This window comes from Sphingobium aromaticiconvertens (genome assembly GCF_037154075.1).
GTDB lineage: Bacteria > Pseudomonadota > Alphaproteobacteria > Sphingomonadales > Sphingomonadaceae > Sphingobium > Sphingobium aromaticiconvertens.
The window spans coordinates 777060-892402 of record NZ_JBANRJ010000001.1; the positions used below are offsets into that span (position 1 = coordinate 777060).

103 protein-coding genes, 1 tRNA gene and 2 pseudogenes (2 of these 106 cut by a window edge) are annotated in these 115343 nt (G+C 62.2%); 47 read left to right on the forward strand and 59 right to left on the reverse strand.

Features of this window, described 5'->3' with window-relative positions:
• A protein-coding gene (locus WFR25_RS03905) for a cytochrome P450 (protein ID WP_336968716.1) crosses the window boundary here: on the reverse strand, positions 1–1133 show its 5' portion. It extends 64 nt beyond the left edge of the window; 1133 of the gene's 1197 nt are visible here — the first part of the coding sequence; the start codon lies at positions 1131–1133; its stop codon lies off the left edge, out of view.
• Positions 1134–1183: 50 nt separating this feature from the next.
• On the opposite strand from WFR25_RS03905, the gene WFR25_RS03910 reads away from it, so the two are divergent.
• The 3 genes from WFR25_RS03910 to WFR25_RS03920 all read left to right on the forward strand — a co-directional run bounded on the left by WFR25_RS03910 (position 1184) and on the right by WFR25_RS03920 (position 5031).
• Entirely contained in the window at positions 1184–1747 is a 564-nt protein-coding gene (locus tag WFR25_RS03910; RefSeq protein ID WP_336968718.1) for a TetR/AcrR family transcriptional regulator, read from the forward strand.
• A gap of 84 nt (positions 1748–1831) precedes the next feature.
• A complete protein-coding gene (locus WFR25_RS03915; RefSeq protein ID WP_336968720.1) occupies positions 1832–3301 on the forward strand; it encodes a carboxylesterase/lipase family protein in 1470 nt (489 codons plus the stop codon).
• 116 nt (positions 3302–3417) lie between these two features.
• Positions 3418–5031: an AMP-binding protein gene (locus tag WFR25_RS03920; protein ID WP_336968721.1), complete on the forward strand. Its 1614-nt coding sequence runs from the start codon at positions 3418–3420 to the stop codon at positions 5029–5031.
• On the opposite strand, the gene WFR25_RS03925 is transcribed toward WFR25_RS03920, so the two are convergent.
• On the reverse strand, positions 5032–5952 hold the full coding sequence (locus WFR25_RS03925) for an SDR family NAD(P)-dependent oxidoreductase (RefSeq protein ID WP_336968723.1): 921 nt from the start codon (positions 5950–5952) through the stop codon (positions 5032–5034).
• Between the two features lie 161 nt (positions 5953–6113).
• Here WFR25_RS03925 and WFR25_RS03930 point away from each other — a divergent pair, with 161 nt between their 5' ends.
• Entirely contained in the window at positions 6114–6902 is a 789-nt protein-coding gene (locus WFR25_RS03930) for an SDR family NAD(P)-dependent oxidoreductase (RefSeq protein WP_336968726.1), read from the forward strand.
• Between the two features lie 66 nt (positions 6903–6968).
• Complete coding sequence (locus WFR25_RS03935; RefSeq protein ID WP_336968728.1) at positions 6969–8048, forward strand: alpha/beta hydrolase fold domain-containing protein; 1080 nt, start codon at positions 6969–6971, stop codon at positions 8046–8048.
• A gap of 5 nt (positions 8049–8053) precedes the next feature.
• Here the strand turns inward: WFR25_RS03935 and WFR25_RS03940 are convergent, their stop codons facing one another.
• Positions 8054–8674: a TetR/AcrR family transcriptional regulator gene (locus WFR25_RS03940; protein WP_336968730.1), complete on the reverse strand. Its 621-nt coding sequence runs from the start codon at positions 8672–8674 to the stop codon at positions 8054–8056.
• Positions 8675–8819: 145 nt separating this feature from the next.
• Here WFR25_RS03940 and WFR25_RS03945 point away from each other — a divergent pair, with 145 nt between their 5' ends.
• The 4 genes from WFR25_RS03945 (at position 8820) to WFR25_RS03960 (ending at position 11869) form a co-directional block, all read left to right on the forward strand.
• Positions 8820–9143, forward strand: a complete 324-nt coding sequence (locus tag WFR25_RS03945; protein ID WP_336968732.1) for a 2Fe-2S iron-sulfur cluster-binding protein — start codon at positions 8820–8822, stop codon at positions 9141–9143.
• A gap of 13 nt (positions 9144–9156) precedes the next feature.
• Positions 9157–10368, forward strand: coding sequence for a cytochrome P450 (locus WFR25_RS03950; protein ID WP_336968734.1), 1212 nt, complete (start codon positions 9157–9159; stop codon positions 10366–10368).
• Positions 10369–10449: 81 nt separating this feature from the next.
• Positions 10450–11322 (forward strand): SDR family NAD(P)-dependent oxidoreductase, encoded by an 873-nt coding sequence (locus WFR25_RS03955; RefSeq protein WP_336968735.1) that lies wholly within the window; start codon positions 10450–10452, stop codon positions 11320–11322.
• Between the two features lies 1 nt (position 11323).
• Complete coding sequence (locus tag WFR25_RS03960) at positions 11324–11869, forward strand: nuclear transport factor 2 family protein (RefSeq protein WP_336968738.1); 546 nt, start codon at positions 11324–11326, stop codon at positions 11867–11869.
• A gap of 277 nt (positions 11870–12146) precedes the next feature.
• Here WFR25_RS03960 and WFR25_RS03965 read toward each other — a convergent pair whose 3' ends face one another.
• Positions 12147–13040: a LysR family transcriptional regulator gene (locus WFR25_RS03965; protein WP_336968740.1), complete on the reverse strand. Its 894-nt coding sequence runs from the start codon at positions 13038–13040 to the stop codon at positions 12147–12149.
• A gap of 91 nt (positions 13041–13131) precedes the next feature.
• On the opposite strand from WFR25_RS03965, the gene WFR25_RS03970 reads away from it, so the two are divergent.
• From WFR25_RS03970 to WFR25_RS03980, 3 genes are all read left to right on the forward strand, one after another.
• Positions 13132–14634: a CoA-acylating methylmalonate-semialdehyde dehydrogenase gene (locus tag WFR25_RS03970; protein ID WP_336968743.1), complete on the forward strand. Its 1503-nt coding sequence runs from the start codon at positions 13132–13134 to the stop codon at positions 14632–14634.
• Positions 14635–14726: 92 nt separating this feature from the next.
• Positions 14727–15908 carry an acetyl-CoA C-acyltransferase gene (locus tag WFR25_RS03975; protein WP_336968745.1) on the forward strand — a complete coding sequence of 394 codons (1182 nt, stop codon included), beginning with the start codon at positions 14727–14729 and terminating at the stop codon, positions 15906–15908.
• A gap of 66 nt (positions 15909–15974) precedes the next feature.
• Complete coding sequence (locus WFR25_RS03980; protein ID WP_336968748.1) at positions 15975–16202, forward strand: zinc-finger domain-containing protein; 228 nt, start codon at positions 15975–15977, stop codon at positions 16200–16202.
• Positions 16203–16233: 31 nt separating this feature from the next.
• Here the strand turns inward: WFR25_RS03980 and WFR25_RS03985 are convergent, their stop codons facing one another.
• The 3 genes from WFR25_RS03985 to WFR25_RS03995 form a co-directional block, all read right to left on the reverse strand.
• A complete protein-coding gene (locus tag WFR25_RS03985) occupies positions 16234–16971 on the reverse strand; it encodes a response regulator transcription factor (protein ID WP_336968751.1) in 738 nt (245 codons plus the stop codon).
• Positions 16964–19267 (reverse strand): GumC family protein, encoded by a 2304-nt coding sequence (locus WFR25_RS03990; RefSeq protein ID WP_336968754.1) that lies wholly within the window; start codon positions 19265–19267, stop codon positions 16964–16966. The genes WFR25_RS03985 and WFR25_RS03990 overlap by 8 nt, the downstream gene beginning before the upstream one ends.
• Positions 19268–19404: 137 nt before the next feature.
• Complete coding sequence (locus tag WFR25_RS03995; protein WP_336968756.1) at positions 19405–20553, reverse strand: glycosyltransferase family 4 protein; 1149 nt, start codon at positions 20551–20553, stop codon at positions 19405–19407.
• Between the two features lie 583 nt (positions 20554–21136).
• Here WFR25_RS03995 and WFR25_RS04000 point away from each other — a divergent pair.
• A protein-coding gene (locus tag WFR25_RS04000; RefSeq protein ID WP_156028742.1) for an IS5 family transposase occupies positions 21137–21897 on the forward strand; the annotation gives its coding sequence in 2 pieces (ribosomal slippage) (positions 21137–21470 and positions 21470–21897; 762 coding nt in all).
• A 290-nt stretch (positions 21898–22187) separates the two neighbouring features.
• Positions 22188–22463 carry a hypothetical protein gene (locus tag WFR25_RS04005; protein ID WP_336968759.1) on the forward strand — a complete coding sequence of 92 codons (276 nt, stop codon included), beginning with the start codon at positions 22188–22190 and terminating at the stop codon, positions 22461–22463.
• A gap of 37 nt (positions 22464–22500) precedes the next feature.
• Here WFR25_RS04005 and WFR25_RS04010 read toward each other — a convergent pair whose 3' ends face one another.
• The 8 genes from WFR25_RS04010 to WFR25_RS04045 form a co-directional block, all read right to left on the reverse strand.
• Complete coding sequence (locus WFR25_RS04010) at positions 22501–23649, reverse strand: glycosyltransferase family 4 protein (protein WP_336968761.1); 1149 nt, start codon at positions 23647–23649, stop codon at positions 22501–22503.
• A gap of 155 nt (positions 23650–23804) precedes the next feature.
• Positions 23805–25184 carry a pectate lyase family protein gene (locus tag WFR25_RS04015; protein WP_336968764.1) on the reverse strand — a complete coding sequence of 460 codons (1380 nt, stop codon included), beginning with the start codon at positions 25182–25184 and terminating at the stop codon, positions 23805–23807.
• Positions 25185–25187: 3 nt separating this feature from the next.
• Positions 25188–26423, reverse strand: coding sequence for an outer membrane beta-barrel protein (locus WFR25_RS04020; RefSeq protein ID WP_336974654.1), 1236 nt, complete (start codon positions 26421–26423; stop codon positions 25188–25190).
• 2 nt (positions 26424–26425) lie between these two features.
• Positions 26426–26998 carry a polysaccharide biosynthesis/export family protein gene (locus tag WFR25_RS04025; RefSeq protein ID WP_336968767.1) on the reverse strand — a complete coding sequence of 191 codons (573 nt, stop codon included), beginning with the start codon at positions 26996–26998 and terminating at the stop codon, positions 26426–26428.
• An 83-nt stretch (positions 26999–27081) separates the two neighbouring features.
• Complete coding sequence (locus WFR25_RS04030) at positions 27082–28407, reverse strand: O-antigen ligase family protein (protein ID WP_336968769.1); 1326 nt, start codon at positions 28405–28407, stop codon at positions 27082–27084.
• On the reverse strand, positions 28404–29267 hold the full coding sequence (locus tag WFR25_RS04035) for a sulfotransferase family protein (RefSeq protein WP_336968771.1): 864 nt from the start codon (positions 29265–29267) through the stop codon (positions 28404–28406). Before WFR25_RS04035 ends, WFR25_RS04030 begins: the two co-directional genes overlap by 4 nt.
• Entirely contained in the window at positions 29264–30529 is a 1266-nt protein-coding gene (locus WFR25_RS04040) for a DegT/DnrJ/EryC1/StrS family aminotransferase (protein WP_336968773.1), read from the reverse strand. The genes WFR25_RS04035 and WFR25_RS04040 overlap by 4 nt, the downstream gene beginning before the upstream one ends.
• Positions 30530–30532: 3 nt before the next feature.
• Complete coding sequence (locus tag WFR25_RS04045) at positions 30533–32632, reverse strand: polysaccharide biosynthesis protein (protein ID WP_336968775.1); 2100 nt, start codon at positions 32630–32632, stop codon at positions 30533–30535.
• Between the two features lie 466 nt (positions 32633–33098).
• Here WFR25_RS04045 and WFR25_RS04050 point away from each other — a divergent pair, with 466 nt between their 5' ends.
• The 8 genes from WFR25_RS04050 (at position 33099) to WFR25_RS04085 (ending at position 42785) form a co-directional block, all read left to right on the forward strand.
• Positions 33099–34268, forward strand: coding sequence for a glycosyltransferase family 4 protein (locus WFR25_RS04050; RefSeq protein WP_336968777.1), 1170 nt, complete (start codon positions 33099–33101; stop codon positions 34266–34268).
• Positions 34265–34870 (forward strand): sugar transferase, encoded by a 606-nt coding sequence (locus WFR25_RS04055; RefSeq protein WP_336968778.1) that lies wholly within the window; start codon positions 34265–34267, stop codon positions 34868–34870. Before WFR25_RS04050 ends, WFR25_RS04055 begins: the two co-directional genes overlap by 4 nt.
• Positions 34842–35765, forward strand: coding sequence for a methionyl-tRNA formyltransferase (locus tag WFR25_RS04060; RefSeq protein ID WP_336968781.1), 924 nt, complete (start codon positions 34842–34844; stop codon positions 35763–35765). Before WFR25_RS04055 ends, WFR25_RS04060 begins: the two co-directional genes overlap by 29 nt.
• Complete coding sequence (locus tag WFR25_RS04065) at positions 35762–36445, forward strand: PIG-L deacetylase family protein (protein WP_336968784.1); 684 nt, start codon at positions 35762–35764, stop codon at positions 36443–36445. The genes WFR25_RS04060 and WFR25_RS04065 overlap by 4 nt, the downstream gene beginning before the upstream one ends.
• Positions 36446–36798: 353 nt before the next feature.
• On the forward strand, positions 36799–37491 hold the full coding sequence (locus tag WFR25_RS04070; RefSeq protein ID WP_336968786.1) for a response regulator transcription factor: 693 nt from the start codon (positions 36799–36801) through the stop codon (positions 37489–37491).
• 40 nt (positions 37492–37531) lie between these two features.
• A complete protein-coding gene (locus tag WFR25_RS04075; protein WP_336968787.1) occupies positions 37532–38908 on the forward strand; it encodes a lipopolysaccharide biosynthesis protein in 1377 nt (458 codons plus the stop codon).
• A 153-nt stretch (positions 38909–39061) separates the two neighbouring features.
• Complete coding sequence (locus tag WFR25_RS04080) at positions 39062–41068, forward strand: acyltransferase family protein (protein ID WP_336968790.1); 2007 nt, start codon at positions 39062–39064, stop codon at positions 41066–41068.
• Positions 41069–41219: 151 nt separating this feature from the next.
• Positions 41220–42785: a hypothetical protein gene (locus WFR25_RS04085; RefSeq protein WP_336968791.1), complete on the forward strand. Its 1566-nt coding sequence runs from the start codon at positions 41220–41222 to the stop codon at positions 42783–42785.
• Between the two features lie 14 nt (positions 42786–42799).
• Here the strand turns inward: WFR25_RS04085 and WFR25_RS04090 are convergent, their stop codons facing one another.
• From WFR25_RS04090 to WFR25_RS04100, 3 genes are read right to left on the reverse strand one after another with little or no spacing between them, the layout of a single operon-like run.
• Positions 42800–43696, reverse strand: a complete 897-nt coding sequence (locus tag WFR25_RS04090; RefSeq protein ID WP_336968794.1) for an NAD-dependent epimerase/dehydratase family protein — start codon at positions 43694–43696, stop codon at positions 42800–42802.
• Entirely contained in the window at positions 43693–44676 is a 984-nt protein-coding gene (locus WFR25_RS04095) for an ATP-grasp domain-containing protein (protein ID WP_336968797.1), read from the reverse strand. Before WFR25_RS04095 ends, WFR25_RS04090 begins: the two co-directional genes overlap by 4 nt.
• Complete coding sequence (locus WFR25_RS04100) at positions 44673–45392, reverse strand: metallophosphoesterase family protein (RefSeq protein ID WP_336968798.1); 720 nt, start codon at positions 45390–45392, stop codon at positions 44673–44675. The genes WFR25_RS04095 and WFR25_RS04100 overlap by 4 nt, the downstream gene beginning before the upstream one ends.
• A 348-nt stretch (positions 45393–45740) precedes the next feature.
• On the opposite strand from WFR25_RS04100, the gene WFR25_RS04105 reads away from it, so the two are divergent.
• The gene (locus WFR25_RS04105) at positions 45741–46934 is read left to right on the forward strand and encodes a glycosyltransferase family 4 protein (protein WP_336968799.1); all 1194 of its coding nucleotides are present in this window, start codon (positions 45741–45743) and stop codon (positions 46932–46934) included.
• A gap of 36 nt (positions 46935–46970) precedes the next feature.
• Here WFR25_RS04105 and WFR25_RS04110 read toward each other — a convergent pair whose 3' ends face one another.
• From WFR25_RS04110 to ectA, 13 genes are all read right to left on the reverse strand, one after another.
• Positions 46971–47717: an HAD-IIB family hydrolase gene (locus tag WFR25_RS04110; protein ID WP_336968801.1), complete on the reverse strand. Its 747-nt coding sequence runs from the start codon at positions 47715–47717 to the stop codon at positions 46971–46973.
• Between the two features lie 902 nt (positions 47718–48619).
• Positions 48620–49978 carry a chloride channel protein gene (locus WFR25_RS04115; RefSeq protein WP_336968804.1) on the reverse strand — a complete coding sequence of 453 codons (1359 nt, stop codon included), beginning with the start codon at positions 49976–49978 and terminating at the stop codon, positions 48620–48622.
• 246 nt (positions 49979–50224) lie between these two features.
• The gene (locus WFR25_RS04120) at positions 50225–51796 is read right to left on the reverse strand and encodes a DUF389 domain-containing protein (RefSeq protein ID WP_336968806.1); all 1572 of its coding nucleotides are present in this window, start codon (positions 51794–51796) and stop codon (positions 50225–50227) included.
• Positions 51797–51812: 16 nt separating this feature from the next.
• A complete protein-coding gene (locus tag WFR25_RS04125; protein WP_336968809.1) occupies positions 51813–53042 on the reverse strand; it encodes an SLC13 family permease in 1230 nt (409 codons plus the stop codon).
• Positions 53043–53210: 168 nt separating this feature from the next.
• A complete protein-coding gene (locus tag WFR25_RS04130; protein ID WP_336968811.1) occupies positions 53211–53426 on the reverse strand; it encodes a hypothetical protein in 216 nt (71 codons plus the stop codon).
• A gap of 13 nt (positions 53427–53439) precedes the next feature.
• Complete coding sequence (locus WFR25_RS04135; RefSeq protein WP_336968812.1) at positions 53440–54723, reverse strand: mechanosensitive ion channel family protein; 1284 nt, start codon at positions 54721–54723, stop codon at positions 53440–53442.
• Positions 54720–56069, reverse strand: coding sequence for an MFS transporter (locus tag WFR25_RS04140; RefSeq protein WP_336968814.1), 1350 nt, complete (start codon positions 56067–56069; stop codon positions 54720–54722). The genes WFR25_RS04135 and WFR25_RS04140 overlap by 4 nt, the downstream gene beginning before the upstream one ends.
• A gap of 4 nt (positions 56070–56073) precedes the next feature.
• Complete coding sequence (locus WFR25_RS04145) at positions 56074–57342, reverse strand: MFS transporter (protein WP_336968816.1); 1269 nt, start codon at positions 57340–57342, stop codon at positions 56074–56076.
• A 14-nt stretch (positions 57343–57356) separates the two neighbouring features.
• On the reverse strand, positions 57357–58799 hold the full coding sequence (locus WFR25_RS04150) for an aspartate kinase (RefSeq protein ID WP_336968819.1): 1443 nt from the start codon (positions 58797–58799) through the stop codon (positions 57357–57359).
• Positions 58796–59713: an ectoine hydroxylase gene (gene thpD / locus WFR25_RS04155; RefSeq protein WP_336968820.1), complete on the reverse strand. Its 918-nt coding sequence runs from the start codon at positions 59711–59713 to the stop codon at positions 58796–58798. The genes WFR25_RS04150 and thpD overlap by 4 nt, the downstream gene beginning before the upstream one ends.
• 25 nt (positions 59714–59738) lie before the next feature.
• A complete protein-coding gene (locus WFR25_RS04160; RefSeq protein ID WP_336968822.1) occupies positions 59739–60152 on the reverse strand; it encodes an ectoine synthase in 414 nt (137 codons plus the stop codon).
• A gap of 13 nt (positions 60153–60165) precedes the next feature.
• Complete coding sequence (ectB, locus tag WFR25_RS04165) at positions 60166–61470, reverse strand: diaminobutyrate--2-oxoglutarate transaminase (protein ID WP_336968824.1); 1305 nt, start codon at positions 61468–61470, stop codon at positions 60166–60168.
• A complete protein-coding gene (ectA, locus tag WFR25_RS04170) occupies positions 61467–61988 on the reverse strand; it encodes a diaminobutyrate acetyltransferase (protein WP_336968825.1) in 522 nt (173 codons plus the stop codon). The genes ectB and ectA overlap by 4 nt, the downstream gene beginning before the upstream one ends.
• A 279-nt stretch (positions 61989–62267) precedes the next feature.
• On the opposite strand from ectA, the gene WFR25_RS04175 reads away from it, so the two are divergent.
• Positions 62268–62756 carry a MarR family winged helix-turn-helix transcriptional regulator gene (locus WFR25_RS04175; RefSeq protein WP_336974656.1) on the forward strand — a complete coding sequence of 163 codons (489 nt, stop codon included), beginning with the start codon at positions 62268–62270 and terminating at the stop codon, positions 62754–62756.
• Positions 62757–63321: 565 nt separating this feature from the next.
• On the opposite strand, the gene WFR25_RS04180 is transcribed toward WFR25_RS04175, so the two are convergent.
• The 6 genes and pseudogenes from WFR25_RS04180 to WFR25_RS04205 all read right to left on the reverse strand — a co-directional run bounded on the left by WFR25_RS04180 (position 63322) and on the right by WFR25_RS04205 (position 66806).
• Positions 63322–64082, reverse strand: a protein-coding gene (locus WFR25_RS04180; RefSeq protein ID WP_156028742.1) for an IS5 family transposase whose coding sequence is annotated in 2 segments (ribosomal slippage) — positions 63322–63749 and positions 63749–64082 — 762 coding nt in all. Because the reading frame shifts where the segments join, the coding sequence is not laid out codon by codon here.
• Positions 64083–64208: 126 nt separating this feature from the next.
• Positions 64209–64439: an ACT domain-containing protein gene (locus tag WFR25_RS04185; protein WP_336968827.1), complete on the reverse strand. Its 231-nt coding sequence runs from the start codon at positions 64437–64439 to the stop codon at positions 64209–64211.
• 70 nt (positions 64440–64509) lie between these two features.
• Positions 64510–64647, reverse strand: coding sequence for a hypothetical protein (locus tag WFR25_RS04190; protein WP_336968828.1), 138 nt, complete (start codon positions 64645–64647; stop codon positions 64510–64512).
• 49 nt (positions 64648–64696) lie between these two features.
• Positions 64697–65407: a hypothetical protein gene (locus tag WFR25_RS04195; protein WP_336968830.1), complete on the reverse strand. Its 711-nt coding sequence runs from the start codon at positions 65405–65407 to the stop codon at positions 64697–64699.
• Positions 65404–66568 (reverse strand): annotated as a pseudogene (locus WFR25_RS04200) (tyrosine-type recombinase/integrase). The gene WFR25_RS04195 and the pseudogene WFR25_RS04200 overlap by 4 nt, the downstream one beginning before the upstream one ends.
• 164 nt (positions 66569–66732) lie before the next feature.
• Positions 66733–66806, reverse strand: a tRNA-Cys gene (locus tag WFR25_RS04205).
• A 191-nt stretch (positions 66807–66997) separates the two neighbouring features.
• Between WFR25_RS04205 and WFR25_RS04210 the strand changes: the two genes are divergently transcribed.
• From WFR25_RS04210 to WFR25_RS04240, 7 genes are all read left to right on the forward strand, one after another.
• Positions 66998–67633: a protein-L-isoaspartate O-methyltransferase family protein gene (locus WFR25_RS04210; RefSeq protein WP_336968833.1), complete on the forward strand. Its 636-nt coding sequence runs from the start codon at positions 66998–67000 to the stop codon at positions 67631–67633.
• A 52-nt stretch (positions 67634–67685) separates the two neighbouring features.
• The gene (locus WFR25_RS04215; RefSeq protein WP_336968835.1) at positions 67686–69137 is read left to right on the forward strand and encodes a TolC family outer membrane protein; all 1452 of its coding nucleotides are present in this window, start codon (positions 67686–67688) and stop codon (positions 69135–69137) included.
• 51 nt (positions 69138–69188) lie between these two features.
• A complete protein-coding gene (locus WFR25_RS04220) occupies positions 69189–69734 on the forward strand; it encodes a DUF2497 domain-containing protein (RefSeq protein ID WP_336968838.1) in 546 nt (181 codons plus the stop codon).
• Positions 69735–69777: 43 nt separating this feature from the next.
• On the forward strand, positions 69778–71844 hold the full coding sequence (locus tag WFR25_RS04225; protein ID WP_336968840.1) for a S9 family peptidase: 2067 nt from the start codon (positions 69778–69780) through the stop codon (positions 71842–71844).
• Between the two features lie 72 nt (positions 71845–71916).
• Positions 71917–72507: an energy transducer TonB gene (locus tag WFR25_RS04230; protein ID WP_336968843.1), complete on the forward strand. Its 591-nt coding sequence runs from the start codon at positions 71917–71919 to the stop codon at positions 72505–72507.
• Between the two features lie 61 nt (positions 72508–72568).
• The gene (locus WFR25_RS04235; protein WP_336968846.1) at positions 72569–75199 is read left to right on the forward strand and encodes a valine--tRNA ligase; all 2631 of its coding nucleotides are present in this window, start codon (positions 72569–72571) and stop codon (positions 75197–75199) included.
• Between the two features lie 84 nt (positions 75200–75283).
• Positions 75284–76738, forward strand: a complete 1455-nt coding sequence (locus WFR25_RS04240; protein ID WP_336968848.1) for an MATE family efflux transporter — start codon at positions 75284–75286, stop codon at positions 76736–76738.
• A 5-nt stretch (positions 76739–76743) separates the two neighbouring features.
• On the opposite strand, the gene WFR25_RS04245 is transcribed toward WFR25_RS04240, so the two are convergent.
• On the reverse strand, positions 76744–78402 hold the full coding sequence (locus WFR25_RS04245) for an ATP-binding protein (protein WP_336968851.1): 1659 nt from the start codon (positions 78400–78402) through the stop codon (positions 76744–76746).
• Positions 78403–78643: 241 nt separating this feature from the next.
• On the opposite strand from WFR25_RS04245, the gene WFR25_RS04250 reads away from it, so the two are divergent.
• Complete coding sequence (locus tag WFR25_RS04250; RefSeq protein WP_336968853.1) at positions 78644–79726, forward strand: acyltransferase family protein; 1083 nt, start codon at positions 78644–78646, stop codon at positions 79724–79726.
• Here the strand turns inward: WFR25_RS04250 and WFR25_RS04255 are convergent.
• The 7 genes from WFR25_RS04255 to panB form a co-directional block, all read right to left on the reverse strand.
• Positions 79723–80727, reverse strand: a complete 1005-nt coding sequence (locus WFR25_RS04255; protein WP_336968855.1) for an LLM class flavin-dependent oxidoreductase — start codon at positions 80725–80727, stop codon at positions 79723–79725. The genes WFR25_RS04250 and WFR25_RS04255 overlap by 4 nt on opposite strands.
• Before the next feature lie 98 nt (positions 80728–80825).
• Entirely contained in the window at positions 80826–81266 is a 441-nt protein-coding gene (locus tag WFR25_RS04260; RefSeq protein WP_336968858.1) for an Hpt domain-containing protein, read from the reverse strand.
• A 91-nt stretch (positions 81267–81357) separates the two neighbouring features.
• The gene (locus WFR25_RS04265; protein WP_419723139.1) at positions 81358–81600 is read right to left on the reverse strand and encodes a sulfurtransferase TusA family protein; all 243 of its coding nucleotides are present in this window, start codon (positions 81598–81600) and stop codon (positions 81358–81360) included.
• A 4-nt stretch (positions 81601–81604) separates the two neighbouring features.
• A complete protein-coding gene (gene der, locus WFR25_RS04270; protein ID WP_336968860.1) occupies positions 81605–82969 on the reverse strand; it encodes a ribosome biogenesis GTPase Der in 1365 nt (454 codons plus the stop codon).
• A gap of 130 nt (positions 82970–83099) precedes the next feature.
• Complete coding sequence (locus WFR25_RS04275) at positions 83100–84434, reverse strand: outer membrane protein assembly factor BamB family protein (protein ID WP_336968863.1); 1335 nt, start codon at positions 84432–84434, stop codon at positions 83100–83102.
• Between the two features lie 21 nt (positions 84435–84455).
• Positions 84456–85154, reverse strand: a complete 699-nt coding sequence (locus tag WFR25_RS04280; protein WP_336968865.1) for a tetratricopeptide repeat protein — start codon at positions 85152–85154, stop codon at positions 84456–84458.
• Positions 85155–85221: 67 nt separating this feature from the next.
• Positions 85222–86094, reverse strand: a complete 873-nt coding sequence (panB, locus tag WFR25_RS04285) for a 3-methyl-2-oxobutanoate hydroxymethyltransferase (protein WP_336968868.1) — start codon at positions 86092–86094, stop codon at positions 85222–85224.
• A 125-nt stretch (positions 86095–86219) separates the two neighbouring features.
• Here panB and WFR25_RS04290 point away from each other — a divergent pair, with 125 nt between their 5' ends.
• On the forward strand, positions 86220–86894 hold the full coding sequence (locus tag WFR25_RS04290; RefSeq protein ID WP_336968869.1) for a hypothetical protein: 675 nt from the start codon (positions 86220–86222) through the stop codon (positions 86892–86894).
• Between the two features lie 71 nt (positions 86895–86965).
• The gene (locus tag WFR25_RS04295; RefSeq protein ID WP_336968872.1) at positions 86966–87745 is read left to right on the forward strand and encodes a hypothetical protein; all 780 of its coding nucleotides are present in this window, start codon (positions 86966–86968) and stop codon (positions 87743–87745) included.
• A 20-nt stretch (positions 87746–87765) separates the two neighbouring features.
• Here WFR25_RS04295 and WFR25_RS04300 read toward each other — a convergent pair whose 3' ends face one another.
• The 6 genes and pseudogenes from WFR25_RS04300 to WFR25_RS04325 all read right to left on the reverse strand — a co-directional run bounded on the left by WFR25_RS04300 (position 87766) and on the right by WFR25_RS04325 (position 93244).
• Positions 87766–88287, reverse strand: a complete 522-nt coding sequence (locus WFR25_RS04300) for a phosphoribosyltransferase (protein ID WP_336968874.1) — start codon at positions 88285–88287, stop codon at positions 87766–87768.
• A gap of 14 nt (positions 88288–88301) precedes the next feature.
• Complete coding sequence (locus WFR25_RS04305) at positions 88302–89321, reverse strand: bile acid:sodium symporter family protein (protein ID WP_336968877.1); 1020 nt, start codon at positions 89319–89321, stop codon at positions 88302–88304.
• Positions 89318–90349, reverse strand: coding sequence for an adenosine deaminase (locus WFR25_RS04310; RefSeq protein ID WP_336968880.1), 1032 nt, complete (start codon positions 90347–90349; stop codon positions 89318–89320). Before WFR25_RS04310 ends, WFR25_RS04305 begins: the two co-directional genes overlap by 4 nt.
• Positions 90346–91665, reverse strand: coding sequence for a guanine deaminase (gene guaD / locus WFR25_RS04315; RefSeq protein ID WP_336974660.1), 1320 nt, complete (start codon positions 91663–91665; stop codon positions 90346–90348). Before guaD ends, WFR25_RS04310 begins: the two co-directional genes overlap by 4 nt.
• Positions 91666–91681: 16 nt before the next feature.
• Positions 91682–91846 (reverse strand): annotated as a pseudogene (locus tag WFR25_RS04320) (NCS2 family permease); the annotation flags it as partial.
• Between the two features lie 180 nt (positions 91847–92026).
• Entirely contained in the window at positions 92027–93244 is a 1218-nt protein-coding gene (locus tag WFR25_RS04325; protein WP_419723140.1) for a penicillin-binding protein activator, read from the reverse strand.
• 11 nt (positions 93245–93255) lie between these two features.
• Here WFR25_RS04325 and rsmI point away from each other — a divergent pair, with 11 nt between their 5' ends.
• From rsmI to WFR25_RS04345, 4 genes are read left to right on the forward strand one after another with little or no spacing between them, the layout of a single operon-like run.
• On the forward strand, positions 93256–94089 hold the full coding sequence (gene rsmI, locus WFR25_RS04330; protein ID WP_336968882.1) for a 16S rRNA (cytidine(1402)-2'-O)-methyltransferase: 834 nt from the start codon (positions 93256–93258) through the stop codon (positions 94087–94089).
• Positions 94086–94439: a YraN family protein gene (locus WFR25_RS04335; protein ID WP_336968883.1), complete on the forward strand. Its 354-nt coding sequence runs from the start codon at positions 94086–94088 to the stop codon at positions 94437–94439. Before rsmI ends, WFR25_RS04335 begins: the two co-directional genes overlap by 4 nt.
• A gap of 35 nt (positions 94440–94474) precedes the next feature.
• The gene (gene gshB, locus WFR25_RS04340; protein WP_336968885.1) at positions 94475–95449 is read left to right on the forward strand and encodes a glutathione synthase; all 975 of its coding nucleotides are present in this window, start codon (positions 94475–94477) and stop codon (positions 95447–95449) included.
• A 31-nt stretch (positions 95450–95480) separates the two neighbouring features.
• A complete protein-coding gene (locus WFR25_RS04345; protein WP_336968886.1) occupies positions 95481–96089 on the forward strand; it encodes a DedA family protein in 609 nt (202 codons plus the stop codon).
• Here the strand turns inward: WFR25_RS04345 and WFR25_RS04350 are convergent.
• Positions 96086–96385, reverse strand: coding sequence for a hypothetical protein (locus WFR25_RS04350; protein ID WP_336968889.1), 300 nt, complete (start codon positions 96383–96385; stop codon positions 96086–96088). The genes WFR25_RS04345 and WFR25_RS04350 overlap by 4 nt on opposite strands.
• Positions 96386–96444: 59 nt before the next feature.
• Positions 96445–97341, reverse strand: a complete 897-nt coding sequence (locus WFR25_RS04355) for a tyrosine recombinase XerC (protein WP_336968891.1) — start codon at positions 97339–97341, stop codon at positions 96445–96447.
• A gap of 100 nt (positions 97342–97441) precedes the next feature.
• On the opposite strand from WFR25_RS04355, the gene WFR25_RS04360 reads away from it, so the two are divergent.
• The 6 genes from WFR25_RS04360 to WFR25_RS04385 are packed head-to-tail and all read left to right on the forward strand — an operon-like array spanning position 97442 to position 103895.
• Entirely contained in the window at positions 97442–98320 is an 879-nt protein-coding gene (locus tag WFR25_RS04360; protein WP_336968893.1) for an MBL fold metallo-hydrolase, read from the forward strand.
• Positions 98305–99012: a DUF4230 domain-containing protein gene (locus WFR25_RS04365; RefSeq protein ID WP_336968894.1), complete on the forward strand. Its 708-nt coding sequence runs from the start codon at positions 98305–98307 to the stop codon at positions 99010–99012. The genes WFR25_RS04360 and WFR25_RS04365 overlap by 16 nt, the downstream gene beginning before the upstream one ends.
• 44 nt (positions 99013–99056) lie before the next feature.
• Positions 99057–100043 carry a quinolinate synthase NadA gene (nadA, locus tag WFR25_RS04370; RefSeq protein ID WP_336968896.1) on the forward strand — a complete coding sequence of 329 codons (987 nt, stop codon included), beginning with the start codon at positions 99057–99059 and terminating at the stop codon, positions 100041–100043.
• 54 nt (positions 100044–100097) lie between these two features.
• A complete protein-coding gene (locus WFR25_RS04375) occupies positions 100098–102212 on the forward strand; it encodes a prolyl oligopeptidase family serine peptidase (RefSeq protein ID WP_336968897.1) in 2115 nt (704 codons plus the stop codon).
• Positions 102209–103063 carry a carboxylating nicotinate-nucleotide diphosphorylase gene (gene nadC, locus WFR25_RS04380; protein ID WP_336968898.1) on the forward strand — a complete coding sequence of 285 codons (855 nt, stop codon included), beginning with the start codon at positions 102209–102211 and terminating at the stop codon, positions 103061–103063. The genes WFR25_RS04375 and nadC overlap by 4 nt, the downstream gene beginning before the upstream one ends.
• Before the next feature lie 46 nt (positions 103064–103109).
• Positions 103110–103895: a ribonuclease T2 family protein gene (locus WFR25_RS04385; RefSeq protein WP_336974663.1), complete on the forward strand. Its 786-nt coding sequence runs from the start codon at positions 103110–103112 to the stop codon at positions 103893–103895.
• Between the two features lie 2 nt (positions 103896–103897).
• Here WFR25_RS04385 and WFR25_RS04390 read toward each other — a convergent pair whose 3' ends face one another.
• Together WFR25_RS04390 and gmk are read right to left on the reverse strand one after the other, a co-directional pair.
• Complete coding sequence (locus WFR25_RS04390; protein ID WP_336968900.1) at positions 103898–104497, reverse strand: hypothetical protein; 600 nt, start codon at positions 104495–104497, stop codon at positions 103898–103900.
• Between the two features lie 76 nt (positions 104498–104573).
• A complete protein-coding gene (gene gmk, locus WFR25_RS04395) occupies positions 104574–105239 on the reverse strand; it encodes a guanylate kinase (protein ID WP_336974665.1) in 666 nt (221 codons plus the stop codon).
• A 55-nt stretch (positions 105240–105294) separates the two neighbouring features.
• Between gmk and WFR25_RS04400 the strand changes: the two genes are divergently transcribed.
• A complete protein-coding gene (locus WFR25_RS04400) occupies positions 105295–105849 on the forward strand; it encodes a DUF2585 domain-containing protein (RefSeq protein WP_336968902.1) in 555 nt (184 codons plus the stop codon).
• Between the two features lie 150 nt (positions 105850–105999).
• Positions 106000–108636: a M1 family metallopeptidase gene (locus tag WFR25_RS04405; RefSeq protein WP_336968904.1), complete on the forward strand. Its 2637-nt coding sequence runs from the start codon at positions 106000–106002 to the stop codon at positions 108634–108636.
• A 39-nt stretch (positions 108637–108675) separates the two neighbouring features.
• Here WFR25_RS04405 and WFR25_RS04410 read toward each other — a convergent pair whose 3' ends face one another.
• Positions 108676–109734 carry a phytase gene (locus WFR25_RS04410; protein ID WP_336974667.1) on the reverse strand — a complete coding sequence of 353 codons (1059 nt, stop codon included), beginning with the start codon at positions 109732–109734 and terminating at the stop codon, positions 108676–108678.
• Positions 109735–109914: 180 nt separating this feature from the next.
• Here WFR25_RS04410 and WFR25_RS04415 point away from each other — a divergent pair, with 180 nt between their 5' ends.
• Positions 109915–112209 carry a TonB-dependent receptor plug domain-containing protein gene (locus WFR25_RS04415; RefSeq protein WP_336968907.1) on the forward strand — a complete coding sequence of 765 codons (2295 nt, stop codon included), beginning with the start codon at positions 109915–109917 and terminating at the stop codon, positions 112207–112209.
• A 56-nt stretch (positions 112210–112265) separates the two neighbouring features.
• Here WFR25_RS04415 and WFR25_RS04420 read toward each other — a convergent pair whose 3' ends face one another.
• The 3 genes from WFR25_RS04420 to hspQ form a co-directional block, all read right to left on the reverse strand.
• On the reverse strand, positions 112266–114242 hold the full coding sequence (locus WFR25_RS04420; RefSeq protein WP_336968909.1) for an OPT family oligopeptide transporter: 1977 nt from the start codon (positions 114240–114242) through the stop codon (positions 112266–112268).
• Between the two features lie 94 nt (positions 114243–114336).
• Positions 114337–115149 (reverse strand): GDSL-type esterase/lipase family protein, encoded by an 813-nt coding sequence (locus WFR25_RS04425; protein WP_336968911.1) that lies wholly within the window; start codon positions 115147–115149, stop codon positions 114337–114339.
• Positions 115106–115343, reverse strand: the 3' portion of a protein-coding gene (gene hspQ / locus WFR25_RS04430; RefSeq protein WP_336968912.1) for a heat shock protein HspQ. 134 nt of this gene lie beyond the right edge of the window; the window shows 238 of its 372 coding nt (coding positions 135–372); the start codon falls outside the window, past its right edge — the gene reads right to left on this strand; the stop codon is at positions 115106–115108. Before hspQ ends, WFR25_RS04425 begins: the two co-directional genes overlap by 44 nt.

Here is a 115343-nt window from a genome sequence, read left to right on the forward strand (position 1 = left end):
ACGACTGCGTTGCGCAATTCATAGCTTTGCAGCATGTCGGACCAGCCGATCGTGGGCGCGCGATCCAGCCGGATACCGGGTACGCGGAACAGCCTGTCCAGAAACATCCGCGATTCATGCAGCGCCACTTGCCAGCCGGGGCAATGATGCGCGCCGTCGCCAAAGCTGAGGAACGATCCGTTGGCCTTCATCCGCGTGGCCCGGTCCGGGTCTATGGCGTGGGGGCAGGCGCCGACTACCGTCTCGTCCAGATTGGTGTCGCGCAGGCACAGCGCATAGACGTCCTTCGTCTCCGTTTCCTGCCGATACAGGAAGGCGGCGATCGGTTCCAGGCGCAGGATTTCCTGGAGGATGGCGACCTGTTCCTCCTGATTGCTCTCGACGAAGCGCGTGCGCAGGTCGGGATTGTCGAACATGTGCCAGGCGGCCATCACGATGAACTCGCGGGTCGTCACCATGCCCGCGGCGGCATAGGTCATGCATTCGATCATGATCGTCTTGTCGGAACAGCCCTGGGCGATCAGGTGCGACAATATGTCGTCCTGCGGATTGGCGCGGCGATCGCGGACCGCGGGTTTCACGTCGTTGAAGTAGAAGTCGATCTGGTTGATGAACTTGCGCGCGCTGATGTACAGCCGCCCCAGATAATTATGCTGATGATAGAAGGCCGCCGACAGCGATGCCGACAGCCGCCGCGCCATCCGCGCCCGGTCGGTAACGGTCAGCCCGACAATGTCCGCCGCGACCGCCACTGCCAGATCGAAACTCATGACATCCAGCGTCCCCCGCCCGGTGCGACGCAGCGCGGTGAACTGCTCCTCGATCACCCGCTCCATGATCGCCTGATAGCGGGTCGTGATCGCCTTGGGCGTGAAATAGGGGGCGATGGTGGCGCGCTTTTGCCGGTGGTCCGCGCCGTCCAGAAAGAAAACGGGCGTGCTGCCCGGATCACTTTTGTCGAAATATTGCGCGCCGCCGCCCGCCTGCGTCATCGTCGCGCTGCGCAATATGTTCCGCGCCTCGCGAAAGCCGGTGACGCGCGTCGCGCCCTTTTCCGGTCGGGCGCGGGCCGCGACGATGGATGCGGTCTTGCGGTCGTCGCGGTCAGCGTCAATTGTGGGGGATGCGGGCATTTGTCCGGCTCCTCTTTGGGTATTTGTGATATAGTGTGTATCATATCTCTATGAATGAAACGGCGTCAACCCTCACCGATGCGCGGCAGGTGCGCACGCGGCGCAGTCTGTTGGACGCGCTGCTCACGTTGCTGGAAACACGCGCTTTCGAGCAGGTGACGATCCGGGAAATCGCGCGGCAGGCCGGGATCGGCTATGCGACCTTTTTCCGCCATTATCCCTCCAAGGAAGCGCTGCTTCACGATCTGGCGGCGGGCGAGATCGCAGCGCTGCTGGCGCGTGCCTTGCCGGTGTTGTTCGCGGTCGACACCCGCCAGTCCTGCATCACCCTGTTCCATTATGTCGACGATCGCCGCGCGCTCTGGTCGGCGCTGTTGACGGGGGGCGCGGCAACCATGTTGAAACAGGAGTTTACCGCGCAGGCGCGGCGCATTGCCGAGGAAACGGGCGGGCCGGGCGGCTGGCTGCCCGACGAGTTGCGGGTCATCTTTGCGGTCAGCGCGACGGTGGAGATCATCGCCTGGTGGCTGGGGCAGGACCCCGGCGTCCCGGTCGATAAAATGGCGGAGATACTCGACCGTCTGGTCGTCGTTCCGGCCATGACGACAGAGTGATCGCTCCCGCGATACATGCCCGCCTGCGTGGCGCTATCCTGTGGTTGACCCTAGCCTGACGCCAAAAGGGAAAAGGGGCGGGACATGGATGAACTGACGGTTATAACCAGCGGAGGTCCGGTCAGGGGAATGCGCGCGCAGGGCGTCCGGCGCTGGCTGGGCCTGCCCTATGCGCGGGCGGATCGGTTCGCTGCGCCGCGCCCGGTCGACCCCTGGACCGATATACGCGACGCTACAAAACACGGCTCACAATGCCCGCAAATGTTCGGAAACTCAGCCAAGCGTGCGCAGCTTGCCGCTCCAGCCTTTGCCGAGGATTGCCTGACCCTCAACATATATGCGTCTGAAGGCGGGGCGGATGCGGGCCTCAAGCCAGTCTATGTCTGGATTCACGGCGGCGCATTCGTCGCCGGCAGCGGCAACAGCTATGATGGCTTCGACCTTGCGCGACAGAGCGATATTGTCGTCGTCACCATCAACTATCGGCTGGGCGTGCTGGGCTTCGTCAATTTCGGTGAGGTGCCGGGCCTGCCCGACATCCCCTCCAATCTGGGCCTGCGTGACCAGATCGCGGCGCTGGAGTGGGTGCGGAAAAATATCGCGGCCTTTGGCGGCGATGCTGCCCGGGTGACGATCGGCGGGCAATCTGCCGGGTCGATGGCGGTATCGCTGTTGCTTCAGGCGAAAAGCGCCTGGCCCCTGTTCCATGGCGCGATCATGCAGAGCGGCGCGGTCAGCCTGATCCACGGACGGGCAAAAAGCCGCGCGATCGCCCGCCAATATGCGCAGGCTTTGGGCCTCGACCAAAGCGGGCTGGAACGGTTGCGGACGATGGACCTGCATGAACTGTTCGAGGCGCAGGCGACGGTCGGCGCAGCTAATCCAGGCACCATCCCGGCGGCGCCATGGTTCGACGACGATCTGCTGCCTGCCTCCCTTGCCGACGCCCATGCCCAGCCGTCGGCGCCCGTGCCGCTGCTCGCCGGGGCGGCGCGCGACGAGATCCGCCTGTTCGAAATCATGCCCGGCGAGATATTGCCGACGCGCTGGCCCGCCATGGAAGCGCTTCTCAATACGCAGTTGGGTGCGGCGCAGGCCGCCCAAATATTGGCCACCTATCCGCGCACGAAACAGGGCCGCCGCGCGCTGGCGAGCGACCTCACCTTTCTGATGCCCACCCGCAATTTTGCCGAGCGTCATGCGGGGCACAGCCCCACCTGGTTCTATCGTTTCGACTATGCCCATCCGATCGCCGGGGCGACGCATGGGCTGGACCTGACGCTGACCTGGCCAATGCATGGCCCGCGCGCCGCGCTGGCGCGCGGGGGGCGGATGACCGGAAAGCGGGCGGCGCTGGGCGCACGGATGACTGGCCATTATGGGCATTTCGTGCGTCATGGCACGCCGGAACCGGGCTGGCCGACATATACCGTGCCGCAGCGGCCGGTGAAGATCTTCGATCTGGATGACCGGGTGGAGGCCAACCCGGAGTCCGCACGCTTCGCCGCATGGGCTGGACGCGATGTCGGTGTGGGGCTGGACGGTGGAGACTGATGGCCGGAAGGGCGGATCGCCGGGACGCTGGATGGCGTCGCCCGCTTGCGGGGAAGCGACCGGGCAGGGCACGGAAGGATTCTTCAAGCGACCAGACCGAACAACAGGCCCTCGACATGACCGACACTATCAGCACGCGACGCTCCACGCCCAATGGATGGCGTATCCGGTGGGACGAACCGCTCGCGGCGCAGGCCTATGCTGATGGCTGGTGGCGGACGGACAGTTGCGCCGACGCGCTGGTGCGCGTGGCCCGTGAAGACCCCGATCGCATCCTGATCATCGACGGCGACACGCGCCTGTCGGCCGCTGCCCTCTACGATCAGGCCAGCCGTCTGGCGCAGGCCATGCTGGCGCGGTTCGTGCCCGGCAACGTCGTGTCCTTCATGCTGCCCAACTGGCATGAGGCGGCGGTCATCTACATGGGGGCGACGCTGGCGGGGATGGTCGCCAATCCGATCCTGCCCTCGCTGCGAGACCATGACCTGCATTTCACACTGGCCGACGTGGGTACGCGCATGATTTTCGTGCCGCAGACATTCCGTGGCCATGACTATGCGGTGATGATGGATCGGGTCGCCGCGACGATGGCGCAGCCACCCGAAACCGTGATTGTGCGGGGCGACGCGGGCCATCACACCGCCTATGCCCATCTGTTTGAGGAAGGCGCCGCCGCCCCGCTGCCCGCGATCCATGCGGACGAGGTGCGGATGGTGATGTACACCAGCGGCACCACTGGACGGCCCAAGGGCGTGCTGCACACCCATAACAGCGTAAACGCCCTGATCCGCCAGATTGGCGCGCACTGGCTGGTTGATCCGGGCGACCGTTTTCTGGTGCCGTCACCGATCAGCCATATCGGCGGATCGATTTACGCGTTCGAGGCGCCCTTGCTGCTGGGCAGCACAGCGATCCTGATGGAAGCGTGGAACCCAGCCGAAGCGATCGACATCATGGTCGATCAGCGCTGCACCCACATGGCGGGGGCGACGCCCTTCCTTCAGGGCTTGCTTGCCGCCGCGCGGGAGGCGGATACACGCCTGCCGGACCTGAAGCTTTTTATCTGCGGCGGGGCATCGGTGCCGCCTGTGCTGATCCGCGAGGCATCGGTCACATTCGACCGTGCTATCGTCAGCCGCGTCTATGGCTCGACCGAGGTGCCCGTCACCACCGTGGGGGTCATCGACCGCACGGACATCGACCATGCGGCGGATACCGATGGTCGCCCCGGCATCGCCACGGTCATCATCGCCGAGGATGGCGAAATCCGTGCGCGCGGGCCACAGATGATGCTCGGCTATTTCCGCGAAGAGGACGACGTGGCGGGCTTCGATGCGCAAGGCTATTATCGCACCGGCGACCAGGGCGCCTGGGTCGATGGCGACCATCTGGTCGTTACTGGCCGGATCAAGGATCTCATCATCCGCAACGGCGAGAATATCTCGCCCAAGGAGATTGAGGATCTACTGGCCGACCATCCGGCCATCGCCGAAATCGCCATTGTCGGCGTGCCCGATCCACGCACCGGCGAACGCGCCATCGCCGTCATCGTGGCGCGTGACGGAGCGACGCCGGACGTGGCGGCGCTCGGCGACTATCTTTCGGAGCAGGGGGTTGCGCGCTTCAAATATCCTGAAGGCGTCGAGCTGTGGAAGGCGCTGCCGAAGAATGACGCGGGCAAGGTGTTGAAGCAGGCGATTCGCGCCAAGCTGACCCAGCCCGCGATTTAGCTACGCGCCCTTGGATGCCATGCCGAAACTGTAGCGGATATGGTCGACATGCCCCTCAAGGTCGAAGATCAGCGGGTCAGCGGGGTCGCGGATCGCTTCGATCTGTTGCCCCACATCCTCGATCGACCATTCAGGCTGATAGACGCCCTTGCTCTCGCCAATGAAGGCGCGGGCGATGCGCCCGGCGATCGACACCAGCATTTCGCCGCTCACCGAGCAGCTTTCATGCGCCAGCCAGCCGACCACGGGCGCGACCAGTTCCGGTCCCATCGGCGGGTAGGCGGATATGTCGATCCCCTCGGCCATGCGCGTCACGGCGCCGGGGACGATGATGTTGCACCTGACGCCCTCGTCCGCGCCCTCGATCGCCGCGACATTGTTGAGGCCGATCATCGCCGCCTTCGCCATGCCGTAATTGACGACGTTCCTGTTGCCATACAGCCCGCCGATCGAGGAGGTGAGGACGATCCGGCCATAGCCCGCCGCGCACATCAGCGGAAAGGCGGTGCGCACGACATGGAAGGCGCCGCGCAGATGCACATCGAGCACCGCGTCGAAATCATCCTGGCTCAGATTCTTGAGCGACCCATAGCGGACATTGCCGGCATTATGGATCAATATGTCGATGCGGCCGAAATGGTCGATCGCAGCCTGGATGATGGCGTGTCCGCCCTCCGGTGTGGCGACTGATTCGGTGCAGGCCACAGCCTCACCGCCCGCCGCGCGAATTTCGCGCACCACATCCTCGGCAGGGCCGTTGTCAACGCCGGCGCCATCCATCGGCCCGCCCGGATCGTTGACAACGACCTTCGCGCCGCGCTTCGCGAGCAACAGCGCATAAGCCCGTCCCAGCCCGCGCCCAGCGCCGGTGATGACGGCGACGCGATCGTCGAATCGCAATGCAGATGATGGAGCAGACATAGGAGCAAGCCTCTCTCGAAAAAGGATCGATCCATCGGGTGAACCGTCCGGCCCCCTCGTTCAAGGCATCGGGGGCAAGGCATCGCAGGGGCGGTTCGCGGGTCGCGTCCGACTGGGATAGGAAGGAAATGCGATAGCGAAGAAGAACGGGAACCCAGGCAATGCAGGTAGCGATCATCACCGGAGCGGGCAGCGGCATTGGTCTGTGCACCGCGAAGATGCTGCATGATGCGGGCATGGCCGTGGTGGGCATTGGCCGTGACGAGGCGAAGCTGGCCGCGCTGGCAGAGACGATCAATGATCCCGACCGGCTCGCCACCCTGTCAGTCGATGTTACCGCCAAGGATGCGCCGCAGAAGATCGTGCAATGCGCGCTCGACCGTTTCGGCGGGATCGACTTCCTCATCAACAATGCGGGCGCGGGCAGCCCCAAGCCGCTACACGAAACCGATGATGAGACGCTTGATTATTTCCTCGACCTCATGCTCCGCGCGCCCTTCCGCCTGTGTCGTGAGGCGATCGGCCATATGAAGGAGGGCAGCGGTATCGTGAACGTCACCTCTACCTACGCGGTGATCGGCGGGCGGCGCGGCGGCGCTTATTCCGCGGCAAAGGGCGGCCTCACCGCGCTCACCCAGCATATCGCCTGCGATTATGGCCCGCTGGGTATCCGCGCCAATTGCGTCGCGCCGGGCGTCACCATGACTGACATGGTCCGCCACCGGTTCGAGGATGAGATGTTCAAGCGCGTGAATTTCGAAACCACGCCATTCCCGCGGCTGGGCGAGGTGGAGGACATTGCCAGCACGATCGCCTTCCTCTGCTCGCCCGGCGCTGCCTTCATCAACGGGCAGACGATCGTGGTCGATGGCGGTTGGACCTCGACCAAATATCTTTCGCCCCGCGCGCTGCGGACCGAGTGGATCGAGCCTGAAGACGCGGCGGGTTAACCCTCCGGGTGAGGGGTGATGTTCCATAAGACAAGGGGGCGACAGGCTCGCCGATTCAGGAGAGCGATGATGACCATCTGCCGATCAGTACCATTCCTGTTTGCCGCCATTGCGCTGGCCTGCGCGCCCGCTGCATTGGCGCAAGTGACCAGTGGCTCCATCGAGCCGGACGGTACAGTGGTCGTCCCCTCCTTCAAGCTACCACCGTCGGTTTACCTCAGCGAAGAGGCGAAGAAGGTGCTGCCCCGCACCCCGTCCGATCCCGAAGAACCGATGATGCGTGCCGTCGCGGCAGGGCAGGCGGGGGCGCTGCGCCAGAAGATGCCGCAGATCATGGCCCCGCGCCTCGATCGGCTGAAGGCGATGTACAAGGTCGAAACCCGCGTCGGAGAGATTGCGGGCGTCCCCGCCGTCTATGCCCGCCCGGTGGCGGGCGTGCCAAAGGTGAACGCGGGCAAGATTCTGCTCAACCTGCCGGGTGGCGGGTTCGTCATGGGTATGGCCGGGGGCACGGGCATGATCGAATCGATCCCGCTGGCGGGCCTTGCGGGGGTGGAGATTGTCTCCATCACCTATCGGCAGGGACCGGAAACCACATATCCTGCGGCGACGGAAGATGTAGCCAAAGTCTATCGGGAACTGCTCAAGACCCACAAGCCACAGGACATCGCCATTTTCGGCTGCTCCGCCGGGGGGCTGTTGACGGCACAGGTGATGGCCTGGTTCATCAAGGAAAAGCTGCCGCTTCCCGCAGCCATCGGCATTTTCTGCGCGTCAGCGGACGCGCGCTGGGGTGGGGATAGCCGCGCCTTTGGTCGCCCCTTTCAGGCTCTCCCGATGCGGGACGATGTGCGCGCCTATTTCAAGGGCATCGACCTCAGCGATCCAATGGTTTCGCCAGTCCTCTCGCCCGATACGCTGCTGCAATTCCCGCCGACGCTGGTGATCACCAGCACCCGCGCGTTCGAGATGAGCGCGGCGGTCAACACGCATCGCGCATTGGTGAAGGCCGGGCGCACCGCAGACCTGCACGTCTGGGATGGGTTGGGACATGCCTTTTTTTACGACCCGGCGCTGCCCGAATCGCGTGAGGCGTTCGACGTGATGACCGCCTTTTTCCGCCACCATCTCAAACTGGCGAAATAGCGGGATCAGGCCATGATTGCCCGGCGGCAAAACTCCCATATCTCCTCGGCCAGCGCGGTGCGTCGGTCGAGGTCAGGGCGCGTCCCTTCCTCCGCCAGCAATTCGGTGTGCACGGTCGCGGACACCAGATTATAAACCAGCACTGCCAACCGCTGGACCGGGGAAGGGCGGACCTGCCCGGCGGCCATGCCATCGCCCAGTTGCGTGGCGATCAGGTCGACGAGCGGGCTGACGGCCCGGTGCAATTCCGCTGGCCGGGCTTCGGCCAGACGCAGATGCTCGCGACTGAGCGCGGCCCCGCGCCGCTGGCCGCCGTCGCCTGCCCCCGTATCCATTGATCCGCGCCCCAGCACGATGCTGGTGACGATATAGTGCATGCGTGTCATCGGGTCGGGCAGGTCACGCACCTGCTCGCCAAAAAATGTGGCTGCGGCGCGCAGCGTATGCGCGAACACCGCCAGCACCAGATCATCCTTACCTGCGAAGCGATCATAGAAAGCGCGACGCGCAAGGCCTGTGCGCGCCAGCACGGCGCGGATCGTCAGCCCCTCCAGCCCTGCCTCATCCAGCAGGTCGTAGGCCGCCGCGACAATCTGCCGGCTACGGTCCGACGTATCGTCGTCCATCTCGCTTATCGTTATCGCCGGGCTGTCCATTGCGCCGCCCCTTTCCTGTGAGAACAAAGTTCTTCCCTTCTAACAGTCCCGCGTTATAGTGCCAGTGAAGAGAACGACGTTCTCAAAAAGTGTGATAGAAAGAATGGAGAGGTCGATGGTGTCCGTCACCTATATTGAAGCCAATGGCGCGAGCCATGTCGTGGCCGTGCCCGATGGCGAGAATCTGATGCGCGGAGCGCTGGATAACGGGATCGATGGGATCGTCGGCGAATGCGGCGGCGGCCTCGCCTGCGCGACCTGCCACTGCTATGTTGACGATGCCTGGGCTGACCGGCTGCCGATGCCCGAGCCAATTGAAGGCGAAATGCTGGAATGCGCCTCCGCGCCGCTCAAGGCCACCAGTCGGCTGAGCTGCCAGATCGTTGTCGGCCCGGCGCTGGATGGCCTAGTCGTCCATCTTCCCGAAACCCAGTTTTAAGGGAGGCATAGTCATGGCTACCGCACCCGTCGCCGACATTCCGGCCCATGTTCCGCCCGACTTGATCCGCGAGATCGGCCTGACCACCGGCGCCGATTTTCTCGCCGCGCCGCACGATTTCATGGCGAAGCTGCACGAAACCCATCCGCCGATCTTCTACAGCGTCAATCCGCTGGTCGGGAATGCCTGGGTCACGATCAAGCATGAGGATGCCTTCTTCGCGCTGCGCCACCCGGAATATTTCACCACCGCCGGGGCCACGCCTTTCCCGCGCGATCCCAATAATTATTTCTACTTCATCCCGCTGGAAATCGACCCGCCGCATCATCGCAAATATCGCGCTATCCTGGATTCCACCTTCTCGCCGCAGGGGGTGATGAAGCTGGACGCCTATATGCGGCGCCTGTCGAACGAACTGATCGACGAATTTATCGACAAGGGCGAAGTGGAATTTACGACCGGCTTCGGACGTCCGCTCCCCGTTTCCATCTTCCTCGACCTGATGGGGCTGCCGCAGGAGATGCGCGACACCTTTGTCGGCTGGGCGGTGGACCTGCTCCATTCGCAGGACCGGATGAGCGCGGGCCTCGCGATGCGCGGGATTGAGGCGTATCTGGCGCAGGTCATCGTGGAAAAGACGAAGACGCCCGACGATGGCGTCATCAGCACCATCATTCAGGCGCGCCCCGATGGCGAACCGCTGACCGAGCGCGAGATTTTCGGCTTCACTTTCTTCCTCTTCATCGCGGGCCTCGACACGGTGTTCGCCACGCTCAACAATATGTGGCTGTGGCTGGCCCGCAATCCCGACCGGCGGCGGGAGATCATCGACAATCCCGGCAACATCAATGCGCAGGTCGAGGAGCTGCTGCGCGTCTTCTCCGTCACCTTCTCCGGCCGCACGCTGACGCAGGATATCGAGATGCGCGGCGTCAAGATGAAAGCGGGCGACAAGTTCACCAGTATCCTGCCCGCCTGCAATTATGACCCGGACGTGTTCGCGGACCCGACGACCATCGACTTCTCCCGTCCGCGCAAACCCATCCTGGCCTTTGCGGGCGGCGTCCATGCCTGTATCGGCGCGCATCTGGCGCGGCTGGAGATCAAGATCGGGTTGCAGGAATGGTTGCGCCGCATCCCCGACTTCGCGGTGAAGCCGGATGCTGAGATCAGCTATTATCCCGGCGGCGTCGTCGGGCCGAAAGCGCTGCCGCTGGTCTGGTAGCCTTTGTCCAGATCCGTCAAGCGATGCTGGAGGCGGCCCCGATATAATCCATCTCAAAGCACAAGGAGCAGGAGGAACTACATGGCATCGCTTGACGGCAAGGTCGCGGTCGTGACCGGCGCCAGCCGGGGCATCGGCAAGGGCATTGCGCTGGCTCTCGCGGCAGAGGGCGCGACTGTCTATGTGACGGGCCGCACGGTGACGGCGGGGGAATATCCGCTCCCCGGCACGGTCGGCGAAACCGCTGCCGAATGCGACGCGCGCGGGGGCAGGGGCATCGCCGTGCAGGTCGATCATGCCGACGATGTGCAGGTCGCCGCGCTGTTCGATCAGGTCCAGCGCGAACAGGGCCGCCTCGACATCCTCGTCAATAACGCCTTCGCGCTGCCCGAAGATCTGACCGAGAAAAAGCCCTTCTGGGAAAAGCCGCTCTCCAACTGGCAGATGGTCGATGTCGGCGTCCGCTCCAACTTCGTCGCCGCCTGGCACGCCGCGAAGATCATGGCCCCGCAAAAGTCCGGGCTGATCGTCGCCATCTCCGGCTATGTCGGCGTCACCTATACCTACGGTGTAGTGTTCGGCATAGCCAAGTCTGCGGTCGACCGCATGGCCCGCGACATGGCGATCGAACTGCAACCGCATGGCGTCGCCTCGCTCTCGCTCTGGCAAGGGCTGACCTTTACCGAACGCGCCAACCGCAATCTGGAGCGCGATCCGGCCATGAAGGCGTTGACCGTCACCAACCCGCTGATCGGCTGCTCGCCCGAATTTCCCGGACGCGTCATCGCCGCGCTGGCGAGCGACCCGGCGGTGATGCAGCGTTCGGGCGGCACCTTCATCACGGCGGAGGTGGCGCAGGACTATGGCGTCACCGACATCGACGGCAAGGTCATCCCCTCCCTGCGGGCCGAGCGTGGCGCGCCCATCTGGCAACCGATTGCACAAGGAGCGTGATATGGACGCTGATCGCCTCGCCCGCCTCGACGCGCTGCTCGACCGGCAGGACATCGCCGACTGCCTGACCCGGTTCAGCCGGGGCATGGACCGCTTCGATCGGGCGCTGTTCCTGTCGGCCTTCCACAATGATGCGACGATAGCAGCGGGCGCCTTTGTCGGTGGCCCGGAAGCCCTGTACGACTGGGCCAGCGCGTTGCATGAGGACGGACAGGTCGCCACCCATCATAATCTGCTCAACTTCACCTGCGAGATCGACGGCGATACCGCCCATAGCGAGCAATATTATCTGTTCGTCGGCCGCAACCGGGATGAGAGCAACTGGATCGCCGGCGGTCGCTATATCGACCGGCTGGAGCGGCGCGACGGCGCGTGGAAGATCGCTCTGCGCACCAATATGATCGAATGGTCGGGCACCGTGCCGACCCTGCCGCTGCCCTTCGCCGATGTGCCGGGCATTGGCGACAATGGCCTGCCCGCACGCAGCGCGGACGATCCGTCCTACCAGCGCCCGCTCACCAATCGCCGCGCGCCGTTCATTCCCTGACGGGTCCAGAGTTTGTCGAGGTTTTCGACAAGCGCAAGCGCCATGAGCGGACGCTTTTAACCCTCTCCCGCCTTCGCGGGAGAGGGTTGGGTGAGGATCTTTCTTCGACCATTCTCGGATGGAAAAGACTGCACTTTCTGTTCCTGGAAGCAGCCTCCATTCAGGTGCAGATACCCTCGACTAACCCAAGAGCGTTTAGCGTCGTCACCCGCGTCGACCGTCCGCAACACGCCCCTTGCCGACGTTTAGAGAGCGCCTTCCCCAAAAACCCCACCCCCTAAAAATCTCCCCTGTTCTCCGCCACCAGTTCATCCAGAAAATCGACCACCGCCCTGATCCTCGGCAGCTTCTGCTGATCGGCGTGCATCACCAGCCAATAGCTGCGGATGATCTCCACCCGCTCGGGCAGGATGCGGACCAGCCGCTCGTCCGCCTCGGCCGCAAAGACGTGCAGCATTCCCAGTCCCAGCCCCGCCGCCACCGCCGCCTGCTGCGCGGCGATCGAGCTTGACCGGAACACCGGCCGCGCATCCACCGATATCTCGCGCAGATAACGTAACTCGGGCAGTTCCAGCATATCGTCGATATACCAGGCGAAGGGGTGCTCGGCCGCCTGCTCCAGCCCGTCGATCGGTCCATGCTCCGCCAGATAGGCCTTCGACGCATAAAGGCCGACGCGATAATCGACCAGCCGCCGCGCCACCACCCGGCCCTTGGGCGGGCGGTTGAGGGTGATGGCCAGGTCCGCTTCCCGGTTGATCAGGTTCACCATTCGCGACTGGGGCGACAGTTCCAACTGGAGCGCGGGGTGCCGGGCGCTGAGCGCGGGCACATTGGGCGCGATCAGATAGGTGCCGAACGCTTCGGGCGTCGCCAGCCGCACCGTGCCTGACACGGCGGCGTCGCGCCCGCCCAGCATCTGCGCCGCCGCCGACACCTCCGCCTCCATCCGCTCGGCAAAGGCGACCAGCGCCGCGCCCGCATCGGTCAGGCGGATGCCACGCGGCGAGCGTTCGGTCAGCGCCGACCCGACGCCTGCCTCCAGCGCGTTCAGCCGCCGCGCCATAGTCGTCTGGTCCAGCCCGACGGCCCGCGCCGCCACCGTCATGCGCCCGGCGCGCGCTATGGCAAGGAACAGCCGCAGATCGTCCCAGATAAGAGGTGTGGACATATACGCATATCCCTAAGTCGATTATGTCGATTTCTCAGCACCATTACATACCCTATCAGGGCCACAACACAATGTAAGGAGAGGCTTGCCCATGCGCACCATTACCAATTTCATCGATGGCGTTTCCGTCGCCCCGTCGCAAAATCCCCGCCTGGGTGAGATTTTCGCGCCGACCATCGGCCAGGTGCAGGCCCATGTCGAACTCGGCACGCCCGCCGATCTCGATGCCGCCGTCGCCAGCGCGGTCGCCGCCCAGCCCGCCTGGGCCGCCATGAACCCGCAGCGCCGCGCCCGCGTGATGTTCAATTTCAAGGCGCTCATTGAAAAGAATATGGACGCGCTCGCCGAAATGCTGGCGTCCGAACATGGCAAGGTGATCGCCGACGCGAAGGGCGACATTCAACGCGGTCTGGATGTGGTCGAGTTTGCCTGCGGCATCCCGCATCTGCTGAAGGGCGAATATACCGAAGGGGCAGGGCCGGGCATCGACGTCTATTCGGTGCGTCAGGCACTGGGCGTGGTCGCGGGCATCACCCCGTTCAACTTTCCGGCGATGATCCCGCTGTGGATGCTGGCCCCGGCCATCGCCTGCGGCAACGCCTTCATCCTCAAGCCCTCCGAGCGTGATCCGTCGGTGCCGGTGATGCTGGCCGAACTGCTGATCGAGGCGGGCCTGCCCAAGGGTATCCTCAACGTCGTCCATGGCGACAAGGTGACGGTCGACGCGATCCTCGACCATCGCGATATCAAGGCGGTCAGCTTCGTCGGCTCCTCCGACATCGCCCAATATGTCTATGGTCGCGGCGCGGCTAACGGCAAGCGGATGCAGTGCATGGGCGGCGCGAAGAATCACGGCATCATCATGCCCGACGCCGACATCGATCAGGCGGTCGCCGACATTCTTGGCGCGGCCTATGGCTCGGCGGGCGAGCGGTGCATGGCGCTGCCCGTCGTCACCCCGGTGGGCGAGCAGACCGCCACTATCCTGCGCGCCAAGCTGGTCGAGGAAATCGAGAAGCTGAAGGTCGGCATCTCCGCCGATCCCGACGCCCATTATGGCCCGGTCGTCAGCGCCCAGCACAAGGCGCGGATCGAGAACTATATCGACATGGCGGTCAGGGAAGGCGCGGAACTGGTTATCGACGGCCGGGGCTTCTCGCTCCAGGGCTATGAGGACGGCTATTTCCTGGCCCCCACGCTGCTCGACCGCGTGACCCCGCAGATGCAAAGCTATCAGGAGGAAATCTTTGGCCCCGTGCTTCAGATCCTGCGCGCCGACACGTTCGAGGAGGCTGTTCGCTATCCCTCGGAGCATCAGTACGGGAACGGCGTCGCCATCTTCACCCGCAACGGCGACTTCGCCCGCCGCTTCGCCGCGTCGGTCGAGGTGGGGATGGTCGGCATCAACGTGCCGATCCCGGTGCCCGTCTCCTACCACAGTTTCGGCGGCTGGAAGCGGTCGGGCTTTGGCGACATGAACCAGTACGGCATGGACGGCGTGCGCTTCTACACGCGGGTCAAGACGATCACCCAGCGCTGGCCCAGCGGCGGGTCCGTCAGCGACCAGAGCTTCGTCATCCCGACGATGGATTGATCGAGCGGATGCGCGGGGCGGACGGTTGACAGTCCGCCGCGGCATCGCCACATCTACTCACGAGTAGCTTTTCCGTTTCTAAGGACATGTCCATGACCGATCCTGTCGTCATCGCCGGTTACGCCCGCACGCCAATGGGTGGTTTTCAGGGCGCGCTCTCCGCGCTTAAAGCGACCGAGCTTGGTTCCGCCGCCGTTGCCGCCGCCGTCGAGCGCGCTGGCGTAAGCCCTGATGCCATCGACCGCATCTATATGGGCTGCGTCCTGCCCGCCGGTCTTGGTCAGGCGCCCGCGCGTCAGGCGGCGCTGGGCGCGGGCCTCTCCAAATCGGTGGAAGCCACGACCGTCAACAAGATGTGCGGATCGGGGATGCAGGCGGCGATCATGGCATGGGATGCCCTGGCCGCAGGCAGCGCCGACATCATCATCGCGGGCGGCATGGAAAGCATGACCAACGCCCCTTATGCGCTGCCCAAGCATCGTGCGGGCGCCCGCATCGGTCATGACCGGATCATCGATACGATGATGATGGACGGCCTTGAGGATGCCTATGAACCCGGCAAGGCGATGGGCGTCTTTGCCGAGGACGCGGTGCAGGCATATCAGTTCACCCGCGCCGATCAGGACGATTATGCGCTGCGCTCGCTGGAGCGCGCCAATGCCGCGATCAACAGCGGCGGCTTCGAAAAGGAAATCGTACCGGTTACGGTGAAGGGCCGGGGCGGGGACACCGTCGTCGCGGTGGACGAACAGCCCGGCAAGGCGCGGCCCGACAAGATTCCCGGCCTCAAGCCCGCTTTCCTCAAGGACGGCACCATCACCGCCGCCAACGCTTCGTCCATCTCGGACGGCGCCGCCGCGCTGGTGATGACGCGCAAGAGCGTCGCCGAGAAGCTGGGCCTGCCCATTGTCGCCACGGTCGTCGCCCACGCCGCCCATGCGCATGAACCGGGCCTGTTCACCACCGCGCCGGTGCCCGCGATTGGCAAGCTGCTGGAACGGGCCGGCTGGTCGGCTGAAGATGTCGATCTGTACGAGGTCAACGAAGCCTTTGCCGTGGTCGCCATGATCGCGGCGCGCGATCTCAACATCCCGGCCGAAAAGCTGAACGTCAACGGGGGCGCGACCGCGCTTGGCCATCCGATCGGCGCCAGCGGCGCGCGCATATTGGTGACGCTGCTCGCGGCGCTGGAAGCACGCGGCCTCAAGCGTGGCGTCGCCAGCCTCTGCATCGGCGGTGGCGAAGCCACGGCGATGGCGGTCGAACTGGCCTGATTTTCCGTGAAACCGCGCCGCTGCACCATATTGCAGCGGCGCGATCACGCTGGTAGACGAGCGGCCATGACCCAGCCGCCCGAAATCCTCCGCGTTTCCAAATCCCGTGTCGCCTGCGACGGATCAGGTGACATTCCCGCCGCGCTCGGCCATCCGCGCGTTTTCCTGGAAATCGATGAGCATGGCTATGTCGATTGCGGCTATTGCGACAAGCGCTTCGTCCTGATCGGTGGCCCCGCTGATGGTCCCGAAGCTGCTGCCGCCCCCGATATCGCATCGGGCGCCAGCCTCTAAATCCTGGTGAAGAGGCGGCGGTTCCGTCGCTTCAGGACGGCATTTCCACCTTCGCAGGCAGGCTGTTCTGTCCCAGGAAATGGGCGATGATCTGCGTCCGGTTGCGGGCGCCCGCCTGTTCCATGATCGCCCGGATATGAACCTTCACCGTGCTTTCGCTGATCAGGAGCTGCCGGGCGATCAGCTTGTTGGACAGGCCGAGCGCAAGCAGGCGCAGGACATCCTGTTGGCGCGGGGTCAGCCCATGGAACCGCCGATGATCTATATCGCCCTTGCCCGTCCGGGGAGAGCTGCTTTCGCCCAGCGCATCACGCACGACCTGCAATATGTGGCTGGGATAGACGATCAGGTCGCGGCGGACGACGTGTATCGCCTCGACCAGCAGGTCGAGTCCTACATCACTGGTCAGGAAACCACGCGCTCCGTGGCGCAGGCTATCCAGCACTTCGTCCGTTTCGTTCCCATCCGCCATGACAATCATGGCGGCATCCGGCCAGCGAATCGCTGCATCTGTCAGTTGAGCCGCCCGGCTCGCATTCGCTGGACCTGCCTTGAATCCCTGAAACAGGAGCAGATCGGGCTTTTCGCCGTCTGGCGTTCCAGCGATGTCGCCGGTCCCTCGCGCCCGCAATCCAACGGCGTGGTCCAGCACGGCAAGCGTGCAACTGCGTCCCAGCGGTGAAGGGTCGATCACCAGCACCGCAATGTCCTTATCCCTTGATGCTGAGGGGCTGTGGCGTGGCATGTTGGGAACGACCGGGTTACGCATGGATACGGCGACCCCTTATCCGCCCGAAGACATCGCTTATGCGTTCGCGCCAGCTAAGGGGTCGAGGGACTTCGCCACTATAATAAGCGGCGGCATCGACATAGAATTGCACCGAGTCGCCATAGCCGCGCCGCGCATGCTCCACATAATCGACCCGGTTGAACACCGCCGCCGCCACATTGTTGTGCAGAAGGTGAAGGGAGGCACGGGCCTGCTCGATCGTGGTGTGCCCCCAGCGCAGAACCAGTAGCGTGGAATCGGCCACGTCCGTCAATGTTCGGGCGTCGCGCACGGCCAGCGCCGCAGGCGCATTGATGATGATCAGGTCGAAGCGTTCGCGCAAATCGTCGAACAACATCCGGATGCGGCCGACCCGTATCAACGATGCCGGGTCGCGCACCGGTTCGCGGGTGCTCAAAACGGTTGGCTTGTAAGTCGTGATGCCCCGCTCTTCATGCGGACGCTCGCTGCTGATCAACGCCTTTGGTCCATCGACTTCGCCGGACAGGAAGTCGACCAGATCGGGACCGTCAATCCGCCGCTGCATTTCCTGCAAGGCGCCCGGACGACGCAGGTCGAGGTCGACCACCACCGCCCGCCGCCCCATGGCAGAGGCCGCCGCCGCCAGGCTGAGCGCCACCACTGATTTGCCGTCGCCGGGCAGGGGGGATGTGATGAGAACGGTCTGCGGTCCTTCCTTCTTGGCCAGTTGCGCGACCTCTGCGTGCAGGGAGCGCGCAACCTCGGCGAACAGCGACTGCGGTTCGCGAATGACCAGGCTTTCCTCCGGATCGGCGCTGGCGTCCGTGTCGATGTTGGGCAGCATTGCAAAGGTCGGCAGCCCGAACAGGCGCCGCACCTGGTCGCTGGTCCTCAGCTTGTTGTCAAACATCTCGATCGCCAGCACCAGGAGCAGCGAAAAGATGAGCGAGCCGGCAAAGGCGCTGGCCAGCGCTTTCTTGGGGGTCGGATAGATCGGGCTGGTCGGCACGACCGCGCCCGATATCTGGGTCGAATTGACGCCGGTTGAGGAGAGTTCTGCCTTCACTTCCTGCGCGCGCTGGGCAGTCGCGACATAGACCTGCCGCGCGGTGTCCGCCTGCCGTTCCAGTTCGGCCAGGTCCACGGAGTTCTGCGTATTGGCATAAGCCTTGGCTGTTATCGCCTGAAGCTGTGCGGCCAGGCGGGAGGCGCGCGCGCTCGCGCTGGCCGCTTCGCTCTGGGCAAGACCGGATTCGCGGGCGGCGTCCGCCGCCGCGTTGGCTTGGGACGCTGCCAGGACGGCGCGTTGTTCCTTGCCCATATTCTGTGTCAGCTCGGTCATCTGGGCATTGAGTGTGACCAGATCAGGATGTCCGGGGCCAAAGCTGGCCGACAGGCGCGCTTTTTCCCGCAGCAAAGTGTCATAGTCCCGTTGCTGCTGCTGCAGCAGGGAGGAGGTGGCGCCTGCGGTCGTCCGTATCGAAGCCGCCCGCGCTACACCCGCCGATCGCGCGGCCATTGCGGCCTGCATGCCGCTGGCCGATGCCGTTTCGGTGGCGATCCGGTTGATCTGTTGCAGATCTTCCGTGCCGCCCGCACCGACCAGCATGCCGCGGTTGCGGCGGAAATCGGCGACCTTCCTGTCGGCCTGTTGCAAGGCGACAGCCATGCGCTGGGCTTCGCGCGAAATGGCGTCGTACATCTCGTCCCGACGATTGTTCCGACGGCTTGTGCGCTGGGCCTGAAGGCTCTTTACATATTGATTGGCGATGAGGGTCGCGAGTTCCGCGTCGTCAGTGGTCACGACGACGTCGATGAAATCGGATTCGGGGCTGCTCAGTATCTTGGTCATGTCCTGAAGTTTGAGCGATGCGCTATCGATGGCTTCCCCGACCTTCTTGTTGTTGGTCACGATGGCTTCGCCCATGAAGGATCGATTGTAGACGAGCCGGAGGTCGCGAACGACGCGTTCCGCCAGTGCTCGCGAACGGAAGGTGCGCGCTTCGTTGGCCACGCGCTGCTGATTGCGCGCCGCAATTTCCGCCTGGTTGGCGCCGGCATTATCATTAAGTTCGACCTGGATCGTCGAAGCGGCCTGATATTGCGGCGTGGCCAACAACTGGGTGACGAGCGTGACGAGCATGGACAGCCCGACGATGGCGCCCACCATCAGTCGATGGCGGCGCAACATCTGCCATGCCTGGCGGACGGTCAGTTGCTGAAGTTCGGGCTGCCCCGTCATGTCGACGGTCTGCTCGTTCCTCTTGTCGCCTGGCGCTGCGCGCCGGTCGCCGATCATCGCTGCATATGTCATTCACTGTCCTCGGACGTCGATCGGGTGATCATGATTGCCCGCTCCCCAAGCGTTTTGATCCGCGCCGATAGTGCCGCTTCCTGTCGACCCGGAGCAAAAGCTATTGGGGGGCTGACAGCGCGCATTCTGACTAAGACTTATGGATAGGCAGACAGGCTGGCAGGTGTGGTCGCCGAAACAGCATCCGTATGAACGACGCCACGCAGCCTTTCGTACACGCGCAGATGATTGTCGACATAGGCCTCGATTGAATGCCCGCGCGCCGTCGTGATCGCGCCTCGGGACAAATCTGCATGCAAGGCCGGATCGGAAATTGACCGGTCGATCGCTGCGGCCAATGCCTCGGGACATCCTCCCTGAGCCAGCAGGCCGTTGACGCCATCGCTTATGATATCGACATTGCCCGCAACCTGTGTCGCGATGACCGGCAACCCGGTCGCCATTGCTTCCAGGATCGCGATCGGCAATCCTTCATAGAGGGAACTGTTCACGAACAGGTCCGCCTGTAAAAGCAGGTCGTTTATGTCGCTGCGAGTGCCGAGCAGTTCGACCATGTCGGACACACCCTCGGCGTTCACCAGGCTTTGCAAGTCGTGCAGCAATGCGCCGCCGCCAACGATGCGGAACTGTGCGCGTTGGCCGCGTTCGGCAAGGCGCGCTCGTAAAGGCTTTGCGGCGCGGATGAGCGTGGGGTAATCCTTTTGCGCCGTCAGTGCGCCGACACTGATGATCTGCACCGGATCTCCAGGTCGCGAACGTGGTGTGTCCGTAAAATAGTCCTCGCCAACGGCATTGCGGATCGCCGTGATCCGTCGGCTGGTGTGCGACCGTATCAGCCTGGCGCACTCTTCGCTAATCGCCACATATTCGCCCGCAACGCGGTCGAAGAGGTGGAAAAGCGGCAGAGGAAAGGAAAAGCGCGTGTTATGATGCGTTAGCACCACCGGCGCGGCAGGCCGGGCCAGCCACAGCATCGGCAGGGCGCGGGCAGTGTGGGTGTGGATAACGTCTGGCTGGACCGCGCGGATCAACCGCCGCAAGGCCATCATGCCGGAAAGCGGGTCGCGTCGGGCGGACAGCCCCAGGGAATGGGCTTCGCCACCGCCATCGGTTATTTTCGATCGCAATATCTGCTCAAACGCTGCGCTGTTGCCGAGCGTCTCTGCGTCGCACAGGGCCGCTACGACCGGCGCATGTCCGACCCGTGCAAAGCCGCGCGACAGGTTGGTGACGAGTGTTTCCGCTCCGCCCGAAGTGAAGCTGGTGATGATGGAAAGAATACGCATCTGCGGCTAAGGCTCGATGCCAGCGCCCAGCAGCAGCGAATGTGCCTGGGGTGTCAGCCGATGGTTGCACCGATCGCGCATACGCGTTCGCATAGGGGCGAAGCGGGGGGCGAACACCACCTCATCCAGTATGTCGTCGATGACGGCCGCTTCGCCAAAGCGGGCGCGACGGGTTGCATCACCCGCGCCAAGGGCGGGCAGAGCGAACCTCGCGCGACGCCTTTTATCTGTATCGGGGATGGCTGCTCCATGCACCGCGTTCAAAGCTCCCGTGATCGGCAATTGCCCTTGAAGACAGCTTGCTTGTCTTCCCTGGCCATTGCTGAGTCTATCATCCTTGCGAGGTAGACTTCGGCAATTCGGGCCGATGTGTAGGCTTGTTCCATCGGCAAGTTGGACGAGTGACACAATTATTTGTGTTAAAAATCAGGAAAGTTATCGTTTCGAAGCCGTCATGGAGAAGTAATAATTGCATTTACGGAACAATATGACGAAGATGGCTTTATCTAGGGTCAGGACCTGTTAAATTGCTTGCGCATTGGGTGATGGGTTGATTCAATAGCAGCGTTAGGAGGCGCTGCCGATGGATGTTCCGTTTCTGCTGAGTGAGGCGCAGATGCGCCGGATCGAGCCGTATTTTCCCTTGTCTCATGGGGTGCCAAGAGTGGATGATCGGCGGATAGTGTCTGGGATCATTTACGTCATCAAGCACGGGCTGATGTGGCGCGACGCGCCCAAGGAGTATGGCCCACACAAGACGATCTACAATCGTTTCATCCGCTGGAGCAGGCTCGGCGTGTTCAACAAAATCTTCGCTGGCTTGGCAGCAAAGGGCGGCAAGCCCGACCAGTTGATGATCGATGCAACCCACCTGAAAGCACACCGGACGGCGGCAAGCCTGCTTAAAAAGGGGATGTTCCCCGACGTATCGGACGCACCAAAGGCGGCCTGAACTCCAAGCTACATGCCGTATGCGATGGCAAAGGCCGACCGCTCATCATGCTGCTCAGTGAAGGGCAGATGAGCGATTATAAGGGCGCTGCACTGATGATCGATGCCTTCCCGAAGGCAAAGGTCCTGCTGGGCGACAAGGGCTATGACGCCGACTGGTTCCGCGCGGCACTGGCCGACCGCAAGATCACGGCCTGCATCCCGTCAAAGGGGAACCGGAAAGTGCCCATTCCACACGACACGGCGCTCTATAGACAGCGGCACAAAGTCGAGAATATGTTCGGCAGGATCAAGGACTGGCGGCGCATCCACACGCGCTACGATCGTTGCGCCCATACCTTCATGTCCGCCATCTGCATCGCCGCGACCGTTATATTCTGGATCAATCAATGAGTCCTGACCCTAGATTAAGAATGCTCTGAACGACCCGACCACGGCTGCTTCTGGCGTTTCCAAGTTGATTTTTCCAGAGCGTGGTATTGAGCAGGGACTTTAAAAATAAAGCCTGTTTTCAGGTTGGCTAGACCAGCTATATCCCGATCGTGGCAAGGTTCATTGCCATTTTGTAACTTGTAACGATCTTTGAGCGGTCTATAGTATTTTTGAGGATTTCTTAATGTTTGGCGTAAATGATGCCCAGTTCGAAGTATAGAATGATGTCTAAGGACCGAATGATGTCCTTGGTGGAGCAGCCATTATATGATGGCACTGATGAGTCGGGTGCAGCTCAGGCCGATGGGCAAGAGGCTATGCTTGACGCCAGCCGCAAGATTGCATTGATCTGCGCGGATCTGATTGACGCCGGACTGTCCGAACATATGGTCGCCGAAGCGATGATGGGCGCCACCATTCATTTTTACGATGCGGCCGGGCTGGCTGAAAAAATGCCGGACATATTGCGGCTGAAGGCGGACCGCATCCAGCAGATATTGCTCAAGAAGGACGAACGTCACAATTGATCGGAGCGCTGGCAATCGGGGTGTCGGGCCTGCCCGGTCAGCCGGTGGCGAGCTGCTCGTAGATCGCGCTGACCTTCGCGACATGCTGCTTTTCCCCGAACCGGTTGCGGGCGTCCCGTTTCGCCTGCTCGCTCAGTCGCGCGGTGAGGGAGGGGTCCTGAGCAAGGCGAACGGATTGCGCCGCGAGTGCATCGGCATCATCGGGCGGAACCAGTGGGCCAAGCACGCCGTCCTGTAACGCCTCGACATTGCCACCCGACCGGGTCGCGATCACCGGTGTGCCCACCAGCATGGCTTCGATAAGGGTTCGGCCGAAGGGTTCGCCAATGGCGGGGACAACCAACTGGTCGCAGGCAGCGATCCAGAAGCTGCCCGGTGACCTCCAGCCCATAATCCGAATGATGTCCTGCGCTCCATGCCGGTCGATCGCCTGGGTCATGGCCAGGTCCATGGCCGGATTGTCGCTGGATCCGAACATCAATCCGGCAACGGGTCGGTCGGGCATCAGGTCACGGACGCGGGCGACCGTCTCGATGAACGCCAATGGTCGTTTGCGTGAAATGAAGTTACCGAAATAGGCGAGGACAAGCGTGTCAGCGGGCAATTCCGTGTCGCGCAGCAGGGTTTCGCGTGCCTCCCGGCGGTCGACTCTCACAGTGACATCGAACGGGCTGTGGATGACCTGTGCGCGTCTGGCGGTCGATCCGGGTCGCGAGGCGGACAGGGCAAATTGTGACACAGCCACGATCCTGCTGGCGATCAACGGCGCGAGGTAGCGCAGACCCATCGCATCTGGATCGCCGCGATGATGCCAGAGCAGTCGTGCGCCCGCCAGGCGCGCCGCAACGCCCCAGATGGCGTGGGTTCGCCCGTCATTGCTATGGACGATATCCACTTTATGCTGCCGCAGAAAGCGGACCATGCCGGGAATGGCGCGCAATGTGCGCGCGAATTTTCCTGGGCCAAAGGGTTCGCCCGGTACGAAGTCCGTCCAGCGCAGCGCCGGGTCCACAATCATTTCGTGCCCGGCAAATAACCGCGCAATGGCGCCATCTGCATATTGCGGGACGATCAGGATGCGATAGCGTGAACGGTCGAGGCCATCCAGCAAGCCCAGCGCCGAGATATGGCTCCCACCGACCTGGTTGCCGGCGAATGGAAAGCAGATCGTTATTCTGTCTGACATGGCACTCGCTTGGGTCTGGGCGCTCGCTTGGCTCTGGTCGGTGAGAGGTGCTGTTGGCCCTCTCACCGTGGATTCATCCTGAACCGGAAGCGGTGATCGGGCGAATGAGCATAGGGGGTACATCATTATGCGCGCCGCACGGCGCAGCGCTTACCCTATGGTCGCATCATCCTTAGCGGAATATCCGGCTGGGAGGTCAGCATCCGGTGCCGGTCATCCAGAAAATTATCCAGATTGGCTACCCCGTCACCATCGGCATCCGCCCACGGATCGCTGACCTTCGGATCGACGCCATGTGCGCGCTCCCAGACATCGTCCATCCCGTCGCCATCGGCATCGGGATAGGGTGTTGCGCTCGCGATCGGTGGAATACTGCCTGGTTCCTTGACGATATGCCCGGTCCGGTCGGTGGTTTCGCTGACCATCCGGTTGTCGAACGCATCTCGGGGAAAGGCGCCCGCGCTTGCCAGAACCGCTTCATAGGCCGAATCCGCGCCAAGTGGTTGCAGGCTCAATGGACAGTCGGGTTTGTTGAGCGACTCATTTTCGATCGCCAGTGCAAGGTGCATGAAATTTCCCTTGAACCGATTGTCAGCGCGATAGATGCGCGCAGGACCGGTCGAGCCGATCTGGACCAGGTCGATGCCGACAGCGTGTTCGGCGGTGCTTGGTCCCTTGATGAAACTATTACCGATCACGGACACGGGCGTCCCGCCATAGGTTTCCCATATTTCCGTAAATTGCGACTGGGCGTCGTAGAAGACGTTGTTCACCACCTCCACGCAGGATTTGGGCGGGAAGTTGATGTCGGGATTGCGGTCTCCATTATGGGCGCACAGATTGCCGACAAAGCTCATTGTCTGCGGTCCCTTCGGATCGCTTGCCAGCAGCGCGCATTTGTCGTGACGTGGGATGCCTTCGCCGAAGATCGACCAGCTGATGGTGATGCGATCATTGTCGCCATAGGGGTTCACCAACTCGTCCAGCGCCCAGCTGCCGCTGACATGATCCAGTATCACGTTGCGGCTATTCTCGATCGTGAAGGCGTCCTGCGATCCGCGATCGGGACCGGTGCGGTCCAGCCGCACGCGGATATGGCGCACGATGACGTCATGCGTGTTCTTGATCAGCACGGGGGTTAGCCCGACCGCCCCACCAGCATGGGCCAGGGTGATGCCTGCGCCGGGGGCGGTCTGTCCGGCAATGGTGAGGAAGGGGTTGCTGATAATCGGCGGCCGGGTGGTGAAACGGATCAGGCCGGCAACGCGAAAGATGCATATGCGCGGCCCTTGCGCGTCGATGCAGGCGCGCAAGGACCCCGGTCCCGCATCGGCCAGGGTCGTGACGGCGATGACCTTTCCGCCATGGCCGCCCTTGCTGCCCGCGCCATAACCCAGCGCGCCTGCAAAGGCGGCCGGGCGGGGTGCGACCTTTTCGACCTCTCCTTCCGACGCGTTCCCCCCGGCGGAGCAGGAGGCACCCGCAAGCACAACCAGCGGCAAGTTGAGCCAATAGAGGGTGCGTTTCTTGCGCATGGCTCAGAACCGTACCCGCAGCTCGACGCCGCCGCGCAGCCGGGTGTAGGATTCGGTCGGATCGTCGCTCGAACGGTCGCCATAGCGAACGGTCGCGGCAACCGAGAAAAGCCGGTTGATGAGATATTCCGCTTCGAAGAGGCCGCCGATCGTGCGCTCCTTGACTGGTGTGCCGACGAAATTGGTGCGTCGATAGAAGGCGGCGAGTGACCAGCGCAGATTATGCCGGGCCTCCGACTGCATGCCAATCTGAAGGCGGGAGTCGGTGCGGGCAATGGCGCCTGCTCGCAAGGTCGCGACATCGCCCTGAAAAGCGTCCAGGGTGAAGGCGATGCGCTGCGTCGGCTGAAAGGTCATGGACCCTTCCACCGAAAGCCCGGTGCGTCCTTTCAGTGTCGGATCAGACGGATCGAAGCGGAACACGCCGACGCCGAAATCGCCGCGCAAAGTGCCACCCGGATCGATGGCGACGCCACCTCGTCCGCCATAGGTGGTGGCATCGCGATTGATCCCGCTTGTGTCGGTGGCCAGTCTGAAATCACGGCGATTGACGAATCCCTGACCAAAAATGCTGACCAGCCCGCTCAATCGATAGCGCAGCCGGGCGCTGCCCGAATAGACGGCGTGATCGCGCTCTGCATCGATGGAGGACACATGGTCCAGGCGACGGGCCGCCGCCTCGGCATCGAAACCCAGGCGACCCATCTCATGGGCGACGTTCAAGGTGCCATGCAGAACATCGATCCGCCGGGGGCCGATGGTCTGGAAATTGCGCGCTTCGGGATCGCCGCGATCCTCGATCGCCCGTTCCCATCCTCCTGTTCCCTGGATACTCGTCCCCTCATTGGGCTGCCATCCCAGTTTCAGGTCGGCCAGCCCGGCACTGCTGTTTTCCCGTTTGAACGAGAAGAAGCGTCGGAAGGTGCCAGCCGCCCTGGCTGTCATCTTTACGGTGCCAGCGTCATAGGTGCCGGTCAGCCGTGGGCTGATCACGGTCTTCCAGTCGTCATCCTTGTCCGTCGCTTCGGCATAGATGTTGCTGTCATATTCTATCCGTGCGTCGAGTTCGGGATCGATCCGGATATTTCCCAGCCTTATGCCAATCGGTTGATATTCCTGGGCGACCAGATCGAGCACGGAGGCCGGTCGATCCGTTTGCTGGGCTAAAGCCGGGGTGGCGAACGGGATGGCGACGCAAAGGCTCACGCAAGAGGTGAGCAGCCGGTTGCGGGCGCGCATCGTCAAAACCACTTTTCATGAACGCGGATGTCGTCGCCGGGCAGGATCGGGCTGGCTGCTCCAGCTCTTCCTGTCACCGCCCGGCCATTGACCTTGCGCGTGATCGACACATTGCCCTGATCGGCGCGGAAGGTGTAGCCGCCCGCCGCCGACACGGCCGAAACGACCGACATGCCGGGCCGATAGGCATATTCTCCGGGCGCCTTGACCTCTCCCAATATATAGAAGGGGCGCATTTTCATCGGTTGGACGTTGACGTTGGGCCGTTGCACGATCTGCCGGTCCACCAGCTTCGCGGCGATGGCCTGCTCCAGTTCCGGCACGGTCTTGCCGTTGGCGGGCACGCCCTCGATCAGCGGCAGCGACAACTGGCCGCTGTCATTGACCGAATAGGTATTGTTCATGGCGTCCAGGCCATAAACGAACACGCGCAGCTCATCGCCCGGCGCCAGTCTGTATTCCTGCGCGGCAACGGTCGGCAGTTGTGGCAGCGAGCCAACGCCGGATGCGCATCCGGCCAACGGTAACGATGCAATGCAAATGGCCCCGAACAGGATCGAAAAACGACCGGTCATCGGACATCCCCTTTAGTCTTGCCGGAATCGGCGGTGGGGAAAGGCTAGTCCCTTTGGTCAGGAAAGGGCGCGGCGATTCCGGCTTAGTGCCTTGCCAAAAGGGATGGGTGGGCCACCCCCGGCTGGGGATCGTCGCGCACGAAGAGGAGGGAGAGCGCGAGCATCGAGGGCATCAGGAAAAAGCGCGCATACATATGTGGGCTGGATGTCGTATAGATCAGGAACACGCATATCACCGTCAGCGCCAGCACGCCTTCGGAGCGTCGTATTCGGATACCTTGCAAGGCCATGCCCAGCATCAGCCCCAGCAGCCCCAGCAGGCCCATGAAGGCAGGCAGCCCCCCTTCGGTATAGATGAGCAGATAGAGATTATGGACCGGCTGCTGCATGACACTGACATTGCGGAACTCATCGGCGCCCACGCCGAGCAGCGTCGTATCTTCCGCGATCGACCAGGCTTCCTTGATCAGCTCCACCCGTCCCAAAAATGTGCCCGCCTGGGAAATGTCGCCCGACGCGATGGCGCCGCCGACCCGCTTACTGAAAGTTGCGGGCAGGGGCGCGCCGCTCGCCACGAAAATGGCAATGCCCACGGCGATGGCGATGACGCCACGCATCAGATAGCGCCCGCCCAGCAGCAAGAGCGTGAAGGCGGTCACGACCGTGGTCGCCATAAAGCCTGTGAAGGACGCTGTCAGCAACAGTCCCCACGCCAGGATACAGCCGGCGATCACCAGCATCCATCGCGGCGCCAACCGCTCGCGCAGGCAATAATAAAGCATGGTGAACGCGGCGGAGATCAACATGCCGTTCCAGTTCGCCTCACCGGCAAAAGCGCCCAGCCGCCCGTTTCCGGTCAGGAACTCTGCGCCCAGTATGCCGGGCGCTGTATTGTGCGTGAAGAGCAGGGTCACGAGCGCGCCAATGGCCTCCATCGTCGTCGCTCCCATGACGAAGATGAGGGCAAGCCGTTGCACCGTGGCGCGGCTTTGCGCGGTCAGCACGATGGGAATGAAGAAAAAAGCGACCAGATATTGAAGCGCGATGACGATCCAGCGCGACAGGTCGCCATAGACCAGTGAGCTGAAGAACAGCCCGCCCAGCATCAGCGACAGCGCCGCGAGCCATAGCGGGGTCATCAGACCGAAGGGGACGGTATTGATCATCCCGTGGCTGAGGAAGGCGACCAGCGCCACCAGGAAACAGATGTCGGCCAGCGTCAGGTTGATGAAGCTGAGGCGCAGTTCATGATAGCCGGTGAAGAAGACGGCGAGCGTCAGCAGGGTCGTGGCGATCGTCAGCCAGAAGGATCGGCCATGATAGACCGGATTCTGGTAAGCGCCCAGATCGGCCGTCCCGGATGGCTCCTGGGCGAAAAACAGCTCCAGTTTATCCGGGTCGCTGCTCATGCCGCGATCCGGTCCCGCGTCAGCCAGTGGCTCAGATCCCGTCCCAGCATCCCGGCCAGCCGTTCGACGTCATAGGCATAGAAATCAGCGAGGCGCGCGCGGGTGTCGTCCGACAGCGGCGGATAACGCACTTCGCGCGCGAACAGGCTGCGAACGCCATTGAACACACGGCTGTCCCGCAAGGGCTTCACGCTTTCCTTGAACGGGGCGAGCACGGTCCGGATCGGCAAGGGCAGGAAATGGGCCGATCCGTCATTGACGCGGCCCTGCGGCAAGACTTCCTCGAAATGATGCGGGGCGCCGATATGATCGCACACCGCTTCCACCGTGGCACGGGGGCGTTGTTTCACGTCCTCAAACAGCAGGACGTGGATTTGCGCGGGCTGGAACAGATCATACCAGCGGGACAGATGCTGGGCATAGAGACCATCGTCCAGGAAGCGCGGCTGGCTGGTGGTTGCCCGATTGAAATACTCCTCGGGCGCGCCGCGCACCGTTCCGCGCCGGTACAACATTCGATAATCCGAATAGGCCCGTTCGATAGGGTTACGCAGTTGCACGACCAGCGGCACGTCGGGCAACAACTGTGCGATCCGGCTGGCCGCATGGGGATGGGCCAGATAGTCCGCCGATTTTTCTCCGAGCCGAACGCCGCTGGGCGCGTCGGCGAAGAAATCCCGGTAGAATTCCGGGCCTTTCTCGAACTCGCTGCTGAAATAATGGGGTTCCGGGTCGGGCAGGAACAGGGTTGGATTGTCCTGCAACTGCGCGTGAATCCAGGTCGTTGCCGCCTTGACCGCGCCGACGATCAGAAATTCGGGCAGAAATTCGGAAAGGCGGTTGGATGATGGGGGGGTCATGCATGCCCCTCCTGTTGCATGAAGGACGTTGCCAACTGGACGACCGCTTGCGCCATGGCGTGCATATCGGCCTCGTCCAGCAGATGATCGACCGGCAGCATCACGCTGCGTTCGCCGAGTCCATTGGCAGAGGACAGCGCCCCGTCTTTCCGGGGTGGCGCCGCCGCAAAGGCGGCTTCGCGCGACATGTCGGGGCAGGAGCCGCTGCCGCAGGGGATGCCTGCTGCCTGTAGCGCTGCGATCAGGTCCATGGCTTTGCGTCCGGGGGCCATCGCGTCCACGTTAAGCTGGAAATAGAATTTATACCAGGCATGGTCGATATGGTCGGGAAATTCGGGCAGCCGGATCAGCGGATGACCGGCAAGATCCTGACGCAAGATATTGGCATTGCGGGTCCGGGCCGTCAGCCAGCGAGGCAGCTTGGCCAGTTGAGCCAGGCCGATCGCAGCCTGCATCTCCGTCATGCGCCAGTTACTGCCGAAGCTGTCATGGACATAGCGAAAGGCACCCGGCGTGCCGGCCGTGCGCAGCTTGTCCGGGTTTTTGCCATGATCCTTGTATGCCCAGGCTCGCGTCCAATGGTCGTAGTCAGCCAGCAGCAACATGCCGCCTTCGCCGCCGATCGACATGATCTTGTCGGTGCAAAAGGAAAAGGCGGCGGCATGACCGAACGACCCGATCTTCTGGCCGCGCCAAGCGGCGCCATGGGCCTGCGCGCAATCTTCGATCAGCCAGAGGCCGTGGGTCTGGCATAGCGGCACCAGCCTATCCATATCACAGGGATGGCCCGCCAGATGGACGCAGATGACGGCCTTCGTCCGTGCGCTCACCATGCGTTCGACGGAGGCAGGGCAGATCCCCTGACTCTCCGCGTCGATGTCGGCGAAGACCGGGGTGGCGCCAACCGCAAGGACGCAACTCACTGTGGCAAAAAAGCTGCGCGCGGGGACGATCACCTCGTCATCCGGCCCAACGCCCAATGCCCGCAGCGCCAGTTCCAGTGCCAATGTGCCGTTGGCGAGCGAGATTGCATGGGGCATGCCCACATAATCGGCAAATGCCTGTTCAAAGGCGCGGCCGCGTTCGCCATGGACCAGCGAATTGACCCGGCCATTGCGAAGGACGTCGACCACTGCGGCAATCTCATCTTCATCATGATGTGGCCAGCAAGACCGGATGGGCAGGATGGACGGTTCGTCCATAATCGGCAGGACGGGTGACGGGATCGGTGCGGCAGGCATCTGGATATTCAGGTCAGCCATGAATCAGGCCTCCATCGGTGCTACAGAAAGAATGGCGGCGCGCGCGGCGGCATGATCGCTGAGGTCATGGACGATCGCCGTGCGGTCGAAGGCGATCGGGGGCGCCTTGATCAAATCATGCGTCTGCTGACAGACGGCCTCCGTCTCGCCGAGCTGTACCAGCCGTTCGAGATGGTCGAAGCGCTGCGACAGGGTTGCCAGCGGGATCGGCAGCGGACGAGCCTCGAACACCCCGGCGATCGAGGAGTCGATCCGCTCTTCCGAGGTATCGAACAGTTCTTCATATAATTTTTCGCCCGGGCGCAGCCCCACAAACTGAATCGGCACATCGATGTCGGGTTCCAGCCCCGCCAGACGGATCATGCGCCGGGCGATGTCGACGATCTTGATCGGCTCGCCCATGTCGAGGACGAAAATGGCGCCGCGACCGCGATCATTGTGCATCGCTTCCGCGCTGCTTTGCAGGATGAGCTGCACGGCTTCCTTCACGGTCATGAAGAAGCGTTCGATGTCGGGATGGGTGACGGTCAGCGGCTTGCCCTGTGCCAGTTGGCGGGCGAACAGCGGGATCAGCGATCCGCTCGACCCCAGAACATTGCCGAACCGCACTGTCATGAAGCGCGGCGAATTTTCGTCATCCTCGCCGATCAGGTCCAGCGCCTGGCAATAAAGTTCGCCCGCGCGCTTGGTTGCGCCCATCATGCCGACCGGATTGACTGCCTTGTCGGTCGACACCTGCACCATGGCGCGTGCGCCGAACTCGCAGGCGGCATTGGCGACATTGCGGGTGCCGATGACATTGGTGTGGACGCCCGCGCAGGGATTTTCCTCGACCATCGGTACATGCTTCAATGCGGCGGCATGGAACACGATTTCCGGGCGATGCCGGTCGAACACATCACGCAGCGCCGCCTGCTGCCGGATCGAACAGAGCGCCGGGTGGAAGCGAATGTCGGGAAAGCTCTCCCGCGCCTCCATGTCGATGGCATAAAGGCTATATTCGGCATGATCGAGCAGGACGATTTCCGACGGTTTGAACTGGGCGAGCTGGCGGACAAGTTCGCTGCCGATCGTCCCCCCCGCGCCCGTCACCAACAGCCGGCGGCCCGTGACCATGCGGCTGACATAGCCGCGCTCCAGCTTGATTTCCTCGCGGCCCAGCAGCTCGGCCAGTGGCATATATTCCAGGTCGACGCGCGGCGTGCCCTTCGCCATCTGGCCCCAGGGGTCGCTGCCCCGCGCGACCTTCAGTTGCAGGCTTTCGGCCAGCGAGACAAGTTTGGTGAAATCCCGCCGGTCGAGCGTGCGGCCATCGTCGCGCAGGACGATGCAGTCGGGCCGACGGCTGCGGATTTCCAGCATCGCGACGATGGCGGACAACATGGTCGATGTCCCCAAAATGGGTACGCCAGCAATCCGCAGCGTGCGGTCGCGCCCGTTGGGCGTCAGCACGCCCACCACCTCCATCCGGGACCGGTCGTCGGCATGGATCAGGTCGATCATGGCGCGCGCCCAATCGGCTTCACCCAGCAGCAGGGCGCGCTTCACATCGACCCGGCTGGGCGCGCTCACCCACCGCCGCCAATATTCGCGTGCCGCGCGCCGGGCGACGCGCATGGTCGCCATCGCCAGCAACAACAGGCTGTAATGAATGAGCATGGCCGCACCGATGCTGGTGATCGTGCCATCCAGCACATGTGTCACCAAAGCAGCGAACCAGGCCGTGGTCAGGCCGACGGCGACCGACAGCGTCAGGAACAGCCCGTCGCCAAAAGACAGGAAGCGCCAGCTGCGCTGGTAGAGGCCTGTCAGGAAGAATGCGCTGACCGCCAGGATCGAAAACAGCAGGACGACGCCCGGCTGTCCGGCCGTGACATGCATCCCCTTGGACGTCAGCGCGATCAGCAGGGTTGCGGCAACAGCCATCAGGTCCAGCGACGCGATCACCGCAACGCGGATCTGGGGTACGCGGATCAGCAGACGGACGACCATGGCGTTCACGCGTCCGATGATGCCGTCCTGCGATACGACCGAACGGGTCGGCGGGGAAAGCGGGGATCGGCCCGGTGGAACAATCGCTTGATCGACGTTGGTGGCGGCCATGAAGTTCGAACCTTGGTAACAGGGCCGCGGGCTGCTCGCCGGAATGCGTGCGCCCACCGCAGATTGCCCCTGTTGCAGACCTCCCAAGGCTAACAGCGCGGGACGCCACGGAAATCGCCCAAACAGCCACTATCCTTTATGGCGGTCCCTATCCGGCTGGTGCCGGGATAGTACCAAACGGGGTACAGGTGCGTGTCAGGAAGGGTCGAAAGCGGCCGAATTCGCACATTTCGCGCTGGCGACGCGCTGAACCTATCCCAAAGTATATCGCTCCAATACCCACATTCCCGCTCTATCGGGGCGCGCCTATTCTCGCCGTCGAAGGAATGCGTCAGCCATGCAAAGCGGGACCGGACATCCGTATCCATCGGTCGTGGCGGCCAAGTTTATAACGGCCACGGGGGGAAGGGCATATGAAGATACGCATTCCGCGTCGATCGTTCCTGTTGGGCCGGATGCTGCCCGCGTGAAGATCGTCATGCTGTCCAGCCTTAGCTATTCGCTGATCAATTTTCGGGGCGCGCTGCTGCGTAGCCTGGTGGAACAGGGCAATGAAGTCGTGGCCTGCGCACCCGACTTTGACCCGGTTATCGTGTCGGCCCTTGACCGGATGGGGATCCGCTTTCGCCTGACGCCGATGGCGCGGGCCGGAACCAACCCGTTCAGGGACATCGAAACCCTGGCTCATTATCTACGCTTGCTGCGGCAGGAACGGCCCGATGCCGTGATCGCCTATACGCAAAAGCCGATCATCTATGGCGGTCTGGCGATGCGACTGCTGCGCTTGCGGGGTTTTCACGCCCTGATGAGTGGCCTTGGCTATGTCTATAGTCCAGAGGCCGATCATCGCTGGCTGCTACGCAGGTTCGTCAGTCGGCTGTATCGCGCTGGTGTGGCGCGCGCAGCCGCGATTTTCGTCTTCAATGGGGATGATCGGCGGATGATGATGGACAACGGCATCATTGGCTATGACCACCATGTCATCCAGATCGGTGGATCGGGCATCGACACGGCGCATTTCTCCGAATGCCCCCTGCCGCGCACGCCCCCGGTCTTCCTGATGATCGCCCGCCTGATGCGGGACAAGGGCGTGCCGGAATTTGTCGAGGCCGCACGGATCGTCAAGGCGCACCACCCACAGGCTCGTTTTCAACTGCTCGGTCGAATGGAAACGGAAACCCCTACCGGCTGCAAGAAAGACGAACTGGCCGAGTGGGTCGCCAGCGGACTGATCGAACATCTGCCCGAAACACGCGATGTTCGACCGGATCTGGCGAAGGCCCATGTTTTCGTGCTGCCGTCCTTCTATCGTGAAGGCCTGCCGCGCACTTTGCTCGAAGCGCTGGCGATGGGGCGGCCCGTCATCACCACCGATACGCCTGGTTGCCGCGAACCGGTGGAGCCGGGCGTCAATGGCTGGCTTGTCCGGCCGCGCGACAGCCAGGCGCTGGCCAACGCGATGCTGGATGCGCTTCAGGATCGCGCCCGACTGGTTCAGATGGCCAGCAACGCCCGCCGCACGGCGGTCGAGCGTTACGACGTTGAAAAGGTCAACGCACAGGTCGTCGAATGCCTGCATCTTTCGGCCAGGTTGCCGCGCGCCGGTGTCCGGCAAGCCCTGTCGGGGACAAGATGATGCGCGATGCTATCAGGCCCGGACCTTTTTTTGCGGCCTTGCTGCTGATCGTGCTGGCGCCCCTTTTGGCGTTGCTTACGCTGCTTGTGCTGATCGCGCAGGGGCGACCCATCCTGTTCCGCCAGCTTCGCGCCGGGCGCGGGGGCAAGGCCTTCCCCATGAAGAAATTCCGGTCGATGCGCGATCTGCGGGATGCAGAGGGGCATTTACTGCCCGACGCTGCGCGGATCACGGCGATCGGCCACTTTCTCCGCCGATCCCGCTTCGATGAACTGCCCGAACTGTGGAACATCGTTGTGGGGGAAATGGCATGGGTGGGACCACGGCCCCTTCTGCCCCAGACGATCGAAGAGATGGGGGCTGAGGGACGCTTGCGGTGCAGTGTTCGACCCGGCCTGACCGGATGGGCGCAGGTCAACGGCAATACCCTGCTCAGCCTGCACGAAAAGCTGGAACTCGACCTTTGGTATGTCGCCAATCGCACGTGGCGGATCGACTTGCTTACCATTTTATACACCGTCGACGTCATCCTGCGCGGCGAGAAAATCAATCGGACGGAATTGGAGAAAGCGCTTGCGGGCCGCCATCATCGGAGCAGTTGAAAGTACGCAGGTCGGGCTGGAGGCGGTTGGTCGGGCGCAGGGCTGGGAGGCCGCGCTGGTCCTGACCCTCCACGCTGAACTGGCGGCGCGCCATTCCGACTTTGTGGACCTCGCGCCGGTCGCGGCGCAGGTCGGCGCGCGGCTGTACAAGGTCCGCAATGTGAATGATCCCGATGCGCTGGAGCAACTGCGTGCCGCCGCGCCTGATGTCATCCTGGTGATCGGCTGGTCCCAGATCTGCGGGGAAGGGGTGAGCGCCTGTGCGCCAGGCAGGATCATCGGCTATCATCCCGCCGCCTTGCCGCGGCTTCGCGGTCGCGCCGTCATTCCCTGGACCATCCTTAACCGCGAACCCATCACTGCGGGATCGCTGTTCTGGATAGACGAGGGGGTCGATACCGGGGCGATACTGGATCAGTATTTCTTTCATGTCGGCTCCATGGAAACAGCGGAAGGCCTGTATGCGAAGCATATGCAGGCGCTCGCACTTATGCTCGATCGCACGCTGCCCGCCATTGCCGCAGGACGGGAGCGACATGATCCGCAGGACGAGGCGCTGGCGACATGGGCGGCGCGACGGACGGCGGAGGATGGCCGGATCGACTGGACGGCACGGGCACAGGACATCGCCTTGCTGGTGCGCGCGGTGGGACGACCCTATCCCGGTGCCTTTACCATGGCGGGGAAGGATGGCGCGGGGCAGGATCGACTGGTCATCTGGTCTGCAAAGGCCATCGACGGGACAGGCCATCACGCCAAGGCGGGACAGGTCGTCACCCGCCATGGCGACGGCTTTGCCGTCATGTGCGGCGACGGCAATCTGCTCGACATAACCGAATGGAGCAGCGCAACGGGGCGTCTGCCTGCCGCGCATCAACGTCTGGGGGCATTATGAGCATATTGAGCCAAGTCAAATGTGCGGCGGTCATCGCCCCGCATCCCGATGACGAGGTGCTTGGTTGTGGCGGCACGATTGCGCGCCTGACCGCACAGGGCGCGCAGGTGCATGTGCTGTTGATGACGCGCGGAATGGCTCCCCGCTTTACGCCCGCGCAAGTCGATCAGGTGATGGCCGAGACACAGATTGCCCACCGGATGCTGGGCGTGACCCAGCTCCATCGGCTGGACTTGCCGGCGGCCGAACTGGACACGCTGCCGATCGCCGACGTCAACGTCCGTGTGGATGAGGTGTTACGCAACGTGCAGCCCGACACCCTGTTTCTTCCCTTCATCGGGGATATCCATTTCGACCATCAGGTCGCCTTTACGTCAGGGATGGTATTTGCACGACCGCGATCGACCATGACGCCAGCCCGGGTCTATGCCTATGAGACATTATCCGAAACCAACTGGTATGCACCGGGAATAACGCCTGCCTTCACGCCGAATATGTTCGTGGATATTGGCGAACAACTGGATCGTAAACTGTCGGCATTTGCCTGCTTCAAGTCACAGGTTAAGGATTTCCCCGACGAACGGTCTATTGAGGCGCTGACTGCCCTGGCAAGATTGAGGGGCGCAAATGTATTCCGCAGTGCAGCAGAAGCATTCCAGGTGGTCCGACAGATAGATTAATACTTTTGGACAGATTTCAGCCTTTATTCTGGCTAACACTTGTCGGTGCAGGTTCACTATTCGGTGAAATTTGCCGCACTGCAAAAATATAAGAGACGGGTGATTGGTGGCTCTGGATAGCTATATGGTTACGTTGTGTAAGCAATATGACTAGTACTTTTGGTCTAATTCAGATGTTAACCTTCTATTAGCTATCCTTGTAAGGGCTTAAGCACTATTATCATCAACGTGGATGAGTCGTGTGGGCGAGACTCGGGGCATCCTCCTAAAATGATAAAACTATCGGTTCGGGATCGCAGGTTTGACCACTTGAAAGGGGTTTAAACATGCAAAACCTAGTTCGTGTTGCGCTGTTGGCGCGGAATGCCATTGTTCGTGAAGGTTTGAAGCGGATTCTGGCGGATGATCATTTCGAAGTAACGCAATCGGTCGACCATCATTCGCGGTTGCGAGATGCTGAACCGCTGGAAGATCAAAGAACAGATCTTATCGTCATGGACAACGGCTCCGATGAAGGTGATCTGGAGAATATTCGCGCTGTGCATGAACGTTTTCCTGATGCGCGCCTCGTCCTGTTGTCAGATCAATTTGACATGGATGCGATGACATCGGCGTTCCGCATGGGTGTCCACGGCTATATCGTCAAGGAAATTTCCTGTGCGCCGCTGATCGGTTCTCTGCAACTGGTGGCAATGGGGGAAAAGGTCATGCCGACGCGGCTGGCCGATGAACTTCCATTCCAGATTTCGGCCTATGGCAATGACGATGGCGAACGCGGCTGGGGCGATGCTCATCTGTCCGTGCGGGAAATTGAAATATTGCGCTGTCTGATCATGGGGCACCCGAACAAGATCATCTCGCGTCAGCTGGATATCAGTGAAGCGACGGTCAAGGTCCATGTGAAGGCGATCCTGCGCAAGCTGGCCGTGCAGAATCGCACCCAGGCGGCGATCTGGGCGGTCAATCGCGGCCTTGGCAGCGAAACCGATATCGGGGTAGCCGCCATTGATCAGCCGGTGAACAGCCTGGCGTCTGTAGCCGCCTGATCTTCCTGCATTTGCCGTGATCGGAACGGATATGGCGACCATGCGTGCACGCTTGGGTGTCCTGGGACGGGCGGGAGGTTTCCGTGGCAGGATCACCAGCATAGGGCATCTGTTGTCCGGCAGTTTCATGAATGCGGGGATCATGCTGCTCAGCGTGGCGATTGCCGCGCGAACCCTGGGGCCATATAGCTATGGCATCATGGTGCTGGTGCTGACTTTCGGTCGAACTGTCGAACGGATAATGCGCTTTGAATCCTGGCAGCCGGTCATAAAATTCGCGGCTGATCAGGAAGGACCGGATGACAAGGTCCGCCTGTCCCAACTCTACCTCTACGGCCTGACTCTCGACGTGGGAGCAGCGCTGTTGGCGGGTCTATCGACGATAATATTGGCGGCGGCGGGCGGGCGATTGTTCGGCCTGTCGTCGCTGCATGTCGAACTGGTGACTATCTATTCCATTGCGCTGTTGTGCAATATCAACGGCATGCCGACGGCAGCCCTGCGGTTTGCAGGACATTTCCGGACGCTGGCCTACGCACAGCTTGTCGCGAACGTCCTGCGTATCGGGCTGGCGGCGCTCTGTGCGGCGCAGGGCTATGGGTTGGTTGGCTTCATGGTCGCCTGGACCGTGGCGCAGGTTGCCGGACAGATTCTTTTCATCGGGCTGGGCTTTCGCGCTCTTGCCATCCAGAATATCCCCAATCCGCTGCGCGCCGATTGGCGCAATCTGCGGCAACGCTTCCCCGGTTTCCTGGCCTTTGCCTGGTCGACGAACATGTCGACCACGCTGCGGACATTCACGCAGGAGGTTGATGCGCTGCTGGTGGGCGCGCTCGCCGGGCCGGCGGCTGCAGGCATGTATCATATCGCCAAGCGCATGGCGAAGGTCGCGCAGACGGCTGGCGCACAGGTGCAGGCAGTCCTTTATCCGGACATGGCCCGCATCTGGGTAAAGGGCGACATGGCGACGTTCCGGTCCATGATTTTGCAAATCCAGTGGGCATTGGCGTCGCTGGGTATTTGCGCGCTGGCGGCCGGCTATCTGGCAGGCGATTTCCTTATCCATTTCGCCATTGGCGCCGCCTTTGCCGGGGCCTATCCGCTGCTGCTGACACAGTTGGTCGCTGTCTCGCTCAACCTGCATGCCGCGCCGTCGCGGGCGGCCTTGCTGGCTATGGGCGAGCATCGGGTGGTGATGCGGATTTCCATCGCGTCCACGCTGCTCTTTTTTACGGTGGCCTTCACCCTCATCCCGCATATCGGCGCCATGGGGGCGAATATCGCCCATATCGCGCTCGGGGCGCTGACCGCTGTTCTGAGCGATATCTGGTGGATGCGCGGAAGCGCTGCCGGCCGCGTGCCGCTTCCCCAGTCCCAGTCCCAGTCCCAGTCCCAGTCTCAACCGCAACAGGTCTGAGGCAGATTGACGCCGGCCTGCGCATTTGTGTGCGCAGACTGGCATCATGGACCTTTTGGCGTACAGCCAATGAGCGGCTGGCGCGATCGGAGTGAAGGGATAGTCTGTCCGCTTACCCTCGCGGTTTGAACTCAAGCAACTGGATTTCTGGCTGTGCTCGATAATGCCCGACCCGTCGTCCTGCCCGCTGGTGGCAGTGCATCGACCTATCGCGCCGATGTCGACGGTCTGCGCGCGATTGCCGTCATCGTCATCATCCTGTTCCATGCCGAACTTGCCCCCTTCGCGGGCGGCTTTGTCGGCGTCGATATTTTCTTCGTTATCTCGGGTTATCTGATCACACGCCTCATCATGGCGGATATCGATCACGGCGACTTTTCCATCATCACCTTCTACAAGCGACGGGTTCGTCGCCTCTTCCCGGCCCTGTTCGCGATGCTGGCAGTCACGTTGGTGGCTGGGGTATTTTTGTTACTGCCCCGCGATCTGGCCAGTCTGGGCCGGAATATCACGGGCACGACGCTGTTCGTCTCCAATTTCTTCTTCTGGGAGCAGGCGGGCTATTTCGAAGGGGATGCCCATTACAAGCCATTGCTGCACACTTGGTCTTTGGCCGTGGAAGAGCAATATTACATCGTTTACCCGCTGTTGCTGAGCCTTCTGAAGCGATGGTGGCCGCACTCTGTAAAGTCGGTCATGCTCGCCCTGACGCTTCTATCGTTCTTCGGTGCGGTGCTTATGATGCGGATCGATCCGAGCGCCGCCTTCTACCTTGCGCCATTTCGGGCCTGGGAACTGTTGCTCGGTGCGTTGATCGCCCTGCGCGTATTTCCAGTGCTGCCTGCCCGACTGACGGGATTTTTCAGCCTGTCCGGAGCGATCCTGATAGCGGGGTCGGTCCTGCTTTATTCCGACCTGACGCCCTTTCCCGGAATCAGCGCGCTGGTGCCCTGCCTAGGGACGGCACTGATCCTCTATGCCGGTGAACATGCCAAGCCTGCGATCAATCGCCTGCTGGCGCAAAGGCCGATCGTTTTCATCGGCCTCATCTCTTATTCGGTGTATCTCTGGCATTGGCCGATCTTCGTCTTTGTCCGCTACTATGCGATCGAGAAACTGACGACGCTGGAATCGCTTGGTCTTCTGCTGTTTTCGCTGGCTGTGGGCGCGCTGTCCTGGCGCACTATCGAAATGCCGTTTCGCAAGAGCAGGAACTGGCGCATCCGCACGCCCATTTTGCGGCTTGCGAGCGGTGTGATGGCGCTGTCGATCTTCGCGGGCGGCAGCATCTATGCGGCCAACGGCCTGCCAGATCGCTTTCCCAAGACGACGCAGCGCCTTTCCGACTATGCGCTGTCGATGAACCCGGAAGCGGACATGTGCGCCGATGTGGAACTTCAGCTTCGTAAGGGATCGCCCTGCACGATCGGTCCGCGGGACCAGGCACAGTTGTTTCTGTGGGGGGATTCCCATGCCGGAGCGCTGTTTGGCGCGATGCAGGTATTGGCCAAGGAAGGGAAAAGCACGATCTATGGTGCTACGCCACGCTGTCCGCCCTTGCTGGGCCTGGGCACGGACGCGGCCTGCATAGCGGGCAACCAGAAGCGCCTTGATTATGTCCTTAGCCACCCGGAAATCGATACCGTCATTCTGGCCGCGCGATGGTCGCTCTATCTTGAAGGGCGGATGGTCGAGGGTCCGGCCGAAACCAACGGCAATCTGCCACGGCTGTTCGATGCGACAGGGCATGAATATGAACCGTTCACACGGGATGCCAGTCGCCATTTTCGCTATGCTTTCTATGCGCTGGTGAAACGGCTGCTGCTGGCGGACAAGAAAGTCGTGCTGCTCTATCCGGTACCTGAAACGGGTTATGACATCCCTTCCACGCTGGCGCGGATCAACAGTCAGGGGGGCAATCCGGCTGCCTTCACCATATCGCGTGACATCTATGACCGGCGCCAGTCGGAAGCGCTGCGGCTGCTGGATCAGCTCGGGCGGCGGCGGGCGCTGTATCGGGTCTATCCGGAGGATGCCCTTTGCAATCGCACGGATTGCGTTACGTCCGTCGATGGCCGACCGCTCTATTTTGACAGTCACCATCTGTCGATTCCGGGCGCCCGCATTCTCTTGCCGCAGATAAGGGCAGCGTTGCACTGACGTAACGGCGGACAACGGCGCCTGCAATGCTGGGCAGGGATAGCGTGATACTATTGCCCGCTTGGTGTTTGGCATCGGCCATTCGCACAATATTATGGATCGTCGGAATATGGTTAGTGCCGCCAGTTGATTGTGTCTGGCGAGGATTTTCATGCGTTTCCGTCCTATCTTTGCGATGTCCGCAATGATCCTGGCGTCGGGATGTGGCGGGGGTGACAATGGCAGTTCTGCGGTTGTCGTGCCGGCCCCCACGCCAACGGCCACTCCCACGCCTACCCCTGCGCCCACGCCTACGCCTCCGGCTTCGCTTGCACCCAGCGCCTATAATCCCGCTAAGTTGCCCGATGGCCGTCAAAGGGCTTTTCCCACCGCCGAAGGCTTTGGCGCGGGTGCGGTCGGGGGGCGCGGCGGTCAGGTGATCGCCGTGACGACATTGGCGGATTCCGGTGCGGGTTCGCTGCGCGCCTGCATGATGGCGACGGGTGCGCGGACCTGCATATTCCGCGTGAGCGGTACGATCGAGCTGCTGTCGCAGATCAAGCCGACCGCAGGAAATCTGACGATCGCGGGGCAGACGGCGCCGGGCGGTGGCATTGCGATCCGCAATGCGCCATCGAACCTGACCGGATCGCCGATCTTCTTCAACGCGCCGGATAATATCGTGCGGCACATCCGTATTCGTCCCGGTCCCACATCGGGCGCGAAACAGGACACAACCGATGCGATTACTGTGGATGCAGGGGCCACCAACACGATCATCGATCATGTGTCGCTGTCCTGGGCGACGGACGAACCGTTCAATTCGACCAAGATGTCGAGTAAAATAACCGTGCAATGGTCGCTGATATATGAAGGTCTAAGCCATTCGACGCATATACAGGGCGAACATGCGAAGGGCATGTTCGTCGAAGGCAGCGACATCACCGTGCATCATATGCTGATCGCGCATGCCACCGATCGCATGCCCAATCTGGGGGTAGGGGCGCGGGTCGATCTGGTTAATCTTGTTTCCTACAACATGGCGGAGAAGGCCCATCAATATTTCTCGATGTTGCAAAGGCAATCGGACCCGGCCAGCGGCGTTACGCGCGAAGTGAACGTGATTGGCAACTGGGTTTCGCTGGGGCCAAATTCGGTCCGGGGCCTGCCAATCCATGGCGCGGATTATGACGAGGCATTTTCGACTTTTCCCGGCCATGCCGCTTTTTATGTTTCGGGCAATATCGACGGTCGCCGACGGACGACCAGCGATGACGAGCGGCTGTTCTTCGACCCCGCCGACTGGAAATATCTGCTCGCCAGCGTGATCGGCACGCTGACCGTGCAGCATTATTCCAGCGCGGAGCAGGCGGTGCGCGACGTCCTGTCCTTTGGCGGCGCCTTTCCCCGGGATGCTTCGGATCAGCGTGTCGTCGCCGATTTTCAGGCCTGCCGGGGGGCGATCATCGACAGCCCGACGCAAGTGGGTGGTTGGCCCGCGCTGGCGGCGGGCACGCCCTATGTCGATGCGGATGGCGATGGCATGGACGATAGCTGGGAAAGCAGCCAGGGGATCACCAGCGGCACCGCGGACGCCGATGGCGATGGCTACACCAATCTGGAAGAGTTTCTGAACGAGCGGGCCGGCGATCAGGATGCGTCGGGCCAGCTTTTGCTTCGGGTCGGGACGGGGCAGGGGGCGGTGCCTGCTGTCAACTGCGGCTTTCCGGTGAGCTGACGCCGGTCTGCGGCTCAGTGTTGGTGAAGGATGGTCGACAGCCCCGCCGATAAGGGACTCGGATCGCAGCCAAGGGACCGCAGCCGCATAATGTCGAGCGGCGGGAAGCCGGTGTCGCCTGACGTTCCCTCTCCGGGCCTTTCGATGACAGACCCGCCGGTCAGGTCCGCAATCATCCGGGCCAGCGTCTTTATGGTCGTGCGAACCCCGCTGCCCACATTGATCGGACCGGAACAGTCGCGCTCCACGGCCAGCATCAGCGCCTGCACGACATCGTCCACATGGACCAGGTCCGCGCCGAATTGCCCGCCGTCGATAATCTCCATGGGACGTCCTTCAACCGCAGCGCGTACCATGATGCCCAGCGCGCCCGTGGTCTGCCCCGGACCATAGACGGACGCCAGCCGAAGCGTCGTCAACGCCATGCCTCTGGTTCGGCAAAATTCGGTGGCGTAGATCTCCTGCAGGATTTTCGATCCCAGATAATAGCTTCGGCTGCGCGGGAACATCGGCGCATTTTCATCCGGCATGTCCACACCGTCGGCATAGGCATTCGCGCTGGTCGTCTGGACGATGCGTTTGACGCCTGCGGTCGCGGCCTTTTCGATCAGGCGCAGCGTGCCCCCCGCATTGATGGCCCAGCATCGTTCCGCCGCCGCCGGATCGCTATGGTCGGGGGGGATATAGGCCGCCAGATGGACAAGGGCGGTGCAATCCTGAAGCATCGCGGCATCGTGGGTCGGTGCCTCCAGATCGAAAGGACAAACCTCATCTTCCGGCGCGAAGTCCTCCGCCGCGTGGCGCGTCAAATGTCGGATGCGATAGCCTTTGGCTCTGGCGACAACGGCGAAGCGTTTGCCGATGAAGCCCGATCCTCCGGTAAGGGCGATGGTTGTGGATGGGTCCGTCACAGCACGGCGTCGATACGCTCCTGGGCTACGAACATCTCGTCCAGAAAGCGCAGGATGACACCCGTTCGGATGGGCGGTTGAACGATCGGCGTCCCGTATAACAGCTTGCGAACGCACATTTCGACTTCGTTGAAGCCCGCCATCGCACGCAGCGGCGTGGTACCCGAAAAGCGCCCGTTAATCTCGAACACGCGTGGAACGCCCTGCTTGTCGAGGCGGAACTGGAAATTGGCGGGACCATGGGGTTGCAGCGCAGCGCCGAACGCGCGGACGGCCTGGTTCAACTCTACATAATCGCCGGTATAGGCGCGATAGGTGTTCCCGTCGCGCAAGTCCCGGCGCATGACGATGGAGGCCTGCACCTCACCATCGAACACGATGACGCTGGCGGTATATTCGCAGTCGGGATCGCCGATACATTCCTGCACGACCAAGCCGGTCCGTCCGGCCAGCGCTTCGTCCAGTTCGGCTTTGCTGGTCGCGATCGACACGCCAACGGACCGCGCGCCGATGCGCGGCTTCACGACCAGCGGGAAGCCCACAGATTCGACCAGCGCCGCGATCGCCGCCGGATCGTCGCCCGAAGCCGAAGCAGGGGGATTGAGTCCAGCCTGTTCAAAGAAGCGGCAGGTTTCCAGCTTGTCGTCCGCGATGGCGATGACGCGCGGATCGCTGACGATGATTTTCGTGTCGAACGCGGCCTCAAGCTGCGCCCGCTGGCTTGCGAAGAAGGATAGCTCGACGTCGGTGCCGACCATCACGATATCCGGCCGTTCGCGATCCAGCAGTTCCTCGATCCGCGCACCAAACGCCTCATCAGCGGCGAAGGGCAGGCGATAGGCTGCATCGCCCCAGTAGAGGCCGGACGACAGCGGGTTTGGATCGGCCGTGACGATCGTGCAGTCGAGCGACGATTGCCGCAACGATTTGATGATGCCCTGTCCCAGAACAGCGCCCGCGCCGGTGACGAGCGCCTTCATGCGAAAAACCCGCAGAGCCGGTCCTGCGTCGGCACGGACAGACTGGTGGCGCGGATCGCTTGCCGATGGGCCTTGCGGTCGAAGGGCAGGGGGCGGGGGCTCACCCTGACTTCATCCCCTTGTATTTCGACCATCGCCCATTGCATATGTCCTTCTCCATCGTCTCTTGGCTGACCCAGCGAACCGAGCGTGAAAATAGTGCCCGTGGCGCAATCGAACCGGCGAGCGCGATGCGTATGCCCGAACAGGCCATAGCGAAAACCGCGCTCGGCCAGGGCGACAGCGGCGGCCTCCGCCTCTTCGGCCGAATTGATGTAGCGCCAGTCGCCAAAAGCATAGGGGTTTGCGTGCGCGACGAACAAGGGACCAGCGGACCAATGTTGCCGCCAGTCAAAGGCGTCCATCACGCCCGCAGGCAATTGTTCATTCGTCCACGCCACCGTCTCCTGAATCCAGTCGGGCAGCCTGTCCAGATAGCGGCTCCCGGCGTCCGTCGCCCGTTGGTACATCTGGTCATGGTTGCCGGTAATCAGGATCGCTCCATCGCGAGCGACCGCGTCCTGCACCAGCGCGATCGTTTCCAGCGGCGCGACGCCATAGGTCAGCAAATCGCCCATCAGCAGCAGCACGTCGAAACCCTCCCGTCGGGCGGCGGACAATGCCTGCTCCAGCGTGCTGCTGACTGCATGAATGTCCGTCAGCGCGGCGATCCTCACCGGCTCCACCCTCCCGGTGCTTGCGGGGCTGTCAACATCGGGGACATCCTTCTCGAAACGGGCGGCGCTGCCTGAACGGATTCATGCCCGACATGCTAACGGAGCGGAGGATGACCCGTTAGCATTCGATCAGCTACTATCCTTTATCCCGGCACTGTGCCGACAGGATTAGCGCGCCTCTCATTGGGGGTATGGCGCCCGCCATTGCGGCACGGAATGGCCAGAACAGGCCGCGCGCCGCCTGCCTCTAATGGGTATCTACCGATGCGCCCGCAGGCACACGGCCAGAGCATGATAGATCATCCTCTGTCTGGCGAAAGGAAGTGCCATAGTGGGGAGCCCTGCGGAATGAAGGTCGTTATCCTTTCCAGCCTGTCCTGGTCGCTGATCAATTTTCGCGGCGCGCTGATCGCCCGGATGGTCGAGGCCGGGCATGATGTCGTTGCCTGCGCGCCGGATGGCGAACCTGAGGTGATCGCGGCCCTCTCGAAGATGGGTGTGCATTTCCGCCTGACGCCCATGGCGCGGGCGGGGACCAATCCGCTGCGCGATGCATGGACGTTTTTCCATTATTGGCGACTCCTTCAGTCGGAGCGTCCCGATGTAGTGGTCGCCTATACGCAAAAACCGATCATCTATGGCGGCCTTGCGACCAGGCTGCTTGGACGCATGCGTTTCTATGCGATCATGAGCGGCCTTGGCTATGTGTTCAGCACAGAGGCGGACGGTCGTCCGCTGTTGCGATCGGCTGTTTCGCGGCTGTACCGGCTGGGGGTGCGCCGCGCAGATTGCATCTTTGTCTTCAACGGGGATGATCGTCGCCTGATGCTCGAAAACGGCATCGTCGCGCCCGACCAGCCTGTGATGCAGGTGCCCGGATCGGGCATCGACATCGCGTACTTTACACAACAGCCCTTGCCGGATGGCCCACCGACTTTCCTGATGATGGGCCGCCTGATGCGCGACAAGGGCGTGGGTGAATATGTCGAAGCCGCCCGCATCGTGCGGCAAACACGGCCCGATGTGCGCTTCATGCTCCTCACCCGGCCGGAGACGGAAAATCCCACCGGCTACACGGCGCAGGATCTCGACGCGTGGCGTCGGGCCGGGTTGATCGAATTCGTGCCGGAAACGCGCGACGTCCGTCCCTTTATCGCGTCGGCCCACGTCTTCGTGTTGCCCTCCTTCTATCGCGAGGGATTGCCCCGCACCATATTGGAAGCACTGGCGACGGGACGCCCGGTCATCACGACCGATATGCCCGGATGCCGGGAGCCGATCGAGGAGGGGGTGAACGGCCTGCTGGTTCCGCCGCGCGACGCGCCCGCCCTGGCTACGGCCATGAATCATCTGCTCGACAACCCCGACCTTCTTGCCGCGATGGCTGGGGCGGCGCGACAAAAGGCGGTCGATGTCTATGATGTGGACAAGGTGAATGCCTTGCTGATGGAGGTCATGGGGCTGCGCAGTGCGGCTATGGCCCCGGTCGCTGCCTCGACCACAGGGGCAGGCGTGCCCGTGCTGGAAGCGCTGTCAAGCTAACGGCGTGAAGGGGGCGACCGCAGCCGTCCCGTCCGCTCATTTCTGGCAGGCGACGATCGCGGCGATCACCGACAGCGTTTCCTCCGGGTCACGCACGCGCACCGTGTCGAGGCCCAGCTCTTTGGCCGGATAATCATTCCCGCCCGGAAAGATGGCGTCGCCGATGAACATCATGGCATCCAGGGCGATGCCGCTCGCATCGCGCAGCTTCTTGAGGCCATAGGCCTTGTCCACCCCCTCCCGCGTGATGTCGATCGAGGTCGCGCCACCCATGTTGATCGACAGGCCGGGCAGCCGCGTGCGCAGGTCCGCCTGGATGATCTTGCGCTTGGCAAAGTCGGGGTCCCAATGTTCCTTCGCGTCGATCGGCGCCTGCTGGCCAAGCGCGGAGAAGGTGATCTGGCTCCCACGGTCTTCGATCCGCTCGCCCCAGGTCTGCTCGGGTACGAAGCCGGTCGCCTCCAGCGATTCGTCGAAGGCCGTGAGAATCGCCTGCTTCTGTGCCTCGTCGAACAGTTCGGCATAAACCGGCGCCCAGGCGCCATCCTGATGGGTGTAAAGCTTCGTTCCGGTCGTTGGCATCAGCCACAGCTTTGACAGATCGGCGTGCGCGGGAAGGCGGCTGGCGACCTGTTTGTCGAACTGCGGCCAGTCCCCACCCGAAATGACCGCGACCTGCGCGACGGCGAGAAGTTCGGCCAGTGCCTGCTGCATGGGTTCTTGGAGCGGTTGCTTGCTTTCGGCGAGAGTACCGTCAAGGTCGAAGGCGACAAGCTGCTTCATGGACGCTCCGATAACTGGACTGCTGGACCATTGGGATAGGCTCAAGGTCACTGTTTGCATCGCAAACCCGGTGATCCAGGTCATAGGCAACAGCCGCCCAGCGTTCACGCTGAAACCCGTTGCCGCGCCAGATCGAAAACGATCCCAGATCGCTAACGGTCATAGTCGCTGGTTGAGCAGTTCAGCGGCATTAGCCGAGCCGAATCGAGCTCACAATAGTTTTGTGTTAATTTTCAGATATCTATCGAAAACCATATGAGTGATGGGGCCCCAAAAAGGCCACAGTTCGGTCATGCTGCAATCGGGAATCACATTGGTTTCTCAATCAGTTATACCACAAGGCCAAGCACAAGGGATGGGCCGTGAATGTAGCTGGGTAGGCGGATCAACCAGGGTGGCCGCCCCCGTCCACGCCGGGCTTACTCACCGGCTGACTAGCCCGCCGCTGTCTTTTCGTCGGGCTTCGCTAATGGCCGTTTCCAGAATGGCAGCTTGCAGACAACCGACTCGAGGAAGCCACCGTTCTTGCCTGCACTCGAGCGGCGACGACTCCCGACCCTTTCTTGCCGGTCAGGGACCAATTTTCGACGCCCTGCTGCGGACGGTCAGCTATTGAACTGTCGACTCCAAATTGGTCGCCTTGAGACGGTCCGGCTACTGCTGGATATGAACGAATATCTTCCATTGAAAGAAATATCCGTAGCATTCTAAGTAATGGACTTTAGTATTAAAACGTATATCCGCATTATAATTAATATCTTTTAAAATCGCATTAAATTACACCAGATATGGTTGCGAATAATTATTTCTAATACGACCCATAATTATGAATTATTGCTTATATGAATCCTAAAAATATCTTTTAAACTAATGACTTTTTCAGAAAATAGGTATGCAGAATTTTACTTGATTAGATGTCTGTCGAATATATTCGTCCCGTCAGTCATGAGGAATGGCTTGGCCAGCCCATGGTATAGCCGCTCCCGGCACACAAGCGCACTTACGAGGTCTGCGATCAGCGCAGTGGCAAATAGCGGCACGATCATGCCGCGACTTGCGGTCGTTTCGGTGATGATGATGACAGCGGTTAAGGGTGCGCGCACGACGCCGACGAAATAGCCGATCATGCCGAGCAACACGACTGCGCCCTTGGGATCTTCAGGGAAGATACTGGTAAGCAAATCACCGAGCCCCGCGCCTACGGAGAGCGAGGGCGCAAAAATGCCGCCGGGCGCCCCACTCAGCGCGGTTGCCAGGGTCGACAGAAATTTCGCAGGCCCGAACCAATAAGATCCGCCCTGCGCCTCCACCAGATGACGGGTTGTTTCATATCCGGTGCCCCAGGTTGCGCCCATGCTGACAATGCCAAGGATCGCGACGAGCAAGCCACAGACGGCAGCGACAGCAACCGGCCGCTGTTTGATTGCGCGTATCCACGGGCGGCGAGCCACGGAAAAACCAAGCAATGCTCGCGAGAACAGACCTCCAGCGACACCGCCAGCGATACCCGCAACGGGCGCGACCAGCAGTACCCCGCGCAGGTCGAGCGTCTGTCGCATCGCACCGAAATAGATATAGTCCCCCGCGATACCTAGACTGACCAGGCCCGCGACCATTACGGCGGCCATGACGAGCACGGCCACCTTCTGTTCATAGGCGGAGGCCAATTCCTCAATTGCGAAGGCTACGCCCGCCAAAGGGGTGTTGAAGGCAGCAGCAACCCCGGCAGCGCCGCCAGCGATCAGAACACCCGCCGTAATCGGTACGCGCAGAAACCGATGGACTGCGACCATTATCGCCGCGCTCACCTGGACCGTTGGCCCTTCGCGACCGACCGATCCACCTCCACAGAGCATCAGCAGGGTCATTACGAGCTTGAATGCCCCAGTTTTAAGCGAAACCAGCGGTCCTAGAGCATCACGCACCGGATTTCTGGACGCTGCTATGATCTGCGGAATGCCAGACCCTCGCGCATCGGGCGCCCACAGCCGGGTCAGATAAACGGTACCTGCAAAGATCGTCGGCGTCAGGATCAGCGCACCATAGGGCCAGGCCGAACTGAAACGCAGGAACAACTGTTGTACATGGTCGCCAAGCTTTGCGAAGGCGATGGCTACCAAGCCCAATAACACTGCACCCACGCCCGTTGCAATCCGGCGGCGGAATATAGAGAGGGCATCGCGCGCCTTGTCGGTCCCATCCGTTATGGCCAATGCCTTCGCATAATCGATAATTTGGCGTGCTCCGGGGAAAAGTCTCATGACTCGGCAGCTGATACCGGTGACACAAGTCGCAGGACGATGGCATAGGCCACCCAAGGGTGAAGGCCATGCTCCAGGCGACAGAAAGGGCGGGTCAATATTTTGGGAGCATCCATAGTCGTGGCTTCCTAACGAATGAACCGCTAATCGGCCACCAGCCTTGGCCCGAAAATGCCGGATTTCTATAGATTTTATCTTTCATCGGTCATTTCTGCCTTCGCGGAGGCAGCGACTCCGGCGTCAGATTTAGCGGATATTCTGGACTGCTATCTCCAACCGGAAGCTCTGCCCTGCTGGCGGGGCAGCGATGGCAGTTATGCCTTGCTGCTTGAGGAGGCCAGCGACCGCCAATGCGCGGCGTTGGGATAGAAGCGGCTTTTCAATGGCGCTGGAAGGAAGGCCAGGCACCGCGATTTGCGGACTGTTCCAACGTCTCGCGGCCCAGGCCGACAGCAACACCGCCTGATGGGCCGTTGCATCGAGTATATCGACATTGTCTGCGAAGCTGACCACGGGAAGCGGTGAAAGTGGTGGAATGATCGCGACCTGCCACCCCTCCACGGATTTCGTGACACGCTGTTCCAGTGCTTCATAGGTGGCAAGATCAGCCCCCGGTAGCGGCGATGCGGCTGTGGTGACCCGCTGATGATCCCGGTCTATCGTTATGGCCTCCGGTGCCGCGCCCGCCGCGAGCGCAACGAGCCCGGCCACGCCATTGGCCCTGCTGATATCCCGCGCCACAGCATCATTGGCCTGCTGCAATTCGGCACGCTGGGCTTCGACGGAGCCAGCCCCTGGATCGAGCAGGACCTGATCGACCCGCAGGGCCACAGGCCGTCCAAGACGGTCGCTCAGGTCGGTCTGGAGCAATGCATTGCTTTCGGCTCTCGATCGCGGCGCAATGACGACCGTTCGCACGCCAAGCGGCGTTCGGTCAAAATCGACATCGAGCTGCGTCACGCGCGCGTCCGCGCCAAAGCGGCTGGAGAGGAAGGACCGGATCTGGCTCGCCGCCAAAGCTTCACCGGCAATCCGGCTGAGCGACAGGGCAAGCGGCACGGCCATCGCCACAAATAGCAGCATGAGCAGGATAGTCTGGGTCCAGCTCTGCTGGCTCGATAGATAATGGCCAAAGCCATAATAGCGCGCCATGATCATGGCCGAGAGCGCGATCGTCACGAAGTTGGTCACGAACAGCGCCAGCGCGCCGCCCAGTATCGGCATGTTCCATGTGGCAAGGCCAAAGCCGACGACGGCTAGCGGCGGCATCAGGGCGGTGGCGATGGCCACGCCGACGATCGTTTCCCCCTTGCCGCGAATGATGGCGAATGTGCCCGCCAGTGCTGCGAACAGGGCCACCAGCAGATCGAAGAGGTTGGGCCGGGTTCGCGCCAATATCTCGGCTGTCGGGGCTTTGAGTGGTGACATCAGAACGATGAAAGCGGTGAACAGAAGGGCCACCCCTGCCCCGATGGCCAGCGCCGACAGAGCCCGGCGCATTTCGGTGAAATCGAACAGGGCCAGGCTGAAGCCCAGCCCCAGGATGGGACTCATGAGCGGCGAGATCAGCATCGCGCCGATCACGACCGCTGGAGAGGACAGCAGCAATCCCAGAACCGCGATGCCCGCCGACATCATCGTCATGAACAGATAGCGGGGCGTACAGCCGCTTTCCTCCATGATCCGCGCGACGACCTTTTCCTGATTGACCGAACCCACGACCGATTTGCGCCACCAGCGATAGAGCGGTACTTGGTCCCAGCGCCGAGGGGCGAAGGGATGCTCGGATGAAAGATTGTTCGGCGATGGGGCGTTCATTGCGTCAGACATCCCTTCAGGTCATCAGATAGATTGCAGCACACGTTGCCAGACCCACGATCACGTTCATCGGCAGGCCGATCTTCACAAAGTCCCCGAACCGGTAATCGGCCGCAGCATAGACCATCGTGTTGGTCTGATAGCCGATGGGTGTAGCAAAGCTCGCCGATGCGGCAAACATCACCGCGATGATGAGCGGGCGGGGGTCTATGCCATTCTGACCGGCGATGCCGATGGCAATTGGTGTCATGATGACGGCCACCGCATTGTTGGTGACCGTCTCGATCAAAACCGAGGTCGCCGCATAGATGGCGATGATCAGCGCAAGGGGGGGCATAGCCGCCATCCAGGGCGAGAGCGTGTCGACGATCAACTTCACGCTTCCCGCCTTCTCCAGCCCCAGCCCAAAGGCAAGCATGGCGAAGATGAGGACAATGATATTGCCGTCGATGGCCGACCAGGCTTCCTCCGCATCAAGGCACCGCGTGGCAAGTACGATCGCCACGCCCATCAAGGCCAGGGCAAAGACCGGCATGATGTTGAAAGCTGCACCAACAATAACCAGCCCAAGGGTCAACGCAGCAATCGGCGCACGCCGCCTGCGGTAACGCCGCACGCCACTGGTATCCTCGGCGATGAAGTTGGTATTCTCCCGCAGTTCGGCCGCCGCCTGATCATCCGCAGCGACCAGCAGGCTATCGCCTGCCCGCAACCGCACATTGGCAAGGTCCGGCCCTGCGACATGGCGTGGACGGCTATGTCCGAGTACACGCACGCCAGGATTGGAAAGGAAGGGAATTTCCCGCAGCTTGCGGCCGATCGCCGGATGCGTCGGCGCGAGAGTGATGCCGATGAGCCTGACTGTTTCATCGCGCTCATCCTCCGCCAGCCTGATGGGCCGTCCGATATTCTGGAGGCCGACGACAAAATCATGGGAGCGTGCGAGCGCGTCGAGCTCATGTGCGCTGGTTGCGACGATGATCCGGTCCGACGGCACGATTTCCTGACCCATCCCGACATTGCGCAGGATCTGCGATCCGCGTCTTATTCCGATTACGCGGACCGCCCCGCGGCGCAGGGCCTTGATGTCGTTCATTTGCGCGCTGTCCACACCGTCCAGGGAAGGTGCAAGTTCGGTGATGAACAGACGATCGCTGTCAGCATCCAGTTCATCATCGGGACGATTAGGCAACAGCTTTGGCCCCAGGATCAGCAAGGTGAGGCCACCTACAAGCAGGGCAACCACACCGATCGAAGTAATTTCGAATATACCTGCCCATTTCCTGAGCGACGCCGTCCACCAGCAGGTTCGTCGACGTGCCGACCAGCGTCAGCGTGCCGCTGAGGATGGCCAGATAGGACAGCGGGATGAGAAGACGCGTGGCGGCAATACCGACCGTACGTCCTAGGCTTTTCACCAGCGGGATGGAATGTCGACCCTTTCTATACCGAGCCCCAGTCCAATTGGGCAGTGCCGGTCTTCAATCCAGCCAGCGCGGATGGCTTTGCGGCTTTCATGGTCCAGCACCGTAACTGGATGTTGACCATGTTGGGCCGCGAACTGAGCGCGCAAGTAGCTCTTTTGCAACCGAAAATGACGACGTTTTTCGAAGCGCGTCGCTAACCGCATGCTTGGCGATCTCTTACACAGCCACCGAACTTGCAAGGGGCATATTGCGGATATTGTTCGAATGAAAGGTTAAGTCCAGCCCAGTGGGCCGTTGGAACAGGCGCAATCCAAAGGCTGGAAGAATCGCTAGGAGATGGTCGAATATATCGGCCTGGATGTCTTCATAATCGCTCCACCTGGTGGTGGTCGCAAATGCATATATTTCCAACGGCAGGCCATATTCGCCCGGCGCGAGTTGCCGAACCAGCATGGCCTTGTCCCGCGCGATGTCAGGATGGGCCGCCAGAAGAGCGACGACATAGGCTCGAAAAGTGCCGATATTGGTCAAACGCCGGGCATTAATGTCTCCTTCAATGCCATTCTCTGCGTTGAAATGCGTGATCTCGGCTTCTTTCCTCTCAAGATAGTCGCCGAGCAGCCTGTATCCGGACAAGTCGGTAATTTCCTCATCCGTCAGGAAGCGCACGCTGTTTTGATCGATCATGATTGATCGCTTGATGCGGCGCCCGCCCGATTCCGCCATGCCTCGCCAGTTCTTGAAACTTTCATTAATGAGGCGATGGGTCGGCACCGTGGTGATCGTCTTGTCGAAGTTCTGAATCTTCACTGTATGCAGCGCGATGTCGATCACATCGCCGTCTGCATTGAGCTGGGGCATCTCGATCCAGTCGCCAACCCGGATCATGTCGTTCGAACCGATCTGAACCGAAGCGACGAGCGAAAGGATCGTGTCTTTGAACACCAGCATCAGCACCGCTGCCATCGCGCCCAGCCCGGACAGCAACAGAAGCGGTGAACGATCCATGAGCGCAGCGATTATCAAAATGGTGCAGGCGCCATAAACAAGCAGCTTGCCCAATTGAACATAGCCCTTGATCGGCCGGTTCGCTGCGTCGGGCCGCCGCTGATAAAGTTGATTGAGCAGGTTGAGCGCGCCGCTGAGCGCCATGGCAAGGGTGAGAATAATGAATGCGGTGCACAAGTTGCGGACGAGGACCAGCGCCCACGCCGGCAGATGCGGGACCGTTGCGATCCCCAATTGCACGATGACGGCGGGCAGAATGTTGGACAGCCGCGCGACAATAAGACCGAGCGAGCGGACTTCCACAGCCATGGACGTGCGTTCCAACAGGCGCAAGATCAATCGCAACACGATCCGCTTGGCGATCCAGTTGGCAATGGCGGCGACCATCAGCATGATCGCGATCGCCAGCATTGCCTGCATCCAGGGATGCGTGACGAATCCCTGCGTCAGGATGTCGATGCTGGATTTTGCGATATGAAGCTGGCCGATCAATGCTTGGTCTCCTCAAAATACGCACTATCGCGCAGCGATCGTCCGGCGGTTTCCGGCATGAAGCGCAGTGAGATCAGTCCAACGACGCAGGCCAGCATCATGTAAAAGGCCGGCATCAATTCATTGCCGGTAAGGCCGATCAGGCCGCTGCCAATGGCGGGCGCAGTGCCCCCAAAAAGGGAGGTTGCAACATTATAGGCGATGGCAAAGCCGGCAAAGCGCACGTTGGTGGGAAACAGGGCGGGGAATGTCGCCGATATCGTCGCAAGTTGCGGCACATAAAGCAGGCCCAATATGGCGAAGCCAATGACAGCCCCAGCAAAGCCCGTCGCCATCAGCAGATAGAGCGGCACGACCAGCAGGAATAGTCCGATAAGGGAGAAGCGCCAGAGCGGCTTTCGGCCGACTCGGTCCGACAGCGCCCCGGCAAAGGGCAGCAGCAGCATCATGAACAGCATGCCGATGATCGGCACGATAAGGGCGTCGTCCACCGAAAGGCCCAGGCGGCGCTGGAGATAGGTCGGCATGTAGCTGAGCAACGTATAGTTGACGACATTGAGCGCAACGACCAGCCCCCCCATCACCAGCAAGGTACGCCAGTAGCCTGCGATCAGCGCGCCCAGCCTTGGCGATGCGGCCTCGGCGCCATGCGCGGCCTCCTCCGCCTCGCGAAAGACGGGCGTATCTTCCATTTTGGAACGCAGATACATGCCGACCAGTCCCATCGGACCCGCCACCAGGAACGGGATGCGCCAACCCCAGTCATGCATCGCCGCATCCCCCAGCGTCAGGGAGAAGCCCAGCATCAACAAGGCGCCAAGCGAGAACCCCGCCAGCGTCCCGAACTCCAGAAAGCTGCCGCAAAACCCTCGTCGATCGTCTGGCGCATATTCGGCCATGAAGGTAGCGGCGCCGCCATATTCACCGCCGGTCGAAAAGCCCTGCACCATGCGCAGGACGATCAACAGCAGCGGCGACCAGAAGCCGATCGTGGCGTAGGCCGGGATGAGGCCGACACATACCGTCGCGCCCGACATCATCAGGATGGTCAGCGCCAGGACCGACTTGCGCCCCATCCGATCCCCCAATGGCCCCCAGAACAAGCCGCCCAGCGGCCGCACCAGAAAGGAGATGGCGAAGGTCGCCAGAGCAAAAAGTATCGCATCATCGGTTTCACCGGGAAACAGCGCCGCCGAAATATAGGTCACGCCATAGGCGTAGATGCCATAGTCGAACCATTCGGTCGCATTGCCCATGGCCGATGCGCCGATGGCCCGTCGCAGGGTCGCTCGATCGACCGTCTGTGCGGTCGCTTCCAACGGAAGGGAAAGCGAAGTCGATTGCATGGCGTTATCCTATTCTCTGTGGCGCAGGCGGATCGGACGGCCGCGCCGAAGCTTGTTCGGGCGCATGGGGATCGAGCAGCGCCGCAATGGGGGTTGTGCGCGGCAAAATCTGGTAATTTTGCTGACTATCGCTTGGCACGGGGTCGGATGAAGCCTGACGCCACAGGCCGAATGTCAGCGTACCAGCAGCGCAAAGCGCAATGAACAGAAACAGCCCGCCCGAACCAAAGACCGTCATCGCGGTTGCGGCGCCGGTCGGACCAAGCGCCGCGCCAATGGAATAGAGCAGCACCAGTCCGCCACTGGCGGCGACCCGTTCTGCCGGCGCCAACCGGTCGTTGGTATGGGCTACACAGAGCGGATAGAGCGCAAAACTCAGGCCACCGAACACTCCACCCAGCGCCAGCAATTGCGCTCCCATGCCGTCGGTCACGGTCAAACCCAGGCTGGCCATCATCGTCGCGCCAAAGCTGGCGACGATGACCCGGCGCCGATCGAACCGGTCGGACAGTCGCCCCAGTGGCCATTGCAGGGCGACCCCGCCCAGAATGACCACGCTCATGAAGCTGGCGGTCTGCGCCAGGTCCAGTCCCAGCCTGCGGACATGGACAGCGGCGAGCCCGTAAAATGCGCCGAGCATAAGCCCGGTCGTCATCGCCCCGATGAAGCCCAGCGGGGACGATATATAGAGCTGCCGCATGGAGCAGGGCGCATCCTGCCCCGGTAACGGCGCCGCGATACGGGTCAGGACGACCGGGATGACGGCCAGCGACACGAGGATCGACGCCAGCAGGAAGGGAATGGCGGGCGTCCCGCCAACGTTCAGCAGAAATTGCCCAAGCGCCTGCCCCGAATAAAGCGCGATCATGTAGCCCGCAAGTATACTCCCGCGGGTTTGCGGTTCCGCTCGTTCGTTGAGCCAGCTTTCAAGGCAGATGAAGACGCCCGCGACGCACAGTCCGTCGATGAACCGCAGCGATGCCCAGAACAGCACATGCTGAAGCAGGGCATAGGCCAACGTACTGGCCGACAGCAGCGACACAAACGCGGCAAAGGCGCGGATATGCCCGACACGATGTACGACCAGGCCAGCCCGCAGGGCGCCGACCGTCAGCCCCGCGAAATAGGCGGTCGCGACCGCGCCGATCATCAGCGTGCCGCTGCCGCCCTTTTCCAGACGCAGGCCGATCAGCGTGGACAGAAAGCCGCTGCCCCCCATCAATATGAAGATGGCGACCAGCAGGCTTCGGACCGGAAGGAGGGATGACAACATGACGGAGAGGCAGATCAGGCCGCCTGACGCCCTTCCGCCTTATCGAACGCCTGTTCGACCAGGCGTTCGTGCAGGACGCGGATCGCGGCATCGAAATCGGCGCAATCTATGATGAACTGGATGTCGACGTTCCGGATCTGATGCTGCATCGCGATCATGCCGATATTGGCCTCTCCCAGCGCGTTCAGGGCGTCGGGAACCAGTCCCGGCCGCGCAATATCACTGCCGATCACCGACACCATCGCCACGGCCTGCGTCGATATGGCCGCGTCGGGATAGTGCGATTGCAGATCAGCCATGACCTTCGTCACCGTCGCCGCATCGCTCGACAGATAATGGGTGATCGTATTGGCGTTGGAGGATTTGCTGACGATCCACGCCCCATGGCGGGTCAACGCCTCCAATATGGCCGCATCATAGCCCTTCTCGCCGACCATATCCTGCTCGAAGAACATCAGCGCCTGCATGGACTCTATGCCGGTGATGATTTCCACGCGGGGCGTGTCGGAAACATAATCGCCACAGATCAATGTCCCTTCATCCTCACGGTCGAACGTGTTGCGCACGCGCAGCGGAATGCGCGCCTGACGCAGGCCGCGACCAGCGCGTGGATGGATCGCCTCCATGCCCAGATTGGCAAGCTGGTCGGCCACATCATAATTGGTGCGGCCTATCTTTCTCGCGGCGGCTTCCCCCACCAGCCGGGGATCGGCGCTGGACAGGTGAAATTCCTTGTGGATGATCGCTTCGCGCGCGCCGGTCAGGACGGCGATGCGCGAAAAAGTCATTTCCGAATAGCCACGGGCATAGCGACGGACCATGCCTTCCTCGCACCCCGCATAGCCGGTGACAATCGGCATTGCGCTCGACAGGTCAATCGGCGCCAGCGCCTCCCTGATCCTGACATCCAGGCTACGCAGGTCATTCTGGTCCCATAGCGTCAGGTCGAGGAAGACGGCATTGATCCCGCGATCACGCAGCAACAGCGCCGTGCTGTGCGCGCTGTGTGCCTCGCCCAGTCCTGCCAGCAGTTCGCGGACCGTCAGCAGTTGCTCCTTTACGCAGAAACGTCCGTGGCTACGCAGACGTCCCAAATCCTGAAGACAGGCCTGCACCGTCGCGATCCGCAGATCGACGAAGGCATTGGCTTCGGCCAGACTTTCCGACCGGACGAACATCGTGCCATTGCGTTCGTGCATCGCCTTGCGAACATGGGCAATCGCCTGAAGCCATCCATTCGCCCCGTCATCGGCGATGAAGCGGCCATAGACGCCGGGCACGCCCGCCTTCTTATGCTCCAGCAACAAGTCGGTCATTCCTGCATAGGCGGACACGACGAAGATGCGGTTATAAAGATCAGCACCCCTGCGGCCCGCGATCAGGACATTGTCGAACAGGCTGGCGGTAGCCGCCATGGATGTGCCGCCAATTTTCTCGACGCTATGTGTGCCGTTCATGCATGCGCCTCCGCGACCAGTTCGCCCTTGCATGGCGCAATGGCCTTCGCCTCCCGCGCCGCAATGAAGGATGGCCGGGGGGTGGGAACGCCGAAGGGCGCAGTCAGACGATTGGACACGGCATTATAGACAAGAAAGGCATTGGCGCGCGGGAAAGGGGTGATGTTCCCGTTGGACCCATGCATGACATTGCAATCGAACAGGATCACCGTGCCCGGCTTGCCCGTGGGGGCAACGATGCCCATTTCATCGGCCAGTTCCGCCAGGCTATCCTCATCAGGAACGCCATATTCCTGCTTCTTGAGCGACATCCTGTAGTGATTGTCCGGCGTTTCGCCAACGCAGGTCAGGAATTTGCGGTGCGATCCGGGGATCAGCATCAGCGGTCCGTTATGCGGCGTATTTTCGGCCAGCAGCACCGACATCGACAGCGCGCGCATACGCGGCATCCCATCTTCCACATGCCAGGTTTCAAAATCGGAATGCCAGTAGAATTCCTTGCCCTGAAAGCCCGGCTTATAGTTTAGGCGCGATTGGTGAAGGTAAACCTCATCATCCAACAGGAAACGAGCGACGTCGGCCAGACGCGTGTCAGCCGCCAGCCTTCGCATCACCTGGCTTTGGCGATGAATTTCGAAGATCGACCGGATTTCGCGCCCACCCGGTTCGGTGATGACTGTGTCGGCATCTAGGGCATCCGGGTCCGCCAACAATGTACCGGCCTCCTGTTGCAGGAAGGCGATTTCTTGCGCGGAAAAAACATCTTCCAACACCAGATAGCCGTCACGATCGAACTGCGCCGCCTGAGCCTGTGACAGCGGGGCTGCCTCGCTCCAGTCGCCATGGACGACCGGGTCGAGGCGGGGCAGCATTTCAGGTTCCGCCGCATGGCGGGATGGGTAGATGTCTGTCATGGAACTCCCCCTTTTTATCGGGTTTTCAAGAAGTAAGCGCAGCCGTGCGGACCATATCTGCCTCGGCGGGATAGGCGCCATTTTCGTCATGCACTTCGCGGCCGGTGACCGGCGGGTTGAACGCGCAGGCCGTCAATATATCCGTTTCGGGCCGCACGATATGACGGTCATTGGCGTTGAGCGCATACATCGTGCCCGGCCCCAACCTGTGAATCTCGCCGGTACCCAGATCCTCGATCGTACCTGTACCCTTGAGCACGAAGACCGCTTCGAGATGGTTCTGATAATGCATCTTCAGCTCTTCGCCGGCATACATTGTGGTGACATGGAAGGAAAAGCCCATGGCGTCATCCTTCAGCAGCAGGCGCGCGCTTTCCCAGCCATCAGATTTCACGTTGCGGTCGGACTTGCGGATGTCGTTCAGTTTGCGGACGATCATGAAATATCTCCTTTTATTCTGCTGCCACGCAGAAGGTGGCGGAAAGCGCGTCGCGCACGCAGGTTTCGAGAATATCGAGTCCGCCCGAGAGGACCGCGTCGTCGATGATGAGCGGTGCGAGCACCTTGACGATTTCGTCATGGGGGCCGCTCGTTTCGATGATCAGGCCGCGGGCAAAGCAGGCGGCGGTGATGACCGATGCGATTTCACCCGAGCCGACGTCGATGCCCCGCATCATCCCGCGACCGCGCGTCGTCAGGCCATGTTTGCGGGCAACCCGGTCGAGGCGGCTTTCCAGAAGCGCACCGCGCCGCCGAACATCTGCCGCGAAACTGTCATTGCTCCAGAAATGGCGCAGCGCCGCCGTGGCCGTGACAAAGGCATGATTATTGCCCCGAAAGGTGCCATTATGCTCGCCGGGCGACCACTGATCCAGTTCGGCCCGGAACAGGGTCAATGCAAAGGGCAGGCCCATTCCCGACAGTGACTTGGCGAGCGTAACGATGTCGGGCGTAAAGCCCATATCCTCAAAGCTGAAGAAGCCGCCGGTACGACCGCAACCGGCCTGAATATCGTCAACGATCAACAAGGCCCCGTGCCGCTTGGCGATCGCCGCAATCATGCGCAGCCATTCCGGTGATGCGGCGTTAAGGCCGCCCTCACCCTGCACGGTTTCCACAAGGATAGCCGCCGGTGCATCAAGCCCGCTCGACGGATCGGCCAGCTTCTGTTCCAGCAGCGCGGCGGTATCGACATCCGGGCCGAAATAGCCATCATAGGGTTCATGGCTGACATGACTTAGCGGAATGCCGGCCCCGCCGCGCTTGGCGGCATTGCCCGTGCAGGCAAGCGCGCCCAGCGTCATGCCGTGAAAGCCGTTGGTGAAGGCAATCACCATTTGGCGGCCGGTAATCTTGCGGGCCAGCTTGATCGCCGCCTCGACCGCGTTGGTCCCGGTCGGGCCGGTAAACATCGCCCGATAGTCCAAGTCGCGTGGCTTGAGGATCAACGTCTCAAAAGTTTCAAGAAACGCGGCTTTCGCGTCGGTATGTAGATCAAGGCCGTGGGTGATACCGTCGGCGATGATATAATCCAGCAGCGCCTGCTTCAAAATTGGATGATTGTGTCCATAGTTGAGCGTCGAGCAGCCGGACAGGAAGTCGAGATAGCGACCACCCTCATTATCGTGCATCCACACATTTTCTGCGCGGTTGAACTGACGCGGCATGGAGCGGGCATAACTGCGAACGATCGATTCACGACGTTCGTAGATCCCGGTATCAGGTATATTCTGGGTCGGTTTGGGCGCGATGGTCATGGGGTCGATGTCTCCGTATCGTGCATGTTGATTTGGAAGTCGGCGGGAAAAGGCCCGATGGTCGCCTGCCACTCGGTGTTATGTGCGCCGGCGAAATGGGCGTCGCGTTCGAACAGCGGGGCTTTGGCGAGATCGGCGCCAATGCGCCTCGAAAATCCCTCGAACAGCGCCCAGGAGGCTTTGTTGTCGGACGTCACCGTGGTTATGAGATGAGTGACGCTCGCGGCCGATGGTCGGCTCAGCAACTCGGCGATCATGCGCTGGGCCAGTCCCTCGCCGCGGGCCTGCCGGGCGACGGCGACCTGCCAGACAAAAAAATGGCTCGGCTCGGATGGAGGGCGATAGCCAGACACCCATCCGACAATCTGTCCGGCCTGCTCCGCAACGACACAGGTTGACGCGAAATGCGTGCATTGGAGAAGATTGCAATAAGCCGAATTGCTGTCGAGCGGCGGGCAGGCTGCGATCAGCGCGGTAATTTCCGGGCCATCCAGGACCACTGGCTCTCGAAACTTCATATCCTGCCTTGTTTCAATTTCACGGGATGCAGAATGCCGTGGCAGCAAGGATGCTGCATTGGATCTACGATCAAATATGATTTGCCTCCCGAAGTATTTTCCTTGGACCGAATCCCTTCGGCCTCTCGCTTTGGCGCAATATATGCCAACTATTGAACAATTTTCAACCCGACACCCCGATTCAACGAGCACAATGGCGATTCAGCCTTAGCATTTTCCTTCACTATATAAAGGAAAATGCCATTGGCGCGTCATTATGCAAACGGATAGCTACTGATGATGGAATCGGATCTTTCAAACCTGACCCTGCGGGCATTGCGCCGTATTTTGAGGGCCACTGAAATCGGCAGCCGCAAACTCGCTACATCGACCGGTCTGACCCCTTCCCAGCTTTTGGTGCTGCGTGAAATCAACGGGCGCGATCATGCAACGCCAAGCGCCATTGCCGCCGCGCTGAAGTTCAGCCAGGCAACCATTACCGCTGTTGTCGATCGGCTCGTGGCGTCGGCCCTCGTCACGCGCGAGCGCAGTGATCGGGACAAGCGCCAGTTCATCCTTAGCACTACAGACAACGGTCGTGAGGCGCTGGATTGCGCGCCAGACATGTTGCAATCACAGTTTACCGAACATTTTTCCGCGCTTGCCGCATGGGAGCAGGCAATGATCCTCACATCGCTGGAAAAATTGAGCCTTATACTGGGCGCGCAGGATATGGACGTCGCTCCATTGCTCGACAGCGGTGCCATTGATCGGTCTGAGCCAGGCTGAAAATACGCTATACTTTTGAAATAATAAGACTTTTCTTCTACAAAGAGGAAATTGTCGGCCCCAAAAGAGAGTGTGCTATGGCGAACGCATTTCGGATGACGAAAGTCATGAAGCCCCCAAATTAGACAAGCCGACGGTCAGTTTTCGAGAGCATATTATATCCTCCCGAATGACTTGAAGTGGCGCCTTCGACCCGGTGGGGCCGTTGGCCAGGCTCATCTCGCGAATGTCGGCTTCCTTCGATTCACAATTTTGAAGCGGACAGTCGTGAAAGTCCCAGCCCCCGCCTTTCAGGCGTACTGGGAGCGGCTTCCACGAGCGGCAGGTTACGGGACAATCAATCAGAGCGCCTAGTGACCAAGAATGGCGCAATGACGCCGGGCATCTCCTGGCGATTCTAGCCGTTGCGGAATGGCGGGTTTCAAAAGGCTCAAGTCTAATAGCCGACATTACAAGCGCCAATCGCCGCATGATTGAGGCGAAGGAATCCGGGTAATATCAACGAGGACATGACTCAAAATCAAAGGCGTATGAATTAACCAAGATTCCAACCTAGGGTCAGGACTCATTGATTGATCCAGAATATAACGGTCGCGGCGATGCAGATGGCGGACATGAAGGTATGGGCGCAACGATCGTAGCGCGTGTGGATGCGCCGCCAGTCCTTGATCCTGCCGAACATATTCTCGACTTTGTGCCGCTGTCTATAGAGCGCCGTGTCGTGTGGAATGGGCACTTTCCGGTTCCCCTTTGACGGGATGCAGGCCGTGATCTTGCGGTCGGCCAGTGCCGCGCGGAACCAGTCGGCGTCATAGCCCTTGTCGCCCAGCAGGACCTTTGCCTTCGGGAAGGCATCGATCATCAGTGCAGCGCCCTTATAATCGCTCATCTGCCCTTCACTGAGCAGCATGATGAGCGGTCGGCCTTTGCCATCGCATACGGCATGTAGCTTGGAGTTCAGGCCGCCTTTGGTGCGTCCGATACGTCGGGGAACATCCCCTTTTTAAGCAGGCTTGCCGCCGTCCGGTGTGCTTTCAGGTGGGTTGCATCGATCATCAACTGGTCGGGCTTGCCGCCCTTTGCTGCCAAGCCAGCGAAGATTTTGTTGAACACGCCGAGCCTGCTCCAGCGGATGAAACGATTGTAGATCGTCTTGTGTGGGCCATACTCCTTGGGCGCGTCGCGCCACATCAGCCCGTGCTTGATGACGTAAATGATCCCAGACACTATCCGCCGATCATCCACTCTTGGCACCCCATGAGACAAGGGAAAATACGGCTCGATCCGGCGCATCTGCGCCTCACTCAGCAGAAACGGAACATCCATCGGCAGCGCCTCCTAACGCTGCTATTGAATCAACCCATCACCCAATGCGCAAGCAATTTAACAGGTCCTGACCCTAGGATTGGGCGGGGTATCGGTAAGTAAGCCGCGTAATTTCGACCGTTGCATTCATCGCGCTAAGTGCTTTTCAAATGCGGCGTTGATAGCTTTGCATAGCCGCTCGAAGCGCGCTTCGCTGTCCGCTGGCAGAACCGACGACGGATCGGTTGCCATCTTCTGCAAGAACAGCCGCGACGGTCGCGTCTTGTGGAACGGAATGGACAGGGTTTCGAAGGCAGCTTCAAACCGCCGGGCGATACGAGGAATGTGGGCATTCAATTCCAGTGTCTTGCCTCTCAATTCCTTCGCATAGGTTTCGCGAACAAGCTTCTCGTATACCGCAGGGTCGAGAAGGTCTTCAATGTCGGCTTCAGAGGGGGGCGTTAATGTCCTGCTGTCCCTTTATTTCCGGGTAGTCTTCGAGGAACATAAATTTTGGAAGCCGTTGGATAATCCAGTTACGTGCCTTCTTATGCGCCTCTTCGTTGCCGGGGATAGCTTCAGCCATTTCCTCCAAAGCTACGACCTTTTGGTCTTGTGCGTCGGTTATTTCGGTATCAGCTGCCGCAAGCGCCTGTCGAAGTGCGGCTAAGGCAGGAGTTGCCGACGCGGCCCATTTTGCGGCGGTCGCGCCTACCCATAGCGAGCACTTTCCCCACGTCGTCGCGATGGAGGAAAATGTCGCCGGGAAGGGAATGGCCGGTCCGGAAGCGCATGACCATCGCTCGATCCGCGCTGTGTTCGGAGAGCAGAAAATATCGCAGTCTGCCGAAAAACTGCCTGCGGTTGAGTAGCACGCGCCTCTTTCCGAAGCGGGGTATGTAATAGGCGCGGGGGCCAGATGCCTTCTGTAGAAAGCCCAGAAATTCCTCAAAATGCCGATCTGGAGCGTGGGGCAAATCCAAAGGAGCGTCCGGGGTCTTCAAGCCATATTGGTAGACCTGTCGCCAGATATGGGGAGCTGCCGTGGCGGCGAGGGTTGTCAAAGTAAGGAAGGAAAAAAGATTTGCCGAATTGGAAGGCACTGAAATCAGCAGGCCGATCAGGAATATGGCGAACAAAAAGCCAAAGATCATGCTGACGAGGAACGCGCCATTATAGTAGCGTGCAAAGGGCGGCTTTGCCTGATTGATGACAGCAGCGTTGACCTTCAAGCCTTCGTCCAGGTCGTCCGACGTGAATTGCGCCAAGGCTTTCCAGAGCGGAATATTTTCGCAATCATCCCCGTCTGCAAAGATTTTCCATCCTTCACCGGGGCCGCCCGTCATCTGTTTCCGCCTTTTCGCAGTTCATCCATATAGTCGCTCCACCACTGCGCCATTTCAACACGTTCGGCCCAATAGGCGGACTGATTATATATGCGACGCACAGACCCCGCCACCATATGTGCCAGCGCTCGCTCGATGGCATCCGGGTTCCATTTGCCGGATTCGTTCGCCGTCATTTGCTCTTTTGAATAACCCATCCGCCGCAACGCCGCGTTGATGGTATTATCGCTGATCGGCCTTGCTCTGGTTCGGATTGAAGGGAACACATAGCGCCCGGAGCCGGATAAGGATCGCATGGCTTTCAGGATCGCGAGAGCCTGCCGGGATAGAGGCACCGAATGGGGCTGGCGCATTTTCATCTTCGCTACCGGGATCGTCCAGACCGCTTTTTCGAAATCGACCTCCGCCCATTCCATTTGCCGCAATTCGCCCGGACGCTGGAAGACATGGGGTGTAAGTTTCAGGGCATACATGACGGCGGGATCGCCATGATAATCTTCGATAGCGCGCAGGAGGGCACCGAACTCGTTCGGATCGATGATCGCGGCGAAGCGCTTGACCCTCGGCGTGGTCAACGCACCTATCAGAAGTTGCGCTGGATCCCGTTCGGCACGCGCCGTTGCGACCGCAAAGCGAAAAACGCGGCTGGCAAAGGCGCGCAGGAGATTGGCGGTTTCCAAGCGGCCACGCCGTTCATGCTTTTGCAGTTCATGAAGAAGTTCCTGAGGCGTGATATTCGGTGACAGGGCGCTTCCCAAAGTCTGCCCCCATCAGTTTCACAAACCAGCGCATCTTCTCCAGCGTTGGCTCTGCCAGCCCCTCACGCGATTTCTTCTCTATCAATTCCTCGGCCACGCTAGCGAAACTGTTGCTGGCTCGAATGCTCGCCTCGATGCGGGCTTGCCGCTTGGCTACATTAGGATCGACCGCGTGAGCCAGTTGCCTGCGGGCTGCATCCCGGGCAGCGCGCGCCTAAGCCAGCGTAATCTCCGGATACGCCCACAGCGCCAGCTTCCGCTCCACGCCGTTCATGTGGTATTGGATTCGCCACAGCTTGCTGCCCCTTGGGTTGACGAGCAAATACAAACCTTGGGAGTCAGCGACCTTGTAAGGCTTGTCTGCGGGCTTGGCATTTCGGATAGCGGTATCGGTTAGCGCCATTGGGGGCCTCGATTCTGCTGGAGCCAAGTGGGCCCCCAAATTAGGCCCCCTTCATCCGCAATTGCAGGCAAACAGGGGCACCCGCTGACAATCAGCGAATGCACATAAACTAGCGGAAATCAGGGGTTTTTTCAACTATTGGCAGGCGTCGCCAGACAGGATTTTGGAGGCCCGAGCCGGAATCGAACCGGCGTGCAAGGATTTGCAGTCCTCTGCGTAACCACTCCGCCATCGGGCCATCCGGTGGTGGGGCGTCGCAAATGTGCGGCTTTGGCGCCAAAGTCAAGCATGTCCGCTTCCACCTTTGCGAAGATTCTCGCCGCTCGGGGTGCAAAGCCGCTTGGCGTGGCCTTTCGGGTGATTTAGAGGTCCGTTGATCTCCATAGTGTATTGCGTTGTCAATACAGTTGTGCCAAGCGAGGAACCGTCGTGACCGAGCAAAATTTTTCATCCATGCGCGCCGCAATGGTCGAGAGCCAACTTCGCACCAGCGATGTTGATGACACGCGCGTGATTGCGGTGATGGCGCGGACCCCGCGGGAGGCATATGTGCCTGCCGCCCGCCGTTCCATGGCCTATATCGACCGCCCCGTCCCGCTGGAGGGTGGCCGCGCGCTTAACCCGCCGCTGGCGACCGGACGGCTGTTGAGCGAGCTGCGGATCGCGCCCGGTGAAACGGTGCTGCTGATCGGCGCGGCCACCGGCTATTGCGCGGCGCTGCTGGCCGCGTTGGGAGCGAAAGTCACAGCGGTCGAGGAAGAGGGCGGCCCTGAAACGGTGGCGACCGACGGCGTTACGCTGGTCCGGGGATCGTTGGCTGGTGGTGCGTCCGCGTCCGCGCCTTATGATGTCCTACTGATCGACGGCGCGGTGGCGGAAGTGCCCGCCGCAATCGTTGAGCAGCTTGCCGAGGGCGCGCGGGTCGCCACGGGCTTGGTTGAACGGGGTGTTACGCGCCTGTGCACGGGCCGAAAGGTTGCCGGGGCGCTGGGGCTTGCCAGCCTGGTCGACATGGAAATGGTTATCTTGCCGGGTTTTGCGGCGCCGGAGCGTTTCGTTTTCTGAGTAAAAGACGTTTTTTCTGAATAAAGACGTTTTCTAAATAAGACTGGGGCCCATGACAGCAAAGCGCATTTCCTTCCCGCGTTCGGTCGCGACAGCCTTGCTGCTGGTTTCCACGTCTCTGGGCGCACCGGCTATGGCGGGCACGCTTCAGGAAGCCTTGGTCAAGGCCTATCGCAGCAATCCGACGCTGACAGCAACGCGCGCCGGGCAGCGGGCCACGGATGAGAATGTGCCGATTCAGAAGGCGGCGGGGCGGCCTGCGGCAAGGGCACAGGCGCAGTTTCAGGAACTGCTGGTCAGGCCTGTGGCGGGACTGAGCTTCAACCAGCCGCATCGCTCGCTTTCGGGAACGGGAAGTGTCGAGGTGCCCATCTATCAGGGTGGAGCAGTCCGCAATGGCGTCAAGGCGGCGGAAATCCGGGTCGAGGCGGGGCAGGCCAATCTGCGCGCGACAGAGGCGAGCATCTTCTCGCAGGTCGTCGCCGCCTATATGGATGTCATTCGTGACGGTGCGATCGTCGCGCTCAACCGCGCCAATGTGAATGTGCTGGACGTCAACCTTCAGGCCAGTAACGATCGGTTCGAGGTCGGCGACCTGACCCGCACCGACGTGGCCCAGTCCGAATCGCGTCTCGCGCTGGCCCGTTCGGATTTGCAGACGGCCCAAGCGAACCTCATTGCCAGCCGGGAAAACTACATCGCCTTGGTGGGCGAAGCGCCCGACGATCTTCAGCCGCCGCCAGCGTTGCCGGGCCTGCCCGCCACGCCGGAAGCAGCGGTCCAGGTCGCACTGATCGACAATCCCGACATACTGGCGGCAAAGAAGGCGCATGACGCCGCGCGTTATGATGTAAAGGTTGCGAAGGCTGGGGTTCAGCCCACATTGTCGGGCTTTGTCCAGGGCAGCTACACCACCTATCTCGATCTCGAACTGGACAAGAACAAGAGTGCGGCCGCTGGCGCCACGCTGACCATTCCCCTCTATCAGGGTGGCCGCCCGGCCGCGCAGGTCCGTCAGAGCCAGGCCTTCGAGTCGCAGGCGATCGAGCAGGAAATCGGCACCGAACGCGGGGTCATCGCCCAGGCCCGCGCTGCTTATGCGAGTTGGCAGGCGTCGCTGCTGACGATCCAGTCTAGCCAGAAAGCGGTCGATGCGACCGGCCTGTCGCTGGAGGGCGTGCGTGCCGAAAATTCGGTCGGCAGCCGCACGATCCTCGATATCCTCAATGCCGAGCAGGAAGCGCTGACCGCGCGCGTTGAACTGGTTTCGGCACGGCGCAACGCCTATGTCGCGGGCTTTAGTCTGCTGGCCGCGATGGGCCATGCGGAGGCCAAGAACCTGGGGCTGGAGGGCGGCGCGCTCTATGATCCGATGGTCAATTACGACCGGGTCGAAGGCAAATGGTGGGATTGGGACTATGACAAGGCGCCCATGCCCGTCGCTACGCGCACCGTTGACACGCCGCCCCAAAACGCCAATGTGAGCGATCAGGCGGCCCAGTAACCTTTTGTGTTAACGATCGGCCGCCCTGAATACAGGGGCATGAAAGCGGCGATGGGTGACATGAGCAAGGAACCATCGATGGAGGAGATTCTTTCCTCGATCAAGCGCATCATCGCCGAGGAAGGCGAGGAGGCTGTCCAGGCCGCCGCCCCCCGGCGCGGTCGCGCAGCGTCCGTGTCGGACCATCTACCCGAAGAGATCGCCGTGCCTTCGCCCGAACCGCTTTCTGAATCGAAGGTCGAGCCAGAAGCGTGCAGCGAAGAAGTGCTGGAGCTGACCGACGAGATCATGGAGGAGCCTGTGTCCACCCGAAAAGCTGCGACTGAGGCTGCTTCGGTGCCCGCCGCACAGGAGCGTGAGGAGGCTGCAACTGATCCTTCGTCGATCCTGTCGGTAGAAAGCGAGATAGCCGCGCGCCAGTCGCTCTCCGCTCTGTCGTCCATGCTGGTGACCCCGGCTGAAGGGGTGGACAACACGCTCGACGGCCTCGTCCGCGCGATGCTGCGCCCGATGCTCAAGGACTGGCTGGACGCTCGCCTGCCGTCGCTGGTCGAAGAGATGGTAGCCAAGGAAATTTCCCGCATTACCAACCGCTAAAGTCCCGCTTGCCCCTCATTCGGGCGGGGCATAGGGTGGCGCCATGATAAAGCCACTTGCCGGGGCACTCGCCCTTCTCGCCGCCACGACCGCTTTTGCCCTGTCATCCGCACCAGCCGCCGCGCGTCCCTTCACCCCGCGCGACATGGTCGGCCTCAGCCGGATTGCGTCCCCGGCGGCGTCGCCCGACGGCAAATGGCTTGCCTATCAGTTGCGCGTCACCGACCTTGCCGCCAATCGTGGCCGCACCGATCTCTATCTCCTGTCGCTCGAAGGGAAGGGAACCAAGCCGCGCCTGATCGCGTCTGTCCCTGAACATAACGAAGGCTCGCCGGTCTTCTCCCCCGACGGCGCTTCACTCTATTATCTGTCCAACGCCAGTGGCGATGACCAGTTATGGCGCGCGCCGCTCGCCGGTGGCCAGCCTGTGCAGGTGACGACCGTGCCCGGCGGTATTGCGGGTTTCCTGCTCAGCCCCGCCGCCGACAAGGTCGCGCTGTGGACCGACCGTCCGGTCGGCGCCCGCACCATCGCCGACGCCAAGCCAGCAGAGGCGAACCCCAATAAGGGTAGCGGTCGGGTTTATGACCAACTGTTCGTGCGCCATTGGGACACATGGAGCGATGGCCAGCGCGCGCAGATTTTCGTGATGCCGATTACGGGCGGCGATGCTGTCTCGGTCATGGGCAAGCTGGTGGGTGACGCGCCGTCCAAACCCTTTGGCGGCGTGGAAGAACTGGCCTGGAGCAAGGACGGCAAGACGCTGTTCTTTGCCCTGCGCGAAGCGGGGCGGATCGAGCCGCTCTCCACCAATCTCGACATTTTCGCTGCGCCCGCTGACGGCAGCGGCGCGCCTGTCAACCTTACGGACGCAAACGACGCGACCGACACCATGCCCGCTGTCTCGCCCGATGGTCAGTGGCTCGCTTATGGCGCGATGGCGCGGCCGGGCTATGAGAGCGACCGGCTGGTCCTGATGCTCCGCAACCTTGCCAGTGGAGAGACGCGGGCGCTGACGCAGGATTGGGATCGCTCTGTCAGTTCGATCGCCTGGGAGGCCGATGGCAAATCCGTCCTCGTCACCGCTGACGAAGTGCTCGATCATCCCGTCTTCCGGGTTGCGGTCGCCGATGGGAAAGTCACGCGACTGACGCAGCGTGGCCATGTCGGATCGGTCACGCCGCTGGCCGGTGGCGGCTTCGTCTATGCGCTCGATTCCATCCAGTTCCCCGCCGACTTCTGGAAAATGCCCGTAAAGGGCGGCAAGCCCCTTCGCCTCACCGCGGTCAACGCGGACCGCCTTGCTGACGTCGATGATGTCAGCGTCGAACGGTTCAGCTTCAAGGGCGCGAATGGCGACACGGTCTGGGGCCAGATCATCAAGCCCCTATCCTCTGCAAAGGAGCGCGCGACCGGCAAGCTCCCCACCGCCTATCTGGTCCATGGCGGGCCGCAGGGCAGCTTCAACGATAGCTGGTCCTACCGCTGGAACCCCAAGGCGTTCGCCGCCCATGGCATGGCCGCTGTAACCGTCGATTTCCATGGCAGCACCGGCTATGGTCAGGCCTTCACCGACAGCATCCAGAAGGATTGGGGCGGCAAGCCGCTCGAAGACCTGAAGCTCGGCCTCGCTGCCGCCGTCGCGAAGGATGCGACCGTCGATAGCGCGAACGCCTGCGCGCTGGGCGCCAGCTATGGCGGCTATATGATGAACTGGATCGCGGGCGTCTGGCCCGATGGCTTCAAATGCCTGGTCCAGCATGACGGCGTATTCGACGCCCGCGCCATGGCCTATGAGACGGAAGAACTCTGGTTCGACGAGCGCGAACATGGCGGCCCCTATTATGAGCAGGCCGCCGAATATGAGAAATGGAACCCGGTCGCCCATGTGACCGCGTGGAAAACGCCGATGCTGGTCGTCACCTCCGAAAAGGACTTCCGCATCCCCTATACGCAGGGGCTGGCCGCCTTCACCGCGCTCCAGCGGCGCAATATCTCGTCCAAACTGCTCATCTTCCCGGACGAGAATCATTGGGTGTTGAAGCCGAAAAACTCGCTCCAATGGTATGACGAGGTGCTGGCCTGGACCGACAAGTGGACGGGGAAGTGATGCGTGCTTCACATGAAATCGTCACAAATGTCATTAATACGGATTCGAAACGAACTGAAATGACATTTTGCGATGCGCCGAATAATTGCGACGATCCTGTTTCTGGCCTCTGGTGTAACGACTGCCTTCGCCAGCGATCCTGTTGGACCGGTTCCACGCGGATCTCCATCAGACTGGATCAAGGATGATGATTACCCCAGCGCGGAGCGCGCAAAGGGCGTGACGGGGGCGAGCGGCTTCCGCCTGCTCGTCGGGTCGGATGGCAGCGTCAAGGACTGCGTGATTAGCAGCAGCAGTGGTTCCCCCGTGCTGGACGCGACCGCTTGTGCGTTGCTCAAGGCGCGGGCCTCCTTCGCGCCGGGGCGGGACGCCACGGGGAAGAAGGTGGAATCCATCTTCAGCAGCCGGGTATCGTGGGTTTTGCCGGCAGGATTTCCGATCAACCTTCCCGAACCCCGATCCCTCACGGTGCTGGTCGATGTCAGTAAAGAGGGGGTTGTGGAAAAATGCACGGTGGAAAAATCCGTCGATTTTACGACGCCATCCGATCCATGCGTGCAATATCCTGTCGGCCGCAAGGGGGCGTCGTTTATCGGCAAGGACGGAAAGCCAATCGCCGTGCGGTTCGTCAACAGGATGACGAACGAGGTTCAGGCGCGTTGACCGGCGCGTCATCATGGTGTTGACTATTTGATCTTCGCGCCTGTGCCGCTAAAGCCCAGCCATGACTGATCTGCCCAAAACATTCGACCCCGCCGAAATCGAAGCCCGCTGGTACGCCCATTGGGAGGAGAAGGGCCTGTTCCGCCCGGAACGCCCTGACGCTGTGCCCTTCACCATCGTCAACCCGCCGCCGAACGTGACGGGCAGCCTGCACATCGGCCATGCGCTCGACAATACGTTGCAGGATGTGGTGATCCGGTACGAACGGCTGCGCGGCAAGGATGCGCTGTGGGTCGTGGGCACCGACCATGCGGGCATCGCCACCCAGATGGTGGTCGAGCGGCAACTGAACGCCGCCGGACAGAAGCGCACCGACTTCACCCGCAAGCAGTTTGTCGACAAGGTGTGGGAATGGAAGGCGGAAAGCGGCGGCGCGATCACGCGCCAGCTACGCCGTCTGGGCTGCTCGATGGACTGGGCGAATGAGCGGTTCACGATGGACGAGGGCTTTTCGAAGGCCGTCGTCAAGGTGTTCGTGGAGCTGCACCAGCGCGGGCTGCTCTATCGCGACAAGCGGCTCGTCAACTGGGACCCGCATTTCCGCTCCGCCATCTCCGACCTTGAGGTGGAGACGAAGGAGACGAACGGGAAATTCTGGCATTTCTCCTACCCGCTGGAGGATGGATCGGGCACGGTCTCGGTCGCGACCACGCGCCCTGAAACGATGCTGGCGGACATGGCCGTAGCCGTGAACCCGACCGACGAGCGCTATGCCGCGCTGGTCGGCAAGAAGGTGCGCCTGCCGATCACCGGTCGCCTGATCCCGATCGTCACCGACGATTATGCCGACCCGGAACTGGGCAGCGGCGCGGTCAAGATTACCCCCGGCCACGACTTCAACGATTTCGAGGTGGGCAAGCGCGCAGGCTTCAAGGCTGGCGACATGCTCAACATGCTCGATGCCGACGCAAGGGTGATCCAGACCAGCGATGGCCTGATCCCCGACGCCTATCTGGGCCTCGACCGGTTCGAGGCGCGCAAGGTGGTCGTCGACGCCATCGAGGCGGCGGGCCTGCTGGAACGGATCGAGGATCGCGTGATCCAGACCCCTTATGGCGACCGCTCCGGCGTGGTCATCGAACCCTGGCTGACCGACCAATGGTATGTCGATGCCGACACGCTGGCCAAGCCCGCGATCGAAGCGGTGAAGTCAGGCGCGATCGAGATCGTGCCCAAGACCTGGGAAAAGACCTGGTTCAACTGGATGGAAAATATCCAGCCCTGGTGCGTGTCGCGGCAGCTTTGGTGGGGGCATCAGATCCCGGCATGGTTCGACGAGGATGGCATCCCTTACGTCGCGGAAACCGAAGCGGAAGCGCAGGTGCTCGCCGGTAACAAGGCGCTGATCCGCGACCCCGACGTGCTCGACACATGGTTCTCTTCCGCCCTCTGGCCTTTCGCCACGTTGGGCTGGCCGGAGGATGCGGCCAAGGTCGACCGTCATTATCCCAACGACCTGCTGATTTCGGGCTTCGACATTCTCTTCTTCTGGGACGCCCGCATGGCGATGCAGGGGATTGAGTTCATGAAGGAAGTGCCGTGGAAGAAGCTGTATCTCCACGGCCTCGTCCGCGCGGCTGACGGCCAGAAAATGTCGAAGTCGAAGGGCAATGTGGTCGATCCGCTGGGCCTGATCGACCAGTTCGGCGCCGACGCGCTGCGCTTCTTCATGGCCGCCATGGAAAGCCAGGGCCGCGACGTGAAGATGGATGAGAAGCGGGTCGAGGGCTATCGCAACTTCGCGACCAAGCTGTGGAATGCCGCACGCTTCCTTCAGTCGAATGGCGTCGGAGCCTCTGCGTCGATCGCGCCAGCGGAAGTCTTTTCGGCGACATTGCCAGTCAATAAATGGATCATTGGCGAAGTCATGAATACGGTGCAGGCGCTCGATGCAGCCATGGCTGACCTGCGTTTTGATGCCGCCGCCGATACTATCTACCACTTCATCTGGGACCAGTTTTGCGACTGGTATATCGAACTGACGAAGGGCCAGATGGATGACGAGACGAAGGCCGTCGCGGGCTGGGCCTTCGACCAGATACTAGTCATGCTCCACCCCTTCATGCCATTTATAACCGAAGAATTATGGCATGCGATGGGCAGCAGGGAAAAAGACCTGATCGTCGCACAATGGCCTCAGTTGGTTGTCGCGCCGGACATAGAAGCAGGGCAGGAGATCGACTGGCTCATCCGCCTCGTCTCCGCCGTCCGCACCGCGCGCACCGAACTCAACGTGCCACCCGGCGCGAAGATGAAGGCGCATATCCGCGAAGCGGGCGACCTGACCCGCGCCAGGATCGAGCGCCAGACCGCCGCGCTAGGCCGCCTCGCCCGGATCGAGGCGCTGTCCTTCGACCCCGCGCCCGATGGCGGCGCGGCGCAGGTGGTGGTGGATGAAGCCACCTTCGTCCTGCCGCTGGAGGGCGTCATCGATCTTGCTGCCGAAAAGGCCCGTCTCGCCAAGGCGCTGGCCGGAGCGGAGAAGGAACGCGACAGCCTCGCGGGCCGCCTCTCCAACGCGGCCTTCGTCGAAAAGGCCAAGCCCGAGGCGATCGCCAAGGCGCGCGAGGACCATGCCGACAAGACGGCGGAGGCGGACCGGCTCAAGGCGGCGCTGGATCGTCTCGCCTAGGGCGTAAAATCATCGCTCAAGCGCTCTTCCCTCACCCCTACCTGAACCTCTAGAGGGGGAGGGGAACGGGGCAGGGGAGAGCGCATGGCAGGAGCGAAACAAGGCGGGGGCCGCGACCTGACGCAAGGGCCGATCGGCAACACATTGCTGTTCTTTGCGCTGCCTACGCTCGCGTCCAACATCCTCCAGTCGCTCAATGGCTCGATCAATGCGATCTGGGTTGGGCGTTTTCTGGGCGAACAGGCGCTGGCGGCGACGGCCAACGCCAACATCATCATGTTCCTCATGTTCTCTGTTGTGTTCGGCTTCGGCATGGCCTCGACCGTGATGGTCGCGCAGGCCGTTGGCGCGCGCGACATCGACTCGGCCCGGCGCGCCTTTGGCTCTGCGGTCGGTTTTTGCTTCATCCTGTCGATGATCGTCTCGGTCGCTGGCTGGCTGGGCAGCCCGGCGTTGCTGCACATGCTGGCGACCCCACCTGAAGCGTTCGACCTTGCGCTCGTCTATCTGCGGGTGATCTTCGTCGCCATGCCCGCCTCGTTGCTCAGCGTCATGATGATGATGGGCCTGCGCGGGGCGGGCGACGCGCGCACGCCACTCATCTTCATGCTGGTCAGCGTCGGTATCGACATCATCCTGAACCCGGTGCTGATCCTGGGCCTTGGTCCCATTCCCGCTTTCGGTATCGCCGGGTCGGCGGCGGCGACGGCAGCGGCGGGTTTCATCAGTCTGATCTCGCTCATCTTCTACGCCTATCGCAAGGACCTGCCGCTGCGGCTGCGCGGCAGTGAGATGGCCTATCTGCGCCCCGCCGCCGCGCAGATGCGGGTGATGCTGACCAAGGGGCTGCCGATGGGCCTTCAGATGATCGTCATGTCCGCCTCCGGCCTCGTCATGATCGGCCTCGTCAACCGGGAGGGGCTGCTGGTCACGGCCGCCTATGGCGCTTCGCAGCAATTATGGACCTATCTTCAGATGCCCGCGATGGCGATGGGCGCGGCGGTCAGCGCCATGGCGGCGCAAAATGTCGGCGCGGGCCGCTGGGACCGGGTCAGCCGCATCACCGGCTATGGCCTGGGCTATCAATGCCTGATCACCGGCACGATGATCGTCCTGCTGATCGCGTTCGACCGGGCGTTGCTGGCGCTGTTCCTGGGTGGGGACAGCAGCGCGATAGAGGTCGCGCGGCACATGCAACTGCTCGCTAGCTGGAGCTTCCTCTTCTTCGGCTGCACGATGATCTTCTTCGGCGTAATGCGGGCCAATGGCGTGGTGATCGCGCCGTTGATGGTTCTGATCTTCACGCTCTTTGGCGTGCGACTCGCCTTCTACCACCTTGGCTACCCGTCGCTGGGCGCGGACGCGTTGTGGCTCAGTTTCCCGGTCGGGTCGGGCGTGTCCTTCACGCTTGCGGCGTTGCTCTATCTTCAGGGCGGCTGGCGCAAGGCTAAGTTGGTTGTCCCCCCCAGCGAGGAAGAGTGCCGGGAATCGATGAGCGCAGAGTCGGAACCTGCCGGACGGATCGTTCCTGCTGGCTGACGCTATCAGCGCCCCTGATTGCGCCAGCGGGTGATGGTGCGCTCCAATATGTCATGCTCGCCGCCGGCTTCCCGCCACAGCTCGGTAAAGCTGGGATCGCCCGATGCGGGCCGCCGCTCTTCCTCCAGATTGTCCAGGGAGACGCGGATCGGTATGGCCACACCTTCGCCGCAGATGATCGCCTCCCGGTTGCGCAGGGCCGGAATGGAATCAAGGAAGCCGCGCGCGCCTTCGGGCATCGCCGCCTTCACGAACGCCTGATCGCGATCATTGTTGAGGCGCATGGAGATGATGGTGCCGCACTGCGACAAGACACCCTCGGCCAGATCGGAGGGGCGCTGGGTGATGAGGCCGAGGGAAATGCCGTATTTTCGGCCTTCCTTGGCGATCCGCTCCAATATCTTGCGGACGGCCTGACCTGATCCGGTCGTGCTGCTGGGGATATAGCGATGGGCTTCCTCGCAGACGAGCAGGATCGGCCGCTGCGGTTCGTTGCGCGCCCAGATCGCATAGTCGAACACCAGCCGCGACAAGACCGACACCACGGTAGCGGTGATGTCCGAGGGCATGGCCGACACGTCGATGATGGAGATCGGCTTGCCATCCGATGGCAGGCGAAAAATCTTGGCGAGGAAGGCATGCATCGAATCCGCGACCAACATACCGGAGAACATGAAGGAATAACGGGGGTCGGCCTTGATCTCGTCGATCTTGGTCTTCAGGCGCATATAGGGCAGCGATCCCGTGCCCTTTTCTAGTCTTCCCATCTCGTTTTGCAGGGTGGTGGTCAGGTCCGACAGCAGATAGGGGATCGGCGAATCCACCGTCAGCCGGCCGATGCTCTCGGCCAGCCGGTTCTTTGACCGCGCGGCCAGCAGACATTTGGCCAATATATCGCGATCGACCGTCCGATCGGCCCCTTCGGAGGTCACGAACACTTCGCAATGCTCGTCCAGGTTCATCAACCAGTAGGGCAGCGCCAGATTGTTGACGTCGTAGATCGCGCCATTTTTCGAAAAGGCCGCGCCATATTCGCCATGTGGGTCGATCATCACGATATGCCCCTGCGGCGACAGGTCGCAGATGCGGTGGAGGATCAGGGCGGCGCTGGTCGATTTGCCGGTGCCGGTCGATCCCAGCAGCGCGAAATGCTTGCCCAGCATCGAATCGACATAGAGCGCGGCGCGCGTGTCCCTGGTCGGGTAGACAGTGCCGATCTGGACGTGCGGCCGGTTGTCTGCGGCGTAGATTTCTCGCATATCCTGGCTGGACACGGGATGAATTTCAGCGCTCGGCGCGGGATAGCGGGTGACGCCCCGGCGGAATTTGTGAATGCGCCCGGTCAGCGGTTCTTCCTCGCCTTCGCCCAGAAAATCGACATCGGCGATGATGCTGCTCATGTCCTCGCGATCCAGCGCCATGCTGCGTATCGATGCGACCAACCAACTGTGCCCGATCCGCATCTTTACCTGCGAACCGACCTGACCTGCCATCGCGATGCAATTGTCCGTGTCCAGGCTCAATGTTTTCTGGCGCGCTGCGTCGATGATGACCTGCGAACTTGACCCGGCAATCTGGAGTACCATTCCCAGCGGGACGCCCAGATCGGCACGCGCTATTGTCCTCGCGCCCGAAAATTCCGAAGCCCCCGGCATATGAGTCATAAGCCTTCTTATCCCCCTGTTGCCGCGCAAAGCGTCGGCACATTTGCCTGCAATAAGGGGCAGGTGTAAATATTTGCCTTAAAATCCGCGGGAAACGGTTGAGCCACTGATACTAACAAGCGATGCTTGACGAAGCATGGATAGCCGATCCGTTTCGGATCGTTTCCTTTGCCATGCCTATTATTTGGGGAACATGGATCAAGTTGACGCATTGTTCCGACACGACAGCCAGGACGACAATTTGCCTTATATCTTACCGGCCGACCCGGCCCAGCGCTCCGACGCCATATCCATTGCCCGCGTCATCTGCATCCTTGGCGTCGTTTATGTTCATGCCTGGACCGGCCGAAACGGGGTCGAACTGGAAGGGTTGCGCGGGTCGCCCCAGGAAATCTTTCGCTGGATATTGATGGAGGCGATGGGGCGCAGCGCGGTGCCGTTGCTCGGGCTGATCTCCGGCTGGCTGGTGGCAGGGTCGTCCCGTACCCGTAACTGGACCAGTCATGTGGCCCGCAAGATGCGAACCATAGCCGTACCCATGATACTATGGAACGCGATCGGGATTGCCATCGTGTCTGGCGCTGCGCTCACTTTCTCGCTTCAGGCGCCGACGCCCCAAAGCTGGGGATGGGTGGCGCAGGAAATCTTCATCCTCTCCCGCAATCCCGACATCAATGTACAGATGCCGTTCCTGCGCGACCTGTTCCTGTGCATGCTCCTCGCCCCCCTTTTTGTGCGGCTGCCCACGGCGGCGCTGCTAATACTCGCGGTGATCGCCGGGGTCTGTCACATATTGGGTCTTGGACCACCTGTGCTGATGCGCGCCTCCATCCTGTTTTTCTTTCTGATCGGTGTCGTCGCGCAGCGCGCGGGTGTGGCAGACCGGATCGCGGCGTTGCCGTTCTGGCTCTCTGCCCTGCCTTATGCCGTGCTGATGCCGCTGCGCCTCCTGCTTGCCCTTCATGTGGGGCGGGATCCGGGCCATGATCTGGTGCAGACCGTCGATCTGATTGCGCGCGTGGCCGCCGCGCTTTTTTTCTGGCGGCTGTCCTTGTGGCTGGCGGTGCGCCCGCTTGGCAGCGCGTTGCTGCGGATAGAGCCTTACGCCTTCTTCCTCTTTTGCGCGCACCTGATCTTTATCTGGCTGGCGGGGCCGCTGGTGGGCACGCTGACGGGGCCGTTGGGATCGCCGCTCTATCCGCTCTACCTGCTGCTCCAGCCATTATTGATCCTGATCCCGGTGATAGCGCTGGCGACCCTGCTGCGGCGGACCATGCCACCCGTCGCAACTCTATTGAGCGGCGGGCGGCTGGTGCGGGTTTAGGCCGTTTCGCGTACCCGGATCGCCTGTGCCGCCGCCATGGCGATGGCAAAGCTGCGTTTGCGGGCCTCGATGTCGTAGATCGCACTGGTGACGATGATCTCATCCACTTGCGTCCGCGCGATAAAGGCCGTCAGATCCCGTTCGACATCGGCCTGGGTGCCAATGCTCGACACACTCAGAACGTCGCTCAACATATGCAGCGCCTGCGGCGGCAGCGTATCGAGATAATTTTCGACCGGCGGCGGGAAGCGACCCGGCGCGCCCGTCCGCAATCGGACGAAACTCTGCTGCATGGATGTCGCCAGAAGGGCCGCCTCCTGACGGTTATCTGCGGCGAAGATATTATAGCCCGCCATCGCATAGGGTTCCCGCAATTGGGCGGAAGGGCGGAAATCGCGGCGGTAGATTTCCAACGCCTCGTCCAGCGCGGCGGGCGCAAAGTGGGAGGCAAAGGCGTAGGGCAGTCCCAGCGCGGCGGCAAGTTGCGCGCCATACAGGCTGGAGCCGAGTATCCACAATGGCACATCCTCGCCCGCGCCCGGCGTGGCGGTGAAGCCCAGCCGTTCGTCACCCGCGAAGAAGGCCTGCAATTCCATCACGTCGCGCGGAAACTGGTCGGCCCCCCCGGCCAGATTGCGCCGCATCGCCTGCGCGACCCGCTGGTCCGATCCGGGCGCACGGCCCAGTCCCAGGTCCACACGGCCAGGAAACAGCGCGGCCAGCGTCCCGAATTGTTCTGCGATGGCCAGCGGCGCATGGTTGGGCAGCATGATGCCGCCCGCACCAATGCGGATGCGGCTGGTCGCGTGGCCGACATGGGCCAGCACCACCGATGTCGCGGCGGACGCTATGCCCGGCATCCCATGATGCTCGGCGGTCCAGTAGCGTTGATAGCCCAGTTGCTCGACATGGCGCGCCAGATCGGCGGCGTGGGAGAGGGCGGTGGAAACGTCGCTGCCCTCAAGGACAGGAACGAGGTCTAGGACGGATAGCATGGTCATGCGCCCGAATATGGGTGTATGATCCGTTTTATTCCACTACTAAATTTGCAGCGCAAAGCAGGCTGGCGTCGGCCCGCTCGACCAAAACCCTCAGGGCGTCAGCCTGCCCGGCCAAAACCCTGCACGCGCGGTTCGACCCGGCGGCCAAAGGCGACGGGGCGGCGGACCGCCAAGGGGCTGGCATCGCGATCGAGTAACGCCATCGTCTCGGTAAAGCAGGGGCGCAGGCCCACCACGATCTCGATCAGTTCCTCCGGGTTTTCGTGAAACTCCACGCAGCGGCGGGCGACCATCTCGATATCTTCGGCCATGCTGCTCAGGCGATAGCTGCCGAACTGGGCGGATTCGCCCTTCAATGTATGCGCAGGAAGGACCAGCGACGCAGCGTCGCGAGCGCGAAATGCCGTCTCGATAGCGGTGATCGACTTGTCGCCATCCTCACGAAAATAGCCCAGGATACGCAGGAAACCCGCGCCCAGCTCGGCCTTCATCCGATTAAAATCGGACCAGTTGACCAATTCGGTCTCATGATAGGACAACTGCACACTCCCCGCCTAGATAACAGGACGCTACGCGGTCAGCCGTAAACAGGGGGTTAAAGCGTGACGGATTGAAGTCATTACGGAAGGATTATTGTTGGCAGCTTAGCTGGAATGTCGCTTCGCCGAAGACCGCGAAGGTCCAGCCATGCTGGATCGCCAGCGCGCGCAATTCCGTTTCCGCGATCGGATCGTCCGCTCGGATCATGATCCGCGCCGCTTCGCGCATTGCCCGCGCGGCACGCAGGGCAGGCCAGGGGCATTTCATGCCCCGCGCGTCGATCTCGATTGCGACCCCCGCCATTGATCCGCCCGATACCGACAGGTCCGTCATCGGATCACTTGTTATCGAAGGGGTTTTTCGCGCTCCGCAGCGTCAGCCGAACCGGCACCGCGCCAAAGCCCAGTTCCTTGCGGATACCGTTCACCAGATAGCGGCGATAGCTTTCGGGCAGGTCGTCCAGCCGGGTGCCGAACAGGATGAAGCCGGGTGGCCGGGTCTTGGCCTGGGTGATGTAGCGCAGCTTGATCCGCTTGCCGCCGGGGGCGGGCGGGGGATTGGCCTCCAGCGCGCTCTCGAACCAACGGTTCAATACGCCCGTCGACACGCGCATCGACCAGGCGGAGCGCGTCTCGAACGCTACCTTGATGAGGTCGTCCAGCCCCTTGCCGGTGGTGGCTGACACGGTCATGATCGGCACGCCGCGTATCTGCGCCAGTCCGTCGAACAGCGCCTGTTTGATCCCCTGATACAGTGCCGAACCATGTTCGACCGTATCCCATTTGTTGAGCGCGATGACGAGGGCGCGACCCTCCTCCAGCACCCGGTCGGCGATACGCAGATCCTGCGCCTCCAGCCCGCGGGTGGCGTCGAGCAGCAACACGACCACCTCGGCGAAGTTGACCGCGTTCATGCCATCGGTGACGGCCAGCTTCTCCAGCTTGTCCTGCACCTTGGCGCGTTTGCGCATTCCTGCCGTATCGATCAGGCGGACGGGACGATCCAGCCCTTCCTCATTGGTCCACATCCAGTCGACGGCGATGCTGTCGCGGGTGATGCCCGCTTCCGGTCCGGTCAGCAGGCGATTCTCACCCAGCAGGCGGTTGATCAGCGTCGACTTGCCGGCATTGGGCCGCCCGACGATGGCAAGTTTCAGCGGCGCGCTTTCGTCGTCCTCGTAAAATTCCTTTTCATGCTCGAACTCTTCGCGCTCCAGATGGGGGAGCAGCGCCTGGAACAGATCGGCCATGCCCTGACCATGTTCGGCGGAAAAGGGGATGGGTTCGCCCAGGCCCAGGCTGAAACTTTCCATGACGCCATCATCGCCCGCCTTGCCCTCGGCCTTGTTGGCGACCAGCACGACCGGCGCATCGTTGGCGCGCAGCCAGCGGGCGATCTCTTCGTCCAGCGGGGTGATGCCCGCGCGGGCGTCGATCATGAACAGGGCGACGTCGCAATTCTCGACGGCCGCTTCCGTCTGCATCCGCATGCGGCCGGGCAGGGACTGCGCGTCCTCATCCTCATAGCCTGCGGTATCGACGATCGTGAAATCAAGGCCCAGCAGATGCGCCTCACCCTCCCGCCGGTCGCGGGTGACGCCGGGCTGATCGTCGACCAGCGCCAGTCGCTTGCCGACCAGGCGGTTGAAAAGGGTGGACTTGCCCACATTGGGCCGCCCGACAATGGCAACGGTGGGCAGCATGGTGTGGCCCGTATCCTTCTATAAACAACTAGCCTCTGTTCCGGTTTGACGAACCGGAACAGAGGCTGGATTCTCTTGTTCGCACCGATTTTCGAATCGCCGGATGAAGCCATCCGACGGAAAATCGCTTTTAGCGCAGCGCCGTCAGCTTACCGTCATCGGCCAGCAGATACAGTATGTTGTTGGCGACCACGGGTGACAGCGACATCGACTTGTTCATGTCCACCTTCGCCTGCATGGTGCCGGTCGCCGGGTCCACATATTCGAGTTCACCCCGCGTCGATACCACGATCAGGCGTCCGCCCGCCAGTACCGGCCCGGTCCAGCGGACCGCGTCCTTCTTTTTCTTCGCGCTCTTCCAGCGGCCAAGGTCGCTGATCCAGCGAATCTTGCCGGTGGCGCGTGCGACGCACAGCAGCTTGGCCTCGCTGGTGACGACGAACACCCACTCGCCCGCCACCCAGGGGGTGGAGATGCCCGCGATGTTGATTTCCCAAAGGCGCTGGCCGCTCACCAGTTCGTAGGAAGCCATGCGGCCACCCTGACCGATGGCGAAGACCCGGCCCCGGTCGATCACCGGATCGGCGTCGATGTCGGTCAGCGATGCGACGGCAGTGGAGATGCTCGTGCGCGACAAGGCATCGCCCCACAGCGTCCGGCCATTTTCGTAGCGATAGGCGTTGAGTTCGCCCGAGCTATAGCCCGCGATTACCGTGCCCTGTGCCGCCGCCGGGGCGGCCACGCCGAACACGCCGGTGGTCTGGAGCGTGCCGCTGTCGGTCCACTGAACCGCGCCGTCCACCTGCGACAGGGCAAAAATCTGGTTGTCCTGGCTCATCACATAGATATGGCCATTGGCGATTGTCGGCGCGCCACGCAGCGGGCCGCCGGGACGCTTTTTCCACACGATCGACCCGTCCGCCACATTGAGCGATGCGACGTCGCCAATGCCGGTGCTGGCGAACAACTTGTCGCCCAACACGCTGACGCCGCCGCCGAACAGCGCGCGGCCATTGCCCTCGGCGGGCAGGGGCGTCTGCCACAGCTTCGCGCCGCTGGCTGCGTCGAAGGCATTGATCTTTGCATCCGCGTCGATGACGAACAGCTTGCCGCCCGATATGACCGGGGATGCGGCCAGCCGCGCCTGCGGCTTGCTGCCCGCGATCCCGGCGCTCCACACCTGCGCGGGCGAAGCGCCCAGCGCGGGATGGCCCATCGCCTTGGACGGATCACCGCCCGGTTGCGACCATTCCTCATTGGCGAGCGGTTCTGGCAGCGTCACCGGCACATCGGCAATCGCCGGATCGACCTCTACGCCCTGTTCATTCGACAGGATGGAGACGCGCTTGCCCACGACCGGGGTCTTGGGTCCGCCCTTCTTGCCACCGACGATGCCACAGCCCGACAGCAGCCCGATGATCGCGGCGGCCGTCACGGCGCGGCGCAGGGCCACGGATGTTGTCATTCTCTGCATCGCCACTCGCTCTTATCCCTCAGTCGGTTCGACGGGTACTTCCACCGCATCGATCCCCAATAGTCCTGCCATCTGTCGCGCGCGTGAACGGATCGACGGGGGCGCATTGTCATCCTTGGCGATCGCCGCGAAGATCGGGCCGGCCAGGTCTGGCTTGCGCAACTTCATATAGGCGATTGCCGTCATCTCCCCGGCGCTGCCGAACCAGGGCGCACCCTCGATCGCTAGCGGTTTCAGCCGGTCGACGATCTGTTGCGGCGCTAGGGTGTCGAACTCCAGCGCGGACTGGCGAATGAGCGCCAGATCGCGATAGGGCTGGTCGAGCTTGGTATCGGCGGCCATCGCCTTGTAGGCGGCGATTGCCCCCTTGGTGTCGCCCTTGCGTGCGGCGGTCCCGGCCTTCACCAGTTGCGCCGACGCGGCAAAGCCCGGTTGGCTCGTCTGCGTCAAGGCGTCCAGCGCCTTGGCGTCGGGCGTGCCGCCACCGTTCGCACCGTCCAGCACCTTGGCGAATTGTTCGGACACGGCATCGGACTGTTGCTTGCTGTAGTGCTGCCAGTAAAGCCAGGCGCCGAACAGCGCGAGGCCAACAATCACCGCGCCAAAGACCCAGCGGCCATAGCGCTCCCAGAAGGTCGCAAGCTGGTCCTGACGGACAGCGTCATCGACTTCGCGCATGAAGGCTTCGCTATTTTGCGGCGTCAGGGCCACGACATTCTCCAGACACAATCAGGGCAATCAGGCGCGACCATTAGGGCGCGCGGGGGCCATAGGCAAATCACTTTTTGGGGCGATAAACCTGATCTTCGGTCGGGAACTGCCGTGTCCTGACTTCGGCGGCGTAGCGTTCCGCCGCTCCTTCGATGGTTTCGCCGATCGCTTCATAGCGTTTGACGAAGCGCGGAACCCGGTCGAACATGCCCAGCATATCTTCCGTCACCAGCACCTGTCCGTCGCAATGGGCCGACGCGCCAATGCCGATCACGGGGATGTCCAGACTGTCGGTAATCGCTACCGCCAGCTCCTCCATCACGCCTTCCAGCACCACGGCGAAGGCACCCGCCTGCGCGACGGCGCGGGCGTCCGCCATGATCCGGGCATGTTCTTCCTGGCTCTTGCCGCGCGCGCCATAGCCGCCCAGCGCGTTTACGGCCTGCGGGGTCAGCCCGACATGGGCCATTACCGGAATGCCGCGTTTGCTGAGGAAAGAGATGGTTTCGGCCATCGCCTCGCCCCCCTCCAGCTTTACCGCCGCGCAGCCGGTTTCGGCCAGAATCCGGCTGGCGCTGGCAAAGGCTGCCTGCGGCGATGCCTCGTAACAGCCGAATGGCATGTCGACCAAAACGACGCTGTGATAGCTGCCCCGCACGACCGCCGCGCCATGCGCGCACATCATGTCCAGCGTCACCGCCAGCGTGGAGGGCAAGCCATAGATCACTTGTCCCAGCGAATCGCCGACCAGCAACATGTCGCAATGCGGGTCCAGCAATTGCGCCTGCCGCGCGGTATAGGCGGTCAGCATCACCAGCGGTTCCGCCGTCTTCCCCTCGAACTTGCGGCGCTGGATCGCGGGCACGGTCAGCCGCTTCATCGGAGCAGGGGTGGGATTGGCGCGGCTGGTCGCGGTGTCGATGGTGAAGGTCGTGGACATGGGATGGATGACTAGCCCCCTTGGAGGAAGGTCGCAACAACGCAGCCGCATAGCGTTCCGTCGACACCAGTCTTCACGCTCTATAAGCCTGAACATCCCGGCACGGACGAGAGGCCCATTATCCGATGAACTTCATGCAATGGCTGAACTCGCTCGACGAATTGCTGTTCGAGGTCATTAGCTGGATCGTCTTTTTCCCGGTGACGCTCTGGAAGGCCTTGCGCCACCCGCTGGCGATCATGGAGGCTACCGAAGCCGAACTGCAAAAGCCTGATGATGAACAATTCACCCGCGTCCTCAGCCCGCCGCTGTTCCTGGTGATCGCACTTCTGATCTCGCATGCTTTGGAACTGGCGGTCGTCGGTGACAATCCGATCGTCGGCGATCATCATGGTCTGGCGGGACTGGTCAACGACAACGGCTCGCTGTTGCTGCTGCGCCTGATCGTCTTCAGCGTCTTTCCCATCATCTTCGCGACCCGGCTGGTACGCGCCCGGCATGACCCCCTGGATCGCGCAACCCTTAAGGCGCCCTTCTACGCCCAATGCTTCCTTGTCGCGCCATTCTCGCTTGCCCTCAGCATCGGTTCGGTGTTCATGCGTGACTATGGCGTCCCGCTGGCGCCTCTTGTCGGACTGGCGCTGATCCTGGGCGCCTTGATCAGCTATGGGCTGGTGCAGTCGCTATGGTTTGCGCGAAAACTCGACCGGCGGCTGTTCGTTGGCTTTGGCCAGGCCAGCATCGCCATGGTCGAATCCCTCGCTGTCCATATTCCACTTCTGTATCTGTTCGCGCTCTGACGCGGTTACTATGGGAGTTCTGTCGTCCCCCGTATATGAGTCGGGACCACACCAACAGGGGAGTGCCCGTCATGCGCCGTTTCCGTTCCGCGCTCATTCTTTTCGCCGCGGCATCGAGCATGATCGGGGTTGCACAGGCGCAGACCCCGCCCGCCCTCAGCGATCTGGAAGGCGCACGCGCGCCGGGCGGCGAAACCCAGATGCAGGCGCGTGGCTATGTCTATGTCCGGGGAACAACGGGCGACGATCGCAAATGGGGCTATTGGTGGAACGCCGTGCAGCATCAATGCGTGTCGGTGGCGACGATGGAGGGGCGCTTCGCCTCGATCGTCACGACGCCGGCGCCCGATTGCGGCAAAGCGGCGGCGCGGCCCGCGGCAGTGGATGGGCGCTACGAGGAGGGGCGGGGCACTCCGCAAGCCTATGGCGGCGCGATCGACCTTGGCCTCGTCTGCTTCGGCGATGGGCGTCGTCCCCAACTGGCGACCCGCTATGGCTGGACCTGGAATGAGCGGCGTGATCGCTACGACTATGGCAACCGGACGGAGCTGGCGACGGAGGATTTCGACGCTTCGGTGATGATCCAGATATGGGATGGGGGTGGCCGCATCCGCCTGCCGCGCAAGCTGATCCCGCCGATCCATTCGCGCGGGTCCGAAGGCTGGTGGGATCTTCAGGACGTTGCGTCCGGGCCGGACCGGATTACCGCCACCTACCGGCTCAACGGTCTCAACAAGCCCCGCGTACAGATTGACAGGCGCAGTGGCCGGGTGACGATCCAGGGGATGTCGGACTATGGTTTTCGCGGTACGTGCGACCTGATCGACGGGCAGGATCACCGCCGCTTCTAGAATATGTTCTCAGGCGGAGCCTATAGAGTCCGCTCCGGCACCGCCTGCGAATCCTCGATGATGGCATGGATTTCTGCAACGGCCTCCCAGGGGAAGACGAACCAGTCCTTGGTAATGTCCCGGTCGATCTGCCGCGCGCTGAAATCCACCCGCTCGACCGACCGGATATTGTCGATCAACATGGCGAAGCGGATATTCCCCTCGTCCGCCCCATCCTGCAACAGCGCCTGCCGCAGCGCCTGTATGGTGCGGCCCGTGTCGTTGATGTCGTCGATGAACAGCAATTTCTCGCCCGCCGCACTCCGCTGCGCCAGTTTCACCAGCAGGTCGTCGGAGAAATCCGGCACTTTGGTCGAATAATCGACCGACAGCATCGGGCAGCCTGTCGCGTGGCTCAGGAAAGTGCCGGGGACCAGGCCGCCACGACCAATGCCGATGATGAAGTCGGGCTTGAAGGGCGACGCGCGCAGCGCCTTCGCCAGCGTCATCACATCGGCCACGAAATCGTCGAAGGAGACATAGGTCAGGGTCGGCTGTGTCACAGGCGAATCGTCCGTTATCGGGCAGGAGGGGATGCTATAGCCGGGACGATCCCGGAATCGGAAATCGCATCCCGCTCCGCCTGCGCGGCATAGTGGCGCGCCAGCAGGGCGCAGGCCATCAACTGGATCTGGTGGAACAGCATCAACGGCAGGATGATCGGCCCGACCATGGCGGCGGGGAACAACACGCCCGCCATCGGCACGCCCGACGCCAGGCTCTTTTTCGATCCACAAAATTGCAGGACGATCCGGTCCTCGCGCGAAAAGCCCAGCGTCCGCCCCAGCGCCCAGCTAAAAATCAACACCGCCGTCAGCATCGCAACGCACAGCCCCGCGATCAGCAGCAGTTCGTCCCACGACATACGCTGCCACAGTCCTTCGACGACGGCCGCGCTGAAGGCGGTATAGACGACCAGCAGGATCGACGTGCGATCAACCTTCGCCAGCAGCCCCTTATGCCGTCCGATAAAGCCGCCGATCAACGGGCGTAGCAGGTGCCCGGCCACGAACGGCAGCAGCAGTTGCAGGAAGATGCCCTCCACCGCACTCATCGATAGCCCGCCCCCCGGCGCGGTCGTATGCATCAATAATGTGACCAGCAGGGGCGTCAGGAAAATACCCAGCAGGTTGGAGAAGGAGGCGCTGACTACCGCCGCCGCGACATTGCCCCGCGCGATCGCGGTGAAGGCGATGGACGACTGAACGGTCGATGGCAGCAGGGTGAGGAACAGCAGCCCCGCGCCGACCATCGGCGGGATGGTCGGCACGGCGGCCACGCCCCAGCCGATCAGCGGAAAGAGCAGGAAGGTCATTCCCAGCGTCGCCAGATGCAACTTCCAGGCGCGCGCCCCGTCCCAGATCGCTTGGCGCGACAGCTTGGCGCCATGCAGGAAGAATAGCAGCACGATCCCCGCGTCGGCGGCGATAGTGGCGACGCTGGCCCATTGTCCCCGCGCGGGCAGGAAGGATGCCAACAGCACCGTGGCGATCAGGATCATCAGAAAGGGGTCGAGAAACTGCCTGATCCGGTTCATGCGGAGACGTCTCCGTTCAGCCGCGCGACGGTGGCGTCCAGTTCAGCCAGATGCGCGGCAATCGTCTCATCCGGCAGAAAAGCGCCCAGAAAACTGTTCCGTGCCAGCGTCACGAAATCCGCTTGGGTCAATTGCCCCGACGCGGCCAGCGCGCGGTAATTGTCGTTTACATAGCCGCCGAAATAAGCCGGATCGTCGGAATTGACGGTCGCACGCAATCCCGCATCCAGCATCCGCCGCATCGGATGCGCGTCCATGCTTTCGACCACGCAGAGTTTGAGGTTGGAGAGCGGGCAGACGGTCAGCGTCATCGCCTCGCGCGCCAGCCGCGCGGTCAGCACCGGGTCTTCCAGCGCGCGATTGCCATGGTCCAGCCGGTCGATCGCCAGCAGGTCCAGCGCCTGCCAGACATAATCGGGCGGCCCTTCCTCACCCGCATGAGCGACGCGCTTCAGGCCAAGATCGGCGGCTGCGGCAAAGACCCGTGCGAATTTTTCCGGCGGATGTCCGACCTCCGAGGAATCGAGGCCGATCCCGGCGATCCGGTTGAGCCAGGGTTTTGCCGCCTCCAGCGTTGCGAAGGCTGCTGCTTCATCCAGATGGCGCAGGATGCAAAGGATCAACCGAGAGGTGATGCCGAACCGCTCGCGCGCGGCCTCCAGACCCGAATGCAGTCCTTCGATCACTACGCCAAAATCGATGCCCCGGTCGGTATGCGTCTGTGGATCAAAGAAAATCTCGGCATGGCGCACACTATCCGCTGCTGCCCGCTCGGCATAAGCGAAGGCCAGATCATGGAAATCCTGCCGTGTCCGCAGCACGTCCGCGCCCTGATAATAGATGTCCAGAAAATCCTGTAGCCGCGTGAAGTTGTAGGCGGCGCGAATCTCCTCGACGCTGGCGTAGGACAGGGCGATGCCGTTGCGCTGGGCCAGCGCGAACATCAGTTCGGGTTCCAGCGACCCTTCAATGTGCAAATGCAGCTCGGCTTTGGGCAAAGCGGCGGCGAAATCGGCAAGGGTCGTCATCCTGTCTCCTGCCCGATGGACGAATGGGAACGCCGGTGGGCCAACGTCCCGGCAATATAGGTTCGCGCGACGGCGCGGTCATCGCCCAGTATCTGCAAGGTGAACAGGCGCTCCGCAAGGCTGGCGCCCGCCGTCCGGCGCGCGAGCAGCGGCGTTGCCTGTTCATCCAGCACGATGAAATCCGCCTCCTGCCCCTCGGCCAGCGACCCGACCCGGTCGCCAATCCCCAGCAGTCGCGCGCCGCCTGTGGTCGCCAGATGCAAGGCGCGGAACGGGTCCAGGCTATGGCCGCGCATCTGGCAGGCCGCATAGGCCGCGCCCATCGTATGGAGCAGCGAAAAGCTGGTGCCCGCGCCAACATCGGTGCCCAGACCCAGTTTCAGGCCCGCCGCTTCGGCCTGCGCCATGTCGAAACAGCCTGACCCCAGAAAGAAGTTGGAGGTGGGGCAGATGGCGACGCCCGCACCTGCCTGCGTCATCCGCGCCATGGCCCGATCGCCCAGATATATGCCATGGGCAAAGACCGATCGCGATCCGACCAGCCCGAACCGGTCATAAACATCGAGATAGTCGCGCGCGTCGGTGAAGCGCGCGGCAACGGCGGCGCACTCGCCCCGGTTCTCGGCCAGATGCGTCTGCATCAATATGTCGGGATGGGCCGCCAAGATCGCGCCCGCATCCGCCAGTTGCGCGTCGGAAGAGGTCAGCGCAAAGCGCGGGGTCACGGCATAGCCCAGCCGCCCGCGTCCGCGCCAGCGGGCAATCAGCGCTTCCGTCTCGGCTCGCCCGCTGGCAAGGCTGTCGCGCAGGAAATCCGGTCCCCGGTCCATCAATATCTTGCCGGAAATGACCCGCATGTTGCGCGCCAGCGCGGCCTCGAACAGGGCATCGACCGACCCCTCACGCACGGTCGCGAACACCAGCGCGGATGTCGTGCCGTTGCGGAGTAACTCATCGAGGAAGAAGGCCGCCACGCTATCGGCATGGGCGCGGTCGGCAAAGGCTGCCTCCGCCGGGAAGATATGGCGGTCGAGCCATTCGAGCAGTTGCGCGCCATGCGCCGCGATCCGGTCGGTCTGCGGATAATGGACGTGCGTGTCGATGAAGCCCGGCACGATCAGGCCACGCAGCGGTTCGATCGGCGCATTGACAAAATGTGGGGCAAAACGCGGGGCGAGGTCAGCAAAGGCGCCGCGCGCCAGCACCAGCCCGTCTTCGACCACCAGCAGCCCGTCAGGCTGGTGGATGACCGCCGCGTCACCCGCACCGGCGGGGTCATGGGACACCGATAATATCTCGCCGCGATAGGCCCGCATCGGGTCAGCCACCCGCCATTCCGGTTTCGCCTGGAATCGCAGGATTGACCAGGACGATATAAGCCATCGTCAGGAAGGTGTTCGTCCCGGCGAGCGCCTCCTTCCGTACCGTGGTGCCGCGCGCGGATAGTCCGAACAGACGTTCTGTCAGGCCCGGTGCGGCTGACGGATTGTCGCTCATGCTGGAGGCCCTTGCGGGCTTTGGAGGCAGGGCGTCATGAGGTTTCCCTTGATCCGTTCGTCGCCCAGTTTTCGGGTTTTGGCAGGCGGATGGCAATGCTCATTTCCTGCGCGGATGGCGAGTGGCGTCACAGATGGCATCGAGTGGAACCAGCGGCCCGATCCCACCCGATGGAGCGAGCTATTCCCCGAAGCCGCGCGGGGCTGGGTCAGCGACGGAGAAGGCACCGGCGCCGACTTCGGACACTTCCAGCGCGCGCTCGGCAACGCCATTGCGGTCGAAGCGGAAGGCGCCGTCTATCCCGGAAAAGCCGCCATTGTCACGCAGGCGTGCGGTAGGAAAGGCCGTGCCCGGCTTCCAGTCGCGGGCAATGCGGACCGTCAGCAGCACCGCGTCATAGCCGAGCGATGAGAGGCGGAAGGGGGCATTGCCGTAGCGCGTGCGATATTTGGTGGCGAGTTGCCGGTACAGCCCGTCCGAGACGCTGGCGAACCAGGCCCCGCGCATGGCCGGACTGGCCGCCAATGCGCTTTCGGTATTCCACAATTCGGTACCCAGCAGCCGCGCACTTGCGCCGCCATTCTTGCGAACGATGGGGGCGACCTGAATGGCCACCCGTCCGCTGTCGGCGATCAGCAGCGCGTCATAGCTCGATGATCCTTGAAGCTTCTTGACCGCCGCCGTTATCGACGCGGGCGTGCGGTCAAAGGTCTGCATGGAGACGACCGTGCCACCGGCCTGCTCGACCGCGCGCAACAGCGCCGTGCCCGACCGCTCGCCATAGGTTCCGCGCGGCACCAGCGCGCCGAAGCGGGACAGGCCCTTGCCGCGCGCAAAGGTGACGACGCGCTCGATCGACTGGTTGGGGTTGTATCCCATCAGGTAGACGCCGTTGCCGGCGACGCTGACATCGTTGGAAAAGCTGATGACCGGTACGCTGGCGCGGGCGGCGATCGGCCCGACGGCGCGGGCGTCGTCCGCCAGCAATGGTCCCAGAATCAATTTGTTGCCGTCCGCCAGTGCGCGCGACGCGGCGGCGGCGGCGCCCAGATTGGTGTCATAGGTGGTGATGCGAACCTTGTCCGCCTTCGTATCCAGCAGCGCCAATGTCGTGGCGTTGGCGATCGACTGGCCGACCCCGGCATTGGGACCGGACATCGGTACCAGCAGGGCGACACGGTTGCGCGCGGTATCGGTGGGCAGGCCGGGGCCAATGTCCGGCCCGGTCGGCTGGGCGGGACCGCTGGGCGTGGTCGGCCCCGTCCCCTTGGGCACGATCGATTGACAGGCAGCGACCAGCAGGGCGCTGGCGGCGAAGGCGATCCGCGCGGCTCGTTTTGCTGTTAGAAACGGGCCGACGAACATGGCCGCTTGCCGTGGGGTATCCGTCTCTGTCATCTGGCGTCCTTATGGAAAATGCGCTCGAACCCGGCCTTTATATCGTTGCTGGCCCTATCGGCAACCTTGGTGACCTCACCCCGCGGGCGGCCGAGATACTGTGTCGCGCTGACGTGATAGCGGTAGAAGATACGCGGGTAAGCGCCAAATTGCTGCGCCATGCCGGGTCCGACAGGCCGATGGTCCCCTATCATGATCATAGTTCGGACACGCTGCGCGCGAAGCTGATCGAACGGATGGCGGGCGAATCGGTGGCGCTGCTGTCGGACGCCGGAACGCCGCTGATTTCCGATCCGGGCTACAAGCTGGTGCGTGACGCGCGCGCGGCGGGGCGGCATGTGACGACCTTGCCCGGTCCCAGCGCGGCGATCGCAGCGCTGACGCTGTCGGGCCTGCCGACCGACCGTTTCCTTTTCATGGGTTTCCTGCCGTCCAAGGCGAAGGCGCGGGGCGATATATTGGCCGAGGTTGCGGCGTTGCGCGCGACGCTGATCTTCTACGAGAGCGGTCCGCGCCTGTCCGACAGTCTGGCCGCCATGGCGCAGGGACTGGGCAACCGCGACGCCGCCATCTGCCGCGAGATCAGCAAGACCTTCGAGGAGGCGGTGACGGGCACGCTGGCCGATCTGTCCACTCGCTATGCCAATGCGCCGCCCAGGGGCGAGATCGTCGTCATCGTCGGCCCGCCCGGCGAAGCGCCCCCGGCCAGCGCCGAGGATGCCGACGCGGCGCTGAAAGAGGCGATGACCCGCCTGCCGGTATCCAAGGCCGCAGGGGAAGTCGCCAAGGCGCTCGGCCTCGATCGGCGCACCCTCTATGCCCGCGCGATGGAACTAAAAGGATGACGCGGAAACAGGCGGAGCAGCGCGGGCGGCAGGCCGAGCGGATCGCCGGCTGGTGGCTGCGCCTCAAGGGCTGGCAGATACTGGCCCGGCGCGCCCGCACGCCGCTGGGCGAGGTCGATCTGGTCGCGCGGCGGGGCAGCATGATCGCCTTTGTCGAGGTGAAGGCGCGCGCCAGCAACGCAGCGCTGGACCTTTCGATCGACGAACGGCGGCTGGCGCGGGTCGCGGCGGCGGCGGAAATATTGTGGCACGACCTTGCCCGGCCCGGCGACGATATGCGGATCGACGTCATGCTCCTTGCGCCGGGGCGTCCGCCACGCCATCTGACCAATGTCTGGCACGGGGGCTGACCGCTTCCGTCCTTCCTGTCGAAAGAGCGTAGCGCATGACTGTACTCAATCCCCTGACCGTCGCCGTGCAGATGGACCCGATGGAGGGCATCAAGATCGGGGGCGATTCGACCTTCCACATCATGCTGGCGGCTCAGAAGCGGGGGCACAGCCTCTACCATTATCTTGCCCCGGACCTGACCTATCGCGACGGCCGGGTGCTGGCGAAGGCGCGGCCGGTAAAGGTGCAAAAGGTCGAGGGCGCGCATTTCGTCTTTGGCGCCTCCGAAGTGCTGGACCTTGGCCGGGACGTCGATGTCGTGCTGATGCGGCAGGATCCGCCCTTCGACCTGTCCTACATCACTGCCACCCATATGCTGGAGCGGGTGCAGGAAGAAACGCTGGTGGTGAATGATCCGGCATCGGTCCGTAACGCGCCCGAAAAGCTGTTCGTACTCGATTATGCCCGCTTCATGCCGCCGACCATGATCACGCGCGAGCTTGAGGAGGTGAAAAGCTTCCTCAAGCAGCATGGCGAGATCGTGGTGAAGCCGCTCTACGGCAATGCGGGCAATGCGGTCTTCCATGTGGGGCAGTCCGGCGCGAACCTCTCGGCGCTGGTGGAACTCTTCAAGGCTTCGTGGGTCGAGCCTTTCATGGTTCAGGCCTTCATTCCCGGCGTCTCCCAGGGCGACAAGCGTATCGTGCTGGTGGATGGCGAGGTGGCAGGGGCCGTCAACCGTATTCCCGGTGCGGGAGAGATACGCTCGAACCTCGCGGTTGGCGGATCGGCGGCGAAGACCGAACTGACGGACCGGGAACGCGAAATCTGCGCGGCGATGGGACCGGAACTCAAGGCGCGGGGCCTGTTGTTCGTCGGCATAGACGTGATCGGCGGCGAATGGCTGACCGAAATCAACGTGACCTCGCCCACCGGCATCGTCTCCATCGACGCGTTCGACGGAACCGACACGGGCGGCATGATCTGGGACGCGATCGACGCACGTCTGGCGGCGCGGGTCGCGGCCTGACCCGCATGGCTCTTTCCATGATCCTTGTCCCATGACCGACTGGGTTCTGAACCTTATCGACGCGGGTGGATATTGGGGCATTTTCCTGCTGATGGTGCTCGAAAACATCTTCCCGCCCATACCGTCCGAACTCATCATGGGGATCGGTGGCATCCGCGTGGGGCAGGGGCATATGGACATGAGCCTGCTGCTGCTGGTCGGCACGCTGGGCACTACGGTCGGCAATTATTTCTGGTATATGGTGGGTCGGCTGTTGGGGTTTGAGCGGCTGAAGCCCGTGGTCGATCGCTACGGCCGTTGGGCAACGATGGAATGGAAGGATGTCGAGGCGCTGGACCGATTGTTCGAAAAATATGGGCAGGCGGCGGTGTTCGTGTTTCGCTTCCTGCCGGTGTTTCGCACGATGATCTCGTTGCCCGCGGGCCTTTTCCGCATGGGCGCCATACGCTTCCTGTTATGGACGGCCGCCGGTGCCCTGGTCTGGAATCTGGTGCTCGCCTATGCGGGCTATCTGCTCGGTTATCATTTCAGTGAGATCGACAAATATGTAGGCCCGGTCGCGACCCTGTGCGTGGTCGGCGCGATCGTCGCCTATCTCTGGCGGCTCTTCACCTGGAAGCCGACGCCAAATGAGCGCTAAAAGGGCACTTTGAACGTCACCATCGCGCGGTTGGACGTGGTGCCGTTGCCAAAGCTTGCGCTTTCGACGTGGATATTGCCCTTCACCTGGCCGAACAGACCGATCTCCGCCCGTCCCAGCGGCGGCTCGGTGGATAGCGGCTCCCGCTCGACCCGCTGGCTGAGGCGGCGGCCCGTGACGATGATGCCGCCAGTATCGGTGGAGGCGGCCGTCTTGCGGAGATCATAGTCGATAGGAATAATGGGCACCGCCGCAGCGGCAGCACTTTGCAGGCTTATCAGCAGGCGGACCATCATCGCCAGTCTCCCACATATCAGCCCGCAGCTTTGCGTGCCAATATGGCGACAAGATGGCCTCAGGCCCTGGGATGCGCGTTGCGATAAACGTCCAGCAAATGCGCCGCATCCACCTGCGTATAGACCTGGGTAGAGGACAGGCTGGCATGGCCCAGCAGTTCCTGCAACGAGCGCAGGTCCGCCCCGCGCCCCAGCAGATGGGTCGCGAAACTGTGGCGCAACGCATGGGGCGTGGTGCGATCCGACAGGCCCAGCCGCCCGCGCGCGCCCTGCACCGCGCGACGGATGAGCGCAGGCGACAGCGGCCCGCCGCGCGCGCCCCGGAACAGGGCTTCCCCCTTCTCCAGCGGCCAGGGACTGGCCTCGACATAGGCTTCGATCGCCGTGCGAACTTGCGGAAGCAGCGGCACGATGCGGGTCTTGTTGCGCTTGCCCGTCACCCGGATCGTCTCGCACAGCGGTAATATGTCGCCGGTCAGGCCCATCGCCTCGCCAATACGCAGTCCCGCGCCATAGAGCAGTAGCAGCACCGCCCAGTCCCGCGCGCCAATCCAGTCTTCCCGCGCCGTCTCTGCTATATCCTGCGCCAGCGCCACCGCTTCGTCGGGAGATATGGGTCGGGGCAGGCCGCGCTTGACGCGTGGTCCCTTCAGGACGGGCACATGGGCGTTTTCGCCACCCGCAAAGCGCAGAAAACCGCGCACGGCCGACAATTCTCGCGCCGCTGAAAGATTACCGATGCCGTCCATACGCCGATCGGTCAGGAAAGCGCGAAGGTCCGCCTGACCCAGATCCGCCAGCATCGCCCGCGTGACCCCTGCGCCCCGATGTTGCCCCAGAAAGTCGATCAGACGCTCAGCGGTGGCCACATAGGCGCGCACCGTATGCATCGACCGGCGCCGGTCGAGCGCCAGATGGCGACGCCATTGTTCGGACAGGGAAGGCTCGGGCGTCATGCGCGCGATGATAGGGCAGGGTGAAGCCTAAGGGAATCCCCAAGGGACAGGCTGCCGCGCCACCCCTTGAAATATGCGCCAAAATAGGCACATGGGAAGGATGGACACGCCCTTTGATCCGGCCGACATGCCGACCGGCATCTGCATGCGCCTGTCGCCTCTGGTGAGTCGCGTGCTGGCGCCGAACCCGTCGGCCTTCACCTACACCGGCACGCAGACCTATGTCGTCGGCACGGATACGCTGGCAGTTATTGATCCCGGCCCGGATGAACCAGCCCATCTCGACGCGCTGACGGCGGCGATTGCCGGGCGGCCCGTCGTGGCGATCCTGTGTACCCATACGCATCGCGATCATAGTCCTGCCGCGCGCCCGCTGGCGGACCGGACCGGTGCGCCGATCATCGGTTGCGCGCCGCTGACGCTGGACGATGACGGGCCACGCGCGGATGCAGCGTTCGACGCCAGCTATCGCCCAGACCGGATCTTGACCGATGGGGAACAGGTGACGGGGGAGGGCTGGACGCTGGAGGCGGTGGCGACGCCCGGCCACACATCGAACCATCTCTGCTTTGCGCTTTTGCAGGAAAGCGCGCTGTTCACCGGCGATCATATCATGGGGTGGTCGACCAGCGTCGTATCGCCGCCCGATGGCGATATGGCCGCCTATATGCGCTCCATGCAGCGGCTGATCGACCGGGATGATAAAGTCTATTATCCAGCCCATGGCGAGCCGGTCGCCAGTCCCCAGCGCTGGGCGCGGGGCATGATGGGCCACCGCAAACAGCGCGAAGGCCAGATATTGCGCCACATCGCCACGCCGGATGGCGTCACCATTCCGCAGATGGTGGAACAGATGTACAAGGGCGTCGATCCCCGCCTTTATGGCGCGGCGGGGCGTTCGGTCCTCGCCCACCTCATCGACCTTGACCAGCGCGGGCTTGCCGCGGCAGGCGCGGATGGCCGATGGCACGCGCGCTAAGGGCCTGGCCGGCGGCGCTGGCCATCGGCATCGTCCTGGCTTTCGCGTTGGTAATGTGGATCGGCTGGCAACGCTATGACCGAGACTATGTTGTGACGACGGAGGATGACGGGAGCGCCGTCACCCAGATCATTGCCGAGCGGTTCGCGGGCGCCAGCAGTCTTAAGGTGTCCGAACTGTCGGGTACGATCCAGAGCACGGCGCGCGATGTGCGCGGCTTTGGCTGGTTGAGGTCGGATCAGGTGGTGAAGATGCCCTTTTCGGTCGACTATTTCATCGATGCGTCAAAGATCGGCCCCGACGATCTGGAATGGATTGAAGGGTCGCGGACGCTGATCGTCAACGCGCCGGACGTGACTGTGGCGCGACCCAATGTCGATGAGGCGCGCCGGACGCTGGTGCGGACCAGCGGCATGTTCGTGACCCGGCAGGCGGGCGAGGAACTTAGCCGCCGGACGTCCGCCCATGCACAGGGCAAGGCGCTATCCGTCGCCCGCTCGCCCGAGCGGATGGCGCAGGCGCGCGAAAATGGCCGCAAGGCGCTGGGCCGTCTGCTTGGCGCGCCGCTGGCGAAAATGGGTTATGGTGAAACGCGGGTGGTCGTGACCTTTCCTTCGGAGCGGCCGGCGCGCAATACAGAACAATGGGATGTGACCACGCCGGTCAATCAGGTACTGGCGAAACATAGATAAGCAAATCTGCCGCGCGGGTAGGCGCGAGTTGGAGAAGAAGTGCCATGAATGCGATGACAGAGATGCCCAAGGGTACGGACCTGCGGGCCGAGATCGACCGGCTGCGCAAGGAGCGCAATGCCGTGATCCTGGGCCATTATTATCAAAGCCCGGAGATTCAGGATCTGTCCGATTTCGTCGGCGACAGCCTGGAACTTTCACGCAAGGCGGCGGAGACGGACGCCGACGTCATCGCCTTTTGCGGCGTGCGTTTCATGGCAGAAACGGCGAAAATTCTCTCGCCCCAGAAGATCGTCGTGCTGCCCGACATGGACGCCGGATGCAGCCTGGAAGACAGTTGCCCGCCCGCCCAGTTCAAGGCGTTTCGGGAGGCGCATCCCGATCACATCGCGCTCAGCTATATCAACTGCTCGGCCGAGGTGAAGGCGCTATCCGACATCATCGTCACCTCTTCCTCGGCGGAAAAAATCCTTGCGCAGATCCCCAAGGACCAGAAGATCATCTTCGGTCCCGACAAGCATCTGGGCGGCTATCTGAAGCGTAAGCTGGGCCGCGACATGCTGCTGTGGCCGGGGGTGTGCATCGTGCATGAGGCGTTCAGCGAAACCGAACTGCTGAAATTGAAGGTCCAGCACCCCGATGCGCCGATCGCCGCGCACCCGGAATGCCCGCCCTATATCGTCGATCATGCCGATTATGTCGGGTCGACCAGCGGCATCCTCGATTTCGCCAAGACCATGCCGGGCGACACGCTGATCGTCGCCACCGAACCGCACATCATCCACCAGATGGAAAAGGCGGTGCCGGAAAAGCATTTCATCGGCGCACCGGGCGCAGACGGCAACTGCAACTGCAACATTTGCCCCTATATGGCGCTTAACACGATGGAAAAGCTCTACTTGTCGCTGCGCGATCTCCAGCCGCGCATCGAGATGGACGAAAGCTTGCGCGTCGCGGCGAAAAAGAGCCTCGACCGGATGCTGGAAATGGCCAGCGGCACGGTTGGACAGGGGGATGTGGGCGCGCGTTAAGGGTGTGCAGGATCAGTCTGGCGCGGGCGCTTCGGATCGCCTAACGACAGGGGCATGAAGCTCAAATCGCTGATCCGCTCGACGCCGCTGGTTCTTGCCATCGCCGTTGCTGTGCCTGCATCCGCCGCCTCCGACGACCCTTATCTCTGGCTTGAGGAGATCGAGGGTCGCAAGGCGATTGCACAGGTCGAAAAATGGAATGCGGCAACCGACACGCTGCTGCGCGCCGATCCCCGTTTTGAGGCGGATCGGGCGCGCGCGCGGGCAATTTTGGACGACGAAAGCCAGATTGCTACACCCGACGCGGTGATGGGCGACCGCGTCACAAACCTGTGGCGCGACGCAAAAAATCCACGGGGGCTTTGGCGGTCGAGCGACCTGGCCTCCTATCTCGCGGGCAAGCCCAACTGGACGACGATCATCGACGTCGATGCGCTGGGCAAGGCGGAGGGGAAAAGCTGGGTCTGGCATGGCGCGGACTGCCTTGCGCCGACCTACAAACGCTGCCTGATTTCGCTCAGCCCAGGCGGTACCGACGCGGACGTGGTGCGTGAGTTCGACCTGTCGACCGGGCAGTTCGTGGAGCGCGGTTTTGCGCTGCCCGAAGCCAAGAGCAATGTCGCTTGGGCCGATGCCGATACGCTGCTGGTCGCGACCGATTTCGGCACCGGCACGCTGACGGCATCGGGCTATCCCCGGCAGGTGAAACGCTGGAAGCGCGGCACGCCGCTGTCGGCTGCGACGCTGGTCAAGGAAGGGGTGGTGAGCGACATCTCCGTTGGTCCGCGCGCCGAGATGGATGGCGACAGGCGCTGGACCTTCATCGACCGGGGCCTCACCTTCTACACAAATGAATTGTGGCTGGGCACACCGGACGGGCGTTTCGTCCCCACGCCTCTGCCCCAGACCGCGGAGATGCGCGCTGTCGTGGGCGGACAACTCATCGCCTCCCTCAATGAACCGCTGGGCAGTATCCCCGCAGGCTCGCTGGTCGCCTGGTCGCTCGACGCCATCGCCGCAGGCAGGCCGGGCGCACCCGAACCGGTCCTGACCCCAACGAAAAATCAGGCAATCGAGGATGTCCACGCCACCGACCATAGGCTGTGGGTCAAGCTGCTGGACGATGTGTCGGGCACGCTGCTGGCCCTGACACGCGATCCTGCGACCGGTAAATGGACCAGCCGCGCGGCCACGCTGCCCGCCAACGCCACCGTGCATATCGCTGGCGGGGCGGGGAAACAGGACATCGCGTTCGCCTCGGTCGAGGGGATGCTGCTGCCGCCGACCTTGGTGGCGGTCGGCAAGGATGGCGCGGTCCGGCAGGTGCAGCAATTACCAGCGCGCTTCGATGCCAGCCAGTTCACGGTGGAGCAGCGCTTCGCCACGTCGAAGGACGGCACCCGCGTCCCCTATTTCCTTGCGCGCAAGAAGGGCGTGACCGGCCCGGTCCCGGCCCTCATCCACGCCTATGGCGGTTTCCGCGCGGCGCAGACGCCGACCTATCTCACCACCGAACCTTATCGTGCCGGGCCGCTGGGCTTATTCTGGGTTGAGGACGGCAATGCCTATGTCCTCGCCAACATCCGGGGCGGCGGCGAATATGGCCCGGCCTGGCATCAGGCGGCGCTGCGCGAGAAACGGCAGAATGCGTTCGACGACCTTCATGCCGTGGCGGAGGATCTGGTGAAGGCCGGTGTCTCCGCCAAGGGCAGGATCGGCATTTCCGGTCGTTCCAACGGCGGCGTGCTGGTCGGCGCGGCAATGACGCAGCGGCCCGACCTCTATGGCGCGGTGATCGCGGGGTCGCCGCTGGAGGATATGAAACGCTATTCGCACTTGTCGGCGGGCGCGTCCTGGGTCGCGGAATATGGCGACCCTGACAAGCCGGAGGACTGGGCGTTCCTGTCCAAATGGTCGCCCTATCAGAATGTGAAGAAGGGCGTGCACTATCCGCCCGCTTTCTTCTACCTGTCGACCAAGGATGATCGGGTCCATCCCGGCCATGCGCGCAAGATGGCGGCGAAGCTGACTGACTATGGCAACCGCGTCTATTATCATGAATATCGCGAAGGGGGGCATTCGGTGGGCGCCGACCATGCCGAGGATGCGGTGCGCGCGGCACTGCTCCACGCCTTTCTGACGCGCGAACTGGGGGGTAAGGGACAATGAGCGAGGCATTCACGCTGGAGGGCTTCGACCTCGACGCTTTCGTTGCCGCGACTCTGGCGGAAGATCTTGGTCCCGATGCGCGCGATGTTACGAGCGAAGCGGTGATCCCGGCCTCGGCGATCTTCGAAGGCGTTATGGACAGCCGCGACGCCGTGACGGTGGCGGGCCTGCCGATCGCCGCAGCTTTCTTTCGCGCGCTCGACCCCGATGTCGAGATAGAGTTGCTGGTGCGCGATGGCGACCGGGTCGCGGCGGGCACGGACATATTGCGCATGAAGGGCAAGGCGCGCGCCATGCTGACGGCGGAGCGATCGGCGCTCAACACCGTTCAGCATCTGAGCGGCATCGCCACCATGACCCGCGCCTATGTCGATGCGATATTGGGCACCGGCGCGACGCTGCTCGACACGCGCAAGACCATTCCGGGCCTGCGCGTGCTTGAGAAATATGCAACCCGTATGGGCGGCGCGACCAACCATCGCATGGGCCTGTGGGACGCGGCGATGATTAAGGACAATCACGTTGCGGTGGCCGGATCGATCGACGCGGCCGTCCGCCGCGCGGTGGAGGCCGGGATCGCCCGGATCATCGTAGAAGTCGATCGTATCGACCAGATCGAACCCGCGCTGGACGCAGGTGCGACCCATCTTTTGCTCGATAATATGAAGCCACCCACATTGCGCGGGGCCGTGACCCTGATCGGCGGGCGCGTGCCGACCGAAGCGTCGGGTGGTGTCCGGCTCGATACCATTCACGCCATCGCGGAAACGGGAGTGACCTATGTCAGTGTTGGACGCCTCACCCAATCTGCGCCTGCCGCTGACATTGGCCTGGACTTTGCCAGTGCGTGAGGGGCCAGTGCGTGAGGGGCCAGTGCGTGAGTGCCCAGTGCGTAAGATGCTCGTCGGAGTGTCGCTGATTGCCGCAATGATTATGCCGGGCGTGGCGCTGGCGCAGGTGGCGCAATGCACCATTCCCACGCAAATCGTCCGGCCAAGGCCCGACCTGCCGGATGCCGGTCAGCCTCGGCGACTGCTACCCATCGGCAGCTATACGCTGGCGCTCACATGGTCGCCGCAATATTGCTCCGGAAGTCCGCGCAATGCGACTTTTCAATGTGGCGGCAGGAATGGGCGCTTCGGCTTTACCTTGCACGGGCTGTGGCCTGATGGCGTAGGGAAGGACTGGCCGCAATATTGCCGGGCCACCGACCTGCTACCGCGCAAAGTGATCCGCGATACGCTGTGCGCCACCCCCTCGGCCCAGTTGATCCAGCATGAATGGGCCAAGCATGGCACCTGCATGACCACCAGGCCGGAACTATATTTCGACCTGTCGCGCACACTCTACAGCCAGATCCGCTATCCCGATATGGCATCGCTGGGCAAGCGGACGTCCCTGACCGTCGGTGATTTCGCCAAGGCCTTCGCCGCCGCCAATCGGGGCATAAGCGCGGACATGCTGCGGGTGACGACGACGCGTGGCGGATGGTTGGACGAGGTCTGGCTGTGCATGAACAAGGCCATGGACTATACCCGTTGTCCCACGCATCAGGGCGGCGCAGCCAACGCAGCCCGGCTGCGGATCAAGCCGGGGCCACGCATCGCCAATCGGCCGCCGCCGAACCTGACGGCTCGTAAGCCCGCTCTGATTATGGACCTCGATCCGAACGCCCAGCCGTAACTCTAATGCACCGTATCCGGCTCGCTGGCCGTGATGTCAGCCTCGATCCGATCGGCGGCGCTCTTGTCCTCGGGCAGGAACTTCGCGGACACCAGACCGGCGGCGATCAGGCCGACGAGGTCGCTAAAGGCAAGGTAAAGGATGTAGCCCCAGGGTGCGTGGTTGAACACGGCCTGGCCGACATGCAGCCACAACACTGCGCCGATCGCGAACAGGAAAGTGGCGCGCGCCCGCGCCGCAAAGCTGGGCAATACCAGACGCAATGCCAGTGCGATCAGCAACCCTGTCACCAGCGCCAGAATGAAGCCGCTGATCAGGCTGGACCCGTCCATCACCGGGAAGCCCGCGCTGTTGTAGAAGATCTGGCCGATCGGTCCCTTGCCATATAGCACGGTCCCGGCGGCGGTTGCGGGATCGGGAATGATATAGACCCCGGTGCCGCTGCTGTTCAGCGCCTGCGCCATCGCCGCCTGAAGATTGGCGCTGGCTTGCGGGTCGGCCCGGTTGAACGCGATGGCGCTCAACGGCGTGCCCCAGAAGATGAAGCCGGTGACATAAAGCGCGCAACCGCCCAGCAGGCCGCCCAACAATGTTCTGATCATGGCTCTCTCCTCATCCCGCCCTTTAGAGGGTGGGAAAGGAACGCGTGTGGAAGGATTATTATCCATCCGTCACGATTTAATCGTCCATCAAGGTCCGGTTGAGCTTGCGGATGAAGCCGATGAGGCCGGTCTGGCGGCTGCGTTTCAGCCGTTCGGCTTGCAGGATCGTCTGCACTTGTTCGAAGCAGGCGTCGGCATCATCGTTGCACAGCACATAATCATAGCCGTCCCAGTGCGCGATCTCGCCCGCTGCACGCGCCATGCGACCGTTGATGACCTCTTCGCTGTCGGTATTCCGGCCGCGCAGGCGCTTTTCCAGTTCAACCATGGACGGGGGCAGGATGAAGACCCGCACCACGTCGCCGCCAGCAATCTGATGCAACTGCTGCGCGCCCTGCCAGTCTATGTCGAACAGGACATCCTGTCCTGCCTTCAGCATCGCTTCGACCGGGGCGCGGGGCGTGCCGTAGCGGTGGCCGAACACATGCGCCCACTCCAGGAACTCATGGTTTGCGGTCATCGTCCGGAAGCCGTCCAGATCGACGAAGTGATAGTCCTTCCCCTCGACCTCGCCGGGTCGGATCGGCCGGGTGGTGGCGGACACCGACATGGCAAGGTCGGTTTCGGCAGCCAGCAGCTTGCGCGCGATGGTGGACTTGCCTGCGCCAGAGGGCGAGGACAGGACGAAAAGAACACCCCGGCGTTTGAAGCCATGCGGGTCGGACTGGATGTTGTGGGCCATGACCGCTAGTGACGTCACATGCAGCCTTTTGCAAGAGGCTGTGAGGGGCATTGGCATGACGGACAGGCGAGGCTGGATGGCGGCGGGGCTGATCGCGCTGGTCGTGGTGGCAATCCTGTTCGCGATGGGGCGTCCGCCCCTTTGCACCTGTGGGACTGTCGAACTGTGGCATGGAGCGCTCGACAGCGGCAACAGCCAGCATCTGTCGGACTGGTACAGCCTTAGCCACATCATCCACGGTTTCCTGTTCTACGCCGCGCTTTGGGGGTTGTTGCGCCGCCGCCCGATGAGCGTGCGACTGGCGATTGCCGTCGTTGTCGAGGGTGCGTGGGAGATATTGGAAAATTCGCCGATCATCATCGACCGCTATCGCACAGCCACAATTGCGCTGGGCTATAGCGGCGACAGCATCCTCAATTCGATGAGTGACCTTGGCATGATGACGCTGGGCTTTCTGTTCGCCGCGCGGATGCCGGTCTGGGTCACGGTACTGCTGGGTTTGGCGTTCGAGTTGCTGGCGCTGTGGGTGATTCGGGACAATCTGACGTTGAATGTCCTGATGCTCGCCTGGCCGATTGATGCCGTAAGGGCGTGGCAGGGCGCATTATGAACGGCCTTGCCGATCAACAGCCGATGCTGTTCGACCGGCGACATGGTGGCATGTCCAGCCCCCTTGACCCGTGAAACGAAAAGGCCAATCCCGTGTGGTCATGGCTGTACCGTCCCGGTCGGCCGAGGACTTGTCGGAGTCTTTTGCCTCATGTCTCTTGTGAAAATGCTTCCCCTCCTGCTGGCGGCAGCCCCCCTGGCACTCATGGCGCCGATTACGGCTCAGGCCGCGCCTGCGGCGACCATTACGACGCAGTTGCCGCGTGGAGCCGCGCCCAGCCATTATGCGATCATTGTGACGCCCGATGCCGCCAACCTGAAGTTCGCGGGCAAGGTGAGTATTGCGGTGACAGTGACACAAGCAATGCCGGCACTGGTGCTGAACGCGGCGGACCTCACTTTCTCAAGCGTGTCGATCACGCCGGAGAAGGGGAAGGCCATGACTGGCAAGGCAAGCGTCGATGCGAACGCACAAACGGCGACGCTGGATTTCGGCAAGCCGCTGGCGCCGGGCAGCTACACTCTGGATATTGCCTATACGGGCATCATCGCGACGCAGGCCAATGGCCTGTTCGCGCTTGACTATACCGACAATGCAGGCGCGGCGAAGCGCGCGCTCTTTACCCAGTTCGAGGCGCCGGATGCTCGCCGCTTCGTGCCGAGTTGGGACGAGCCGAGCTACAAGGCGACCTTCGACCTCTCCGCCATCATCCCGGCCGGCCAGATGGCAGTCGGCAATATGCCGGTGAAGAGCACTGCGAAAACGGCGACGGGCAAGACCTTCGTCACTTTCGGCACGACGCCCAAAATGTCGTCCTATCTTCTGTTCTTTGGCATGGGCGAACTTGATCGCGCAACCAAGATGGCCGGGAATACAGAAGTCGGCGTCATCACGGGCAAGGGCAATACGGGCAAGGCGCAACTGGCGCTCGATGCGTCGGCTGCCATCCTGCCCTGGTACAATGATTATTTCGGCACGCCCTTCCCGCTGCCCAAACTCGATAATGTCGCAGGGCCGGGTCAGAGCCAGTTTTTCAGTGCGATGGAGAATTGGGGCGCGATCTTCACCTTCGAGCGGGCGTTGCTGGTCGATCCGCGCTTCACCTCCGAAAGCACGCGCCGGACCATCTACGAGATCGTGGCGCATGAAATGGCGCATCAATGGTTTGGCGACCTTGTCACCATGGCCTGGTGGGACGATCTGTGGCTGAACGAAGGGTTTGCGAGCTGGATGGCGACCAAGGTCACGGACAAGCTGCAACCGACATGGGAAACGCTGCTGACCCGCGTTGACGGGCGCGAACTGGCGATGGGGCTGGATTCGCTTTCGACCACGCATCCGGTCGTGCAGAAGATCACCACCGTCGATCAGGTGAATCAGGCGTTCGACGCGATCACCTATCAGAAGGGCGAAGCCGTCATCACCATGTTGGAGGGCTATGCTGGCGAGGATGTGTGGAAGAGTGGCATCCGCAGCTATATGAAGGCGCATGCTTACGGGAACACCGTCACCGACGACCTGTGGAAAGCGGTGGAGGGCGCGGGCGCCAAGGGGCTGGTCGCGATCGCGCATGACTTCACCAGCAAACCCGGCATCCCACTGGTCAAGGTGGAGAGCGCGACCTGCAAGGGCGGATCGACCATCCTGTCGTTGAGCCAAAGCGAATATAGCCGTGACAGCAAGGACAAGGCGCCCCAAAGCTGGAACGTGCCGGTGATGGCGCAGACGCTGGGCGGTGCGCCGCAGCGGCTGATCCTTCAGGGCAAGGGGCAGGTCACGTTGCCGGGTTGTGGCGCCTATGTCGTCAATGCGGGGCAGACGGGCTATTATCGTTCGCTCTATCCACAGGCCAATGTGCAGGCGCTGGCGAAGGATTTCACGAAACTGTCGTCCATCGACCAGACCGGCCTGCTGGCCGATAACTGGCAACTGGGGCTGGCGGGCTATCAGCCGGTCGGGCTGGCGCTGGATCTGGTCGCGGCGGTGCCCGCGACCGCGACGCCTGCCGTGCTGTCGGAAGTGCCGACCTATCTCAATGGTGCCTATGATATGCTGACCGGCGATCCGGCGCAGGCGAAGGTCGTGGCCTACGCCTCGGCCAAGCTGACGCCGATGCTGACCGCCATCGGTTATGACGCAAAGCCGGGTGAGGGCGCGCAGGTGCCGGTGCTGCGGAGCAGCCTGATCTCGACGCTGGGCGACATGGGTGACAAGGCCGTGGTGGCGGAGGCGAACCGCCGCTTTGCCGCGCTGTCGGGCAACCCGGCTGCGCTGGACGGGCCGCTCAAAAATGTCTGGCTGGGCATCATTGCGGCCAATGCCGACAAGGCGACATGGGACAGTCTGCGCGCGATGGCGAATGCGGCGAAGAGCGATCTGGAAAAGAGCCAGTTGTTCAGCCTGCTGGGTGCGGCAAAGGATCAGACGCTTGGTCAACAGGCGCTGGACCTGGCGTTGACCGATGAGCCGGGCAAGACCACCAGCGCCGCAATTATCGGGCAGGTGGGTGCCGAGCATCCGATGCTGGCGGTCGATTATGTGCTGGTCCATCGCCAGCAATATGAAGCGATGATCGACGTGTCCGCGCGTAGTCAGGCATTGGCCCGGCTGGGCGGCAATTCGGCCGATCCGGCAATGGCGACCAAGCTGGATGCCTATGCGACCCAATATCTGACGCCAGAATCGCGCAAGGTGGTCGATCGCGCCATCGCGACGATCAAGACGCGGATCGAAACCCGTGCCCGGCTGAAGCCCGCGCTGACGGCGTGGTTCGCGGGCAAGAAGTAAAGTGTGAAGGGCGGTGGAGCGATCCACCGCCCTTCACCGCTATTTTTGGGGCAAACTCAGCGCTTTAACAATGTCATCCCAGGCGACGAGCTTGAAGTTTTGAGCGGCAGCGGCGTTGTGGCCATCCTGGGCGATGAACAGGCCGCCGGGGAAGGCTGGACCAAAATCGCCGAGCATCAGTTCGATGCCGTCGGTTTCCTCCGACCCGCCGATGGTTCCATCGACAATCCGGAAGCGGCCGACATAGCTGTCATCGCTGATCCGATAGGCGACATAGGCATTGTCGCCCTGACTGGAGACGAGGACATAGCCGTCCTTCTCGCCGATCGGGGCGATGGCGACCCCTTCCGCGTCGGCGACGATGTTCTTGCCGTCGGCGGCGGCGATCTTCACTGGCGTGGTGGAGCCGGTCGCGCGAGCATCGAAGCGCCAGAGGCCGATATCTTCCTCCGCCACATAGAGGGTGCCAGTGCGGTCATCGACCGCGCAGCCCTCTGACTGGGTGCCCAGCTTCATGGTCCGCACGGTGCGGCCCGTGGGCGTTGCGCCTGACGTGTCGAGCGCAACCTGATTGATGGTCCCGTCCTTCAGGACGATGAAGGCATAGAGGCCAGCGGCGTCGCCCCCCATGCACACGCCATAGGCCTCACCCATGCCGCCATCGACCTTGCCCAACGCCGTGAGTTTTGCGGTGACGGGATCAAGGCGGAAAAGCGCGAGTTTGGCATTGACGATATCGTTGCGGTCGCTGGCGACGACGAGAATGCCCGTCTGGCCGTTGATCGTCACGCCGTCCTTCAGGTCGACATTGTTGACTCGGCCCGCGTCGAGGAAATCGCGGACTTTGCCGTCAAGGCCATAGACATACAGTCCGGCCTTCTTGTCGGTGCCTACGATCAGGCTGGCGGCGGGACTGGCCGCGTTGCGCCAGATCGCCGGATCGTCGGCGGCGTCCGCATTGGCGGTGCCGACCGGCGTCGTCTCGCCGCGCGCCGTGACATTCATGGCGGGAGTGGCGTTGGCGATGCGCTGCGTTATCGGTACTTCCCGTGAAGTTGCGCAGCCTCCTAATGTAATAAAAGTGAAACAACAGATCATCGAACTGTAATATTTACGTCGCGATATAGTCACGCAGAACTCCTAGCGGGCCGTTGTCGACGGGCTGGATAAAGAAAAGCGTCCGGACGTCAATCTATCTCTAATATCCATGAGGGGGAATCTATGGTCGCGAATAAGTGGCTCATGTTTGGCTGTGCATCGCTTGCTTTGATTGCTGGCGTGGCGCACGCGGAAGACGTTGTGCCTGCTGATGAGGCAGGGCGCACGGATGGACCGATCGTTACGTCGAAGGACATCGTCGTCAATGGTGGCATCGGCTTTCGCGATCGTACCGACACGCCGGAACCCGTGCTGAAATATGGCACCGACTATTTCCAGCGCTTCGAACCGCTGACCGCCGGTGATGCGCTGAAGCGCGTGCCGTCCGTGACCTTCCTGTCAGACGTGATCGAAAGCGACGCACCCCGCCTGCGTGGCCTGCCGCCGGGCTATACACAGATCCTGATCAATGGCGAGCGCGTGCCGGGCGCCAGCGCCGACCGCAGCTTCTTTCTCGACCGTATCCCGGCCGAGTTGATTTCCAGCGTAGAAATCGTGCGCTCATCCTCCGCCCGCCGCACCGGTGACGCGGTGGCGGGATCGCTCAACATAAATCTGCGCGACGGTTATGAACTGGACGGGGGCTATATCCGCGCCGGTGGCCTGCGCTATAATGATAAGGAACTTGAGCCGAGCCTGGGTCTGGTCTGGGGCGGCAAAGTCGGCCCCGGCCGCCTGCTGCTGGGCGCGAACCTGCAAGGGCGGCACAATCCAAAGAAGAAGGAAAGCCTGCGCTACGGCGATTCGCCGGAGAATAATCCGGATTATGCGACCGACGATTTCGATAATCGTGAAGACCAGACCGACACCCGCGACGGCAAGGACTATAGCTTCAACGGCACCTATGAAATCGATGCGGGCAGCACCAATTTCAAGCTGAGCGGCTTTTACGTCAAGACCGACCGGACTGAGACCGAGCGCAGCTTCGAATATGATGATGCGACCGCCACCACCGGTCCCGTCCCGGTCGGCAACCTGCTGAGCGACAATGCCAATGTCGCGAAGATCGACCAGGAAAATTACACGATCGACGGCAAGCTGACCCAGGAGTGGTCGGCGGGCAAGACGTCGGTGCGCGTCGGCTATGCCAAGTTCATCGAGGATCGCCGCGAGACCGAATATGAGATTGGTTTCGATGTCGATGCCGGGGATTTGCCGGAGTTCCAGGGCGCGCTGACGACGAATGACATCAAGGACCAGGAATTTTCGGTCAAGCTGGAGCATGAAATCCCGCTCAACGACACGATGAAGTTCGTCTTCGGTGGCTATTATCAGGACAAGACCCGCCGCACGGGTATCTTTGAGGCCGAGCAGGAAGGCACAGGCAGCGTCACCTGGGATCAGTTCAAGCGCAATCCCACTGAATTGGCGGGCGAATTCGAGGAAACGGAACCGAGCGACGGCGGCGACAACCGCATCAAGGAAAAGCGCCGCGACGCCTTTGCCCTGGTCGAGGGTGACAGCGGTATGCTGAAGTGGGAAGCGGGCCTGCGCTACGAGCATACGAAGGTGCGGATCAACGACTATACGGTCGACCCGGAACTGCAAAATCAGAAGAACGACTATGACGCCTTCCTGCCGTCGGCTTCGTTCAAGCTGTCGCTGACCCCGAGCGACCGGATCATCGGTTCGGTCGCGCGCACGCTGCGCCGGCCAGAGTTCAACTATATTACGCCTGCCATCTTCGAGGAGGCCGTGGGTGACAGTGATTTGCTTGGCAATCCTAAGCTCGACCCGGAGAAAGCATGGGGCTTCGACCTTGGCTATGAGCATCGCATGGGCACCGGCGGCATCGTCGGCGTCAATTTCTTCTACCGCAAGGTCAAGGATCTGATCGAACTGACGACCCTGCTGGACCCCATAACGGGAGAACCGCTGGAAGGATCGGAAGGCGAGGGCGCTTTTGTGTATCAGCCGCAGAATGTTGGTGACGGCAAGGTCTATGGCGTCGAATTCGACCTGTCGAGCGACCTTGGTTTTATCGGCCTGCCGGACACGGGCATTTTCGGAAACGTTTCCTGGCTGGACAGCGAAGTGAAGGACGTGCTGGGCAAGCGCCGGTTCAACGACCAGTCGAAATATGTCTATAATTTCGGCTTTATCCAGAACTTCCCACAGGCGGGCGCGGCGTTTGGCGCGACCTATCGCAAGCAGGGTTCAGCCTTTGGCCGGGTGATCGCCGAGGAAGTGACGACCCGCTACGGCGCGGACCTGGAAGTCTTTGTGGAAAAGCGGTTCGGCAAGACCTTCACCATCCGCGCGGTCGGCTCCAACCTGCTGAACGGCAAGAAGCGCGAAACGTTCAACAAGTTCGACAATCTGGAAGACCAGATGGATCGCAACTTCGACGAATATGAACTGGAAAGCGAGAAGGCCGGCCCGGTCTTCCAGATCATGGCGCGCTACGCCTTCTGATCTGGAACAAATGAAAGGAAAGGGGGCTGCGCCGGGGCGCGGTCCCCTTTCTCATGTCAGGCGAGCGGTGCTGTCACGGCGTTGCGAAGGCGGGCGTAAAGCAGGGCGATGACGCCTGCGAAAACGATCACGGACAGCGGGACGCCCCACGGATTTTCCGCCATGATCGCCATCGGCGCATCGCTGTCGGTGGCCGCGACGATCCCGGCAAAGGCGACACCGAACAGGCTTTCACCGACGATGAAGCCGGTCGCCATCAGGACGCCCATGCGCTCTGCGAACTCCGGGTTGGCCTGGCGCAGCGACCAGCGATTGTAGAAATGGCCGATGACCGCGCCGACCGGGATCAGCAGCGTCAACGCCATCGGCAGATAGATGCCCATGCCCACGGCCAGCGGGGGAAGGCGCAGCTTGCCCGCTTTGCCCAGCAGTTCGTCAATGACGACGACAACGGCGCCGATCCCTGCACCGATGCCGATCAGGCTCCAGTCCAGATCGCCGCCCAGCACGCCCTTCGCCAGCGCGGAGATGAGCGCGGCCTGCGGGGCGGGCAGGGCGTTGGGACCAGCACCGGGCGCGCCCGCGAAGCCGAAGGCGCTGTTGAGCAGGTCCAGCACCGGCGGGATGACCAACGACCCGAAAATGACGCCCAGGATCAGCGCGAGCTGCTGTTTCCACGGGGTCGCGCCGACTAGCTGGCCGGTCTTGAGGTCCTGAAGATTGTCGTTGGAGATGGTGGCGACGCCAAAGACGATCGCGGTGGTGAACAGCGCATAGGCGACCAGCGCCTCGCTCTGCCCCGGTGCGCTGTTCTGGCCATAGATGGCGGCCAGCAGCAGCGAGGCGCCCAGTACTGCGAGGATGCCGACGCCCGAGATCGGGCTGTTCGACGCGCCGATCAGGCCCGCCATATAGCCGCAGACCGAGGCGATGATGATGCCCGCGATCAGGATATAGAGGAGGGTGCCGCCGATGACGATGGTTGCATGGTCGGCGATCGGCCCGCCCTGCGCGAAGCTCCACAGCAGCGCGCCGATAGGGAGCAACGAGACGATGATGGTGCCAAAGACGATGCCAATCGGGAGGTCGCGCTCGGTCAGTTCGAGGAGGCCACCGTCACCCGATTTGCGCACGCTGGCCGCCGCCATCGCCGAGCGGATGCCACCGATGATCGGGCCGAGTATCTTGAGCAGGGTCCAGATCGCGGCGACGCCAATCGTGCCCGCACCGATGAAGCGCGCCTTCATGCGGAAGGTGGTGCCCACGACCTCTGACAGATCGACGCCCGTGGGCAGCGGAGAGGTGAGATAGGGGACGATGCCGACCCAACTGATGAGCAGCCCGACGAACATGGCTATGCCGACCGACAGACCGACCAGATGGCCGACGCCGATCAAGGCCATCGAGAAACTGGCGGAGACGCTGGTTGCGCCTGCGCCGAATTTGAAGAAAGTCGCGGCTTCCTCGGCAAGGATGCGCATCTTGGCGAGGATGGTGAAGGCGGCGGCAGCAAGGGTGCTGGCGATGATGGCGGAGAGTCCGCGCTTGTTTTCCTCAAGCCCCTCGCGCGATCCCGCGCCGACTTTCAGCACTTCGGCGGCGGCGACCCCTTCGGGATAGGGAAGGTCGGAGCCAGTCACGAGCGCGCGGCGCAGCGGCACCGAATACATGACGCCCAATATGCCCCCCAGCGCGCAGGTCATCACGCTCGTCCAATAGGGAAACCCCTGCCACCAGCCGACGATCACCAGTCCTGGCAGTACGAAGATGATGGCCGAGAGCGTGCCAGCCGCCGAAGCGATGGTCTGGACGATGTTGTTTTCCAGGATCGTGCCGGTCGCGAACAGGCGCAGCACGGCCATGGAGATGACTGCGGCGGGGATCGACGTGGCGAAGGTCAGGCCGATCTTCAGTCCCAGATAGACGTTGGCCGCCGTGAACAGCAGGGTGATGAGCGCACCCAATATGACGCCGCGCAGCGTCAGCTCCGCTTGTCCCCCTGCGGCCGTGGTCGGGCCTGTCGCTGTGGTCATCTGGATGCTCCCCCTGGGGTTCTGTCGCTCTTGCCGAAAGGACTCGTAATAATATTACTTGGTCGTGGATCAATCGGAAAGTGATCTGGTGCCACTATGGGGCAAGGGTGGAAGGGATCACAGGCGTTTTTGCAGGAGAGATGGCGACGGTCCGTGGCGTGGGCAGGGTGTCGAGCCAGGCATCGACCAGCCGCGTCCAAAGCGCATAACCGCGCGGGTTCATGTGCAACCCATCGGGCCGGAACAACTGGGCGTCGGGCAGGCCGTCGGGCGCCAGCAATACCTTGCCGACATCCATATAGTCGAAATCCTTGCCTGCCCGCGCGGCGACGATGGCATTCACCTCCATCATGCGCGGCCAGAGCGTCCAACGGATCGGGCTGGGTTTGAGCGAGAGAAAGGCGATGCGCGCGCGCGGGTAATCGGCGCGCAGGCGACTGAGCAGGATCAATATGTCCTTGGCGATCTTGTCCGGCAAAGCGCCCGTGGCCAGGTCATTTTCACCCACATAGACGATGACGCTCGTGGGTGGAGTGGGCGGCAGGAGCCGCTTGTAATAGTGTAGCACATCAGGGGTCGTAGCCCCGCCAAAGCCGCGATTGACGATGCCGATGTCGGGAAAGCTGGCGCTGACATCCCACAGGCGGATGCTGGAACTGCCGATGAAAAGCGTGGCATCCGACAGTCGCGGTCCGGCGCTGTTGGCGCGGGCGAACGCCTCGATCTCGTTGGAAAAGGGAAAGCTGGGGTCGGGCTTCGGGCCTGCCACCGGCGGAGCGGCCGCCACCAGCAGGAACGCGACCAGGGGCGCAATCAGGCCACGGGCGCGAAGCCCTTCGCCCAGAGGCCTAGTCCCGGCAGGGCTAGTGGCGGTGGCGGGGGCGCAGCCGATATTTGCCATGCTCATAGGCGCCGAACATGCCCGCAATCGCCGGATGATCGACCGGCTCGTCGCTGTCGTCAGCCACCAGATTCTGCTGGCTGACATAGGCGACATAACTCGATTCGCCATTTTCAGCGAGCAGGTGATAAAAGGGTTGGCCCTTGTCCGGGCGCATATCCTGCGGAATGGCCTCATACCATTCGTCGCTGTTGGCGAAG

Coding starts and splice junctions, on each gene's coding strand:
- WFR25_RS03910 (WP_336968718.1), top strand. CDS start 1,184: ATGAATGAAACGGCGTCAACCCTCACCGATGCGCGGCAGGTGCGCACG.
- WFR25_RS03915 (WP_336968720.1), top strand. CDS start 1,832: ATGGATGAACTGACGGTTATAACCAGCGGAGGTCCGGTCAGGGGAATG.
- WFR25_RS03920 (WP_336968721.1), top strand. CDS start 3,418: ATGACCGACACTATCAGCACGCGACGCTCCACGCCCAATGGATGGCGT.
- WFR25_RS03925 (WP_336968723.1), bottom strand. CDS start 5,952: ATGTCTGCTCCATCATCTGCATTGCGATTCGACGATCGCGTCGCCGTC.
- WFR25_RS03930 (WP_336968726.1), top strand. CDS start 6,114: ATGCAGGTAGCGATCATCACCGGAGCGGGCAGCGGCATTGGTCTGTGC.
- WFR25_RS03935 (WP_336968728.1), top strand. CDS start 6,969: ATGATGACCATCTGCCGATCAGTACCATTCCTGTTTGCCGCCATTGCG.
- WFR25_RS03940 (WP_336968730.1), bottom strand. CDS start 8,674: ATGGACGACGATACGTCGGACCGTAGCCGGCAGATTGTCGCGGCGGCC.
- WFR25_RS03945 (WP_336968732.1), top strand. CDS start 8,820: ATGGTGTCCGTCACCTATATTGAAGCCAATGGCGCGAGCCATGTCGTG.
- WFR25_RS03950 (WP_336968734.1), top strand. CDS start 9,157: ATGGCTACCGCACCCGTCGCCGACATTCCGGCCCATGTTCCGCCCGAC.
- WFR25_RS03955 (WP_336968735.1), top strand. CDS start 10,450: ATGGCATCGCTTGACGGCAAGGTCGCGGTCGTGACCGGCGCCAGCCGG.
- WFR25_RS03960 (WP_336968738.1), top strand. CDS start 11,324: ATGGACGCTGATCGCCTCGCCCGCCTCGACGCGCTGCTCGACCGGCAG.
- WFR25_RS03965 (WP_336968740.1), bottom strand. CDS start 13,040: ATGTCCACACCTCTTATCTGGGACGATCTGCGGCTGTTCCTTGCCATA.
- WFR25_RS03970 (WP_336968743.1), top strand. CDS start 13,132: ATGCGCACCATTACCAATTTCATCGATGGCGTTTCCGTCGCCCCGTCG.
- WFR25_RS03975 (WP_336968745.1), top strand. CDS start 14,727: ATGACCGATCCTGTCGTCATCGCCGGTTACGCCCGCACGCCAATGGGT.
- WFR25_RS03980 (WP_336968748.1), top strand. CDS start 15,975: ATGACCCAGCCGCCCGAAATCCTCCGCGTTTCCAAATCCCGTGTCGCC.
- WFR25_RS03985 (WP_336968751.1), bottom strand. CDS start 16,971: ATGCGTAACCCGGTCGTTCCCAACATGCCACGCCACAGCCCCTCAGCA.
- WFR25_RS03990 (WP_336968754.1), bottom strand. CDS start 19,267: ATGACATATGCAGCGATGATCGGCGACCGGCGCGCAGCGCCAGGCGAC.
- WFR25_RS03995 (WP_336968756.1), bottom strand. CDS start 20,553: ATGCGTATTCTTTCCATCATCACCAGCTTCACTTCGGGCGGAGCGGAA.
- WFR25_RS04010 (WP_336968761.1), bottom strand. CDS start 23,649: ATGTCAGACAGAATAACGATCTGCTTTCCATTCGCCGGCAACCAGGTC.
- WFR25_RS04015 (WP_336968764.1), bottom strand. CDS start 25,184: ATGCGCAAGAAACGCACCCTCTATTGGCTCAACTTGCCGCTGGTTGTG.
- WFR25_RS04020 (WP_336974654.1), bottom strand. CDS start 26,423: ATGCGCGCCCGCAACCGGCTGCTCACCTCTTGCGTGAGCCTTTGCGTC.
- WFR25_RS04025 (WP_336968767.1), bottom strand. CDS start 26,998: ATGACCGGTCGTTTTTCGATCCTGTTCGGGGCCATTTGCATTGCATCG.
- WFR25_RS04030 (WP_336968769.1), bottom strand. CDS start 28,407: ATGAGCAGCGACCCGGATAAACTGGAGCTGTTTTTCGCCCAGGAGCCA.
- WFR25_RS04035 (WP_336968771.1), bottom strand. CDS start 29,267: ATGACCCCCCCATCATCCAACCGCCTTTCCGAATTTCTGCCCGAATTT.
- WFR25_RS04040 (WP_336968773.1), bottom strand. CDS start 30,529: ATGGCTGACCTGAATATCCAGATGCCTGCCGCACCGATCCCGTCACCC.
- WFR25_RS04045 (WP_336968775.1), bottom strand. CDS start 32,632: ATGGCCGCCACCAACGTCGATCAAGCGATTGTTCCACCGGGCCGATCC.
- WFR25_RS04055 (WP_336968778.1), top strand. CDS start 34,265: ATGATGCGCGATGCTATCAGGCCCGGACCTTTTTTTGCGGCCTTGCTG.
- WFR25_RS04065 (WP_336968784.1), top strand. CDS start 35,762: ATGAGCATATTGAGCCAAGTCAAATGTGCGGCGGTCATCGCCCCGCAT.
- WFR25_RS04075 (WP_336968787.1), top strand. CDS start 37,532: ATGCGTGCACGCTTGGGTGTCCTGGGACGGGCGGGAGGTTTCCGTGGC.
- WFR25_RS04085 (WP_336968791.1), top strand. CDS start 41,220: ATGCGTTTCCGTCCTATCTTTGCGATGTCCGCAATGATCCTGGCGTCG.
- WFR25_RS04095 (WP_336968797.1), bottom strand. CDS start 44,676: ATGAAGGCGCTCGTCACCGGCGCGGGCGCTGTTCTGGGACAGGGCATC.
- WFR25_RS04105 (WP_336968799.1), top strand. CDS start 45,741: ATGAAGGTCGTTATCCTTTCCAGCCTGTCCTGGTCGCTGATCAATTTT.
- WFR25_RS04110 (WP_336968801.1), bottom strand. CDS start 47,717: ATGAAGCAGCTTGTCGCCTTCGACCTTGACGGTACTCTCGCCGAAAGC.
- WFR25_RS04115 (WP_336968804.1), bottom strand. CDS start 49,978: ATGAGACTTTTCCCCGGAGCACGCCAAATTATCGATTATGCGAAGGCA.
- WFR25_RS04120 (WP_336968806.1), bottom strand. CDS start 51,796: ATGAACGCCCCATCGCCGAACAATCTTTCATCCGAGCATCCCTTCGCC.
- WFR25_RS04130 (WP_336968811.1), bottom strand. CDS start 53,426: ATGCGGTTAGCGACGCGCTTCGAAAAACGTCGTCATTTTCGGTTGCAA.
- WFR25_RS04140 (WP_336968814.1), bottom strand. CDS start 56,069: ATGCAATCGACTTCGCTTTCCCTTCCGTTGGAAGCGACCGCACAGACG.
- WFR25_RS04145 (WP_336968816.1), bottom strand. CDS start 57,342: ATGTTGTCATCCCTCCTTCCGGTCCGAAGCCTGCTGGTCGCCATCTTC.
- WFR25_RS04150 (WP_336968819.1), bottom strand. CDS start 58,799: ATGAACGGCACACATAGCGTCGAGAAAATTGGCGGCACATCCATGGCG.
- thpD (WP_336968820.1), bottom strand. CDS start 59,713: ATGACAGACATCTACCCATCCCGCCATGCGGCGGAACCTGAAATGCTG.
- WFR25_RS04160 (WP_336968822.1), bottom strand. CDS start 60,152: ATGATCGTCCGCAAACTGAACGACATCCGCAAGTCCGACCGCAACGTG.
- ectB (WP_336968824.1), bottom strand. CDS start 61,470: ATGACCATCGCGCCCAAACCGACCCAGAATATACCTGATACCGGGATC.
- ectA (WP_336968825.1), bottom strand. CDS start 61,988: ATGAAGTTTCGAGAGCCAGTGGTCCTGGATGGCCCGGAAATTACCGCG.
- WFR25_RS04175 (WP_336974656.1), top strand. CDS start 62,268: ATGGAATCGGATCTTTCAAACCTGACCCTGCGGGCATTGCGCCGTATT.
- WFR25_RS04190 (WP_336968828.1), bottom strand. CDS start 64,647: ATGGCTGAAGCTATCCCCGGCAACGAAGAGGCGCATAAGAAGGCACGT.
- WFR25_RS04195 (WP_336968830.1), bottom strand. CDS start 65,407: ATGACGGGCGGCCCCGGTGAAGGATGGAAAATCTTTGCAGACGGGGAT.
- WFR25_RS04215 (WP_336968835.1), top strand. CDS start 67,686: ATGACAGCAAAGCGCATTTCCTTCCCGCGTTCGGTCGCGACAGCCTTG.
- WFR25_RS04220 (WP_336968838.1), top strand. CDS start 69,189: ATGGGTGACATGAGCAAGGAACCATCGATGGAGGAGATTCTTTCCTCG.
- WFR25_RS04225 (WP_336968840.1), top strand. CDS start 69,778: ATGATAAAGCCACTTGCCGGGGCACTCGCCCTTCTCGCCGCCACGACC.
- WFR25_RS04230 (WP_336968843.1), top strand. CDS start 71,917: ATGCGCCGAATAATTGCGACGATCCTGTTTCTGGCCTCTGGTGTAACG.
- WFR25_RS04235 (WP_336968846.1), top strand. CDS start 72,569: ATGACTGATCTGCCCAAAACATTCGACCCCGCCGAAATCGAAGCCCGC.
- WFR25_RS04240 (WP_336968848.1), top strand. CDS start 75,284: ATGGCAGGAGCGAAACAAGGCGGGGGCCGCGACCTGACGCAAGGGCCG.
- WFR25_RS04245 (WP_336968851.1), bottom strand. CDS start 78,402: ATGACTCATATGCCGGGGGCTTCGGAATTTTCGGGCGCGAGGACAATA.
- WFR25_RS04255 (WP_336968855.1), bottom strand. CDS start 80,727: ATGACCATGCTATCCGTCCTAGACCTCGTTCCTGTCCTTGAGGGCAGC.
- WFR25_RS04265 (WP_419723139.1), bottom strand. CDS start 81,600: ATGACGGACCTGTCGGTATCGGGCGGATCAATGGCGGGGGTCGCAATC.
- der (WP_336968860.1), bottom strand. CDS start 82,969: ATGCTGCCCACCGTTGCCATTGTCGGGCGGCCCAATGTGGGCAAGTCC.
- WFR25_RS04275 (WP_336968863.1), bottom strand. CDS start 84,434: ATGACAACATCCGTGGCCCTGCGCCGCGCCGTGACGGCCGCCGCGATC.
- panB (WP_336968868.1), bottom strand. CDS start 86,094: ATGTCCACGACCTTCACCATCGACACCGCGACCAGCCGCGCCAATCCC.
- WFR25_RS04290 (WP_336968869.1), top strand. CDS start 86,220: ATGAACTTCATGCAATGGCTGAACTCGCTCGACGAATTGCTGTTCGAG.
- WFR25_RS04295 (WP_336968872.1), top strand. CDS start 86,966: ATGCGCCGTTTCCGTTCCGCGCTCATTCTTTTCGCCGCGGCATCGAGC.
- WFR25_RS04305 (WP_336968877.1), bottom strand. CDS start 89,321: ATGAACCGGATCAGGCAGTTTCTCGACCCCTTTCTGATGATCCTGATC.
- WFR25_RS04310 (WP_336968880.1), bottom strand. CDS start 90,349: ATGACGACCCTTGCCGATTTCGCCGCCGCTTTGCCCAAAGCCGAGCTG.
- guaD (WP_336974660.1), bottom strand. CDS start 91,665: ATGCGGGCCTATCGCGGCGAGATATTATCGGTGTCCCATGACCCCGCC.
- WFR25_RS04325 (WP_419723140.1), bottom strand. CDS start 93,244: ATGACAGAGACGGATACCCCACGGCAAGCGGCCATGTTCGTCGGCCCG.
- rsmI (WP_336968882.1), top strand. CDS start 93,256: ATGGAAAATGCGCTCGAACCCGGCCTTTATATCGTTGCTGGCCCTATC.
- WFR25_RS04335 (WP_336968883.1), top strand. CDS start 94,086: ATGACGCGGAAACAGGCGGAGCAGCGCGGGCGGCAGGCCGAGCGGATC.
- gshB (WP_336968885.1), top strand. CDS start 94,475: ATGACTGTACTCAATCCCCTGACCGTCGCCGTGCAGATGGACCCGATG.
- WFR25_RS04345 (WP_336968886.1), top strand. CDS start 95,481: ATGACCGACTGGGTTCTGAACCTTATCGACGCGGGTGGATATTGGGGC.
- WFR25_RS04350 (WP_336968889.1), bottom strand. CDS start 96,385: ATGATGGTCCGCCTGCTGATAAGCCTGCAAAGTGCTGCCGCTGCGGCG.
- WFR25_RS04355 (WP_336968891.1), bottom strand. CDS start 97,341: ATGACGCCCGAGCCTTCCCTGTCCGAACAATGGCGTCGCCATCTGGCG.
- WFR25_RS04360 (WP_336968893.1), top strand. CDS start 97,442: ATGGACACGCCCTTTGATCCGGCCGACATGCCGACCGGCATCTGCATG.
- WFR25_RS04365 (WP_336968894.1), top strand. CDS start 98,305: ATGGCACGCGCGCTAAGGGCCTGGCCGGCGGCGCTGGCCATCGGCATC.
- nadA (WP_336968896.1), top strand. CDS start 99,057: ATGAATGCGATGACAGAGATGCCCAAGGGTACGGACCTGCGGGCCGAG.
- WFR25_RS04375 (WP_336968897.1), top strand. CDS start 100,098: ATGAAGCTCAAATCGCTGATCCGCTCGACGCCGCTGGTTCTTGCCATC.
- nadC (WP_336968898.1), top strand. CDS start 102,209: ATGAGCGAGGCATTCACGCTGGAGGGCTTCGACCTCGACGCTTTCGTT.
- WFR25_RS04385 (WP_336974663.1), top strand. CDS start 103,110: ATGCTCGTCGGAGTGTCGCTGATTGCCGCAATGATTATGCCGGGCGTG.
- WFR25_RS04390 (WP_336968900.1), bottom strand. CDS start 104,497: ATGATCAGAACATTGTTGGGCGGCCTGCTGGGCGGTTGCGCGCTTTAT.
- gmk (WP_336974665.1), bottom strand. CDS start 105,239: ATGGCCCACAACATCCAGTCCGACCCGCATGGCTTCAAACGCCGGGGT.
- WFR25_RS04400 (WP_336968902.1), top strand. CDS start 105,295: ATGACGGACAGGCGAGGCTGGATGGCGGCGGGGCTGATCGCGCTGGTC.
- WFR25_RS04405 (WP_336968904.1), top strand. CDS start 106,000: ATGTCTCTTGTGAAAATGCTTCCCCTCCTGCTGGCGGCAGCCCCCCTG.
- WFR25_RS04410 (WP_336974667.1), bottom strand. CDS start 109,734: ATGATCTGTTGTTTCACTTTTATTACATTAGGAGGCTGCGCAACTTCA.
- WFR25_RS04420 (WP_336968909.1), bottom strand. CDS start 114,242: ATGACCACAGCGACAGGCCCGACCACGGCCGCAGGGGGACAAGCGGAG.
- WFR25_RS04425 (WP_336968911.1), bottom strand. CDS start 115,149: ATGAGCATGGCAAATATCGGCTGCGCCCCCGCCACCGCCACTAGCCCT.